Raw genomic sequence first — 103494 nt, forward strand, 5'->3', positions numbered from 1 at the left:
ACGGTCAGGTCTTCTCCCGGCCCGAGGGTGATCGTGCCCTCCGCACCCGGCACGGGCCGGGAGAACCGGACGTACACGGGAGGCCGTCCCGGACCGCGGAGGACCCACGAGCTCCCGTCCGGGCATACCTCGTCGCCCCAGCGGGGGCTCAGGCGAAAACGGAGCTCGACGCTGCCGTGCACCACGCGCACGTGTCGCAGAAGCTCCTCTTGGTCGGCCCTCGCGTCCTCCTCCAGACGCGCGTCCGGCGCGAGCAGGAAGGCATCGGTGATCTCGACCTCCCCATCCGGACCGCGCATGTCCGTGACAAGCACGCCGGTGCCGGGCACGTATCTCTGGCGGCTCTCGGTCACCCGGGCGGGCGCGATCAGCAGTTCTCCACCTCTCCGGTGGTCGAGCAGGGAGGCGAATAGGGGCACCGAGTCGAAACGCGGGACGCACATGAAACTCACCGCTCCGTCCCTGCCGACCAGGGCGCACGTCCGGCCGTCGCCGACGAGCCCGTGATCGGCTATCGGCAGATAGCCCTGGACACGCGTCAAAGGTCGCCACTCGCCCATGTAAAGCGCCTACCCGGAATGCGCCGGCCGATCGTGGGGTCGACCCGCTGGGGGTTGTTCAGATCTCAGCCCGGTCAAGAGCGCGGGGCGCCACGTCCGTGGCTGCACGGACATCTGCCACGGCCGCCTGTCAGCCGTGCCGACGCCGTGTCCTCGGCCATCCCTCCTCGTACAGAACCCTACCCACGAACGCGCCTCCGTAGAGGACGAAGCCCACGCCGACGAACCAGGTCTGGACGACCAGGATCGTCCCGACGATGCCGTACGCGACGGCGCTCGCCACGATCAAGGGAGAGAAGACGAGGTGGGAGAGGAGACGAAGGCCGAGCAGGCCGACGGTGCTTGCGAGGGCGCCCGGCAGGAGCGCCTTCCACCCCGTCCGGCCACCGAGAAGGATTTTCTGCGAGGCCCACAGGACCATGAGCGTAATCAGAACGGCACCCGCAGTCCCCTGGAATGTGGTGATGACGCTCTCACTGCGCAGAGGTGTGTTCGTGAACAAGAGCACGTACCCGACGAGCAGACAGAGCCACAGGACGTGAAGCGCCAGTACGCGGGCGTGGGAACTGGCGCTTCGGGCCGGTTCCAGGTCCCACACCTTCTCGTAGCCGGTCTGTACCGCGGCCGCGAAGGTGACGCCGAAGAGCGCAAGAGCAGCCAGGCTGAAGCTCGTCGTCGCCCGCAGGACTCGGCGCGGCGGGGCGAACAGCTGCTGGATCTCGAGCTCAGCCGCCGCCGACGTGCTCAGGGCCCTGCTGAGCCAGTGCGCGAAACCGGCTGCCTGAGGCGGGTCTGCCGCTGCGAGGACGATCATCAGGGGTACCACGGTCAGGAAGCACATCGCCGCGAACCCGAGGGAGCGGTTCATCAACTCCAGGTCACTGCCCCCCTCCCCCGTCCCGCCCGTCATGGAGTTACGGAGCCGTCGGCCGAGCCGTCGGGGCAGGGGTGCGTCTTCGCAGCCTCCGGAGGAATCCATGCGACTCGACTACCACGGTCGGATCGCGTGCCGTTGGATCGACGCGGCGGCTTCCGGCAGCAGGAACAGCGCTGTTGAGGTCCTCGCCTCCGCCCGTCGGCTTGCGGTGCACGTGCCGCCTCGTCAACGTGGATCGAGAGCTGTCCTCCTGCCCAGCACCATCCGCATACAGCGCATGGTACTGCTCCCCCGATGTCACGACCGGGTCCCGTCCGCAGCGCAACGGTTCGTGCTCGTCGTCCGGAAATCGTCTCCGCCCGCCGTTGCCGTGCGGCGACGCGCACGAAGCCGACGGGAGAAGTGGTGACTGCCGGACAGGGCCGTTCGCGGACATTCCCACGCCGGTGAACGCTGCAGCAGCCTGGTCCGTACTGCTCTCTGCGAGCCGTGCCAGCCGCCGTACAGCTTCCGGGCGACATCGACGAACACGAACTCCATGCCGACCGGGAGGCATCATGCGTTCCAACCGACGCGCCGCGGAATCCAAAGTCCCCAGGACCATCGCAGTGATCGTGGCCGTGTGCGCGGTCATCGCCACCGTGCTGATCGTCACACGGGGAGGCGACGACGAGGCCTCAGCCTCACCGACGCCCGCAGGCGCCGCGGCACGCGGCGGCTCCGAACAGTCCGGCGCCGCGGGGTACGGGCACTCGTCCGGCGTCCCCCACGGGACGGGTGCGCAGGAGGATGCGGCGGCTGACGACCCGTCCGGGCAGACCGGGTCCCAGCCGGTGACCGAGGTGGACAAGACGTTCCTGGTCAAGGTGCGGCAGGCCGGCCTGTGGGAGATCCCTGCAGGCCGGCTGGCCCAGACGAACGCCTCCAGCGAAGCGGTCAAGCGCGCCGGCCTGCACCTCATGGACGGCCACAGCAAGCTCGACCAACTCGTACGCGAGGACGCCAAGATCCTGGGCGTCGCGATTCCCGACGAGGCCACGGCCGAACAGCAGGGCTGGGTCAAGCAGATGGAGAATGCCCGGGGAGCCGAGTTCGACCGCCTCTTCGCGAACCTGCTGCGCTCCTCCCACGGAAAGATCTTCGCCACCATCGGTGAAGTCCGGGCCGCCACCCAGAACGATCTCATCCGCCGTCATGCGCGGCAGGCCAACCAGACCGTACTGGATCACCTCGAGGTCCTTGAGGACACCGGGCTGGTCGACCGTGCCACTTTCACCGACGTGGAGACGGCCGTCACCCCTCAGTAGGCCGGCGGCGGACCACCCGCCGGGCGAGGCTGCTGGATCATTCCATGGCACCGTGCAATTCTTCGGGGACGGCGGCGGCCCGTACCGAGGCATGACACCCCCTGCGAGGCGTGGTGGGATTCCGGCTGCGCCGCGGGGGAACGCGCCGCCCCGCCGGCTCCGGACGGGCACTCCGGCTCCTCCCAGGCCAGGGAAGCGCAGTCCGGAGCCGGACTCGCTCAGCGCCCGCCCTGCGAACGAACGCCCGGCGGGGCGCCGGCTACTGCCCCGTGGACACGAACAGCGCCGGATATGTCCCCCGCCCGGACCGATACGGCGCAGCTGCCGACTGCCCGCACCTGGAACTCTCTTTTGCAGTGTGCAACGATGAGGGCGAGGAGGGCCCAGCGGCGACGGGGCCCATGCCGGGAAGCTGGGGCGCTGGCACGGTGACACAGTTCATTCCGGCGCCCGGCCGCGGCTGGCAGCCCTCCTCGCCAAATGGACGACGCCTCTGACGGGCGCCGTCCCCGGCCGGCTCCAGGTGCCTCGGCCATGCTCCGAGGTCTCATCACCGCCACCGGTGTCGGTGCGCCGCCCTCGCCCGGACCGCAACTCGCCGCAGGTAGACAGGACGACGCGCGCCGACGTCGTCCGGGGCGCCCCAACTGCCCGGGCCCTCCCCCCACCACCGGCCAGGACCTGCCCGCGTTGCCCGGCGCGCCCAGGCCCGTCCACGACACTCTGTGAGGCATGTGGTCGGGCTCTGACGACCGTGCGACCGGCAGGAATAGGGTCGCTCCCCATGGGCACCCGCGCCGCGAGCCCGCCGGTCGGAACCAGGCCGACCACCGGGCCAGGGCGTGCCTGCCGCATCACCAAGAGCAAGCCGTCCTTCTGCGAGGATCGTGGGGATGACGTTGTCCGATGCCGTGTATGCCGCCTTGGGAGCAGGGGCTCTGGCTGCGGCTGTGCTGCCGCGGCTGGTGTTCCGTCGTCCCTTGTCCATGCCGATGGTGTTCTTGGCGGCTGGGGTGGCGGTTGCGCTCCTGCCGCTCCCGCTACCGGTGGTGGATCCCGTCGAGGACCGCTTGTGGGTGGAGCACGCGACCGAAGCGTGTGTGGTCATCTCGCTGATGGGTGCGGGTCTGGCACTCAACCGGCCTTTCGGCTTGCACCGTTGGGCTGGAACGTGGCGACTGCTGGGCGCGGCGATGCCACTGACCATGGCAGCGACCACTGCGCTGGCCATCGCTCTGCCGGGCTGGCCGCCGGCCATCGCCCTTCTTGCGGCTGCGGTACTCGCTCCCACCGATCCGGTCCTCGCGGCAGAGGTACGGGTGGGAGAGCCGGCCGATTCCGAGCAGGACGATGACGAAGTGCGCTTCACCCTGACCTCGGAGGCAGGGCTGAACGACGGTCTGGCCTTCCCCTTCGTCCTAGCCGCCGTGGCCATGGCGGCCGTGCCGGGTGCCGGCTGGTCCACGGACTGGTTCGTCGACTGGTTCCTCATCGACCTGCTCGCCAAAGTGGCGATCGGTGTCGCTGCGGGGCTGGTGACCGGCCGCCTGCTGGGCTGGATGTTCTTCCGCGCCAAGCCCTCCGCCGTCCGGCTCTCCGAACATCTGGAAGGCTTCGTGGCCCTGGGAACGACGTTCCTCTCCTACGGCGTCACCGAGCTTGCGCACGGCTACGGCTTCCTCGCCGTGTTCGTCACCGCCTGTTCCATCCGAGCAGCCGAACGCACCCACGGCTATCACAAGGTCCTGCACGAGTTCACCGAGCAGATCGAACGCCTGCTGACCGCGTTCCTCCTCTTCCTTCTCGGCAGTTACCTCGCCGACGGCGGCCTGAAAGCTCTCACTTGGCCCGCCGCCCTGGTCGGTCTCTTGCTCATTCTGGCCGTCCGCCCGACCACCGCGTGGATCTCGCAGACCGGCCGGGCACTCCCATCCCGCGAAAGAATCGTCATTTCCGCGTTCGGCATCCGCGGCATCGGTTCCCTCTTCTACCTGGCCTACGCCCTCGGGCACACGGACAAGTTCGCCGACCACACTCACCAGCTGTGGTCTCTCGTCGCCTTCACCGTCCTGCTCTCGGTCATCCTGCACGGAGCCTCGGCAGCCCCGACCATCAACCGTCTCGACCGGCTCCGCACCACATCGACCCAGCGCTCCTGAAACGTGCACGCCAGGCCCACGACGCGCGCCGGCACGGGCTCGAAACGACCAGGTAGAAGCCTCAGCAGCCGCGCCCCGGAGATACCGACCGCACCCCACCCCCGCGGTCCGGCACTCGGGGCGCGGGCGACCTCATGCTCCGTGCGACGCCGCCCGATTGTGGCCGTAACCCCCTCGCAACGGTGACCGCGAGCCCGAGCCACGCAACCTCGGCGGCGGGGGTCCGGGCGCCCGACACGGCCGCCCCCGACGCCCGCCGCTTCCACCTCCGCCGCGGCCGCCGGGGAACGTCCGTCGGAGCACACTCCGACCTCATCGTCCACCGCCGTACACTCACCCATGACCACCCACCAGCCAGCACAGGGAGCAGCGTGTTCGGACGACGCATCGGAGCGGTCCTGGCCGCCGTCGGGACCGCATTGTCTCTGGCCGGCGCAGGGATGTACGTCCTACCCGGGCCCGGCCTCCCCGTGCTTGCCATCGGCCTCGCCTCGCTCATCACGGGACTCATCGTGATCGCCGCCACCCGCCGCAACTGCCACCAGTCCCCCACCGGAGCCAGGCCCTCATGACCTGGCACTGGATCGGCCTGACCTTCTTCTCCATCACCCTGCTCCCCGCTGGGCTGGCGATGGCCACCGGCCACGTGCCGAAGCGTCTGCGCCCGCGGCTCGCCCCGACGCCACCGCGCGGCTGGGCCGTCCTCGCGCTGTACGCCGCCGCGCCTCTCAACTCGCTCCCCCGCCTTGCCGGCGCCTCACCGACAATCATCTTGGTCGCTACCGCCACCGCGGGCATCGTCGCCACAGCCGGATGCGCGGTCGCGGCCATCGCCTCGCACCGCACAGCAAGCGCTGCGTCATGACGAGGGCACGGTCCTGGGGGCGCACGATCGGATCAGTCAGCCTCTGGTGGACAGCGCTCACGCTCATCCTCTGGCTGCTGAGCCGCACCGTCGGTCAGCCCACGGACCTTCTCCGCTGCTCCGCCTCCGCAGCGCTGCTGGTCACGGTAGGGGAGATCGGAGACTGGCTACGCCGACGATGGCACGCATACCGCACCGCCAGGCGCCGCCAACCTCCAGTCGCCCGGTCTTCCACACCCCAACCGTGACCGCGCCGGTGCAGCACCTCGAACGCACACCGGTCTCCGGGCCTGTACGGCCGACGCTCGTCGAGCTCCCCGCCTGCGGCTGACTCAGGACCTCGGCGTAGGGCCCAGCCCGGGGCGGCGTTGGTTCTCCGGTCCGGTCGACCAGGCGCAGCGCAGGTTGCCGGTCACTGGCAATGTCGGTCGCAGCGCGGAGGCAGCCCCACGACGAGCGGATGGAGCAGGCGCTGGCAGGCTGCCGACGAAGGCGGGCGAAGGAGGGCCGTGCGGCTCAACCGACACCCCAGCGACGAGACCCACCCTCCGTGTCGACAGCCGGTCAGAGAAGCCCTGGCCCCTCGCCCCGGCCGTGATGAGTGCCCGAAAGTCACCCAACCTTGCCGAGATTGCCGTCCACCGGCAATGATTACGTATCCTTGATGCCGGTCCGAGTAGGCCGCGGCGTACTGCTTCCTTCGATCTCCGCGTGTCAGGAATCGCCACGGACGCACCGAGGAACGGAAGAGGCATGACCGAGCCGGAAACGCCAGAGAAGTACCTGAAGGGGTACACCCAGGCCCTGACGAGTGCCTGCGCCACCGGCAGGCGGCTCACCCGCGACGAACTGGATTCGCTGCGGGGCCAGGGAGAACGGGCGGCGGAGACGGGCATCGGCCTGCGTGCTCTGATCCGGGCCCACCTCGCCGCCGCGCAGGCCGTACGCCGCACACTGGCGCCCGCTGCGGCCGACCACCTGCTCGCCGCCGTCGAGCAGGCCGTGGACGCCTTCGCAGAGGGGCATGAGCGAGCACAACGCCTCGCGGTACGCCAGGAAGAGGCGGCGCGCCGGGAGTTCATCGACGACCTCCTCTACGGGCGGAGCGACCTGGGCCGTCTCGCCGAACGCGCCGAACGGTTCGGACTCCTGCTCTCCCGGGCCCACGCGGTCGCCGTGGCGCAGGGCGGCAGTCCGTACGACGACGGTCACCGCGTCACCCGTAGGGTTGAGGCCGCCCTGGTCAGCCGCTTCGGAGACCGTCGCATCCTGCTCACCACCAAGGACGGCCGGCTCATCTGCATCGCGCCGGGCGATCAGTCCGACGTTCTCAACTTCTTCGCCAAGCAGGCCTACGCGGCCACGGGCGGCGGTCGGGTTGCTCTCGGTCGCCCCCACCCAGGTGCGGGAGGAGTCGTCCACTCCTACGAAGAGGCCCTCAACGCCCTCGACCTGGCCGACCGCATGGGTCTGGACGAACCCGTTCTGCATGCGTCGGATCTCCTGGTCTACCCGGTGCTGACCCGCGACCGGCAGGCCATGGCCGACCTCGTACACACGGTCCTCGGCCCTCTCAAGGGAGCTCGAGGTGGAGCCCGGCCGCTGATCGAGACGCTCATCACCTACTTCGACACGGGCTGCGTCTCCGCCGAGGCCGCTCGGCGGCTCTCGCTGAGCGTGCGGGCGCTGACCTACCGACTCGAACGGATCCACAAGCTCACCGGCGCGGACCCGGCAGACCCCGTTCATCGCTACACGCTCCAAACGGCCGTCATCGGAGCCCGGCTGCTCGACTGGCCGAACAAGGAAGTCTGAAAGACCCGAGGCGCAGGCGCCGCCGAGTGGCGAGGTGCCGCCCGCAACGTTGCGCCGACCTCGTCCGGTCGGCCACCCGGGTTGCGGGAACCACGTGGACGCAGGGCACAGGCACGGGGCAGAGCTCTGCGGCCGGGGGCAGTTGACGGGTGCCTTCGCCTCGTGCTGCCGAGAGGTCTTCGGGCTGCTGTTCAACAAGCTTGGCATCCGGCACAGGGGCCCCTGACACGGCGGCTTCGGCACGCGCCTCGGGGATCGCCGCCGGACGGTCGGCTCAGGGGTACGAGCCGGTGTCCGCGTCGCCTCCGCAAGGGCGTGCCGTGTCGTGCCAGCCGGCATCGCGCAGTTTCCTGTTCACCTGTGGAGACCCGTTGACCAGAACCAGTCGAGTGCCCTGGCCCCGCGCGCGGTGTGCGGCCAGGAGGAAGGCGACGGCGCCGTCCTGGTTCACGTCCGTAACGTCGAGCAGGTCGATTTCCAGCTCCTCCGGCCGGTCACGCAGTGCACCCATCAGTTGGCTCGTCGCCTGCTGGACGTTGCGCAGGTCGATCAAGCCGTGAAGGTGCACGCGGTCGACCGGCTCGTTGGCGGGCGCATTGCGGAGCGAGCCGAACCACCGGCTCCAGGATCGCGAAGAGCTCCGGCATCGAGGCATGGGATGGCTCCGTGGGTGGAGAAACGTGCCCGACCGGGTCCCGCCGCCCTTTCACTGCGGGAGGCGCACCCGGGTCGGCTGAAAGGGTGATCCGGCACCCGACCCGTCACGGCGGTCTCGAGGCCCTCGTGGGCTTCGCCCTCCTGACCGCCACGGTCTGATCCTGCAGATCGCCGTACTCGTCGGGAGGGCCTTCCGTCGATCTGCTGCGGTACGCCGAGTCCTACTTCCACGAGGGGCATGCCCTAACCTCCCTCGCCGCGAGCATCCGGTACACCGCCGCTCCGGCGGAGCGCGGCCGTGGCGCTCAGTACACGGAGGTGCGGTTCTCAGCCGCTCTCCCCGCCCCGCTCGAGGACTTCGCTGCGGTTCTCGACCAGCGCTGAGCACAGCGCAAGGACCCACGACATCTTCCGGGTCTATGTGGAGGATCACGGCAGAAGCGACCTTTGAACCTCCGAATGCCGAAGTGTGACAGCCACACCACGCGACCGTCACTGCCCGGATACGGCAGCCTGACCGATCGAAACTCTGCCGGGTTCCGGAATTCCTCGCTCAACACACGCCCGTTTCCCGTGCTCAGAGCGCCACCCACGAACCACGCAGCAGCGACGTCGCAGCTCACAGCGCCTGAAGCGAAGGCGCGATCCCGAGCGCGACCACGTTCGGGTTACGGCCGATGACGTTCGGTATGCGGATGGGGAGCTCCGGATAACGTTCTAGTCACGCTCGCTGGCCATTTTCGCGGTTACTCATCGTTATGTGATTCACCTCACCCAAAGATTCGCAAAGGCCGTGTTAGAACTGCGCAACTCCGCAACTCGGCCTTGCGTCGATGCGGAGCGCGTCGGCACCCGTCGGCGCGGCACGACCAGGGCGCTCAGGTTCGAGTCCGCGAACCGAGGCGCCCCGGGTCGCCGATCGGACAACGGCGTTCGCTCCAAGACCGCACACCATCCGGCGCAACGTCCCGTGCGCCGGTCCTGCGCCACGAGGTAGCCACAGTGTCACTCGACTCCATGACCGAATCCGTCGACAAGGCAGTCAGCGGGTTCTTCGAACCCATCGCCGGCTGGCTCGGAGACGTCGTCTTCTACTCCGTACCGGTCGCCGGGACGGAACTCCCCCTGATCGTCGCCTGGCTCGTCGTCGCCGGACTGGTCTTCTCCACCTGGTTCGGCCTGGTCCAGATACGCAAGTTCCGACTCGCCGTCGACGTGGTGCGCGGGAAGTACGACGAGAAGGGGTCGGCCGGTGAGGTCAACCACTTCCAGGCCCTGACCGCGGCCGTCTCCGGCACCGTCGGCCTCGGCAACATCGCCGGTGTCGCCGTCGCCGTCTCCATCGGTGGTCCCGGCGCGACCTTCTGGATGATCCTCTGCGGTCTGCTGGGCATGGCCACGAAGTTCGTCGAGGTCACCCTCGGTGTGAAGTACCGCGAGGTCCACCCCGACGGCACCGTCTCCGGCGGCCCGATGCACTACCTCCCCAAGGGCCTGGCCGACCGCTTCGGCAAGAACGGCAAGAGCCTCGGCAAGGTGCTCGCCGTCCTGGCCTCCTTCATGATCCTGTTCTTCGGCCTCTTCGGCGGCAACCTCTTCCAGGTCAACCAGAGCTACGCGCAGCTCGTCTCCGTCGCCGGCGGCGAGAACGGCGCTCTCGGCTCCTCCGCCGGCGCTCTCTTCTTCGGCATCCTCATCGCGGCCCTCGTCGGAATCGTGCTCCTCGGCGGCATCCGCTCCATCGCCAACGTCACCAGCAGGCTGGTCCCCGCCATGGCGGGCATCTACATCGCCGCCTGTCTGGTCGTCATCCTCGTGAACGTCACGGCCGTACCCGACGCGGTCGTCACGATCGTCGAGGGCGCGTTCAACCCCGAGGGCGTCGCCGGAGGTGTCCTCGGCGCACTGATCATCGGTTTCAAGCGCGCCGCGTTCTCCAACGAGGCCGGTCTCGGCTCGGCCCCGATCGCGCACTCCGCGGTGAAGACCAAGCACCCCGCGAGCGAGGGCCTGGTCGCCCTGCTGGAGCCCTTCATCGACACCGTCATCATCTGCACCATGACGGCCCTCACCATCGTGATCGCCAACCCGGCGAGCTGGGCCGAAGCGCGTGCGGGTGAGTCGATCGGCGGCGTCACCATCACCTCGGACGCCTTCGGCACCGTGCTGCCCTGGTTCCCGTACATCCTCACCATCGCGGTGCTGCTCTTCGCCATCTCGACGGTGCTGACCTGGGGCTACTACTGCCTCAAGGCCTGGACGCACCTCTTCGGGCGCAGCAAGGCCAGCGAGATCACCTTCAAGGTGCTCTACACGCTGTTCGCCGTCGCCGGCTCCCTGCTCACGCTGCAGACGCTGATCGACATGGCCGACGCGGTCCTCTTCATGCTGGCGGTCATCAACATCATCGGCCTCTACCTGCTCGCACCGATCGTCAAGCGGGAACTGAACTCCTTCATGGAGTTCGTCCGCGCCCGCAAGGCCGGCGAGACGGACGACGCCGACGACGACCAGGAGCCGGTGAAGACCACCGTCTGACCCCTCGCGGCCAGGCTCCTCGGGGGCCGCATGCGCTCGCGCCTTGCGCATGCGGCCCCTTCACACACGTAACCGCAGGTGGGGCGCTGCCTGGTGGCGGCGGCCCACTTCTGGATAGGGTGTAAAGAACGCGTCAAGGGACGCGGGGTGTGCCGGGAAGTCTGGTCGGCGTCAAGGGTGCAGTGTGCCCGCTCCATCGACGGCCCGGAGGCCCCATCTCATGTCAGACGCCCCGCGTCAGCGCACCTTCCTCGGTCTGCTCCCCCTGCCCGAGCGCAACGCCGTGGCCGAGGCCCTGCGCACCGAGACCATCGGCGGCCTGGTGCTGCTCGCCGCGGCAGTCGTCGCCCTCGTATGGGCGAACACCCCGTGGAGCGGCGTCTACGAACAGATACGCGCATTCCACTTCGGCATCCCCGCCCTCGGCCTCGACCTGTCCGTGGGCCACTGGACCGCCGACGGACTGCTCGCGGTCTTCTTCCTGGTCGCCGGCATCGAGCTCAAACGCGAGCTCGTCGTCGGCGAACTGCGCACCCCCGCCACCGCCGCCCTGCCGGTGATCGCGGCGGTCTGCGGGATGATCGTGCCCGCCGCACTGTACGCGGCCGTCGCCGCCTCCGGCGGGGGTTCACTCAACGGCTGGGCGGTGCCGATGGCCACCGACATCGCCTTCGCGCTCGCGGTCCTGGCCGTGCTCAGCACCCATCTGCCCGCCGCGCTCCGCGCGTTCCTGCTCACGCTCGCGGTCGTCGACGACCTCGGCGCGATCCTGATCATCGCGGTCTTCTTCACCAGCGATCTCAACTTCCTGGCTCTCGGAGGTGCCTTCGCCGGTCTGGTCGTGTTCTACGCCCTCCAGCGCCTGCGGGTCAGGGGCTGGTGGTGGTACGTGCCGCTCGGCGTCGCCATCTGGGCGCTGATGTACAACGGCGGGGTCCACGCCACGGTGGCAGGCGTCGCCATGGGCCTGATCCTGCGGACCACCCGCGACAAGGGCGAGGACGCGTCCCCCGCCGAGCGCGCCTCACACCTGCTGCACCCGGTCTCGGCGGGAGTGGCGGTGCCGCTGTTCGCCCTGTTCGCCGCCGGTGTCGGCGTCTCCGGTGCGGCCCTGGGCGAGGTGTTCACCCGGCCGGAGCCACTCGGGGTGGTGTTGGGCCTGGTCGTCGGCAAGACCCTGGGAATCTTCGCCGGCACGTACCTCGCAGCACGCTTCACCCGCGCCCGCCTGAACCCGGACCTGGCCTGGGCGGACGTCCTCGCGCTCGCCGTACTGGCCGGGATCGGTTTCACCGTCGCCCTCCTGATCGGCGAGTTGGCCTTCCCCGACCCCGCCCAGGCCGAGCACATCAAGGCGGCGGTCCTGGTCGCATCACTGATCGCCGCGGGCTTCGCCGCCCTGTTGATCAAACGCCGCAACGGCATCTACCGGCGCCTCTACGAGGAGGAGACGCGCGACGACGACGCCGACGGCATCCCGGACATCTACCAGCGAAGCGGTTCCGGTGCCTCCGGGGGCGGAACCGTCAGGTGAGGAGGCGCCTCATACGCGCTCAGAACCTGGCAGGGCCGTGTCCCTTGGTGACCACGGACGACGAGGCGCCCACCGCGGCCCGGATGCCGGCCGAGCAGCGGCTCCCCGCACTCCTGGTGCTCGACACCGACGGACTGCCCCACGCCGTGATTCCCGGTTCTCAACTCATTCGTGAACTCGTGCCCCCTATGCGCTCGAAGTCCCGCTGCTCGCTGCCGTCGTCGACGAGCGACGCCATGCAGAGGCCGCGGAGCGCGTCAGCCGCCTCACCGTTGCGGAATGACCCCGACGTCCCTCTATTGGCCGCCCGTCGTCGGCCCTGACGCCCACCCCACGGAGGTGCCGCGCTCATGGCTCGTGTACGCAGTCCGTTGGTCGCTGCCATCGAACGGGAGGGAGATCGGGTGACCATGCCCGGCTCGGTCTCTGCCGCACGGCTCATGCAGCACTTCATCGGGCAGAGACCGTGAACGGCCCCGCTTCGGTGCTGACGGTCGCGATCGTGATCGCCGCGTTGGTGATCAGGACTGCTCTCGCGGAGATGCGGCGGCCTGGAAGTGCCCGTACCCAATGGGCCTTCGCCACCAACGCCCGAGCTCTCACCGCGGGCGCACTGACCACAGCCGTGCTGGGTGTCATCGCCATGCAGACCTACGGCTGCGGCGCCGCGGCATGGGCAGTCCTCGCAGGCGCCCTGGTCGCACTCATCGTGGACAGACGGCCATCCGGGGAGTGACTCCGCATCCACATTCGCGTTAGCCTCTAACTGTTGATAGCGACTAACACTTGGGGTGGACATGTCCTCTGTGGTGATCGCCGGGGCCGGGCCCACGGGCCTGGCCCTGGCCTGCGGTCTCGCGGCTTCGGGTGTCCCGGTCCGGATCGCGGAGAAGCGCGACGAGCCCGCAACCACCTCACGGGCACTCGGCCTCCAGCCGCGCGGAGCCGAGGTGCTCGACCGGCTCGGCGCCCTGGCCGACCTGCCCGAACGTTCCGTACGCATCTCCCGGGTGGTCACCCACGTGGACGGCAGGCAGATGGCCAGCCTGCAGGTCGGTCGGCCCACGAAACTGGTGACGCGACCCGGCCTGCTCATGTCCCAGACCGAGGTCGAAGCAGTCCTGCGACAGCGGCTGAGCACGCTGGGGGTCGAGGTCGAGTGGGGCAGGGAACTGCTCTCCGTCACCCAGGACGATTCCGGCGTGACCCTGTCGTTTCCGGGGGAACAACTCCGGTCGGCCTGGCTGGTCGGGTGCGACGGCGCCCACAGCCTCGTGCGCAAGGCGGCGGGAATCGACTTCCCCGGCGTCTCCGTCATCGAGAACTTCCTGCTGGCGGACGTGCAGGCCGATCTGCCCCTACCGTCCGACACGGTGTCCGTGTGGCTCCGGGCGGACAGCATGCTCGGCGCCTTCCCGCTGCCGGGCGACCGCGTCTGGCGCCTCATGGCCCCTGCGCGTCCGGGCGCCACAAGTCCCGGAGCCGACGGCACCGTCGACGAACTCACGCGGCAACTCCGCAACCATGCCGGCCTCGACCCCTCGGTCGTGGGAAGAGTGCTCTGGTCCTCGACGTTCCGCATCCATCGCCGGCTGGCCTCCACCTACCGGCGCGGCCGAATCCTGCTCGCCGGCGACGCCGCCCACATCCACAGTCCGTTCGGCGGCCAGGGAATGAACACCGGGCTCGGAGACGCGGAGAACCTCGCCTGGAAGCTGGCCATGGTCATGCACGGCGCGGCCCCCGGCGCGCTGCTGGACACGTACGAAGCCGAACGCCGGCCCATAGCCCGCGAGGTCCTGGCCTCGACGAGTTCCCTCACCCGCATGGTGGTCGGCGACACCCCCCTCGCCCGGGCCGCACGGGACCGCGTGTTCGTACCGCTGATGAACCGACCACTGGTGCAGAGGCTCATCTGGGAGCAGTCGTCACAGCTGAAGATCCACTACCGTCGCGGCCCCCTGGGCGCGCGGCTCACCGAGCGATGGGCTCTCGGCACCGCGCGGGCCGGTGACCGGGTGCCCGACGTGCCGTGCACGCGTCCTGACGGCTCCCCCACCCGCCTCCACGCCGAACTCGGAGCCCGCTGGGCACTTCTGCTTCCCGCACTCGGCGACGGGGAGGCGTACCGTGCGGTGGCCGCGCGCCACCTCGGGCCGGACATACCCCTCACTCCCCTGACCCCCTCCACAGCGCCGTCCCGTCACGTCACACTGGTGAGGCCCGATGGGCACATGGCCTGGCGGGGCAACTCCACGGCCTCGCTCGACGCCTGGTTCAGCACCAGGCTGGGCACCACGAGGCACCACACCCCGGAGAACGAGGACACATGAACGGCCCGGCGACACCACCCGAGAGCCTGCGCGCACGCAAGAAGGCACACACGCGCAGCACCATCCAGGCGGAGGCCCTGCGCCTGTTCCTGAGCCAGGGCTACGAGACCACCACCGTCGAACAGATCGCCCGTGCCGCCGGCGTGTCGAGCATGACGTTCTTCCGCCACTTCCCCACCAAGGAGTCCGTCGTCGAATCCGACGACTACGACCCGCTCATCGTCCGGCTCATCGAGCGGCGACCGCCCCAGGAGCACCCGCTGACCGCTCTCCACCACGCCCTCGCAGAAGGCCTGGCCGCCGTCTACACCACGGACCGGGAGGCACTCCTCGTCCGCACCCGTCTCATCCTGAGGACTCCGGCGCTGCGCGCCCGCCTCCGGGAGAACCAGCACGCAACGGAACAGATGCTGACCGCCGCCCTCGCGGCGCGCTCCGGTGGGGAACCCGACCTCTCCCTGAGGGTCTACGCCTCCGCCGCCCTCGCCGCGCTCACCACCACCCTGGCCGTGTGGGTGGACGGAGACGGCGAGGGCCATCTGCCCGCCCTCGTCGACGAGGCCTTCCTGGCCCTGTGCCCGTAGGCGACAGGCCGACGGAACATGGAACTTGGGTGAGCTTGTTCGTCGCTTCGACGGATACCATCGACGTGGTGGTCATGCCGCCGCGGCGGCCTCGTAGTCAGCGGGACAGCCCTTGGCCGCGGCTCTTGTGCAGCCGGCAGTTCTACCGGCCCGCATGGTCAGCTTTCGATCGAGCGGACCGCTTGCCTCTGTTTCCACCTGCTGATCACCGCGTATGAGCCGCGTGGGCGTGCGGGGGGTCCTGAGCAGCTACGTGCGCCGCACAACGATGCGATTCGAAACAGTCCGTCGCTCGCCATGAAACCCCCCATATGCCCTCGTCATGCAGAGGCATGAGGTTTGCGCGCGACGTGATGATTGGCGGCATGGACGTCAACGAAGTACTGCTGCCCGGGGTGGGGATGCGCTATGAGTTCGCCACCCGCGATGGGGACCGGATGAGCGTCGTCGCCCTCCGGTCGGGCGAATTCGAGCTGATGGCCTATGAGGGCGTGGATGCGGACGAGGCGAGGTTCGTATTCCGGCTGACCCGTGAGGAGGCCGACATTCTCGCCGAGATTCTGGGGGCCCCGCGTATCGCCGAGCGGTTCGCCGATCTGACCAAGGAGGTGCCAGGGCTGAGCGCCGGGCAGATCGAGGTCCGTGCGGGCGGGCCCTTTGTGGACCGTCTGCTGGGGGAGACCAGAGCCCGGACGCGGACCGGTGCATCGATCGTGGCGATCGTACGCGGCGAGGAAGTGATCCCCTCCCCGGGGCCGACGCAGGTGCTGCGGGCGGGGGATGTGCTGGTGGTGATCGGAACCCATGACGGGATTGCCCAGGTGGAGCAGATCATCCAGGCTGATCAATGAAGGTCTCGGTCGCCCTGCTGCTGGAGCTGGGGATCATCCTGGCAACGCTAAGTCTGCTCGGGACGCTGGCCCGGCGTTTCACGCTCTCGCCCATCCCGCTCTATCTCCTGGCGGGTCTGGCCCTGGGCGAGGGGGGCATCGCCCCGGTTCCGGCCGCCGGTGCGTTCGTGGAGACCGGAGCAGGCATCGGGGTGGTCCTCTTGCTTCTGGCGCTCGGTCTCGAGTTCACCGTGCCGGAGTTCGCCGCCAGCCTCCACCGCCATCTGCCGTCCGGGGCAGTCGACCTTGTGCTGAACGCGACACCGGGAGCCGTGGCGGGATGGCTCCTGGGCCTGGACGCCACTGGGATCCTGACCCTGGCGGGCGTGACCTACATCTCCTCGTCAGGCATCATCGCCCGGCTACTGAGTGACCTGAAGCGCCTGGGCAACCGGGAAACACCGGCCGTGCTCTCCGTACTGGTGCTGGAAGACTTCGCGATGGCCGCCTTTCTCCCGCTGCTCGCGGTCGTCGCCACCGGCGGCACCTGGCGGCAGGCACTGCTGGGAGTCCTGCTGGCCCTCGGCGCGGTTCTGGCCGCGCTCGCCGTGTCGTACTGGTGGGGACACCACATCGGGCGGATGCTCCTGCATCTGCGTCCGGACGCCGAACAGTTGCTGCTGCGGGTGCTCGGCGTCACGCTGATCGTCGCCGCGGTCGCCGAGGCGGCTCATATCTCCGCCGCGGTAGGAGCATTCATCGTGGGACTGTCACTCACCGGTGAGGCGGCCGACCAGGCACGGCAGGTGCTGAGCCCGCTGCGGGACCTGTTTGCCGCCGTCTTCTTCCTCTCCATCGGCCTCTCGGTCAAGCCGGAGACGCTGCTGCCGGTGCTTCCCGCCGCCGTGCTGCTGGGGCTGGTCACGGCACTGACGAAGATGGCGGCAGGCTGGTACGCCGCACGACGGGAGGGCACGGGGCGCCGGGGCCGGCTGCGGGCCGGTACCGCACTCATCGCACGCGGCGAGTTCTCCCTCGTCATGATCGGTCTGGTCGGGGTGCGGCAAGACCGGCTCGGCGCTCTGGCCGCCGGATACGTCCTGCTGCTCGCCGTAACCGGCCCGGTTGTCACCCGTTTCGCCGGGACTCGCCCGGCGCCCAGCGCCGGTACAAGCAGGCAGGTGCGCACCGGCGGCGAAAAACTGGATCTCCGAGGAGAACACCCGGCTGGTGGCCAACCCCCTCGCCAACCTTGACGACCTCGACGAGTGCGATGGGTGGACACGGCACCGGCTCCGACACGGTGCCGTGACGCACGATGCGGAGGACGGCACCTCAACACCGGCGTTGCCGCCCCATTCCTGCCATGCCTTCGTGCGAACCCTGGGGGTACGCACGGCGTCGACGCCGTCGCCCGGCAGGCCGCCGAGCCCCGACCCTGCGCCCCGGCGCCCCGGCGCCGAAGGTGAGTACGGGCGCTCAGGGCTTCAAGAGGAGGATCTCCCCGGCGGACCGGCAGCCGCCACGCCAACCTCAGCGAACCACGTGAACGCCTGACGGCACCGGGAATCACCTGGATCCCGAGCGCCGCGGAGCCGTTCTGGTGCCGGACCGCACGGGCCTCGGAGGGCGAAGGGGTTCCGGGGCCGCTGGTTGCCCGCCCCGGAACACCGTTGTTCAGCGTCCGGCGGAGCCGCCGAGGCGCTTGATCTTCTCGAATGGGTAGGCCCCTACGGTCACCACGACCAGGCCGTAGAGCGCGAAGGCCACGAGTCCCCAGGTGGAGACCGACATGCCACCGTCACTCAGGATGACGCTGCCGATCGGCACCAGCGGAGCGAAGCTCAGCGCGGCGGCCCCGGTGCACCAGAACGCCACCAAGCCGTTGGCCCGCTTCCGCAGCGCGGGATCGGACTTCACCGCTGCAGGGACCTCGTACCCGTCGGATCTGTCGCAGACCTTGCCGCGATAGCCGACACGGGCCGCCAGGAGACTGACCACGCCCAGCAGGAGAAAGCAGCCGAAGATGAAGATGTAGGCCATGCCTGCCCCACTCGTCGTTGACTAGCGGATGTACTTGATGATGAAGGCGATCGTCATGTTGGCGGCCTTGTTCTTGACCCAGCCCGGCAGGAACTTCCAGACCACACCGCCGATCTCGCCGCCGAGGCAGCCGATGACGGCGTTCCGGGCATAGGACTTCTTGCTGGACGCCTTGCCCGCCGCGATGTCACTGAGCACCGAGGTCGGAATTCCGGCAAGCGCCCCCTTCGCGCACCATGCCGCAGCACCGATCGCGGCCGCGGCGATCGGGAAGGCGAAGCCCTTGGTCTTCATGCCCTTCTCGATCTCGGCGAGAGCCTCGGGGCCCATCTCCTTCTCGATGAACTCGCGCTGCCCCTGAGTGAGCGGTGGGGCCTTCGACTCGGCCCCGACGGCCACGGCGCCGGTCGTCCCCCGAGCGGCGTCGGCTGCCGTGGCGGTGGGAGCCACGGCGACGAGCAGAACACCGCTGGTGACAGCGGCGATCCCGGCCAGCGATATACGGCGCATGATGGTCTTGCGCATCGTTGATTCAATCCCCAATGGCAGATATCCGCCTCCAGGTCAGGGAGGCGGGCCCTCGACCATCACCCTCGGCACGGGGAAGATGATCACCGAAACAGACCCTGGCATCTCACAAAGGGGAGGTAAAGAAGGATCTTGCATGAAGAGAGTCACAGGTGCCGGTCGGAACCTCGCGAACCCATTCGGCATCCCCCTCCGTGACCGCAATCGGAACCCTGCGAGGCGCAAGGGATGTCGGGTAGGGCGCTGGACACATTCCGAGGGGTGTGCGCTGTGCCGGGCAGCGCCACTGAAGTCACCCGGCCGGTGATCAGCCCTCACCGGGGGGCGGATGACGGCCGGATGTTCGCCTCCCCGGCGGGCCTCAGTCGAGCCACACCGCGCGGGTGCCGGACGGCGGTGGCACGCGAATCATGAGCCGGCCCGCAGGGCGGCAAGAGACGGCCCGAGCCCGTGCCGACCCGCACCCTGGACGCTTCGGCTGCAGACCGAGCGCCTGCGGTCGATCCAACAAGCCAGACACTCCCCACGGCCGGCCCGGGGCGAGCCGGCCGTATCGAGGGCGAAGGTTCAGTCGTCCTGGCGGCGGCGGACGACCATCGGCACCCGGATGGGATGTGCCATGGAGGCGGTGGCCTCGGTCGGCGGTTTGCTTCCGGGGACGGAGCGCAGCTTCCAGCGGGGCAGGATGGTGGCGAGGATGATGGTCGCTTCGAGCCAGGCGAATTTGTCACCGATGCACTTGCGGTTGCCGGCGCCGAACGGGGCGACATGGTGGCGGGGGCGGTCGGCTGACCGCTCGGGCAGCCAGCGGTCGGGGTCGAAGCGGTCCGGGTCCGGATACAGGTCCGGGTCGCGGTGCATGGCGTAGGGGCTGAAGAGGACCTCGGTCTCGGCGGGAAGTTCGTAGCCGCCGATGGTGACGGGTTCGATGGTGCGCCGCATGAGTGTGGTGACCCCGTGGAGCCGGATCACCTCGTCCAGGACCCGCGTGATGGCGGGCAGGTTCCGTACGTCGGCGAAGGTGACGGGCCGATCGCCGACGGCCCCTCTGATCTCCGTGAGGATTTCCTCTTCGACGTCAGGCCGCTGACCGATGTGGTAAATGGCCCAGGCGAGCGTGGAAGCGGTCGTCTCACTCCCGGCGAAGAGCATGGTGGCGAGTTCGTCGCGGACCTCTTCGTCGGTCATGCCGGCGCCGGTCTCGTCCCGTGCGGAGACCAGCAGAGAGAGCAGGTCCGTGCGGTTCTCGGGGTTGGAGGCGCGGGTGGTGGCGATGACCTCCTCGATCACGGCGCGCATCCGGGAGGCCGAGCGGTCGAAGGACCTCCAGATGGGGAGCCCGTCCAGGGCTTTGGGAGCGAGGGCCCGGCGCAGCATGGTGCGGAGGATGATCGGAAGGTCTTCGCGGACGGACTCGACTGCGGGACGGCCGATGTCGGCGCTGAAGATGGTCGCGGCGAGGGTCTCGATCGTGAAGCTGCCCGCGACCTCGGCTGCATCGATGGTCTGGCCGTCGCTCCAGGAGTTCGCCAGCATCCGGGAGCGCTCGGACATGACGTGGGCGTAGCCCTCGAGGCGCTCCTTGTAGAACATCGGCTGGATGAGGCGCCGGTTGCGGAGATGGGTTGCACCTTCGGAGTTGCCGATGCCGTTGCCGACCAGCGGCCTCAGCCGGTCGAAGAGCCGGCCTTTCCTGAAGTGCTTCCCCTTCTTGACGAGGACTTCGGTGATCGTGTCGGGGGTGGTGACGACGACGACGGGCATGGTGCCGATGTCCAGGCGCAGGACGGGCCCCTCGGTGTGGAGAGCCCTGAGCACTCCCAGCGGGTCACGCAGCATGCGGGGCACGTGACCGAGGCCGGGAACGCGGCCCTTCGCCCGGGGTATGGAATCCAGTGACACGTCGGGTCCTCTCGCGAGACGGTCTCGCGCCGGTGCTGGGCTGCCCCGGCGTGAAACGGGTGGGGGGGATGGTCGGTTGCGCGCGATCAGTCGAGCCAGCCGGAACGATCCAGTCCGGCGCATAATATTCGTGCTTGATCGTTTTTCAACAGAGCGCCGAGCGATGCCAGTTCGCTTGCTCGCGGCCCCTGCCCGACGCTGGTTCGCGGACCGACTCATGCCGGCGCTCGCGTACTCTTCTCCGCGACGCTCCAGAAGCTCTCTGATCGCCGAGAACTGCAGGGGGTGAAGCGGGAGATCATGCAGCGCCCGGTGCGGGCCGTGCATATGGGCGAGCTCCCACGTGGATCGCGGACGAGGGCGACATCGCGATCAATCGGCAGTCGCCGCGGCGCTTCTGGGCTCCCCGAGCAGGCCGCTGCCGTAGATGCATACGTAGTCACGGAGGCGCATCAGGGACACCGGAGTCTCACCCTGCGGCGGGCCGTGTTCGTCCTTCGCGGCTCCAGGGACCAGGACACCGAGACGCCCCTCCACCAGCAGGCTCGGTCCAACGTCGGCGAAGGTGACCGTTTGACGACTTAACTGTCCTGCCATGAACGACCTTTGATGGCTTGTCGGGCACTCTTGCGCGGAAGATATGCTGCCCTCTGCGCTGCCGATCTTGCTCACTGGGGACCGGCGGCCGGGGACCGCTTCCCGCGGTCCGCAGTGACGTTCATGAGTGCCCCGGCCGGCCTTCGTGACAGGGGTGCTCTCAATCACCGGAGGCCCCGTGACCACCCCATCCCCGATATCCGCTGACGGCCTCATGCCCCCGCCCGGGTGCCCAGCCCACGGCATGGCCCAGAACGGCCTCGTGCGGTTGCCGGAGATCACCGACCCGGCCAGGACCTACGAGGGGCTCCGCAAGCAGTACGGTCCGGTCGCACCGGTCCTCCTGCACGGAGACATCGAGGCCTGGATGGTCCTGGGGTATCGGGAGAACCTGGAGGTCATGCGGACTCCGAAGTTGTTCAGCCGGGACTCCCGGCTCTGGAACGCCTTCATCGAGAACCGCGTGCCGGCGGACTCGCCCCTCCTGCCGATGGTCGCCTGGCAGCCCTTGTGCGTGTTTGCCGACGGCGAAGAGCACGCCCGCCTGCGTGGCGCAGTCGTGGACGGCCTCTCGCAGTTCAATCGGCGCGGCATGCGCAAGTACGTCACTCACTACACCCGTCAACTCGTCGCGGGTTTCGGGGCCGGCGGCGCCGCAGACCTCGTCCGGAACTACGCCGAGCCGCTGCCGATGCTCGTGGTCAGCCGCCTGCTCGGCATGTCGCCGGACAAGGGCCCGCTCCTGGTCGAGCCGACGCTCGACCTGCTGCGCGGCAGCGAGACGGCAGCCGCCAGCAACGCCGTCGTCACCCAGGTGCTCCAGGACCTCGTCGCCTACAAGAAAACGGCCCCGGGCGACGACCTGGCCTCACGCCTCATCCAGCACGAGTCACAGCTCACCGACACCGAAGTCGTCGAACACCTTCGTCTGACCCTGGTCGCCGCGCATCAGGGGACGGTCAATCTGATCGCCCACACCCTGCGGCTGATCCTGACCGACCGCCGGTTCCGCGGGAACCTCTCCGGCGGCCACATGACCCTGCCCGACGCGCTGGAACAGGTCATGTGGGACAACCCCAGCATCGGCACCATTCCCGGCCGGTGGGCAACGTCCGACACGACGATCGGCGGTCAGCACATCAGAAAGGGCGATCTGCTCATGCTGTGCATCGCCGCCGCCAACGTGGACCCCGAGCAGCGCCCCGACGTGAGCGTGCCGATGCACGGAAACCGCTCACACCTCGCGCTCAGCGCCGGCCCTCACGAGTGCCCCGGCGGTGACATCGGCCGCGCCATCGCCGACACCGGCATTGACGAGCTCATGTCGATCCTGCCCGACATGACCCTTGCGGTCCCGGAGACCGAGATCGGCATTACCTCCAACTGGCTCACCACCCGGCCGGACGCCCTGCCGGTCCGGTTCACCCCGCCACGCTCCCTGGGCGACCTCCACCCGGCGCAGGGAGCCCCAGTCGCCGCTCAGCCGCTGCCCGCGGCCGCGGCCTCTCCCGCCGTGCCGTTCCCGCAGCCTCCCGCAGCGGTGCCTGCACGGCCGCGGTCCTGGTGGCGCTCGCTGCTGTCCCGATAGCAGCCCGGTTGCGGCACGACGGGACGTGATCACCAAGTGCGGTCCAGGAAGTGAAGGTGGAGCGGCACAACCACTGCTCTCGTCACCATCGCTGTCCGCGTCGGCCCCCGTTGCTGTGGCACGCCCCCTCGCGGAAGGGGTCGTCGTGCCGCTCGTCGTGATGCGCCTGATCACACCACGTGCCGCCCGCCGCGGGTAGGCGGGCACACGGCAAGGCCGCGGGCCCTGTCCGACTCGGTGAGTCGGACAGGGCCCGCTGTCAGGCGACCGTGACCTGGGGACACCACGCCTGCCGCGGCGTACGCTCGTCAGCAGAGGGCTCATGGGCGGCATCCCCACGGCCTTCCGGGCCGCCCTGCGGAAGGCTGCCGGTCAGGTCGGACACCACTCGCGGGCACTGGTGCTGACCACGCACGGGCATCCCGGCCACGTCGGCAACAACGATCTGGCCGACGAGTTGGGTGTGCCCGCCGAGCACTACGTCCCCGCCCCGACGTGGACCAGATGCGCGACCCGGCATCGTACTGGCTGCGGTCGTTCGACCGCATCACCGGACTGGCTCCACTGCCCGCGTCACCGGCCGCCCTGGCCGAAAAGGTGGTGCAGATCTGTCGGCCCACGAAGCCCTTCTGCGGCACAACCCGGACCTACGAGGAGCGACCGCGGAGCGGTTCCGGATCGGGTCGCTTCGGTTCACCGGCTGGACCTTCGTCAACGGCGCGGTCCGCGTACTGCGCAGCGACGGCCACCGCGCCGGGCATGTGATCGTGCACCTCGGCGATTGCAGAGTCCTGCACCTGTCCGACGAAGGCAACGGGGCCTGGGGCGCGATGGCCGACGCCGACCAACTCAAGATCCAAACCGTGCTCGGCGCGGTCGCCGTCCTCTTCGAGGAGAAGCAAGCCACGATCCTCACCGACGGACACAGCTTCGCCCTGCGCCGCGGCGCTTCGGCCGGTCACAGACCGGTGACCTCCCGGGCCCTCTTGAGTACGGAGTCGATCGCGTCCACCCCGGCGTTGCGCCGCCGTTCGCGCGCGGCCCGGTCCGCCGGCACCAGCCGCGCGGCAACTTGCACGGCGTAGGCGTCCGGGTCGCCGAAGGCGGACCGCGGGTGCTCTCCCGTATCCGCGCAGTGCGCCGTGAGCTCCTTGACCGCCCGGAGCACGACCGCCCGGTCCACGCCCGGCTGCATGGCCAGCCGTACCTGGAAACGAGCCATCCACTTCTCGCGGTCCTTCTCCCCCGCCGCGTCCGTCGTCTGCTCCCTCTTCGCCACGTGCTCTCCCAGGTGATCGACAGCCGTCCGTCGTGGAGTTGGACGCCGAGGCGTCGAAGTGGGTTGCGCAAGCGGGGAAACGGCCATCGGCGAGAAGCCGGGGAACAAGACTGCGCCATGCCGGCACCGGTCCCGGGACGGCATCCCGGTCGGGCTGGGCCACAGCCGCGACCGTGCTTTCGCCCTGTCCGTCCTGCCGCTGCCGCCGTGTCCGTCCTGCCGCTGCCGCCGCCAGGCCACAGCCACGCCCTCGGCCCGGACCGCACGGCGGTGTGGCGGTACGGGAGAGCCGAGCCAGACGGTGTCCATCACACCCGGCCGTCCGAGATGGGACCCCTGCCGGGGTCACCGGCCCAGAAGCCGCGCCGACCGCCACGCGCCGCACAGCGCGAGCAAACCGGGGAATTTGCTGAAACCCATTCATGGAAGCCCGGCCTGGCTCACAGCACACCTGCTCCTCACCGGCCCCGCGCCTCATCGCCGTACCGGAGAGTCGCTCTCGCCTGCGTGAATACCGCCCCCTGCGCGCGGCCCTCTCGCCTGCGCCGCCACCACCCCCGGGTCAGGCAGGCGACGAATCCGCCTGTCAGCATGTGGGTTCCCCAACGCGCCGCGCCCGCAAAGCAGTTGACAGGCAATTCAGGACGGCGCTTTGATCTGGCACTCGTAATGACCGACACCTGCAGGGGGAACTCTTGATGAAGCGCAGCACGGTGGCAAAAGCCGGAACGGCTCTCGCGGCGAGCGTCCTCATCGTCGGGGGCATGGCGGGCTCGGCCTCCGCGAGCGGAAGCAATGTGACCGTCTCCCGGTCCTGGGGCACGGCGACCTTCAAGACCTACGGCGACGAACTGTTGGTGAAGGACCTGTCCGCGGACGGCTACTCCGTCCAGGCGAAGATCCAGCGCTGGCAGAAGGTCAACATCGACGCGTGGAGCTGGGTGGACCACCGGACCGGCTGCTACGACACGACCAGCAAGAACGACACCACCGACGGCTACTCGGTCTGCAACTACGACCTGATCGAGAACGACCCGGTCCGGGTCTGCATCGTCCGCTCGAAGGACGGCGTCCGCCACGGCGACTGGATCTGCAGCGCAGAGACCAAAGCCTGATTCCTGCCGCCCGTCACGCCACATCCGCCCCTGACACGAGCGGCCGCGGACGGGCAGAAGACCCAGGGCGCATCTCTGCAATCGGCTGGTCAGTCGATCGCACGCGTCCGTCCGGTCAGTGATCATTGATGCGACGTGGGACCGGATCGAGCCGCCGTGCCGGCCGATCCGGTCCGCGGTCGGCCGTCGGCAGTGGGCCGACCATCTCAAAGCCCTGAGATCTCACGGACGGATCCGAGAGGCAGTCCTCAGGGGCGGAAGGTGCGGCGGTAGGTGTCGGGTGGGACGCCGACACTGCGGTGGAAGTGGCGGCGCAGGGTGGTGGCGGTGCCCATGCCGGTGGCCGAGGCGATGGTGTCCACCGTGGCGTCGGTGGTCTCCAGCAGTTCCTGGGCGTGGCGGATGCGCTGAGTGTGGAGCCACTGCAGTGGTGTGGTGCCGGTGAGGTGCTTGAAGTGGCGGGCGAGGTGGCGTGAGCTCATGCGGGCCCGGCGGGCCAGGTCCTCCACGGTGATCGGTTGGTCCAGTCGCTCCAGCGCCCAGGGGAAGAGCTCGGCCAGGGGGTGGTTGCCCGGGGCGGGGATCGGGGTCGCGATGAACTGGGCCTGGCCGCCGTCGCGGTGCGGCGGGATGACCAGGCGCCGGGCGATCTTGTTGGCGATGGCCGAGCCGTGGTCGAGTCGGACCAGGTGCAGGCACAGGTCCATGGCGGCGGCTTTGCCCGCTGAGGTGAGGACGTCGCCGTTGTCGACGTAGAGGACGTCCGGATCGACGGTGGCTGCTGGGTGGCGCCGGGCCAGTTCCCTTGTGTGGGCCCAGTGTGTGGTGGCGCGCCTGCCGTCGAGCAGTCCTGCCGCGCCCAGGACGAACGCTCCCGTGCACAGTGAGGCCACGCGGGCGCCGGCTTCGTGAGCGGCGCGCACCGCCTCGACCAGCTTGGCGGGCGGTTCGCGATCCGTGTCGGCCCAGCCGGGGACGATCACCGTGTCGGCGTGCGCGAGGTGGTCGAGTCCCTCATCCGGTTCCAGACGGAAGCGGTCGACACGCACTGGGCCGCTCCCGCAGAGGGTGAAGTCGTACCAGGGGTCCACGATGTGGCTCAGATCGGCTCCGAAGACCTCGACGGCCACGGACAGTTCGTAGTGGAGCATGCCGTCGGTGACGGCCAGCGCGACAGTGGGCATGTCCGAAACTGTACGTGGCATGTCGTTTCCGACGCTCGTGCGGGGTGGTGCCGCGCGGACAGGATGTGGGTGTCAGGCCGCAGCGGATCGACATCGCAGCGGCGTTCGAGTGCGCGGGAGGAAGTCTCATGGGGACGGGTCAGTTGGTAGCGGTGTTCGGCGCGTACGGTCACACCGGGCGGTTCGTGGTGGCGGAGCTGGCCGCGCGGGGGTTCGTGCCGGTGCCATCCGGGCGCAACGCGCGGGCTCTGGAGGAGCTGGCCGGCGAGCACGGGCTGGAGGCCCGGGTGGCGTCGGCCGAGGACCCGGCCTCCCTGGAGCGGGCCCTGGCGGGCACGGCGGCGGTCATCAACTGCGCGGGCCCGTTCGCCTCGACCACCGGCCCCGTGATCGAGGCCGCGCTGCGCGCCGGGATCCCGTACCTGGACGTCGCCGCCGAACTCGAGGCCAACCTCGACACCTTCGCCCACTACCGCGAGCGGGCCCGGGACGCGGGAGCGGTGATCGTCCCGGCCATGGCCTTCTTCGGCGGTCTCGGCGACCTGCTGGCCACCGCGGCGATGGGCGACTGGACCGAAGCCGACGAGGCGCACATCGCCTACGCGCTCAGCAGCTGGCACCCCACCGCCGGCACCCGGCTCTCGGGCGCGGTCTCCCGCGAGCGGCGCGGCGCCCGCCGCCTGCGCTACAGCGGTGGGCAGTGGGAGCACCGCACGGACGACGCGCCCACCCTGGAGTGGAGCTTCCCGGATCCGATGGGACCCCGTTCGGTGATCGGGGAGTTCACGATGGCGGACGTCGTCACCGTCCCCCAGCACCTGTCCATCCCCGATGTGACCACCTACATGACCGCCGAGGCGGTCCGCGACGTCGCCGCCCCCCACACACCGGCCCCGACCGCCGCCGACGAGAGCGGGCGCTCGGACCAGACCTTCCTCGTCGACGTCGTCGTGCGCTCGGGCGGAGTCGAACGCCGGGCCACGGCCGGCGGACAGGACATCTACGCCGTCACCGCACCCCTGGTCGCCGAGGCCCTCGAACGCGTCCTCACCGGCCGCACGAAGGCCGTCGGCGTCGCCTCCGCCGGCGAGGTCTTCGACGCCCTGGACTTCCTTCACGCACTGGCCCCGCACATCGCACTCGACCTGCACCCGCAGAAGCAGATGACTGCCTGACATCAGTCGGCCGCCCGGCAGTCGGTCAGGCGCGCGAACTCGTCCCACAATGCGCGGATCTGCATCCCCACCTCCTGTGGCGTTCGACTCGGGGCGCCCGTGGTGGCCGGGATGCTGCGCCGTGGCACGGGCGGCTACGGCGATGGCGTGTTCTCCACCGCGAACGGGCCGGCTTCGCCCGACATGCCGTGTCCCCGGCCGAATGACCGAGTCGCGGAACTCCACGCCGGCGTTCACCGCCTCTTCTCCACCCCGGCCGGCGTCGGATCTTCCCTTCGGAGCACGCGGCGACGTACCGTCCATCGCCGAATCTCGTCGGTGCCCCAGACGATGACGGGGAAGCACGTGATGAGTGCGATGACGTCCGCGGGCAGGGCGGCGGTGCCGAACATGTGCTGGAAGAGCGGTACGTACACGAGCACGGCCGTGAAGGCGATCTCGAAGGCGATCCCGTACAGCAGCAGGGTATTGCTGAACACGCCTATCTGCCGCAGCGAGGCGTGCTCCGTTCTGGCCGCCATGGCGGTGCCGACCTGGCAGGTGACAATTCCCGCGAACGTCGCCGTCGTCGCCGTGAGATACGCGTGGTGCAGGTCGCTGCCGGGGCCGGTGGGATCTCCGGGCTGCCAGCCCGCCCGCCAGAGGACGTAGAAGTAGCCCGTCATGACGAGCACCGCCGAGACCGCTCCGAGGTAGCCCCAGCCGCGGACCAGCATGGCGGGCGAGATGATGCTCTGCCGACTCGATCGTGGCGGCCGCTTCATGACCCCCGGCTCCGCGCGCTCACGCCCCAGAGCGAGGGCGGGGAGCGTTTCGGTTCCCAGGTCGATCGCCAGGATCTGCAGCACCGTGAGCGGCAGTGGGACGGTGCCGGCCGACAGCGCGAAGACGAGGAACGGAACGGCCTCCGGCGTGAGGTGGGCGAAGATGTAGACGATGAACTTGCGGACGTTGTCGTACACGCGTCGGCCGGATTCGACGGCGGTGACGATGGTGGCGAAGTTGTCGTCGGTGAGCACCATCGTGGCCGCCTCGCGGGCGACGTCGGTACCCGAACGCCCCATGGCCACACCGATGTGCGCCCGGTGGAGTGCCGGGGCGTCGTTCACGCCGTCACCCGTCATCGCGACGATCCGGCCGTGCGCGCGAAGGGTGTCGGCGACTTTCAGCTTCGTCTCGGGTGAGGACCGGGCGAAGACGATCTCCGACTCCGGTCCGGTGATGAGCAGGTCGTCCAGTTCGCGGTCCGTGACCTTTTCCGACTCCTGTATGACGAGCAGCTCCGGCCGGCCGATGCCGACCTCCCTGGCCACGGCAGCCGCGGTGGCCCCGTTGTCACCTGTCACGATGTGCACCCTCAGCCCCGCGTCGTGGCAGCGCCGGACGGCGGCCGCCACCTCCGGCCGCGGAGGGTCGTACAGTCCGACCAGGCCCAGCAGCCGGAGTTCCCTCTCCGCCTGCTCACGGTGTTCGGGCGGTTCGGGAAGTTCCCGGTCCGCGACGGCGAGGACGCGCATCCCCTGACGGGCGAGGTCGTCCGCCGCGGCCCGCGCCTGGCTCACGTCGTGCCCGTTCCCGGCGCCGGCGTCCGTCGTGCGCGCCAGTACGCTCTCCGGCGCGCCCTTCACCACGAGCCGGAAGTGATCGCCGCCGGGTTCGGGCCGTATCAGCGTGGACATCAGCCGCAGCCGCGGGTCGAACCGGAACAGCGCCGTGCGGCGTTCGTCCCTGCGTGTGAGATCGGGTGCACCGCCGAGCGCCGCGGCACCCGCGACGAGGGCTTCTTCCGTGGGATCGCCGTGCAGGTCTCCCCGCTCGTCCCGGGTGACGGTCGTGCACTCTGCCATGGCCTCGGCCAGCCGGGCCGTCCACGGCCCGGCTTCGGTGCCGTGCCCCGGTGTCCACGCCGCTTGGAGGCGCATGCGGTTCTGAGTGAGCGTCCCCGTCTTGTCGGTACAGATCACGCTGGTCGAGCCGAGTGTCTCCACCGCACTGAGCCGCTTGACCACCGCTCCCTGCCGGGCCAGGAGCCGCACACCGACCGCGAGTGCCAGGGTGATCGTCGGAAGCAGGCCCTCCGGCACGTTGGCGACGAGGAGCCCGATGGCGAACATGAGGGCGTCGGTCAGCGGGAGGCCGATCATCCATCCGATGAGGAGGAAGGCCACGCCGACCGCGACCGCGACCGCGGCGATCAGCCAGGCGACCCTCTTGACCTGCTGCTCCAACGGGGAGGACTCGCGCCGGGTACGTTGGCTGAGAGCCGCGATGCGGCCCAGTTCGGTGTGACTTCCTGTGGCGAAGACGATGGCCTGCGCCTGGCCGCCCGTGCAGGTGGTGCCGCTGAAGACGAGGTTGGGTTCCTCGAGCAGCGGCTTGCCCGGCAGTGCCGGGCCTGCGCACCGGTCGACCGGTGCGGACTCGCCGGTGAGCATCGACAGGTCGGCTTCGACGCCGCCTTCGGTGAGGCGAGCGTCCGCGGGGATCTTGTCGCCTTCCTCGATCAGGACGATGTCGCCCGGCACCAGTTCCTTTGCGAGGACGTCGAATGTGCTGCCGTCCCGCACCACGCGGGCGTGCTCGGGGAGGTAGCGCGCAAGGGTCTCCACCGCGTGTTCGGCCTGGCGCTCCTGGAGGAGCGCGAATCCCGCGTTGACGAGGACGACGGCGACGATCGCCCATCCCAGGACGGCGATGTCGGCGATGAAGGCCAGGGCGGCGGCGGCCCACAGGAGCAGGGCGAGCGGATGTGCGAGTTGCCGTGTCAGCTCCCGCCACACGGACTCACCGGCGGTGGACCGCACCTCGTTCGGTCCGTACACGGCGAGACGCCGCTCCGCCTCCCGGCCGGACAGTCCACGGGCCCCGGTGCCCAGTTCGCGCCGCAACAGTGCCAGGGGCTCCAAGGGGTCGGGTTCCGGAGCCGGCGTCGAGGGCGGCTGTGGCGCAGGGTGCCTCACCTCATCGACACTCCGCGCTCCCGGACGGACTCCACAGGGCCGACAAGGGGCCCGGAATGGTCCGAACGTCCCTTGCCGGGGCACGGCGGAGCAAGAGGTCTGCCCCCACCGGAGAGGTCGAGGAATGCGTACGGGGCCGTCCGGCCCACGTCTCCTGCCCGTGCAGCCCCGTGACAGGACATCCCCCGACGTCAACGCTGGGAGGAGGGGCACCCGGCCCGTCCGTGCGCCCGTCACCGGGGCACGGACCATGGCCGAGCCGCCCGAGTGCGAGTGGGCACGTTCCCGCCAGAGCGACCGCCCGGCGACCTGCCCCGCTGAAGAGTGCCTCAGCTCGGGCCGACGAAGAGGAACAGGACCATGAGGCAGGAAACGGTCGGCACGGTGATGGCGAGAACGGTGATCACCGCGGACCGAAGCACCTCGTTCAGGGAGATCGCCGAGTTGCTGCGCAGGCACCGTATCAGCGGACTGCCGGTGGTCGACGATGACGGAAGAGTGGTCGGAGTGCTCTCGGAAAGCGACCTCCTCTCGGGCCTGACGAGGAGAGAGGGCCGACGGAGGGGGCACAAGCGCACATGGCCGGCACTCATGGGTCGAGGCCCAGGCCGGGAGGACGCGATCCAGCAGCTCACCGCCGGCCGGCTCATGAGCCGTCCGGCAGTCACCGTGGAGGCAGGCGAGTCCGTGGCCGTTGCCGCTCGCACCATGGCCGAGCGGCATGTCGAGCGGCTCCCCGTCGTGGACGCGGACAACCGCCTCGTGGGCCTGGTCACCCGCGGCGACCTGTTGAAGGTCTTCCTGCGCCCGGATCCCGAGATACGCAGGATCGTCGTTCACGACGTGCTCGACCGCACGCTCTGGTTGCCTCCCGGCACCCTGGACGTCCAGGTGCAGGACGGTGTGGTGACGCTCAAGGGCCGGCTGGAGCTGCGCAGTGAAGTGCTCGTCGTCGTACGCCTGGTCAAGGGGGTGCACGGCGTCGTCGATGTGGTCGATCTCCTGAGCTACCGCTACGACGACACTCAGCGCCACCGGCCCGACGAGGGTCCGCCCCTCCTTGCCTGACGCAGCCGGATCGAGCCCCGACACGCGGTCAGGACTTGCTCAGCCCGAACCGAGCGGTGGTCCGGCGGACCTTGCTCCTCCGGTGTCGCGAATGTTCAAGGAAGCCGACCTGCGCGACGCAAGAGGGTCGCATCGGGCACCGGTGGGGGCCTCTCGGCCCAGGGCGCACGGCCCACCGCTGACGCAGTCTGGGGCTGGACGGATTCGGCCCCGCACGACGCCACCACCGGAACGGAAACTCGGGAGGACCGATGAACAGCTCCTTTCTCCACGGACTGCCTTCGGACGGCCATGACCGTCTGATGGCGTGCTCGCACGAGGTCTCGTTCCCGGCAGGCACGAGGATCTTCGACGAGGGCGACCCGGCCGACCGGTTCTGGATCATCCGCACCGGGTCGGTCACCCTCGACCTCCAGGCCCACGGCCGGCGGGCTGCCACGGTGGAGACACTGGGCCACGGCGATCTGCTGGGATGGTCCTGGCTGGTGCCGCCGTACACGTGGCGGCTGGGAGCCGAGGCCTTCAGTCTCGTACGGGCACACGAGTTCGATGCCAGGGCGGTACGCGGTCTGTGCGACGTGGACCCCGTCTTCGGACTCGCCCTGACCCGCCGCGCCCTGGAGGTCGTCGCCCACCGGCTGCAGGCGACACGGATCCGTCTCCTGGACATCTACGCACCCCACGGGAGCGGAGTGATGCAGTTCCCTCGGTGATTCGCAGGTGTCGGCGCCTGGCCTCCGGCCAGGAGGCCGGCTGCGATCCCCTGCCCGGCGACGCGGCGCCCGGCTCGCGCGGTCCGGCGTTGGCATGGTGCCGGGCCCCGCCGGGGCGAACCATCGGCTGTGCCCGTGCGGCGACCGGCCACCTGCCGGGTTCTCCTTGCAGCGGTCCGCTCCAACTCCCCCAGCCGTCGGCCGAGCTGCCGACCACGGACCGGAACCGGCCTCCGCCGGTGGGGGGCGATCAAGAGGTGTCGGCGGGGAACGCCGCGCGGACCGCGGATGGAGATGCGGTTGCCCTGAGCCGGCCCTCGAGCACCGACGAAGCGGACCGGCACACAGGCAGACGGAAGCCTGGACGCCGAAAACCACTCGCCCTTCCCCGACCCGTTGCCTCAGCGCGCCGGCCGTTTCGGCTTCCCTCCGGATGCCCGGCTTCCGCTCTGCGGGAGCCTCCCCGCCGCTCAGCAGACGTCACTGGGGAGTCCCGTCGCGCGCTCTGCCGTACGGACCGACCGGCCTCCCGTCGCGGTCACGGCTTCGGTCCGTGTCTCGCGGGAGACCCGGCCCGGGCAGGCCGTACACCGTGACCCGATATACCCCCGGGGGTAATAATGCTACGGTGGATCCAATACCCCAGGGGGTAATTTCCATGCGAAGGGAGTACCCGCGTGTTCTTCATCGACACCATCGAGTTGGAAGGTCTGGGCAACCGCAGCTACCTGGCCGGCGGTGAGCGGACCGCGGTGGCGGTGGACCCGCCCCGCGACATCGACCGCGTGCTTGCCGCAGCCGCCCGGCGAGGTGTGCGGATCTCCCATGTGGTGGAGACCCACATACACAACGACTACGTCACCGGAGGTCTGGAACTCGCCCGGATGGCCGGCGCCGCGTACCTCGTGCCGGCGGGGGCGCGCGTCTCCTTCCCACGGGTCCCGGTGTCCGACGGCGACACGGTCGACATCGACGCCGGAGTGACCCTCACGGCCATGGCGACACCGGGCCACACGCCCCACCACACCGCGTACGTACTCCACGACGCGGGCAGTCCGGTGGCCGCGTTCACCGGCGGTTCCCTCCTCATCGGCACGGTCGGGCGACCGGACCTGGTCGAACCGCGGCTGACCGAGCAGCTGGCCCGGGCCCAGCACGCCTCGGCGCACCGCCTGGCCACCGACTTGCCGGACGCGACGGCCGTGCTGCCCACACACGGCTTCGGCAGCTTCTGCTCCTCGGCGCAGTCCGAGGGTGACGCGAGCACCATCGGCAAGGAGAGGGCCGGCAATGCGGCACTCACCGCCGACGTGGACACCTTCGTCGCCGACCTGCTGGCGGGCCTGGAGGACGTGCCCGCGTACTACGCCCACATGGGCCCGACCAACGCCGCCGGCCCCGCGCCGGTGGACCTGACCCCGCCCGCGCCGGCGGACGCCGAGGAGATCGCCGCACGTCTCGGGGCCGGAGAGTGGGTGGTGGACCTTCGCAACCGCATCGCGTTCGCCGAGGGACACGTGGCCGGATCGTTCAACTTCGAGGCCGAAGGCAAGCTCGCCACCTATCTCGCCTGGATGATCCCGTGGGGCAAGCCGGTCACCCTGCTCGCGGAATCGGCGGGGCAGCTGGCAGACGCGCAGCGTGAACTGGTCCGCGTCGGCATCGACCGCCCGGCCGCCGCTGCCACCGGAGGCCCGGACCGGTGGCTGCGTGAGGGCGAACCGCCGGCCTCGTTCCCACGGTCCACCTTCGCCGGGCTGGCCGAGCTGGGCCCCGACCGTGTCGTGGTCCTCGACGTACGCCGCGATGCCGAGCGTGCCGGCGGCTGGATCGAAGGCTCCCTGCACATCCCCGTCCACGAGTTGCACCGCCGCCTCGGCGAGGTTCCCGACGGAACCGTGTGGGTGCACTGCGCGGGTGGGATGCGGGCGGCCATCGCCGCCTCACTGCTGGACGCCGCCGGCCGGGACGTCGTCGCCGTCGACGACGGCTTCGACTCCGCGACCGACGCGGGTCTGCCCCTGATCTCCGGCTGACTGCCGGCCATTCACGAGCCCAGGAAGGAGTGCGATGTTCCACTTCCGCCGGAACGCGTCCCGGATCACGGTGGACCAGGCCCGGAGCCGTACGAGGGGCAAGGAGCCCGTCGCCGTGCTGCTGGACGTTCGCGAGCAGGCCGAATGGAACGCCGGCCACGCTCCGGAAGCCGTCCACGTCCCGCTGACGAGGCTCCTCGCCGGCGGCGGGCCGCCGCCTGAAGCGGAGGGCAGGCCGCTGGTGGTGATCTGCCGCAGCGGGAACCGTTCGCAGCAGGCGGCGCAACTCCTCAACGAACGCGGAGCACACGCCGTGGACGTCGAAGGAGGCATGAACGCGTGGGCCGACGCCGGCCACCCGGTCGTCGACGGGCGCGGGAACAGCGGCCGGATAGCGTGACGCCGCTCGTTCTCGCCCTCGTCGCCGGCGCCGTCATCGGCCTCTCCCTCGGGGCTCTCGGCGGCGGCGGCAGCGTTCTCGCCGTCCCCGCACTGATCTACCTGCTGGACTTCACACCGGCAGCGGCCACCACGGCCGGCCTGATCATCGTCACCGCCACCTCGGCCACCGCCCTGTACGCTCACGCGCGCGACGGCAACCTGGCCTGGCGGACCGGGGCGCTGTTCGCCGCAGCAGGCATCGCCCCCGCCTTCCTCGCCGGGGCGGGCGCCGGACACCTCCCCGAACCCATCCTGACCGCGGCCTTCGCCGCCGTCGCCGCCCTCGCGGCACTGCGCATGCTCCGCCCCTCCCCCGCCGCCCTGCCGGCGCGGATCCGCCCCGCCAAGGCGGCCGGCGCGGGGGCCGGCCTGGGAACCGTCACCGGACTCCTGGGGGTGGGCGGGGGGTTCCTGGCCGTCCCCGCCCTGGTGAATGTCCTCGGGTTGCGGATGAGGCAGGCGGTGGGCACCAGCCTGCTGGTCATCACCGTCAATTCCCTCGCCGCGCTCGTTGCGCGCACCGGAACCGGCGGCGATCTGCGGTGGGAGGTGATCGCACCCTTCACCGGGGCCGCGATCCTCGGCGCGTGGGACGGCAAGCGCCTCGCCGCGAAGCTCTCCGGCGACACGATGCAGAAGATCTTCGCCGGCGTCCTGCTCACGGTGGCCGCGTTCATGATCGTCGACGTGATCACATGAGCCCGCACCGGCGAAAGAAGTCAGGCCAGCGACAGGAAGAGCTTCTCGAGACGGCCGCGCATCTCGTCACGGTCCTCCTCGGAGCGGCGGCCGTCCTCGATGTCCGTCAGGCACTGCTGCAGACCGGTCGCGATGATCGCGAATCCCGCCCGGTCCAGCGCACGGGACGCGGCGGCCAGCTGAGTGACGACCTCTTCGCAGTCCCGGCCCTCCTCGATCATCCGGATCACTCCGGAGATCTGGCCCTGCGCCCGGCGCAGCCGATTGAGGACCGCCTTCAGTTCGGCTCCCGCCAGATCAAGCTCCACCGCAACTCCTCACGAAATACCCCCAGGGGTAATATAGACCCCTGTCGGGGCACCGTCGACTCCCAAGGATGACACCCACCATGACCACACCCACCGCCCTCGGCATCGACGAGGCCCGCGACCGCCTGCACGAGTTGACCGTCATCGACGTGCGCACACCCGGCGAGTACGCCGGCGGCCACCTGCCAGGGGCTCTCAACGTTCCCCTGGGCCAGATCCGGCAGGCGCTGCCCGACATCCGCCACGCCGCCGCACGCGGTGACGTACTGATCGTCTGCGCTTCCGGAGCCCGCTCCGAGAACGCCTGCAGGATGCTCGCCGACAACCACGTCACGGCCGCCACGCTCTCCGGCGGAACCGCCGCGTGGGCAGCCGGAGGCAACGAACTGCGCCGCGAGAGCACGTCACGCGCCACCTGGGGGATGGAACGACAAGTACGTTTCACCGCAGGCATGCTCGTACTGCTGGGCCTTCTGCTCGGACTGCTCGTTCACCCGGCCTTCCTGCTCGTGTCCGCCGGAGTCGCGGGCGGTCTGGTCTTCTCCGCCCTCACCGATACCTGCGGCATGGCAGCCCTGTTGGCCAGACTTCCCCACAACAGGCCCCGCGCCGCCGACCTCGCCATCACACTGGCCGCGTTGCGCAGCCGCTGACGGCCTTGCCGGGAAGGCGGACCCTGGAAGGCGCCCACCCCCGCCTTCCCCAGGCCGCAGAGGGCTTCCGGGCCCGCCCGTCAGCACCGCGCGACCATGCTCCGGCGGCACCCTCCGACACGCGATGGCGCGCCGCCCTGAAAGAAGCCGGCCTCTGCCCCGGTCACGTCCGGGGCAGAGGCCGGCTTGCGTGAGGGACCGTCCGGGCATCAGCCCAGCACGTCCTCCAGGTCGCGCTCGATGGCCGCCTTCGGCTTGGCACCGACGATGGTCTTGGTGACCTCGCCGCCGACGTAGAGGTTCATCGTCGGGATGGACATCACGCAGTAGGTGGCCGCGGTGGCCGGGTTCTCGTCGATGTCGAGCTCGACGAGCGTCCTTTCCAGGCTGATGCGGGATCAGACGGCGGCCGGGACGTGCTCCGGCCCGGCAGGGCTGGGGTGCGCGAGTGCGGCAAGGTAGCGCTCGGCGTCCAGGGCCGCGGCGCAGCCGGTGCCGGCCGCGGTGACGGCCTGCCGGTAGGTGTGGTCGACCACGTCGCCTGCGGCGAAGACGCCGGGGATGTTCGTGCGGGTGGAGGGGGCCGCGACCTTCAGGTATCCCTCGTCGTCCAGGTCCAGTTGACCCTCGAACAGTTCGGTGCGTGGGTCGTGGCCGATGGCGATGAACAGGCCGGTGGCCGCGAGCCGGCGGGTCCTGCCGGTGAAGGCGTCGCGCAGGGTGAGGCCGGAGAGCATGCCGTTGTCCTCGTGGAGCTCGGCGACCTCCGTGTCGAAGGCGAAGGAGATCCTGTCGTCGGTGAAGGCCCGGTTCTGCATCACCTGCGAGGCGCGCAGGGTCGAGCGGCGGTGGACCACGGTGACCGAGCGGGCGAAGCGGGTGAGGAAGGTGGCCTCCTCCATGGCGGTGTCGCCGCCGCCGACCACGACGATGTCGCGATCGCGGAAGAAGAAGCCGTCGCAGGTCGCACACCAGGACACTCCGCGGCCGGAGAGCGCGTCCTCGTTCGGCAGGCCGAGCTTGCGGTAGCCGGAGCCGGTGGCGACGATCACGGCCCTGGCCCGGTGCACGGTGCCCTCGGTGTCGGTGACTTCCTTGATCGGGCCGGTCAGATCGACGGAGACGATGTCGTCCTCGACGATCTCGGCGCCGAACCTCTCGGCCTGGGCCCGCATGTTCTCCATGAGCACGGGTCCGTCGACGCCCTGGGGGAAGCCGGGGAAGTTCTCGACCTCCGTGGTCGTCGTCAGCGAACCGCCGACGAAGACCGAACCGCCGAAGACCAGGGGCTTCAGCTGCGCGCGTGCGGCGTAGAGCGCCGCGGTGTATCCGGCGGGCCCGGAGCCTATGACGATGACGTCCCGGCTGCGCCCTCCCCCCTGGGCGCTCACGCGGTCTTCTCCGGCGCGAGTTCCTCGATCAGTCCCTCGACGAGCTTCCTGATCTCGTCGCGGATCGGGCGTACGGCCTCCACTCCCTGGCCCGCGGGGTCCTCCAGCGTCCAGTCCAGGTAGCGCTTGCCGGGGAAGACCGGACAGGTGTCGCCGCAGCCCATGGTGATGCAGACGTCGGACTCCCTGACCGCGTCCACGGTGAGGATCTTCGGCGTCTCGGCGGAGATGTCGATGCCGACCTCGCGCATGGCCTCGACCGCGGCCGGGTTGACCTGGTCGGCGGGAGCGGATCCGGCGGAGCGGACCTCGATACGGTCGCCGGCGAGGTGGGACAGCCACCCGGCGGCCATCTGGGAGCGGCCGGCGTTGTGGACGCAGACGAACAGGACGGAGGGCTTCTCGGCCATCGCGGGTCTCTCTCTTGTCTCGCGTACGGTGTCTTGCCACGTCACGCGGGGGCATCAGGCGCAAATGACATCAGCACCTGGTGGCGTCAGCGGCCACTGATGTGAGAGTATCAGCCCATGATGACGTCAGTCGACACTGACCTGATTCGGGTTCTGGCCGACCCGCTCAGGCTCCGGATCGTGACCCTCCTCGCCCGGGAGACGCTCTGCACCAGCCATCTGGTCGAGGAGACCGGCGCCAGGCAGACGAACCTCTCCAACCACCTGAAGGTGCTGCGCGAAGCGGGTGTGGTCGAGACCGAGCCCTGCGGGCGCTTCACCTACTACCGGCTGAAGCCCGAGGTCCTCGACGCGCTGGCCGGCCAGTTCGCCGATCTGGCCAAGATCGCGCACGCCACGGCCGAGGCGAACATCAAGCGTTCCTGCCCCTGATTCACCGCGCACCGCGCGCCCGCACGCATCAAGGAGTTCTGTTGAGCGCCACCGAGGCCGCTTCCGCCCGCCCGGCCGATTCCCCCGTGGCTCCGGTCGCGGACCCGCAGCCCGCGCCGGGCGCCGCGCCGCCCCGTACCCCCCTCGGCGCCCGGGCGGCCGCCGAACTGGTGGGGACCGCGGCCCTTGTGGCCGTCGTCGTCGGCTCAGGCATCCAGGCCACCGAGCTCACCCGGGACGTCGGCCTCCAGCTCCTGGCCAACTCGCTCGCCACGGTCTTCGGGCTCGGTGTGCTGATCGTCCTGCTCGGCCCGGTCTCCGGGGCCCACTTCAACCCCGTCGTCACCCTGGCCGAGTGGTGGACCGCCCGACGCGGCGGCGCCGGCGTCACCACCCGCGAGACGGCGGTGTACGTGCCGGCCCAGATCGCGGGGGCGATCGCGGGCGCGATCCTGGCCGATGCCATGTTCGGCGAGCCCTTGGTGAAGTGGTCCACGCACGAAAGGTCCGCCGGCAACCTGCTGCTCGGCGAGGTCGTGGCAACGGCCGGGCTGATTTTGCTCATCTTCGGCCTGGCGCGCACCGACCGTCTCCGGTTCGCCGCCGTCGCGGTCGCCTCCTACATCGGCGCCGCCTACTGGTTCACCTCCTCCACCTCCTTCGCCAACCCGGCGGTGACCATCGGACGGGCGTTCAGCGACACCTTCGCCGGCATCTCCCCCGCGTCCGTCCCCGGGTTCATCGGGGCCCAACTCGCCGGTGCCGTCGTGGGCCTGGCCCTGGTGGCGCTCATCTTCATGCCCGGCCGCTCCGCCGAGACGCAGCCGGCCGCATGACCCGGCAGACGCAGGTGGTGGTGATCGGTGGCGGCCAGTCCGGCCTCGCCGCCGGCTACCACCTGCGCCGCCTCGGCATCGACTTCACCATCCTCGACACGCAGGCCACGCCGGGCGGCGCGTGGCAGCACGTCTGGGACTCGCTCCGTCTGTTCTCCCCAGCGGCCTTCTCCTCGCTCCCCGGCCGGCTCATGCCACCCCAGCCCGGCGAGCCGTACCCGGACGCCCAGCACGTGGTGGACTACCTCGCCGACTACGAGAAGCGCTACGAACTGCCGGTGCAACACGGGGTCCAGGTCCAGAACGTCCGCCGCGACGGCCATCTCCTGCTCGTCGACACCGACTCCGGCTCCTGGCGGGCCCGTGCCGTGATCAGCGCGACCGGTACCTGGTCGCGGCCTCTTCTGCCGGCGGTACCCGGCCGTGCTTCCTTCCGGGGCGAGCAGGTGCACACGGTGGACTACCGCCGCCCACAGGATTTCGCCGGGCGGCGCGTCATCGTCGTCGGCGGCGGCAACTCGGGCGCCCAGATCGCGGCCGACCTCGCCGGCCACGCCGACCTCACCTGGGTCACCCTGCGCCCACCGCGTTTCCTTCCCGACGACGTCGACGGCCGTGTCCTGTTCGACGTCGCCACCGCGCGCCGCAAAGCCCTCGACGCGGGCCGCACCGACACCGGCGGCGTCGCGTCACTGGGCGACGTCGTCGCAGTCCCGCCCGTCCGCAGTGCCCGGGACCACGGACTGCTCAAGGCCACACCCATGTTCACCCGTCTGACGGCGGACGGCGTCCAGTGGGCCGACGGCACCCGGGCCGCGGCGGACACCGTCATCTGGTGCACCGGCTTCAGGCCCGCTCTGTCCCATCTCGCCCCGCTCGGGCTCAGGGGCGCACGCGGCCACATCACCATGTCCGGAACCCGCGCCGCCGACGAGCCGCGTCTCCACCTCCTCGGCTACGGAGACTGGACCGGCCCCGCCTCCGCCACCCTCATCGGGGTCGGCAGGCCCGCACGGGACGCCGCACGCGAGATCGCCGCGCTGGTGACCTGAAGCGTCGCGACAAGCGGATGTCGGCTGCGGCCCGGACTGAAGGGCGCACCCGGAGCCGAGTCAGGACAGGTTCTGGACGACCTGACGTACTCGCCCCGCCAGGTTCTCGGGCACAGGGGCGTGAGGGCGGCCGGGGGTCTCAGAATTCGTTGCCCGTGCACGGACCATCTCGTAGGCGACCAGCACGCTCGGGCACGCCCCTTCGGCCCTGGTGGCGTCGTCGAACTCCAGGGTCAGGCCCTGCCTTGCCGACGACGTCGGCCGTGGTGATGCCGGCTGATGCTGTGGTGCGGGTGGCGTTGCCGTCAGATGACGTGCGGGCTGCGGCGTTCCAGCAGTACGACGTCGCGCCAGACGCCGTGGTGGAGGCCGATGCGTTCACGGAGACCGATGACGCGGAACCCGGCACGTTTGTGCAGGGCGAGACTGGCGGTGTTCTCCGGGAAGATCCCGGACTGGATGGTCCAGATGCCTGCGGCTTCCGTCGAATCGACGAGGGCTTTGAGGAGCGAGGCGGCAATGCCCCGGCCCCGGGCACCGGGGTGGACGTAGACGGAGTGCTCGACGACTCCGGCGTACGCGCACCGGTCGGACACCTGGGTGGCCGCGACCCAGCCGAGTACCGCACCGTTCGCATCGGCGGCGACGAAGCGGTGACCCGGCAGTTTCGCGGCGTCGAACGCCGGCCAGTCAGGGGCCGTCGTCTCGAACGTGGCATTGCCCTCGGCGATACCGGCCCGGTAGATCGCCAGGACCTCATCGGCATGATCGGGGGTCAGCGGCACGATCACCGGACCGGCTCCGGTGATCGTGCCGGACACGGTCCGGCCCGTCCTCGACGCGTTCACGCTGCTGCGGCGGTGGTGGTGAGGAGCTTGCCCATCGCGGCGAGCACCGACGGCTCGACGCGGTAGTAGACCCAGGTGCCGCGCCGCTCCGAGCTCAGGAGCCCGGCTTCCTTGAGCTTCTTCAGGTGGTGGGAAACGGTCGGCTGGGAGACGCCGACGTCGGAGATGTCGCACACGCACGCCTCCCCGCCCTCGTGTGAGGCGACCGAGGAGAACAGCCTCAACCGGACCGGGTCGCCGAGCGCCTTGAACATCCGCGCCGCCGTCTCGGCCTCCTCGGCCGTCATCGGCCGCTCGGTCAGCGGCGGGCAGCACGGCGCCACGCCCTGGTCGGCGGGCTCGAGCAGCGGCAGCACCTTCGCATTCGACATACGTCTATGTTGACATACGTCGAACTAAACGCCCAGGGGCTGCCGCCGTCCTGCCACCGGGAGCGGTGCGTGGCGAAGTGGCGTGCGATCCGACGGGCGTCCCGCCCCACGCCTCGCAGGGAGGCGGAGGACAGGCTGCGCTGCCGTTCCAGGCCGACGCAGGCGAGGCGGAGGTGGCCGGCCGGCTCGTCCCGGTGCGGGTGACGCTCGGGATCAGGACCGAAGGGCATTCCAGGCAGAGAGCTGCATCTCGCCGGGGAGAAGAGGGTGAGGCCGTCGTAGTAGTGCGGCCAGGAGCCTGCCGGCTTCCTCGGACGCTTCCAGCACGACCGGCTTCAGCCCTCTTTCGCACAGGGCGTATGCGGCGGCCAGGCCGGACTGCCCGCCGCCGATCACCGCGACTTCGACGTGCTCCATGAAACCCCAGATTCGACAAATGTCTATGTTGACGTTCATCGAATCAGATGCCATGCTGACAGGACAAGTCATCGACGGATGTCGAAACAGAATGGGGAGTCATCGTGAACCCACCCACCGCCACCCTGCCCGTCGTGGTGATCGGAGCCGGCCCGATCGGTCTGGCCGCCGCTGCCCACCTCGTCGAACGCGGTCTGGAGCCGCTGGTCCTGGAGGCCGGAGTTGGTGCGGGCAGCGCGGTGCGGGAGTGGAGCCACGTACGACTGTTCTCCACCTGGGCCGAGGTCGTGGACCCTGCTGCCGAGAAGCTCCTGGCCCCCACGGGCTGGGTGAAGCCGGACGGTGCCACCTACCCGACCGGCGGCGACTGGGCTCAGCGCTACCTCCAGCCCTTGGCCGATGTCCTCGGTGACAAGGTCCGGTTCGGCGCTCGTGTCACCGGTGTCTCCCGGCTCGGGCGTGACCGCGTGGTGGACGCCGACCGCGAACGGCAGCCCTTCACCGTCCGCCTCGTCCACGCCGACGGCGCCGAGGAGCGGATCACCGCCCGCGCCGTCATCGACGCCTCCGGCACCTGGGCGAGCCCCGGCCCCCTCGGCGCAGACGGCCTGCCGGCCCTCGGCGAGCGGGCAGCCGCCGACCGCATCTCCTACCGCGTACCCGACCTGCGCGACGACGCCGTACGCGCCCGGTACGCGGGCAGGCGCACCGCCGTCATCGGCTCCGGTGCCTCGGCCTTCACCGCCCTCGCCCAACTCGCCGACCTCGCCGCGGACGCACCGGGCACACACGCGGCGTGGATCCTGCGGCGCGGCATCTCCGGCTCCACCTTCGGCGGCGGCGAGGCCGACCAGCTCCCCGCCCGCGGCGCACTGGGCTTGGCGGCGAAGGCCGCCGTCGACGACGGATACGCCGATGCCGTCACCGGCTTCCGGACCGACGCGATCGAGCGGGACGCCGACGGACGGCTGGTGCTCGTCGCCGAGGACGGCCGCCGACTCGACCCGGTCGACGAGGTGATCGCCCTCACCGGCTTCCGCCCCGACCTCACCTTTCTGACCGAGCTGCGTCTCGGGCTCGACGAGCGCCTCCAGGCGCCGGTCGAACTCGCACCGCTGATCGACCCGAACGTCCACTCCTGCGGAACCGTCTACCCGCACGGAGTGGGAGAGCTGTCGCACCCGGAGAAGGGCGTCCACCTCGTCGGCATGAAGTCCTACGGCCGCGCCCCGACGTTCCTCGCCATGACCGGCTACGAACAGGTCCGCTCCATCGCCGCCGCCCTCGCAGGCGACCACGCGGCCGCCACCCGCGTCGAGCTCACCCTCCCCGAGACCGGAGTCTGCGGCGGAGCCGGCCTGTTCGACGAGCCCGAAGCCGCCCAGGCCGACGGCGGAGGCTGCTGCGCCACGCCCGGCACACTCCAGATCGGTGTGGGCGCCCCTGCGGCGTCGGGCGGCTGCTGACCACCCACCAACTCAAGCAGGAGGCCCCGTCATGTCCCGTCTACAGCTTGCCCTCCGCGTCCCCGACCTTGCCGCGTCGGTCGCCTTCTACACCAAGCTCTTCGCCACCGAGCCCGCCAAACTCCGCGACGGCTACGCCAACTTCGCCATCGCCGAGCCCCCGCTGAAACTCGTCCTCATCGAGGGAACGCCGCAGGAGGCGACCCGCATGGACCACCTCGGCGTCGAGGTCGACAGCACCGAGGCCGTTCACGCCGCCGCCACCCGGCTCGGCGAAGCGGGTCTGGCCACCGAGGAGGAGAACGACACCACCTGTTGCTACGCCCTGCAGGACAAGGTCTGGGTCCGCGGGCCCGGCGGGGAGCCGTGGGAGGTCTACGTCGTCAAGGCCGACGCCGGCACCCTGACCAAGCAGCAGGGCAGCACCTGCTGCTCCCCGCCCGCGGCTGCGCAGGACGGCGCGGCCGAACCGGTCGGCACCGCCGGCGGCTGCTGCTGACCCGGCGATGACGACCTCTCCGTCGGCGAGGCCGCGACCGGATCGGGGGACCGGTCGCGGCCTCGCTCCGCCCTGCCGGCTCTCTGCGCCACACTCTCCGTCGCCTCCGTACCGGCGGCCCGGCCTCCAGGCCGTCGCGCAGTCCGTACAGCAGGGGCGGACTGCCGCGTACGTGCCGACCGCGCAGTGATACGAGCTCCGATCGGCCCTGCCGCACGCCCGTCCGGCGGCACGGTGCCGCGCACCGGTTGCCGGTGCATGACCGTTCTCGTGTGATGGAGGCACAGCCTTTCTCCCTGTTCGTCAAGACCTGGGCGGCAGGGCACTCACGTCTGCCGAGTGGCCGGAAGAGGAGGCGACGTGCATGATCAGCACGCGACCCGATCGGTGGTAGTCGGTGTGGTCGAGGCCGAGGGTCAGGAACAGGTGGCTCTTCGCGCGGCACACGAGGCCACCCGAGCCGGTACGGGGCTGCGCATCATGCACGCAGTCGAGTGGCCGTCACCGCCGGACGCGGCCGAAGCACATACAGCAGGCGGGACGGAGCGGGCGGAGCGGACGATCACCCACTTGTCCGAAGCGGTCCACCGGCAGTTCCCAGACCTGGCAGTCGAGCAGGAACTCGTCTCCGGTTCACCGGCGTCGGCGCTCATCCATCAGTCGGCCGAAGCAGCTCTGATCGTGGTCGGTCATCGAGGAACGGGTGGCTTCGCCCGGCTGCCACTCGGCTCCGTGAGTCTGCAGGTTGCCACTCATTCCCGCTGCCCGGTCCTCGTCCTCCGACCCACGCGCGGCACCGAGCCGAGCGACAACCGGGTGGTGGTCGGCGTCGACGTCGACGACATCCAGCCGCACGTGATGGAGTTCGCCCTGCGTGCTGCCGACTCCCCCGGTGCCTGGCTCGAAGTCGTCCACGCCTCCACACGGCCCGAACTCCTCAGCACCGGCCCCACCGGCCCCCTCCTCGTCGGCCATGAAACACGACCGATCGCCGCGAAGGAGCTGCTCGAGGAGAGGCTCGGCCCGTACCGGTCCCGCCATCCCGACGTGGACATCCGTACGCGTGTCGAGCGGGGTCGGCCCACGAACCTGCTGGTGGAGTCCTCACGCCACGCGAAGGTTCTGGTGGTGGGCACGCATGGTCGCACCGGCCTCCGGAGACTGATGCTCGGCTCGGTGAGCGGTGAGGTGCTGCACACCGCGGAGTGCCCAGTCGTCGTGGTGCCCCCTCCGGTCGGGGAGAAGTGACGCCCCCGGGTGTCAGTGGACGTCGATCACGATCTTGCCTTGCGCGGTGCCGCTCTCCACGGCCGCGTGGGCACCCGCGACATCGGCGAGCGCGAAGCGCCTGGGCCGAGCGGCGGTGTGAGTTCCCCGGCGTCGGCGAGTGCCGCCGACTCACGCATGATTCCTCCGTGGTGCTCCCGCCCGCGCCCGGTCAGCAGGGGCAGGAGGGTGAACACGCCGGAGCGGCGGACGGCTCGAGCACTCGCGCACCCCTGACCCACGCTGCCACGCGTCGCAGTCCGGCTACGACGTGCCCGGGCGTCGCGGAGCCGCAGGCCGCCCGGCACCGGTGGTGCGGTGCGGCATCCGCTCCGCGCCCTTCGTTCACTCTCCCGGGCGGCCGGACCAGCGTGGTTCGACGGCCGCCCACTCGGCCTCCCACGCCTCCAGAGTCCTGCCCTCGAGCCGACGGTCCCGGAAGCCGGTCACGGCCGCGGCGGCACCGGCGAGCACGGTGAACACCGACACGCCAGCGAGTGCGGAGGCCATGGCCATGTCGGCGTCGGTAGAGGGCTTCGGGACAAGACGCCCGTGCTCGTCGACCCAGATCCGGACCACGCTTCCGGCCGCGGTGCCCAGCGGCACCTCGACGACGCCTCTGTGCGCGCCGCTCCCCGGTCGGCTCCAGGTCGCCTCGGCCAGTGCCGCATCCGGCACTCCGGAGCGGGTGTCACTCGCGCTCGCCACCGCCTCGGTCACCGTGGTCGCCCTGACCTGTTGCCGCTCTTCATCGAGCACGCGGCGGTGCTCGCTGGTCCACGTGGCCCAGGTGGCCGCCACCGCCAGCATCAGCGCCATGAGAACGGCGAGGGCCCCTTCCACCATCAGGCGGCTGTGCGCCCGGTCCGCAGGGCGGACCAACGGCCTCGCGTCCCTGCCTGCCGCGCGGACCAGGTGCCTCCACAGACTGTGCCCAGCCACGCCGTGCGGCCTGGGCGCGGAGAGTTCGTTCGTCATGACGGGCCTCCCGTCGTGGACCGCCCGGTGCACCAGCAGGCGATGCCCTCCGGCACCATGTCGCTCTCCCTCCACCCTCGGTGTTGTGCTCCCGTGCTCGTAGGGGGCGACCTTCCCTCCGCAGTGGGCCGGTCGGCCCAGGGTGAAAGGGCCTCGGCAGGCAGCACGCCCGTCTCCCGCCCCCGCGGCGGGCCTCTCGGCCCTTGGCACGGCCCCATCAGCCCTATCCGATATGGGGGTCGTCGGCTGACGCTGGGGGTGCCGGGGCACGGGGCGCTCCGGACGACACCGAAGGGAGCCCGTGATGAGGCACAGCAAGATCGCCGGTCTCATGGTGCGGAACGTGGTCGCGGTGCCGCCCGAGTCGTCCTTCAAGCAGATCGCCGGACTGCTCGATGAGCACCGGATCAGCGGCGTTCCGGTCGTGGATCCCGAGCGCCGGGTGATCGGGGTGGTCTCCGAGACCGACCTGGTCCTGCGACGGCCGGTTCCCGCACCGGAGTGGGAGGCCGCCGCGGGTGCGAAGACGGAACTCGTCGCGGGCTCCCCGGACCGCGACGGCCCCGCGCCGACCGCGGCGGACCTGATGTCCTCGCCCGCCGTGACCGTCGACGTCGAGGAAACCGTGGCGGGGGCGGCACGCACCATGGCCGGCCATCGCGTGGAACGCCTGCCCGTGGTCGACCGGGAGCGACGTCTGGTCGGCATGGTGACCCGGCGCGACCTCCTGCAGGTTTTCCTCCGACCCGACGCGGAGATCCGGAAGGAGATCGTCGAGGAGCTCTTCGAGAACACGTTGTGGCTGCCGCCGGGAAAACTGGCGGTCCATGTGGTGGAGGGAGTGGTGACCCTCGAGGGCGAGCTGGAGCGGCTCGGCGACGTTCTGGTCGCCGTCCAGCTGGTCCGACAGACGGACGGAGTGATTGCCGTCGTCGACCGGTTGCGTTACGTCTTCGACGACACGCCTGTGGGCCGCGCGACCGGGCCGGCAGGAGAAGCCCGGCGCAGGAAGGCGGTCGGGGAGCGCTCCCCGTAGGGGCGCCTGAGGTACCCGGCGGCGTCGGTCGTCGGGACTGGGGTTGCTCGCCTTCGCGGGACTGCGGTTGCGCGACGGGCGTCGGGGCGCGGCCGAGGTGCAAAGGCGTCCTCAGACAGCCGTCAGGTGATCGACAACCGCGGTGACGTCGGCAATGCCTTCGATCCGGTCGAGCAGCCGCCGAGCGTCGGCCCGCTCCATCCGCCCCCACACGTCCACCGTCCCGTTGCGAACGACGATCTCGATCGCCGGCCTGGTGCCGGGAAACTCCTCAGTGAGAATCCTGGATTCGATCTCCTCACGGATCCCCTCGTCGTCCCGCACGAGAGCCGCAAGAAGAGTGTTCCTGCGCACGACACCGACGAGGTGCCCCTCCTGGTCCGTGACGGGCACTCTCTTCAGCCGGGAGAGCGCTGCCAGCCACGCCGCCTCGGCGACGGTGGACTCCGGGAACACCGTGATGGCAGGAGCGGTCATCAGGTCCTCCGCCGTATACGCCCGGGCACTCTCGTTCAGGCGCCGGCGAGCGAGCGCACCCGGCACGCCGGGCCGATGGCCGGTCGCCTCGACCGCCGCCTTGGCCAGCAGGTCCGATTCCGACACCACACCCATCACCCGGCCCTCCGGGTCCGTCACGGGCAGGGACCCCACTCCCGCATCGGTGAGGGTCCGGGCAATGGCCATGAAGGCGGAGTCCCCCGAGACCGATGCGGCAGAGGCGTCCATCACGTCTTCGACCAGCAGCGGCTCGGCTTCCACATCGGATGCCGAGGATGCCCGGTGGCCTGTCCGCGAGGGCCGGGCCGGTGCTCCGCGGCCGGTCGGTCTCCGGGGCTCCCGCTGATGCGTGGACGCCGCCGCCATGGCACCGATGTACCGGAGCAGCAAGTCCTCCCGCAGGGGTTCGTCGGTTCGGCTCGCCCTTCCCGGCACCGCACGACGCGCTTCGGCACCGGCGGCAGAACCCTCACGCTCATGCACGGTCTGCCTCCTCATCCGGACGTGCTCCCCGCTTTCCCATTCTTGACTCTCGCGAGGCGTGGCGTCCCGGGGCCGGTCAGCCCTTCCGGGGGCCGACCGGACTTGGCCGTCGCCGCTCCCGGCAGGGTGGCCGGCACCGCGACGACGAGCACGATCACGAGGGCGGTGCGGCATGCTGCCGTCGGACCGGGTCCGTCCGACGACGGACCGTACTCCGGGGCCTCCTCGGCCGTCATGGGCGTGTCCGCCGCTCCCCCGCACCTCGTCGCCGGAATGCTTGCGCCATGAACACCGCCGTCGCGGTGCCCGCCGCTCTGCTCTCCGCCCTCAGTTTCGGCGTCGGATCCGTGCTTCAGCAGCAGGCGGCGAGCGAGGCCCCCACAACGGACTCCCTGCGGCCCCGACTGCTGCTGGAGTTGGCCCGCCGTCCGAAGTGGCTGACCGGCATGGGACTCGTCGTCTCCTCGTACGCCCTGCTCGGCCTCGCCTTGGCCTCGGGCCCTTTGGTGCTGGTCCAGCCGCTCGCGGCCACGGACCTCGTCTTCGCCCTTCCCTTCCTCGCCTGGCGGCGCGGCGTCCCCCTGACGCGTCCGGAGGTCGCGGGAATCATGTGCACGGCGGGTGGTGTGGCGATGTTCCTGACGGTGCTGCCGGCGCCTTCCCACGGGACGGTTCCGGATCTCGTCGACTGGGTGCCCGTGCTCGCCGCCATCGGTGGCGCCGTGATGCTTCTGGCCCCCGTCGGCCTGCGGCGGCGCGGCAGGACGCGGACCGCTCTGTTCGCCGTCTGCGCGGCGCTCCTCTTCGCGTTGCTCGACAGCCTGACCAAGAGCACGGCCGACAGGTTCCAGACGGAGGGCGCGGCCGCGCTCCTCGCGTGGGAGCCGTACTCACTGATCGTCGTCGGCGTGCTGGGCCTGACCCTGTCGCAGAGCGCCTATCAGGCCGGCTCCCTGGCCATCAGCCTGCCGATCATCGACACACTGGAACCGATCGGCGCCGTTCTGATCGGCATCGCCGTCTTCGGCGAACGGCTAGCGCAGACCCCTTCGGCGCTGGCCGTGCAGATGCTGGGAGCGGCAGTGGCCGTGGCGGGCATCCTCCTCCTGGACCGATCGCCGCTGGCTCGTGCCTGAGCACGTCGGACGCCGACCCGTGTCGTGCCTGGCCTCGGAGGGCCGTCGTACGACCCTGGGTCGTTCAGGGACCCCTGGTGCTGCGGGTCCGAACGTCCCCACGCAGGGACGAATGGCCCCTCTCCCTCCGGGTCGTGTCCCGTGGACAGTGGAATCAGGTGGCCCGGTCCGTGCCGGAGTCCGGCCCACCGCGGAAGCAGGCATCCATGACCGACTACGTGTACGACTTCGCTCACGGCGGCCGCGCGATGGCCGACCTCCTCGGGAACAAGGGGGCGAATCTCGCGGAGATGACCCGCCTCGGCCTGCCCGTGCCGAGCGGGTTCACCATCACCACCGAGGCCTGCCGGGTGTTCCTGTCGACGGGTCGGCCGCCGCCCGAACTGGAGCGCCAGGTGGCCGACCATCTCTCGGCCCTCGAGCGTGCCGCAGGAAAGCGACTGGGCCAGGCGGACGACCCGCTGCTCCTCTCGGTCAGGTCCGGGGCCCGGGTATCGATGCCCGGAATGATGGAGACCGTGCTCGACATCGGGCTCAACGACTACTCCGTACTCGGGCTGGCCAAGACGTCCGAGCGCGAACGATTCGCGTGGGACTCCTACCGACGCCTCGTGCAGATGTTCGGCAGCACGGTGATGGGGGTGGACGGTTCCCTCTTCGAGGAGACGCTCACGCGCATCGAGGACCAGCACCACGTCCCCGACGACAGCCGACTGGACGTCTGCGACCTCATCAGGACCGTCGAGTCGTTCAAGGACCTGATCGGCGAACGGACCGGTCGCGACTTCCCCCAGGCACCCGCCGAGCAGCTGCGGCAGGCAGTACTGGCCGTGTTCGCCTCCTGGAACGGGGAGCGCGCAAGGCTGTACCGGCGCCGGGAACGGATCCCGGATGATCTGGGTACTGCGGTCACCGTCCAGACCATGGTCTTCGGCAACCTGGGCCGGGACTCGGGGAGCGGTGTGGCCTTCACCCGGGACCCGGCCACAGGACGCAGGGGAATCTACGGCGACTACCTTCCCAGCGCCCAGGGGGAGGACGTCGTCTCGGGAGTGCGCAACGCAGTGCCCCTCCAAGAGCTCGGCGCACTGGATCCGGCGTCGTTCGGCCAGCTCCAGGAGTACATGGACCGTCTGGAGAGCCACTACCGCGACCTGTGCGACATCGAGTTCACGATCGAACGCGGCAGGCTCTGGATGCTTCAGACACGCGTCGGCAAACGCACCGCCCAGGCGGCCTTCACCATCGCCTCTGACATGGCCGACGAGGGCCTGATCACGAACCGTCAGGCCCTGACACGGGTCAACGGCGAACAGCTCACCCACCTCATGTTCCCGCGCTTCGCCGTCACCGGCGGAGCCGACGTGATCGCCCGGGGTGTCCCCGCTTCACCGGGAGCGGCCGTGGGGGCGGTCGTCTTCGACTCGGCGGAGGCGGTACGCAGGGCGGACGCCGGGGAGAAGGTGGTACTCGTACGGAACGAAACCACCGCCGAGGACCTCTCCGGCATGATCGCCGCCCAGGCCGTGCTCACATCTCACGGGGGGAAGACGAGCCACGCGGCGGTGGTCGCGCGAGGCATGGGCAAGGTGTGCGTGTGCGGGGCGGAGGACATGATCGTGGACGCCCGTGCGCGCTGCCTCGTCGCCGACGGCCTGACCGTCGGCGAGGGCTCGGTCGTCTCCGTCGACGGCACGGAGGGCGTCGTCCGCCTGGGAGCCGTGCCGCTGGTCGAGTCCGACGTCATGCACTACTTCGACAGCGGCGTACCCGCGGACGGAACCGTTCGGGACTCCGTGCGCCATGTGCACCGGCTCATGCTGGAGGCCGACGCGGCGCGGCACCTGGAGGTGCGGGCGAACGCGGACACCCCCCAGGACGCGGCCCGGGCGCGCCGCTTCGGGGCCGAGGGCATCGGGCTGTGCCGCACCGAGCACATGTTCCTCGGGGACCGGCGCCGGTTCGTCGAGGCCATGATCCTGGCGGAGGGTGACGCGGAGAGGAGCGCTGCGCTCGCCGCACTCCTGCCGCTGCAGCGTGCGGACTTCACCGGCATCCTCGAGGCGATGGACGGACTGCCGGTGACCATTCGGCTGCTGGACCCGCCTCTGCACGAATTCCTGCCGGACCGGACCGATCTGGCCGTGCGCGTCGCCCGGAGAGAGGCTTCCGGAGCTCCGCCGGATGCGCGCGACACTGCCTTGCTCGCAGCCGTCACCCGCATGCACGAGGAGAACCCGATGCTCGGGCTGAGGGGCGTCCGGCTGGGACTGGTCGTGCCGGGTCTCTTCGCCATGCAGGTGCGTGCGATCGCCGAGGCGGTCGCGGAACGGGAGCGGGCCGGCGGAACGCCACGCGCCGAGATCATGGTTCCGCTCGTGGACGCGGTGGAGGAACTGCGGCTCGTCAGGGACGAGGTGGAACGGGTGGTCGAGGCCGTGTCCACGGAGACCGGTGTGGAAGTCTCCTGCCCGATCGGAACGATGATCGAGCTGCCGAGGGCAGCGCTGACCGCGGGGAGCATTGCCCAGGAGGCGGACTTCTTCTCGTTCGGCACGAACGATCTCACCCAGACGACCTGGGGATTCTCACGCGACGACGTCGAGGCCGCCTTCTTCTCCGCCTACTTGGAGCAGGGCGTGTTCCAGGCGTCCCCGTTCGAGACCATCGACCGCGAGGGGGTGGGCCGACTGGTACGGATCGCGGTCGCCGAGGGCCGCGCGGCCCACCCCGGGTTGGAACTCGGTGTCTGCGGTGAACACGGAGGCGATCCGGCATCGGTGGGCTTCTTCCACGAGGCAGGGCTCGACTACGTTTCCTGCTCGCCGTTCCGCGTACCCGTCGCTCGGCTGGAAGCCGGCAGGGCGGCCGTCGCGAGTTCACCCGCCGCGGCTGGGCATGCCGCAGAGCGCCCGGACCGTCACGCCCAAAGGGCTTCCCGGCCCGGATCCGATCGGCCGGACATGCCCGGCCCCACGGGCGCATGATGGAAAGGGGGCGCGAGAGAGGGCGGGCGGCGAACGCCACTCGCCGGCGACCGGCATGGTCGCGGCAGTCACGAGAGACATGGTGCTCGGCCGGTGCGACTGGCCGAACGCCTTGGCCCAACCGGTATCCGCAGCGAAGAGGAGGCTGACGATGACCCGAACCTCGATCCTCGAGCGCAGTCAGTGGCAGGCGGCTCTCGACGGCGTCACAGCCGACCACGACGGGAAACTCGTCTCCGTCGAACTGCTGGATGCCTCGGTCGGGCACCAGTACGAGGCCGAGCGAATGCCGTTCGCCGACCTCTCGTACGACCCCAAGGACGATGTGGTGATCGTCGCGGTCGGCGGGAAGTCGCCGCGCTATCCGGTGGTACTGCGCCACATGGTGGCCCACCCGAAGGAGATCGACATCGCGACCGAGGAGATTCCGGAGACCGCCGTGCGCGTCGTCGCCCCGGACGACACGGCCACTTTGATCACCTTCTTCCCGGCGGAATAGGGGTTCGCGCCCCGGTTGCGCACCAGCCGCCCATCCGGACGGCCTCACCACGCGTCGGCGCGGCGCCGACCGCCCGTCCCGCGCATCACGCGCATCACGCGCCGGGAGTGGCAGCAGAGAGGTGGCAGGAGATGGACAGGCACGACTCCGGTTCCCGCATCGTGGTGGGTGTCGACGGCTCGCCTTCCTCACATGCGGCGCTGCGCTGGGCCGTTCGGTACGCAGGCCTCGTCGGGGCCTCGGTCGACGCCGTCGCTGCCTGGGACCTGCCGGGCGCGCGCAGTTGGTCGGCCCCGGCCGTGGACACCGCTTTCGACGAAGAGCAGGCCGAGCGCGGCCTGGTGGAGGAAGTACGCGGCGTACTCGGCCAGTCGGGGGCGTCTCAGGTCCATGAGCGCTTGGTGCGCGGCGACCCGGCGGAGGTACTGCTCGACGCAGCCGAGGGAGCCGAGGCACTGGTGGTGGGAAGTCGTGGCCGAGGCGGCTTCCGTCGAGCACTGCTGGGCTCGGTGAGCCATCAGTGCGCCATCCACGCCACGTGCCCTGTCGTGATCGTGCGCCCGGAGACCGATGCGGGGAAGGGAGACGAACCCCGGACGTCGTGACCGGCACATCGTGAACGGCCGGCGAGCGTCCCGGACGCAGCGGGCTCACAACACGGCGGTGGGTACGTCGGCGGGCAACACGGCGGCGGTGGGTACGTCGGCGGGTCGGCCCGCCGAGGTCACGACGGGGCAGCCGCGTCCGTGTTCGGTCCGGGCGGCGCGCTGACTTCGCAGCGGACCACGACGACGCCCTCGACGGCCTGAGCCAGACGGCGGGCGAGGGGCACGAGGCTGCTGTCGCCGACCGCGCCCCCGAGCGTGACGACCCCGTCCCTGACACACACCTCCGGTCCAGAGCCCGCGAAGAGGCGGTCGAGGACATCCCGGACGTCTGCCGCGATGTCGTCGTCCGCGCGGAGGAAGACCTTGAGCAGATCCGCCCGGCTGACGATGCCTTTCAGAAATCCCTGTGCGTCCACGACAGGCAGGCGCTTCACGTGCCGTCGCGCCATGAGGCGGGCGGCGTGAGGCAGCGTCGCGGCGGCCCGGATCGTGACGGGCGGAGCGCTCATGAGGTCTTCGGCCCTCACGGCTTCGGCCCTTGCGGCCGCGTCCGGACTCCGGTCCGTGACGACCTGCTCGGTGCCGCGGAGTTCCTCCTTGCGCAGGAGATCGGCTTCGGAGACGATCCCGACCACCCGGCCTTCGCCGTCGACGACCGGGACGGCGGTCACGTTCCACCGGCCCATGGCCGTCACGATGTCCTTGAACCGCGCATGAAGGGCGACCGCGACGACGGTCTTCGTCATCACGTCTTCGACGCAGTGCGGGGCTGACAACATCACGCATGCCTCACCGGGGAACATGCCGCAACAGGTCGTGCGAGCACCTGGGACGACTTTCGCATGCCCAGGGGCGTCGCGGATGGGCCGACAGGTGCCGCCTCGGGACCGTCCGGCCCAAGCGCCGCACACCACCTGCAGGTCACCGTGGTGGTGCAGGGACCTGACGAGGAGAGGTGGACCACGATGAGCGGCACTTCCGCGCACGGTTCCGCCGCCGAGCCGTCGCGCTCGCACACCGACATAGGCCGCCGGCTCGCCGGCCGGCGCGAACAACTGGGACTCTCCCGGGAGGACGTGGCCGAGCGCAGCGGGGCCGCGGTCACCTACGTCGCGTATCTGGAGGAGCAGCCCGCGGCGCCCGACACGGCCACGCTGCAGCAGATCGCCGCCGCCCTGGAGACGACCGTGGCCGAACTGACGGGCGGGACGGTGGATCAGCCACCGGGGCTGGGCGTCGCGCTCCGGGGTGCAGGACTGGCCGAGCTCGACGAGGCGGAGTGCCGGACTCTGATGTCGGGCCACGGTGTCGGGCGGGTCGGGGTCCTCACGCCCGAAGGGCCCGCGGTGGTACCGGTGAACTACGTGGTCGACGGAGCCGAAATCGCCTTCCGCACCGCACTGGGGAAAGTCCCCGCCTTCGCTGCGGGAAGCGAGGTCGCCTTCGAGGTGGACCGCATCGACGACTCCTTCAGCAAGGGGTGGAGTGTGCTGGCGGTGGGAACCGCTCGCGCCGTAACCGAGGACGACGCGATCCGGCGGCTGACGGAACTCGCCCCGACGGCGCCGTGGGCAGGAGGAGCGCGTGACCTCTGGGTCGAGCTCTCGCCGTCCCGCATCACCGGACGCAGGATCGTCGCGACGGGCGGCGGCTGAGCGGCATGCCCAGGTCGCCCCGGGACGCGGTCCGGGTGCTCAACGCCGGCCACGGCGCCAAGGCCGCTCTCGCCGTGCGCACACCGCCAGGGCTCGGCCGGACAGGCCGCCGGCAGGGCCCTCACGAGGTGTGAGCGGCGTCGGCCAGGAAGGGACTACGGCATGGACACCAAGCGCGTTCTCGTGGCCTACGGCAGCAAGCACGGTGCCACCGCAGGCATAGCGGAAGAGATCGGCGCCACCCTCCGAGCGGACGGCTACGACGCCGCCGTGCTGCCTGCTCGTGACGTGAAGGACGTCGAAGACTACGACGCCGTGGTGCTGGGAGGGTCGCTCTACGCAAACCGCTGGCATCACAGCGCCCGCCGTTGCGCGAGGCGCAACGTGGAGGCGCTCGGCGGCCGACCGGTGTGGCTGTTCAGCAGTGGCCCGGTCGACAGCTCCGCCGAACAGCACGACGTTCCCCCCGTGCGCGGGGTGGCCCGGCAGATGGAACGGCTGCACGCCCGAGAGCACATCACGTTTGGCGGCAGCATCACCGCATCGACGCCCGGTTGGGTCGCTCGGTATCTCGTGCGCCACGGTGAGGGAGGGGACTTCCGCAACCCGGAGCGCATCCAGGCCTGGGCCCACCACATCGGAGCCGAACTCGCCGCGTCCCCGTAGCAATTCCCGGGCCCGCGACGGGCGGCCCGCAGCGGGTCGCGCAGGCAGGTCGCGCAGGCAGGTCGCAGCGGTCCTGCCACCGGACACGATCGTCCTGCGGACGCCGACAACCCGGTTCACCGCAAGTCCGACGGCCCGTGCTCCCGCTCGGTACCGGAGGCGCCCGGGGCGTCACGCATCCGCCGCAGGCGGCGGTCCTGCACGCTTCCGTTGCCGATCAGCCAGCCGACGAAGATCAAGAGGAACAGGGTGGTGCCGACTGCCCCACGCAGCCACGAGGTCACGGCCGTCATCACCACGACGGAAACGCAGAGGAGGACCGAGGAAGACGGTGGCGATGACGCGGTGTCGGATGCGATGCAGCCGCTGCTCGACAACCGGACCGCTCACAAGGCGGCCAATGCGATGTCCCGTATCCGGGTGCGCAGTTGCGCCCGCTGCGCGCTACCCGATTCGAGGTCACCGAGTCCCGAAGCACGCTCGGTTCCACGTTCCGTCCTGCGAGTGCCCCCCTTTGCCGAGTGAAGAGCGTTCTCGTGTGCCCCGTGCCCGGCGCCACGCACCGGTCGGACACCGGCCCCACCGGTGACGTGACCGAGCCGGGGCCGGCTGTCGTCAGTCGAAGGGCAGAGCACCTGCGGTGCTCGCCAGTCCTCGGTCCACGGGATGTCCGTCAGTCGTGGGCTATGACCGCCACCGGAGCGGTGGCGTGGTGCAGCACGGCGTGGGCGACGTGCCCGAGGTGCCCGCCGACCGGAGCCCGCCGGATCCGGCGGCCGACGACGACGAGTTCCGCGTCGGCGGCCTCGTACAGCACCTGCTCGGCGGGCGCGCCGACGAGCACCCTCTCCTGTACCTTGACCGAGGGGTACCGCTCCCGCGACGGCCGCAGCCGCTCGCCGAGAGCAGCGGCGATGCCGTCGGCCACCTCCTGCCGGACACCGGGATCGAGCCCGGGTGCGTAGCTGAACGCGAACGGCAGCGACCACCCGTGCACGGCGCGCACGCCGCAGCCCCGCCGCGCCGCCTCGCCGAAGGCGAAGGCGAGCACCGCGTCGGCGTTCTCATGGATGTCGACCCCGACCACCACATCCCGCCCTGCGTACTCCGGGGAGCCCGGCGCCACCTCGTCCTGCGGGCGCACGACCACGACCGGCGTGTCCGTGAGCCCGATCGTGGCGGTCCCGACGGATCCGATCACGAATCGCTCGACCGCCCCCCGACCGCGCGACCCGAGGACCAGCATCTGGGAGTCGGCGGCCTCGACGGCCAGGACGGCGGCCGCACGCCCGGTCAGGCGTCGCGCGGACACCGCGAGTCCGGCATGCCGTCGGCGCAGGTCGTCCGACACCTCCTCGAGCACCGCGTCCACCTGCCGGCGGAACTCCTCGATATCCGGCCACTCGACGTTCTCCAAGTGATCGACCGGGGGCACGGATGGAATGAGCGGCCACTGCTCCACGTGCACCAGACGCAGAGGCGCTTCCCTCAGCACCGCCTCCCGCGCGGCCCATTCCGCCGCAGCCCGGCTCTCCGGGAACCCGTCCAATCCGACTGTCACAGGGGGAGTCATCTCCGTGGACCTCCTTCCGGCCGCCCGGCGGCCGACGCACCCTCCGTCCGGTCCCGTGCCGGACAGCGTCTCCGAGCGACGGGGAACGGTTGCCGTCCGGCGCGGCACCACTGCCGCCAAGGGCGACCGCAGGATCCCGAAGGGCACCGCGCCGCCGGCTCGCCCGCAACGCCATGGCCGCACCAGGCATGATCGGCTTCTTCCCACCGCGTCGCGGTTGTCCTCCTGACACCACGATGCGGCAGGACGGAGACTGGGGCGAGAGCCGAACGGTCCCGTGCCGGGGTCATGAGGCCCCGTCCTCAGGCGGGCGTCGCCCGCTCCGCGCAAGCGTCCGCCTGACGACCTCCTCGATCTCGTTCCGCGTCCTGACCGTCAGGGCGGCCAGGCGTGGGGAGACCACGGGGCGTGGCGGGGGGTGTGGGCCGCGGATACGGCGTGCTGCTTCCGGCAGGGACGCCAGGTCGGCCTCGAAGCGCGCCCGGGCGGCTGCCAGGTTGTCCGGCGGTCCGGTTCTGCGACCCCCCACCATGACCGATCGCAGCATCGGCTCCCCGCCGTCCGGCGGCTCCTCTCCGTCCAGCCCCACGACGTCCCGGCAGCCCGGTCCGCGGAACACCTGCTTGGGGGCAGGCGCGGTGGCCTTCGCCGAGGACAGCTTCATGACCGGTCGCCCGGCGTACTGGACGAGCTTGTAGGCCGCGTCCAGATACGGCGCGTCGGCCGCGGTACCCACCTTGGTGCCCACCGCGTACACGTCGATCGGCGCGCCGCCGCGCACCAACTCGTCCACGGCGTACTCGTCCAGTCCGCCACTGGCGACGATGCGCACCTCGGCAAGCCCTGCCCAATCGAGAATCCCCCGAGCCCGGTGGGCCAGAGCTCCCAGGTCCCCGCTGTCGAGGCGGACGGCGCACCCTGCTCCTCTTCGGATGTCGGCCAGGACCCGGGCGGCCGTCCTGACACCGAGGTCGGTGTCATAGGTGTCGACGAGGAATGTCACCGGGCCGGAATGTGCCCGGGCGAAGGCTCTGAATGCCTCTTCCTCGCCGGGGAAGGCCTCGACATAGGAATGGGCCATGGTCCCTGATCCCGGTATCCCGAGCTCCGCCGCGGCGGCCACATTGCTGGTACCTGCGAAACCGACCATCGCGGAGACACGGGCGGCCTGGAACCCCGCCTGCGGACCGTGTGTGCGCCGCAGGGAGAAGTCCACGACCGGCCGTCCGGCGGCGGCCATGACGCAACGTGCGGCCTTCGAGGCGACGACGGTCTGATGACAGACCTGTCCCAGCAGATAGGTCTCCACGAACTGGGCCTGCGGCAACGGCGCGGTGACCTCCATCAGCGGCTCTCCGGCGAAGACCAGTCGGCCCTCGGGCACCGCACGGACGTCGCCCCGGAACTCCAGGGCGAGCAGCTCTTGCAGATCCCCCTCGGGACGATGCAGCGTCGCGGCGAAGTCCCGCACGTCCTCCGGTCCCACGTGCAGACGGGAGAGGTAGTCCAGGGAGGGTTCGAGGCCTGCGGCGACGAGAAAGCCCCGCTCAGGTGGCAGGTCCCGTACGAACAGACTGAATGTCGCGGGCTGGTCCATGCCCTCCCGAAGGTAGGACATGGCCATGGTGACCTCGTACAGGTCGGTGGTGGTCGCGTCGGTCACGGCGAGCACCCTCCTCGAAGTGCACTGGTCGGGACGAGCGATCCGGGGCTCCGGACTTTTCGAGCAACGCCCTGCCGCCCGGATCGGTTGCAGCCAGGGGGAACGCGGTTCCAGCCTGCGCCGGGACCACCGCCAACGGGCAGGGCTGATCGGCCCCCGGCCGGAACCGACCGGCCCCCCGACCACCACGCCCGGAACGGGCAGGATGAGATGAGAGCCCGTCCGCCCGGCTCCGACCCGGAGGACTCGAACCGCGGTCCCGTCCACGGAGGTCGAGCCGTCCGAGACGGGCCTCGCCAGCGGTACGAACCCGGACCACCCTGCCGAACCGACGGGAGGGGAGCGTGACCTCTCATCGCACGCGGATCACGGCGCCCGACGACACACGGCCGGCCGGTCTGACGGACGAAGAAGCGGCGCGCCGGCTGCGTGAACACGGTCCGAACGAGGTGGAGGCGCGTCGGAGGCCGTCCCTCCACAGCCGCGTACTGGCCCAGCTTCGCGATCCGCTGATCATGGTTCTGCTCGGTGCGATCGTCCTGACCGTCGCGATCGGGGACCATGCCGACGCCGTGGTGATCGCCCTGGTCGTCGTCGTCAACACCACCGTGGGTGTCGTCCAGGAGATCAGGGCCGACAACGCCGTTGCGGCACTCTCGGCGCTGTCCGCACCGGCCGCACGCGTGGTGCGGGACGGATCCGACCGGGAGGTGCCGGCCAGGGACGTCGTGCCCGGGGACGTGCTGCTGCTCGGTGAAGGCGACATCGTGGCCGCCGACGCACGACTCGTCGAGTCGTCGTCACTCCTGGTGGACGAGTCCATGCTGACCGGGGAGTCCGTTCCGGTCGACAAGGACGTCCGCTCCGGGATACCCGGCGCATCGGTCCTGAGCGCCGGGACCGTCACCGTCAGGGGCAGGGCCGTGGCCGAGGTCTTCGCCACGGGTGAGGGCAGCGCACTCGGCCGGATCGCGTCCCTCCTGGAGGGCCGGACCGAGCCCACCCCTCTGCAACGCCGACTCGCTGCACTGGGCAGGGTGCTGGCTCTCGTCACCGTGGCCCTGTGCATGCTGGTCTTCGCCCTCGGGCTGTTCCGGGGGCTGCCGCCGGACACGATGGCCGTGACGGCGATCAGTCTCGCCGTCGCCGCCGTACCGGAGTCGCTGCCGGCCGTCGTGACGCTCGCGCTCGCGCTGGGCGCGCGACGGATGGCGGCACGGCACGCCGTGGTACGCCGGCTGCCCGCCGTCGAGACCCTCGGTTCCGTGACCGTCCTGGCCACCGACAAGACCGGGACGCTCACCGAGGGCCGGATGGTGGTGGAGCAGATCTGGACCCCCCGCGGGCGGGTGGAGTTCACCGGGGTCGGATACGAACCGAGGGGCGAGGTGCGCATCGCCGGAAGAACGGCGAAGGCCGCGGAACTCGGGCCCGTTCGTGATCTGCTGACGGTCGCGACGCTGTGCAACGACGCCGCCCTCCGGCCGCCCGACGGGAGGGGAGGATCCGGTGGCCGCTGGACGGCGCTCGGGGATCCGACCGAGGCCGCGCTGCTGACCGCAGCGGCGAAGGCGGGCTGCGAGGAGCGAAGCCTCCTCCGGGAGAGATGTCCGAGGACCGGCGAAGCGCCGTTCGACAGTCTCCGGAAACGGATGACCACCGTGCACAGGACGCCTTCCGGGCGGTCGCTCGTCTGCCTCAAGGGCGCGCCGGAGGCCGTGCTCGATCCCACCGTGCTGGACGACGGCTCCGAGCTGCTGGCCGAAGCACGGCAGGAGGCGGCACACCTGGCGTCCCGTGGCTTCCGCGTCCTCGCCGTGGCTTTCGGGGAGCGCTCCGGACGACCGCCGAGGGCCTCGGAAGCGGAGCACGGCCTGCGGTTCCTCGGTCTGGCCGCCATCAGCGACCCCCCGAAGCCCGCAGCGACCGCGACTCTCGCCGCCTGCCGGGCCGCCGGGATCACCCCCGTCCTCGTCACGGGGGACCATCCGGCGACCGCCCGTGCGGTGGCCGCACGCGTCGGACTCGTGGATCCGGAGGACTCCACCGAGGCGGTCGCCACCGGAGCGGACCTGGCGGCCGGCCGCATCGGCGATCCGACTGCGGTGAGGGTCTTCGCCCGCACGGACCCGCAGCAGAAACTGGACATCGTCCGGGCGTGGCACGCCCGCGGCCACGTGACGGCGATGACCGGCGACGGCGTCAACGACGGCCCCGCGCTGCACGCCGCGGACATCGGCGTGGCCATGGGGCGCCGCGGCACCGAGGTCGCCCGGCAGTCGGCCGACCTGGTACTCACCGATGACGAACTCGCCACCGTCGTGGCTGCTGTCGAGGAGGGACGACGGGTCTACGACAACATCCGCAGGTTCCTCGTCTACGCCCTCGCCGGGGGCACGGCCGAGATCCTGGTGATGCTCGTCGGCCCCCTGCTGGGGCTGGCCCTGCCGCTCCGGGCCGGCCAGATCCTGTGGATCAATCTCCTGACCCACGGCCTCACCGGCGTCGCGGTCGGCGCGGAGCCCGTGTCCCCGCAGGCCATGCACCGGCCGCCTCGTCCGCCCGACCAGCATGTGATGGGTCACGGCCTGTGGCAACGCGTGCTGTTCCTGGGCGCCGTGGTGACCGCGGTCTGTCTGGTCGTCGGGCTGGTCGCGCGCGCCGTCGGCTCCCCCTGGCAGACCGTGCTCTTCCTTTCCCTGCTGGCGGCCCAGCTGGGCGTCGTGCTGGGACTGCGCAGCCGCCTGTTCACGCGGGAGAACCTCTTCCTCCCGCTGTCGGTACTGGTGTCGGCAGCCCTCGGCGTCGCCGCGGTGTACGTCCCCTTCCTGCGTTCGGTTCTGGAGACGCGCCCCCTCGAAGCGATGGAGGTGGGACTCGCGTGCGCCGCGGGCCTGCTCGGCTTCGCCGCGGCACGCTCGAGCCGACAGCCATGGCTGGGACGGCTCACCGGGCACGCCACCGGGGACGGACGCCCGCACCCCTTCTCCCCGTCATGAGTGATCCGCGTGGCCCGCGCCCCTCGTGGACCGGCGCACGGGGGCCACCTGGGGTGGAGCGGTAACGTAGGAGAGACGAAGGGTTCCCCTGTGTGACGCGGCGGGAGAGCGCATGGGCGAGGACATCACGGCGGCGAATCGTGTCTCGCGGCTGCGCCTGGACGAGCTGCTGGACGAGCTCGAGGGGCGCATCGACGAGGTGCGCGAGACGAGGGACCGCCTGAACGGTCTTCTGGAAGCCGTGCTGTCGGTGGGACGGGAACTCGATCTCCCCCAGGTGCTCCAAGGGATCGTCGAGGCCGCGGTTTCCCTCGTGGACGCCGAGTACGGGGCTCTCGGGGTGATCGGGGACCAGGACAGACTGGCGCAGTTCCTTCCCGTCGGCATCAGCGACGAACTGCGCGCCCGCATCGGCGACCTCCCCACCGGTCACGGTCTCCTGGGCGAGGTCATCCGGCACCCCGAAGCACTGAGGCTGAGCAACATCGCCGAGCACCCCGCGTCATCCGGATTCCCCTCCCACCATCCGCCGATGCGGACGTTCCTGGGAGTACCCATCAGGGTCCGCGACGAGGTGTTCGGCAACCTCTACCTGACCGAGAAGCGAGACGGCGCCGAATTCGACTCCGACGACGAAGCCGTCCTGTCCACGCTCGCCGTCGCCGCCGGCATCGCCATCGAGAACGCCCGTCTGTTCGAGGAGCTCCGTCTCAGGGGACAGTGGCTCGAGGCGAGCGCCGAGTGCACGAGCGCGCTGCTCTCCGGGACACCACAGGCCCAAGTGCTCGAACTGATGATCAATCGGGCTCGCGACATCACAGGAGCGGCCATCGGAATGGTCCACTTGGTCACTTCGGGGGGAGAGCTGCGAGGCGTCGTGGCTCTCGGGGACGGCGCCGATCAGCACCACGAGGTGACACTGCCGGCGGAGGGCACACTCGCGGGCCTCGCCCTCGCGGAGGGCGCTCCGGTCAGGAGTCCCGACGTGGCCAACGACGCCCGTTTCACCCTGCGGGCCGGGGCATGGAAGGAGTTCGGTCCCGCGGTGGCCGTGCCGGTGGGGACCAGGGAGAGGAACCGCGGAGTGCTGACGCTCGCTCGGCGTGCGGGCAGCCCGCCGTTCTCCGAGGAGGAGACCGCGCCCCTGTCCGGGTTCGCCGGCCAGGCCGCCGTGGCGCTCGAACTGGCGGACCACAGGCGGGAGACGGAACAGATGAGTCTGCTCGCCGATCACGACCGGATCGCCCGGGATCTCCACGACCTCGCCATCCAGCGCCTGTTCGCGACGGGGATGACACTGCAGAGCGCACAGCGCTTCGTCGACCACCCGGAGGCGTCGGAGCGGCTGGGCCGGGCCATCGACGACCTCGACGACACCATCAAGATCATTCGATCGACGATCTTCGGACTGCGGCAGCACGAGACACCCCGCAGCACGGGCGGACTCCGGACGCGGGCCGCGTGTCTGCTCGAAGAGCAGGCACACGCGCTCGGCTTCGCACCCGCTTTGCGCACGGAGGGCTTCATCGACACCGATGTTCCGGGCGATCTCGCGGACGAGGTCGTGGCGGTGCTGAGCGAGGCGCTCACGAACGTCGCGCGGCACGCTCGCGCCGACCGTGCGGAGGTCTCGATCGCGGCCCGGTCCGGAACGCTCACGGTGAGCGTCGTCGACGACGGGGTCGGCATCAAGGAGGGCGGACGGCGCAGCGGCCTGCGCAACCTCCGGGAGCGGGCGGAAAGTCTGGGTGGGGAGCTGACCGTCGCCCGCGGCGCGAACGGCGGAACCCGTCTGGAATGGCGTGTTCCGCTGCGCGGCCGGGTCTGACCAGCCGGCTCGAGCATGATCACTGCTGGTGCTCGTGCTGCGCCGCGATGACCGCGGCCTGGACACGGCGTTCCACGCCCAGTTTGGAAAGCAGTCGTGAGATGTGGTTCTTGACGGTCTTCTCGGAGAGGTAGAGCTCCTTGCCGATCTCACGGTTCGTCATTCCGCGCCCGATCAGCTCGAGGACCGCGCGTTCACGCGGGGACAGCACGGCGAGCCGTTCGTCCTCGGATGCCGGGGCTTCTTCCGGGGATCGCAGCGAGTGCATCAGACGAGCCGTGGTCGCGGGGTCGAGCATCGACTGGCCGGTGGCCACGGTTCGTACGGCGGAGACGAGGTCGGACCCCTTGATCTGCTTCAGCACGTACCCGGCCGCTCCGGCCATGATCGCGTCCAGCAGCGCGTCCTCGTCGTCGAACGACGTCAGCATGAGGCAGGCGAGCTCCGGCATGCAGGAGCGCAGTTCCCGGCAGACCGTGACGCCGTCACCGTCGGGAAGGCGGACGTCCAGCACCGCCACTCGCGGTCGCACCGCGGGCCCCCGCGCCAGCGCCTGCTGCGCTGTGCCGGCCTCGCCGACGACCTCGATGTCCGGTTCGGCGTCGAGCAGATCTCGCAGACCGCGCCGTACCACCTCGTGGTCGTCGAGGAGGAACACGCGGACGGGCGCCTCGGCCGAAAAGGCCGGTGCCTCGGACATGTCGGCCTCCTGACGGTGGGCTCGCCTCGTTGAGGATGCCGTATGCCGGACCCGGGCCACCAGGGCCGAACGGCCCCGGTGCGCGCCTGCGGGTCAGTCCTCCCCACCTTGTTGATCGGGGTGAGGTTGATCGGGGTGAGCGACGTTCGCGGTCAGATCCACGCGTATGTCCACCACGCCTTCCACCGCACGGACGGCCTTGGCCAGCAGGGGAACCAGCCGGCGGTCCCGTAGCTCCCCTGTGAGGGTGACCACTCCGTCCGTGACGGACGCGTCCACCCCGGCGGCGGCCGGAAGGTCCGCGAGGACGTGTCGACGGATGTCCTCGGCGAGGTCGTCGTCCGTGCGCAGGAACACTTTCAGCAAGTCGCTGCGGCTGACCACCCCCTCCAGCATGCCGACCCGGTCGACCACCGGGAGCCGCTTCACCCGGCGCCGTGCCATGATCCGCGCCGCCTCCGCGATGGTCGCCGCCGGATGGACGGTCACTGCGGGGCTCGACATCAGCTCACCGGCCGTCACCGCACCCGCCTTCCAGAGGTCCGACCGGGCCCCTTCGCCGAGCGTGGGGGCATCGAGGTGGAACTCCTCCTTCGGCAGGAGATCGGCTTCGGACACCACACCTATGACCCTTCCGTCGCCCTCCACGACCGGCAGGGCACTGACCTTCCACTGGTCCATCAGCTCCACGATCTCCTTGTACGCGGCATGACGACCCACCGCGACCGCGGTGTGGGTCATGACGTCGCTCACCGTGCGCGGAGAACCGGTCATGACAGTGCCCCTTCCTGTGTCGGCGGGATCCCCGGGCGGGCCGGAGCATCCGCGGCGCTCGCCGGTCACGAGGTGACGGGCGCGCGTGCAGCGTCCCTGCGACCACGCTGACCCTGCGCCCGGGCCGGGTGCATGGGCCGAACGGCCCCGGTGCGGGGGCCGCCCCGCCTGCCCTGCAAGAAGATGCCTTGTCCCCGCGCCGCCCGACCATGGATTCCGCATCCGCGTCCATGCGACACGTACGTCGATGCGCCGCTCCCTCGCCTGAATCGTCGACGATGGCTGCGGCGGATCTGCTCCGGCAGGAATGTCCGCCGGATCGGCCGGCACCGGATCCGGTGGAAACCACGACAGCGATGAGTCCGGGCGAGGAAGCAGGCATCGATGGAACCGGTCGCGCGCACGGCGGTCATCGGGATCGGCAACGAGTTCCGCCGGGACGACGGGGTCGGATGGGCCGTCATCGCCTCGTTGCAGGACCGGGCCGCACGGCGGCCGCTGCCTCCAGGCACCGTACTCGCACAGTCCGACGGGGACCCCGGCCGGCTGATCGGCCTCTGGGAGGACACCGCCCTGGCAGTGGTCGTCGATGCCTGCTTTCCCCCGTCGGCGCAGCCGGGGCGGACCCACCGGTGGTCCGGACACCCCGAGCGCTCCTTCCACTCGGCCGGCCCGGCACGCCACAGCACCCACGGACTCGGCCTCGCCGAAGCGGTGCGGCTCGGCGACATTCTCCGGCGCCGTCCTCTCCGCCTCGTCGTGTACGCCGTCGAGGGAGCGGACCGTTCGCTGGGCACGGGACTCACACCGGCGGTGGCACGCGCGCTGCCGGGTCTGGTCCGACGGATCGAGGCGGACATGGACCGGTACGGCGAAGTTCCGGCACACGGTCCGCGGGACGAATGAGTACCGGCGGGCACTCTCCGGGGACGAACCAAGGACACGCCGGGACCCATATCGGAGCCGGAGAGGCTGGTACCTGACACCCTGTCCACGACCGACAGCACACCGTGCCGGCCGTGTCCCAGCGGATCGTGGCGTAGGAGTCTGTGCCTCCCGGGCCGAACGGCCCCCGGACGAGCGGCGAACCATGACGGATCCCGAGAACACCGTTGCCGTCCCCGGCGCTCCGACCGAGGCGGTGCTCGACCGCGACGGACTGGACGAACTCGTCCGCGTCCTCGTACGCCGCGGCCGCACGGTGATCGGTCCCACCGTCCGTGACGGCGCCATCGTGCTGGACGAGCTGGAGTCGGCCGATGCGCTGCCTTACGGGTGGGGGGTCGAACTCGAGGCGGGGCAGTACCGGGTCCGCCGGCGTGCCGACCAGGCTGCCTTCGCGCACAGCGCGGGGCCGCAGTCGTGGAAGTCGTTCCTCCATCCGGAGCGCGTCCGCCAGTGGAGCGCCGAACGCCGCCCCGACGGCGTGCTGAGCGTGCGCCCGGAGGCACCCCAGAGCGTTTCGTACGCCTTCCTCGGCGTGAGGCCCTGCGATCTGCGGGCCATTCGGATCCTCGACCGGGTGATGGGCGGCGGCCGCTACCGTGACCCTGCCTACCTCTCCCGGCGAACGGGCGCCTTCCTGATCGCGGTCGAATGCACCGAGCCGGGTGCCACCTGCTTCTGCGTCTCGATGGGCACGGGACCGGCCGCGGACGCCGGATTCGACCTCGCGCTCACCGAGGTCGTGGACGCCGCGGGCCACCGCTTCCTGTGCCGCAGCGGCAGCCCGGAGGGGGCGGCGGTGCTCGCGGAGCTCCCGCGCCGCGACGCCGACGAGCCCACCCGCGCGGCAGCCGCCTCCGCCGTCAGCGAGGCGGCCGAACGCATGGGCCGGTCCATGCCGCCGGTGGACCTGCGCACGCTGATGCGGGACACCCTGGAGGCGGAGCGGTGGGACGACGTCACGGCCAGATGCCTGAGCTGCGGCAACTGCACCATGGTCTGCCCCACCTGCTTCTGCACGACCACCGAGGACGTGACCGACCTGACCGGCGACCACGCCGAGCGTTGGCGCCGCTGGGACTCCTGCTACGACCTGGACTTCTCGCTCCTGCACGGCGGTCCGGTCCGGGCCACCCCGCGCAGCCGCTACCGCCAGTGGCTGACCCACAAACTGGGCACGTGGCACGACCAGTTCGACAGCTCCGGCTGCGTCGGCTGCGGCCGGTGCATCGTCTGGTGCCCCACCGGCATCGACCTCACCGAAGAGGCGCATGCCCTCCATCAGGAGGCCACGCGGACGGAGAGCGCACCGTGACCCCGCAGACGGGCGAGCCCGCCGGCGGAGGAGCACTCGACACCCTGCCCGCCGAGCACCGCGGTCGCTTGATGGCCCTCGCCCACGAAGCCGCGTTCCCGAGCACCACGCGGATCTTCGAGGAGGGCGACGAGGCGGACCGCTTCTGGATCATCCGCTCGGGCACCGTCGCGCTCGACGTCCATGTGCCCGGCCGCGGTCGGACCGTCGTCGAGACCATCGGCAGGGGCGCCCTGCTCGGCTGGTCGTGGCTGTGCCCGCCCCGGCACTGGCACCTCGGTGCCGAGTCCCGGGGTCCGGTGCTGGCCTGGGAGTTCGACGCCGCCGCCGTGCGCAGCCTGTGTGCCGAACGCCCGGACCTGGGGCTGGCGTTGGTCACCGTCGTCGCCGAGACCATCGGCGACCGGCTCCGGGCCACCCGCACCCGCCTGCTCGACCTCTACGGGCCGCCGGGATCCCCGGAGGGCGGGGCCGGCCCATGACCCTCGCGCCCCTCCCCTACCGCGTCGTGGACCGCCGCGACGAGACGCATGACACCGTCACGCTCTCCCTGGAGCCGGCCGGGGAGGCCCTGGGCCCTTTCGCACCGGGCCAGTTCGCGATGATGTACGCGTTCGGCGTCGGTGAGGTCCCCGTCTCCGTGTCCCGCATCCCCGACGGGCAGCGGCTGACACACACCGTGCGCGCCGTCGGCGCCGTCACCCGTGCGCTGTGGACTCTGCGCACCGGTGCGTGGGTCGGCATGCGCGGCCCGTTCGGCACATGCTGGGACCTGGCGGCCGCCCGAGGCAACGATCTGCTCGTCATCGCCGGCGGCATCGGAATCGCGCCGCTGCGGCCCGCGATCGACGCGGTTCTCGCCGAGCCGCACGGGTACGGACGGCTGAACGTCCTCGCAGGTGCCCGGAGTCCCGCCGACCTCCTGTACCGGAACGAGTTCCCCACCTGGGAACGTCCGTTCAGCACCGTCACGGTCGACCGGCCCGACGACGACTGGACCGGGCGGGTCGGAGTCGTCACCACGCTCCTCGGCGAAGCCCACTTCACGCCGGCGGACACGACCGCTCTCGTCTGCGGTCCCGAGGTCATGATGCGCGCGACCGCCCGTGATCTGATCCACCGGGGGGTCCGCCCCGACCGCGTCCAGGTCTCCCTCGAACGCAACATGCGCTGCGCCACCGGCCACTGCGGGCACTGCCAGCTCGGCCCTCTGCTGCTCTGCCGAGACGGCCCCGTCGTCGGCTACGACCGGGCCGAACCACTGCTCTCCGTACGGGAACTGTGAGATGACCACCCCCACCACGTCCCGGCCGCCGTCCCTCCCCCGCTTGGGCGTGTTCAAGTTCGCCTCGTGCGACGGCTGCCAGCTCACCCTCCTCGACTGCGAGGACGAACTGCTCGGTATCGCCCACGAGCTGGACATCGCCCACTTCCTGGAGGCGTCCAGCGACATCGGCACCGGTCCGTACGACCTGTCGCTCGTCGAAGGGTCCGTCAGCACCCCCGAGCACGTGGAACGCGTGCGGCGCATCCGCGACCAGTCCCGCCACCTCGTCACCATCGGCGCCTGCGCCACGGCCGGAGGCGTCCAGGCCCTGCGCAACTACGCGAACGTCGAGGAGTACCTGGCGACGGTCTACGCCCGTCCCGAGTACATCGAGACACTCGCCACTTCCACCCCGATCTCCGCCCACGTACCGGTCGACTTCGAGCTGCGCGGCTGCCCCATCGACCGCGGGCAGCTCGTGGAGGTCATCACGTCCTTCCTCGCGGGGCGGAAGCCCGGCATCCCGAACCACGCCGTCTGCTTCGCCTGCAAGCGGCGCGGCAACGTATGCGTCACCGTCGCCCACGGCACGCCCTGCCTCGGCCCGGTCACGCACGCGGGCTGCGGTGCCCTGTGCCCGACGTACGGACGGGGCTGCTACGGCTGCTTCGGGCCGGCCGCGACGACGAACCTCCCGGCGCTCGTCCCCCTCATGCACCGCGACGGGATGAGCGACGAGGACGTCGGGAGGTTCCTGCACACCTTCAACGTCACGGCCTTCACCGCCGTGGAGGGGGAAGGACCCGGATGAGCGAGCCCCAGGCCCGGTCCCAGGTGCTGCGCGTCCCCGCTCTGTCCCGAGTCGAGGGGGAGACCGCACTGCATCTGCGCATCCACGACGGCGTCGTCACCCAGGCGCGGCTCGGCATCTACGAAGCTCCGCGGTTCTTCGAGGCCTTCCTGCGGGGCAGGGCCCATACCGAGCCGCCCGACCTGACCTCCCGCATCTGCGGGATCTGCCCGGTCGCCTACCAGCTGAGTGCCTGCCGGGCCGTCGAGGACGCGTGCGGCATCGTGGTCGACGGACAAGTCGCCGCCCTGCGACGCCTGCTGTACTGCGGCGAGTGGATCGAGAGCCAGACGTTGCACATCCACCTCCTGCACGCGCCGGACTTCCTCGGCCACGACGACGTGATCGGCATGTCCCGCTCCCACTTGGCACACGTCGAGCGCGGGCTGCGCCTCAAGCAGACCGGAAACGCCGTCGTCGAGCTGCTCGGGGGACGCGCGATCCACCCCGTCAACGTCCGCCTCGGCGGCTTCCACCGAGCCCCCACCCGCGCCGAACTCCGCCCCCTCACCGAGCGGCTGCGTACCGCCCTCGACGACGCCTGGGACACCCTGCGATGGGTCGCGGGCTTCGACTTCCCCGACGCCGAATGCGACGCCGACCTGCTCGCCCTCACCGAGCCGGGCACCTACGCGATCGAGTCCGGAACCCCGGCCGTCCTCCCGTACGACCGCGCGCTCCCGCCACGCGGCTTCCCGCTCCGAACCTTCTCCGAGCACGTCACCGAGGAGCAGGTCCCCCACTCCACGGCCCTCCACTCGCGGCTGGACGGCCGAAGACACCTCACCGGCTCCCTCGCCCGCTACGCGGTCAACGGCCACCTGCTCTCTCCGACAGCCCTCGAAGCCGCACGCGAAGCCGGACTGGGCGCGCCCCCGCTGGCGTCGCGGACCGAGGGCGCCGGGCCGGGCGAGGTCTGCAGGAACCCGTACAGGAGCATCCTCGTCCGTGCCGTGGAGGTCCTCTACGCCGTGGAGGAGGCCCTCCGGATCATCGCGGCGTACGAGCGTCCGGCCCGGTCCTACGTGGAGGTGCCCGCCCGGGCGGGCGTCGGGCACGGTGCGACGGAGGCACCGCGCGGCCTGCTCTACCACCGCTACGGCTTCGACGACGAGGGACGCGTCACCGACGCCTGCATCGTGCCGCCGACCGCTCAGAACCAGGGCGCAATCGAGGAGGACCTGCGCAGAATCGTCCAAGCCGGACTCGACCGCGGCGAGGAGTCCGAGGCCGAGCTCACCCGGCTGTGCGAGCTCGCCATCCGCAATCACGACCCGTGCATCTCGTGCTCGGCCCACTTTCTGGAACTGGACATCGAACGGACGCCGGGCCCGGCTTGAGCGGGTCTCCCCGCCGTGAGCGCGCCTCGGCGGCACGACGGAGTCGGCGATCTCCAGCTCCGGGCGAGGCGAGGGGGAGAGTGCCAGGGCCGTTCGGCCCCGTCGCTGCCCCGAGCAGCCCTCGGCCCGGCCGCTCCCGCGTCGGACTCTGGGTAGGGGCTCCGTTCGAAGGCTGCGGGAGTGGGACATGTCCGATGCCGACCCAGACCGGTCCGCCCGGACGGGGGGCGCCGTGCACGTGCTGCTCTCGGACGGCACCACCGTCCGCGTGCGGCCCGTCGAACCGGGTGACCAGGACGCCGTGCGGTGCCTGTACGAGGAGATGTCGCCGGAGAATCTGCGCCTGCGCTTCTTCACCCTCGGCCGCGACTCCGCCCGGAAGGCCGCCGACCGCTTGTGCGCCCATGTGCGACCCGGAGCTCGTGCCCTGCTGGCCGAATCGGGTTCCGAGGTCGTGGGGCTCGCCCAGTACGAACGGATCGACGGCGACCACGCGGACGTCGCCGTCGCCGTCGCGGACCGGTGGCACCACCGGGGCGTGGGAACGCTGCTCCTCGAACACCTGGTGTCCCTGGCGCGGGCCGACGGCATCACCGCCTTCGACGCCGACGCCCTGTCCGAGAACCACGACGTCCTCAAGGTGTTCACCGATCTCGGCCTGCCTGTCAGGAGGCACTTCGACGGACCGGAAGTGCACTGCGTCGTCGGGCTCGCCGTGGACGAGTCGTATCTCTCCGCGGTCGAAAGACGAGCGCGAACAGCCGACGTGGCCAGTCTGGAGCCGCTGCTTCGCCCGCGATCCGTCGCGGTGATCGGGCCGGGGCGCCACCCGGGGTCGGTGGGCCGGGCGGTGCTGCGCAATATCCGTACCCGCTACGCAGGGCGGCTGTACGCCGTGCATCCCGAGGCGTCGGTGATCCTCCACGTGCCGACCTACCACTCGGTCACCGCGCTTCCTCAGCCACCCGACCTCGCCGTCGTCGCCCTGCCCGCCCCAGCTGTCCCCACCGTGGCCGAGGAGTGCGGCGCCTGCGGCGTGCGTGCGCTGCTGGTCCTCTCCGCGGGGCTCGACGCCGAGCAGGGACGGGAGCTGCTGGCCGCATGCCGCCGACACGGCATGCGGCTCGTCGGCCCCAATTGCCTGGGCCTGACCAACACAGAGGACTCCGTACAGCTCGACGCGACGTTCGCCGCCGCCCCGCCCCGCCCCGGATCCGCAGGCGTCGCCGTCCAGTCGGGCGGAGTGGGAATCGCCCTGCTGGCCGGACTGTCCCGGCTGGGCATCGGAGTGTCGAGCTTCGTGTCGCTCGGCGACAAGTACGACGTCAGCGGCAACGACATGCTGCAGTGGTGGGAGGGCGACGGCAGGACCGATCTCGCATTGCTGCACCTGGAGTCGTTCGGCAACCCACGTCTGTTCTCGCGCACCGCTCGCCGCGTCACCCGCCGCGTTCCCGTGCTCACCGTCGATGCGGGCCGAACGGACGCCGGCCGGCGGGCCGCGGCCTCGCACACCGCGGCAGCCGCGTCCTCCACCGTGATGCGGCAGGCGCTCTTCCTCCAGGCCGGCGTCACGGCAACCCGCAGCATCGCCGAGCTACTCGAAACCGCCGCACTGATCCACGCGCAACCGCTCCCCACCGGACGCCGGGTGGTGGTCGTCTCCAACGCCGGCGGCACCGGCGTGCTGACCGCGGACGCCTGTGAAGAGGCCGGGCTGCGGGTGGACGCGCTGCCGAAAGGACTGGTGGAGCGGCTGCGCGCCGTGCTCCCGGAGGGAGCGTCGGCAGGCAATCCGCTGGACACCGGTGCGGCCGTGCCTGAGGCCGAGCTACGTGACTGCCTCGACCTCCTCGTGTGCGACGAGGAGGTCGAGGCAGTGGTGGTGTGCCTCGTGCCAACCGCCGTGGGCACGGCGACGGGCGAGGACCTGACACGGGCCGTGACCGATGCATCGGTACACGCGTCCTGCCCGCTCGCGGTGGTACTGCCGGACCAGGAGGCATCCGTACGTCTGCTCCCGGCGGGCAGCGGTGCGGTCCCCGCGTACGCCGATCCTCAGGCCTCCGCGCGGGCGCTGGAACACGCCGCGAGGCGTGCGGAGTGGCTCGCCCGGCCCGCCGGAACCGTACCCCCACTCGACCGGACCGACATCCGCGGGGCGGCGGCGGTCGTCGAGGCGTTCCTCGACCGTCATCCCACAGGCGGCTGGTTGTCCCCCCGGGACTGCGCGGCGCTCCTCGACTGCTACGCGGTTCCACAGCTGCCCTGGGTCTGGGCCGACAACGAGCGGGACGCGGCGGCCGGAGCCGCTCCGCTGATCGGGCCGGACGGCGCCGTTGCCCTGAAGGCCCATCGGCCGGGCCTGGTGCACAAGAGCGAGGAGCACGCGGTGCGGCTCGGCCTGCGCGGTGAAGAGCAAGTGCGTTCTGCGTACCGGGACTTCGTCGCACGCTTCGGGGACGGGCTCGAGGGCGTGCTGATCCAGCCCATGGCCGAGGGCGGGGTCGAACTCTTCGCGGGAGTCACACAGGACGAGGTCTTCGGGCCCGTGGTGCTGTTCGGTCTGGGCGGCACGGCGACGGAGGTACTGGGGGACCACGCCGCCCGGCTCGCCCCCTTGACGATCGAGGACGTCCGTGAGCTGACGGAGGCGCCTCGTTTCGCACCTCTGCTCCACGGCTACCGCGGCGCCGAACCCGTGGATCTGGAGGCGGTCGAGCAGCTGCTCCTGCGGCTCTCCCGCATGTCCGCGGACCTGCCACAGCTGGCCGAAGCCGACTTCAATCCGGTACTGGCGGGGTCGACGGGTGCGGTGGTGGCCGACGTCCGCGTACGGCTGGCCCCTCGCACACTCCATGACCCGTACCTGCGCCGACTGCGCTGAGGATGGCCGGAAGGCAGGCGGGACGAGTGGATGCGCAGCGGAAGAGAAGGGCTGACCGCGCTCCGGCTGCGGCACCGGGCAGCTTGGGACGGCGGGAGGGGCCCATCCGCTTCTCGCGGATCCTGATTGCGCGGTGCGCGATGGCGTGTCGGCCACTTCCACCGCTCCCCCGCGTCCCTCACGACCCCTCCCGTCATCTACAGGAAAGCAGTCCTCCCGGGGTGGGGACCAGGACCGACCGGGCCGACACTGCGGGCCGATCGGCCCATGCGGGCCTGCCCATCCACCCCGCTGGAGTCCCGGACCTGTCACACGCACGCGGCCCGAGACGAGAGTGACGCCCGCGGCCTCGATCGCAATGTCCGTGCCGGTGCCGATGGCGAAACCCACCTCGGCCGCCGCAATGGCCGGGGCGTCGTCGACGCCGTCGCCGGCCATGCCGACGACGTGTCCTTCCCCTTGCCTGCGGCCGGGCTCCTGCCGGTCGGGGACCAGAGGCTGAGCGGGCCACCGGCCGCGACCGTACGGCCCGGACATACGGCAGCCACGGCACCGGCGGACAGCGTGCCACCGATTCAGCTCGCCCTGGTGCCGTGACCGAACCGGGCGGGCACGGTCACCACCGGGCAGACGGCCCGGTGCAGCAGGCCGTGAGGGACGGAGCCGAGTCGCATCCCGGCGAAGCCCTCATGTCCCCGGCGGCCGACGACGAGTGCCAGCGCGTGCTCGGCGACGCCGGCCAGCACGTCGACCGGGTGGCCGGACCGCACTTCACGGCGCAGGGCGACGTCGGCCCACGCACCGGACCGCCTCTCGGTCGCCGCGTACAGGTGGCGTTCGCATGCTTCCATCGCGGCTTCCTCGTCCCAGAAGCCGAATCGCGGCCGCTGCCAAGCCCACACCGCCCGCACCGAGGCTCCGGACCGCGCCGCGGCCCCGCAGGCGTAGTCCACCGCGGCGTCGGCCGACTCGCTGTCGTCCACCCCCACGACGACGAACGGCGGCTCCTCCACCGCGCGCTCGGCTTCCGGCACCACGACCACCGGACAGGCGGCATGGGCGCTCACCGGAACGACCGTCGAAGCCACACTGAGCACCTCTGCCAGGCGGCCCAGACGTCGGGACCCCAGCACGACCGACTGCGCGTGCGCGGACTTCCGTACCAGGACCGGAGCCGGGTTGCCCGGCACCACGGACATCGTGACATCGAGGTGCGGACAGCGTTCCCGGGCTCGTCCCGCCGCTTTGTCAAGCGCTTCCTCACCGAGCACGCGCATGGCCTTGTGATGAGCCGTCTCCTCGACACCCCGGACATGATGGGTCACCGGCAGCACGGCGTGCACGAGATGAAGACGCACTCCGCGGCGCGCGGCTTCGTCGGCGGCCCAGTCCAGAGCCGCGTCGGCAGGCTGTGCCGCGTCCACGCCGTACATGATCGGGAGTACTCCGCTGCCGGACGTCATGGCTCCTCCAGCCGATCGCGAACGAGTACGGCCCCGCAGGGGGATGTCCGCACCTGCACGCTACGCAGTGCGAGGGACGGTTACGAGGACCGACCGGCCCACTCCTCAACGCGGTTGGTCCCGGACGAGCGGTCCGCCGGGACCATCGGGCCCCGCTACGGGCTGTTCGGCCCCTGCGGGGCCGGCGGGCGCGGCGGTTGACTGGACGTGTCGCAACCGCAAGACCGAGGAGGCCGGATCATGGCTGTACTCGCACGCAAGCAGAGGTTTCCGTTCCCCGATCTGCCGGACTGGTTCGAGGACTTCCCCGCCCGGTTCAGCATGCCGGCCATGGCCGATCTACACACCATGAGGGTCGAGGAGTACACGGAGGACGGCAGGTACGTCATCCGCGCAGAGCTCCCGGGCGTCGAGGTCAAGGATCTGGATGTGACCGTGGAGGACGGCATTCTCACCATCAAGGCGGAACGCACTGAACGCGAGGTGGACAAACACCGCAGTGAGATCAGGTACGGATCGATCACCCGCGCTCTCGCCCTGCCGAAGAGCGCCGACGAGGGCGACGTCCGCGCCGAGTACACGGACGGCATGCTCATGGTGAGTGTCGGTCTGGGCGAGGAGAAGCCGGAACCCAAGCACATCGAGATCAAGCACGCCATGTGAACTACGGGAACTGGCGGTGTCGTCCGGACGGGCCGCGGTGTCTCGTACCTCCGGCGACTCACACCGGGGCCCGGTTCTCAGGGTGTCACCGCTCTGGCTCCGGGCCCCGGCAGAGCACCCCGTCACGGCCTCCGCGCGTCCCACGGATCACAGCCCCGGAACACGCCCACCAGGAGGGGCGATGACGAAGCACAGCAAGGTCGGAGGCTTGATGACGGGTGAGGTCGTCTCGGCCCTGCCGTCAACGCCGTTCAAGGAGGTCGCCAAGCGGCTCGCCGAGCACGACATCAGCGGCCTGCCGGTCCTCGACGAGGACGACCGGGTGGTGGGTGTGGTTTCCGAGACCGACCTTCTGGTGCGCCAGGCCCTGTTCGCGGACTCGGTTCATGGACCACGGCAGTCCGGACCGGGCATCGGCACGGTGAGCCGAGACGAACGCGACGCCATCACGGCAGGGCGGCTGATGTCGGCACCGGCGGTCACCGTGCACGCGGACGAGACCGTCGCGGCAGCCGCGCGCACCATGCTGCGTCGCTGCGTCGACCGGCTGCCGGTCGTCGACGACGAGGACCGGCTCGTCGGCATCGTCACCCGCCGTGACCTCCTCCGCGTCTTCCTCCGCCCGGATCCGGAAATCCGCCTGCGGGTGATCGAAGAAGTGGTGGTGGACACGATGGGCCTGGCACCGGATGCGGTAGCCGTCCATGTCGTCGACGGACGGGTCACCCTGGAGGGTGCGCTGGAAACGCCGGCCCAGATCCTCGTCATGAAGAAGCTCGCGGAGCAGATGGACGGCGTGGTCGCCGTGACCGACCGCCTCACCGCCCGGGGCGATGGATCCCGCTCGGCGGGGGGCATCGACGAACGGTCCGGGTCGTCAGGGTTCAGAAGCGCATAGCGTCCGGTCGTCGGGTCTGCCGGGCGCGGGCGGGAACACGGCGACGCGGTCGCCCAGCGCAGAGAAGACGGGGGCCAACACTGGAGGACTCCGGTGGCATGGGACGCAGTCGGTCTCGAACGGCCAGGAGCCGTGTTCGACCGGGAAGCAGAGTGGAAAGCGCTGACGGCCTTCGTGACCGACCAGCGACCCGGACCTGCTCTCGGTCTGGTCACGGGTCGGCGGCGGCAGGGGAAGACGTATCTCCTGGAAGCGCTGACCAGAGTCACCGGGGCCTTCTTCTTCAGGGCACACGAAGGCACGGAACGGGAGAGTCTCGAGAGTCTCGGCGAGGCGTTCGCCGGCCACACCGGGTCGCCGCGCGTGCCGGCATGGCGCGACTGGGACGATGCCGTCGACGCGCTGCTCGGGTCCGGTGGCGAGAACCCTGCTCCGGTCGTCATCGACCAGTTTCCGGATCTCGTCAGGCAAAGCCCCGCCCTCCCGTCAGTCGTCCACCGGGCCTTCAAACGGGCCGGGTACACCCTGCGCCCCCGGCTCCTGCTCGGCGGCGACTCGTCCCTGGTGACGAACAGGCTGTTCACCGATCACTCGGCACTGCGCGCACTGGCCGACCTGTCGATCACCGTCGACCCCTTCGACTTCCGGCAGGCGGCGGCCTTCTGGGACGTCGACGATCCGCGCCTGGCTGCCCTCCTCCACGCGGTGGTCGGCGGCACCCCTGCTCACCGTAGCCTTGCGGCCGGCGAGGGCCCCACCGGCGTCGAGGACTTCGACGCCTGGATGTGCAGGACCGTCCTCAATCCGAGGACCCCCCTCCACTGGGAAGCCACCCGGCTCCTGAACGAGGAGGCGGATCAGCACGACCGCCCCTTGTGCCATGCGATCCTGACGGCGGTGGCCCTCGGCCACGCCACCACCTGGGCCATCACGCATCACGTGAGCCGACCTCTGACGGATGTGTCGCACGCCCTGCGGCTCCTCGAGCATTGCGGACTTCTCCGAGGCGAACCGGACGCGTTCCTCACCACTGCCCTCCGGTACCGCATCGCCGAGCCGCTGCTGGCCTTCGACCACGCGGTGCTCGCCCCTCATCGCTCGACTCTGGAGCAGGAGGACACCGCCGGTGTCTGGGAGAAGCTCGCGTCCGAGTTCACCGGCACCGCCGTGCCTGCTGCCTTCGCGCAGCTCTGCCGCGACTGGGCGCTTCGGTTCGCGGCTCCCGACACGTTCGGGGCGCCTGTCGCCACGGCCGCCCACGGCACCCTGCCACGAGGGGAGTACGGTCCGGAGCGCGAAGCCGAGGTGGTCGTTCGCGGCGGGGGAGGTCACCGGCCTCTGCTGTCCGTGGGCCAGGCCCGGTGGAACGAGATCATGGACATCCACCATCTGGACCGCCTGCGCCATGTGCTCGCAGTGCTCGCCGCACGAGGCGAGGACATCAGCCGGGCGAAACCCGCCTGCTACGGCGGCGCGGGCTTCAGCCCCCGGCTCCACGCGGCACAGGACCGAGAAGAGGTGCTGCTCGTCGACCTCGAACGGCTCTATCACGGTGCGTGATCGCCGAGATCCTGTCCGTGGGCTCGGAGGCGGTCGGGAATCCGAGACCATCGCACGTCGCCCGGAGCCCCTTCGCGGTCGTCGGTTCCGTTCTTCCCTCCCCGCCGCAGTGCGATACGCCCGCTCTCCGCTCGACGGAGGCGTCTCTTGGGGCCATCAGCCCCATTACTGGACCGTTCGGCTCTGATGCCGCGACGGGGTCCGGAAGGAGAGTCGGGAGGGAGGGCAGCCCGCCGAGGCGGCGTGAACGGCTCCGGGGCGGAAGGAGTGAGGACATGCAGCACCGCAGGATCTCGGAGGTGATGACACGGCGTGTCGTCACGGTGAACCGCGACTCGTCCTTCAAGGAGATCGTGAGACTCTTCGACGACAACGACATCACGGCCGCACCGGTGGTCGACGACGACGGCCGGCCTCTGGGCGTCGTCTCCGAGGGCGACCTGCTGCGCAAGGCATCGAACCTGCCGGACCCGGAAGGTCGTTGGACGCGGCTTCGGCTCCTGCCACTGGACGAGGCGCGGGCGGAGGCCGAAACCGCCGGGGCCATGATGACGTCCCCCGCCGTCACCGCCAGGCCGGACTGGAACATCGTCGAGACGGCACGGACCATGGACCGCCACCAGGTGAAACGGCTGCCGGTGGTCGACGAGACCGGCAGGCTCGTGGGCATCGTGAGCCGTCGTGACCTGCTGCGCCCCTTCCTGCGCCGCGACGAGGCCATCGGCGAGGAAATCAGGACGGAGGTACTCGACCGCACCCTCGGTGTCGCGCCCGACAGTGTTCGGGTGTCGGTTCACCAAGGGGTGGTCACCCTCACCGGCCGGGTTGCGGCACGCGCCGACATCCCGGTCGTCGAACGGCTCTGCCGCTCGGTGGACGGGGTGGTCGCCGTGCACCACACGATGGAGTACGAGTACGACAACCTGGCCCTGGACGTCGAGCCCCCCGAGGGGCCCCCGGCGACGGCGGCCGGCACACGCGACGCTCGGCACGAGGGGGAGGGCGCGTCCGCGCGTGGCGGGCCGTGAAGGACCGGCTACGGGCCCGTCCCCCCTCCCCTGGGAGCGAGTCCGTTTTCCCGCACGCACGCTGAAGGACGGTGTCGTCGTGGAGGAGCACCACCGCACAACGCATTCGCATCACTTGCACACCCGTTGCGGCCGCGCGATCCGCGTAGCCAGATTCGCGCCGCACGAACTGCCCGCGGGGATGGGGCGCGTGGTCCTGGACACCCTCCGTGCCCCGTACGACGACCGCGAGGTATGGGCGTCCCTCACTCCGCAGGAGGCCAGGCAGCTCGCCGGACTCCTCCTCTCGGAGGCGGAGGCGGTGGAGAGCCGCGCGTGCACCTCCGAACCTCACGTCGCGGTCGTGCCGCTGAGCGGTGACGCCTTCGAAGTGACGGTGCGAGGACACACGTTGAGGGTCGATCAGCCGCTCGACGACGGCGGCCAGGACACGGGTCCTACACCCGTCGAGATGTTCGTGGCGTCGCTGGCCGCGTGCGTCGCCCACTACGCCGGGCGCTTCCTCGACCGCCACGGCCTCGATCGCGGAGCACTGCGCGTCACCGCCGATCACACGATGGCCGCCGACCGCCCTGCGCGCGTGGCCACACTGACCGTCGACGTCCATGTGCCCGAACTGCCGCCGGCCCGTGCCGGAGCCCTGGAGGCGGTGGCGTCCCACTGCACCGTCAAGAACACGCTCCAGCTCCCTCCCACGCTCACGGTCCGGATCCACGGCAACGGCAGCGATCCGCGGCCAATGCACAGTTCAGCGGCAAGCGGCGACCAGCCCCGCCGGTGACACACGCCACGGCGCGGGCACGCGTCGGCGTCGTGTCCGGACCGGGTCCGTTCGGACCGTCAGAGGGACCGGTCGGGCCCTGTGCCGGAGGGTTCGCACACCCAAGATGGTAGGGAGACCAACGCGACGAGGGGCGCCGGATCCGGGTCGAGCACCGCCCGGGGCGCCCGGAAAGGGCTGACGAACGATGAGGCACCGGCGCGTTGCCGATCTGATGACTCCTGATGCCGTCGCCGTCCGTCCCGGCACCACTTTCAAGGAGATCGCCCGGTTGCTCGACGAGTTCGGCATCAGCGCCGTACCCGTCGTCGACGTCGACGGACGGCCGATGGGCGTGGTGTCCGAGGCGGATCTCGTACGCCGTCAGGCGTCCGGAGGCGGCGCTCCCACGGCCCAAGGGCTCATGACGAGTCCCGCCGTCGTCGCGCGTCCCGAATGGAGTGTGGTCAAGGCCGCCAGAGTGATGGACAGGAACCGGATCAAGCGGCTTCCGGTGACGGACGACGCAGGCCGCGTGATCGGAGTGCTCAGCCGCAGCGATCTGATCCAGCTGTTCCTGCGAAGGGACAGAGCGATCCAGGAGGAGATCCTCGAGGACGTGCTCACCCGTACGCTCCGTCTGTCGCCGTCGGCGCTCTCCGTCGAGGTCACGGACGGCCGGGTGACTCTCAGCGGCACGGTTCCGCGCAGGAGCCTCGTTCCCGTGACCGTAAGACTCTGCGAGAGCGTCGACGGTGTCGTGGACGTCACCGACCGGCTGACCTTCACGTGGGACGACACCTTGAGCACTTCGCACGAGCCGACCGCCGCAGCCGGCGAGGCGCCACACGGAGCGCGGTGACCGCCCGGTCGGCGACGACGATCCCGCTACGGGAACGCTGAGGGTACAGCCGGGTCGGGCGGCATGCCTTTGCCGTGCGTCACGGGCCGCACGGCATGGACCCGACTCAGCCCGGCATCATGTCAGCCCGGCATCATGTACGGGCGCCGGAACGGCGGCCTCTGTCCGGCTCCCTCGGGGTGGATCGCCGCCAACGCCTGTCCGACCGCCGAGGCGAGCACCCCACCCGTGTCCACCTGCACCGCCTCGGGCCATGGATCGGCCGCCCTTGCCATCGCCTGCGCGATGGCGGCGTCGGCGTCGGACGGGCCGGGGCGCCGCCCGGTCAGCCTGCGGTCGGCAACCGCCTGCGGCACGGAGCAGACCAGCGGAACCAGGTCGGCGCTGCACAGGCGCGCCGCGTCGGTGGCGGTGCCGCGCAACTCCCGGGAGGTCCAGGTGGCGTCGGCGACGACCGACTCACCGGCGGACAGCAGCGCCGTGGCCCGTGCGACCAGTTCGCCGTAGGTCCGCCGCGTCCACTCCGGGGAGTAGATGCCTCTGCCGTACTCCGCTCCCGCCGGTGCCTGCGGCGGCTTCCCGGACAGCTCCTTCCGGATCCGGTCACTGCTGAGCAGAGTGAGGCCGAGCCGGTCCGCGAGCGCGGCGGCCAGCGTGGACTTGCCGGTGCCGGGAAGCCCGCCGACCAGAATCATGCGCACTGCCGAGGTACGCAGGTGACCCACGGTGATCCCGGCCAGTCGTACCGCCTCCGAACGGGCCTCGGGCGCGCCCTGACCGGCGCGGAGCACGGCCACCTTCTCCCTGACGAAGGCCCGGTAGGCGACATAGTGATGCCACAGCGAGGTGGGGGCCGGGTCGCCGGCGTACTCGCTGTAGCAGGAGAGGAAGTACGCGGCCGTGTCCGGCGCGCCGAGGCGTTCCAGGTCCATGGCGAGGAAAGCGGCGTCGTCGAGTCCGTCGACGTGGCGAAGGGTGTCGTCGAACTCGAGACAGTCCAGCAGCCGGGGCCCGTCGTCCAGGCAGAAGATGTCCTCGGCCAGCAGGTCCCCGTGCCCGTCCACGACTCGGCTCTGTCGGATGCGGCGGTCGAACAGGTCTTCACGGCCTGCGAGGTAGCGCCGCACTCGCTCCTCGGTCTCCTCCAGGCCGTGCAACGGGGCAACGCCCTCACCCTGTTCGCGCACCTGCGCAAAACTGGATTCCCACCGCGAGAGAAGGGCGTCCCTGGTACCGGCCCGTGAGATGTCCGTGGTGCGGGACGAGCGGGCGTGACAGGTCGCCAGCAGCCTGGCCACCTGACGCACGTGCTCCGTGACGGGGGCGCCGATGGCCACGAGGTGGGACAGCCGACGGGAGCCGGGCATCCGACGCATCACGACGACCGGCTCCGGCGGGAGTCCCCCCGGCCCGCGGAACTCGCCCACTCCCTCGTACACATCCGGGGAGAAGCGCCGGTTCAGTTCGACCTCCCGGATGCACGCCCGCTGCCGAGCGGATGCGCTGCTGAAGTCGAGGAACCCCATGTCGACCGGCTTCTTGGCCTTGTAGGCCCGGTCTCCGACGAGGATCACGACGGCCGTGTGCGTCTCGGCGACGGCCGGATGCAGGTCCGCGCCGGCTGCGAGTGGTGTCTCGGGACCTCGCGCCGCGACAGTGCCCGTCTGCGGAAGCGTCACGTCCTTCCCCGTCCTTCGCGCCCGGGTGCTGAGCACATCCAGCGTGCTCGCCGCACGGCCGCATGCCCATGGGCTTCCCGGGCCCACAGCAGGACCGTGTGGCCCTTCCCGCCGGGCGTCACCCCGGCAGTCGGCGGGTCGTGCCCCAACCGTGCGGTACCGCCGCTTCAGCCCCTCCCCCGGGCACGCGCCGGGGAAGGACGGCATGCTCCGGCCACTCCGGGGAAGCCGGAGGGGACCCCGACCAGAGGAGTGCATCATGATGGCTGCCGGAATCGTCGCCGTGTGCGCGGTACTGCTCGTCCTCGCTTTCGTTCTGCCGCGTCTGTCCAGGCACCCGCAGAACGGCGCTCAGCGTGTGCTGGGCACGGGTGCCCGTGCGGGCGGGAAGGCACCGGGATTCCTGGGACGCATCTTCAGCAAGTCGTTCCACAGCAGCTCCCGGGCTGTCGGACGGTCCGGATCGGCGGGGCGCCGGGCGAGGAACCGGCTGCCGTTCTGATGTCCCACAGATGATGGATCTCCCGTCTCGCGTGTGCCGGATTCGTCCACGCCCCTCCTGGCCCGGGCCCGAGAGCTGTCGCGCCCCTTCGCCATCTCAGCCACGCTCGGCATCGTTCGCCGGATCGCCCGCACCGACACGACCACGGTGCGGGCGCCGCATGTGGTGGGCCTTCGGCGCCGGCCCGATCGTCTGTCCGCCGGTCCCCCCGGGCTGCGGAAGCACCGGGGCGGACGAGGCTCCCGAGTCGGTTCGGAACGCCGACGACGCCCTCTGCGAAGGCCACGAGAGCCGGCGCCGGCGCCGGCCGGGGACCCGAAGTGCCAGGGCCCGGGGCGGCCGCGGGGCGTGCGCCGAGGAAGGACCGGCCGGCCCGATGATGGGGCCGTGTGGCCCCTGATCACGCCCGGGCCGGGGCGCAACGCTGGGCATGGCAGAGCTCACCACCGGAGGTGAAGACCATGTCCCGAACCGTCACCGTCGGTCTCGACGACTCACCCGAGAGCCGGGAGGCAGCCGAGTGGGCGGCACGCGAGGCGCTGCTTCGCGGACTTCCGCTGAAGGTCATGTACGTCCAGGAGCACATGTCCCGGTACGTCGCCCGGACTCAGCTGCTGGACCTCGACGGCTACCAGCGCTGGGCCGAGCGGATGACAGAGAGTCGGCGGACGCCATTCGGCTTCGCCATCCGGGCATCGAGGTGGTCACCGAGCACCCCACGGGGACCGCGGCCGACGTCCTGTGTGAAGCGGCGGGCTTCGCCGAGCTGCTGGTGCTGGGTTCACGCGGACTCGGCAGGCTCACGGGTTTCATGGTCGGCTCGGTGAGTCTGGGGGTCGTCGCCCGCGCCGAGCGTCCGGTGGTGCTGGTACGGGCCGCGGAACAGGCCGCCGACGAGCACGAGCCGGATCCGGCGGGCGTGCCCTCGGCTGCGACGCCGTTCCGGCCCGTCGTCCTCGGCCTGGACATCGATCACCCGGACGACACGCTGCTGGACTTCGCCTTCGACGCGGCCGCCCGCAGGAAGGCCCCCCTGCGGACCGTCCATGCCTGGCCCGAACCGCCGCCTTCCTTCTACGGCCTCTCCGGAGGCGCGGAACTCCATGACAGGCTCGAGCGCGAGCAGGCCTCGCTCCTGAGCCAGGTGTTGCATCGCTGGCGACAGAAGTTCCCGGACGTCGAGGTGATCGAGGCGAGCCGGTGCGGCAACGCGGCGCAGGTCCTCGTCAACGATGCCCGTGACGCCTCCCTCGTGGTCGTCGGCCGACGCATCCGCTCCGGAGCGCTGGGTGCCCACATCGGCCACGTCACCCACTCCGCCATGCACCACATCGCCGCTCCCGTGGCGGTCGTCGCCCACACCTGAGGCACCCGGCGAGGGAACCGGGCACGGCACGGGCCCGGCTCCCGATCGCCGGCCGGCCCCGTCTTCCGGCGGCACGCCGGGCGGGCGGTCCGTGCAGGGCCCGTCCCGCAGGCGCCGGAGGAGCCCGCGGGGCGAGGTGAACGACGTCCGTCAGCGCGAGGAGGCGGCACCTTGAAGGACACCATGGCGGGCGGCGCCGGTGCGTACCGCTTCCGGCCGCCCCGGCCGGCGCTCCTGAGCTTCCTCGGCGGCGTGCGCACCGTCACGGGGAGCAAGTTCCTCGTCGAGAGCGACCACGCGCGCATCCTGGTCGACTGCGGACTGTTCCAGGGGCTCGCTGACCTGCGTCGCCGCAACTGGCGACCGCTGCCGTGCGACGCCGCGGACATCCACGCCGTGGTCGTGACCCACGCCCATCTCGACCACTGCGGCTATCTGCCCCGCGTCGTCCGCCACGGCTTCCGCGGCCCGATCCTGACCAGTCCGTACACGGCCCGGCTTGCGGAGATCGTGCTGCGTGACAGCGCGGCCAGGTCGGTCTCGCAGGCGGTATCGAGGACACGATGGAGCCAGGTCCAGCCGAACGCGGTCCGTGCGCGGTCGGCGATCAGGCCGCAGCCGCGCGGGACGGGTGCGGCCTGGACTGTAGGGCGTGCCGGCCCCACGCAGGCGACCAGGTCCGGGCCGGTCGGTGCACCGGCCGGGTCCGGACGGCCCTGGGCGGTCCGTGCGCCCGGAGGGAGGCTGGAGGGGACGGACCTGCAGGCGCCCGCTCGGGCGGCCGCGGCAGGAACGGCGCGGAAGGGTGATGATCATGACCAGCACGAGCAGGCGGGCCGCCGCCGCGCTGGCGGCCGTCGCGCTGGCCGGGACGCTGGCCGCCGGATGCGCGGCAGGCGACAACGCCTCCCGGGGCGCCTCCCTTCGCCCGGCCGCCGCGCCGAGTCCCTCCGGCAGCGACTGCTGGAGGGCGGGCACATCGGGCGACGACTGGGACGACTGGGACTCGTGGGGGCCCGGCATGGGGCCGGGAATGATGGGGCGCGATGACTGCTCGTGGGGGCCGGGCATGATGGGCGGGTACTACTGGCAACGGGGCGACGGCACCCCGGTGACGACCCTGGACCAGGCCCGGCAGCGGGCCGATGCCTTCGCCGACAGGCTCGACCTGCGGGTCGGTGAGGTCATGCAGTTCTCGAAGAACTTCTACGCCGAACTGGAGACGCCCAGTGGGAAGCTGGCCACCGAGATCCTCGTCGACCCGACCGATGGTGACACCGGGATCGAGTACGGCCCGGCAATGATGTGGAACACCGGCTACGGCATGCACGGCGGCGGTCAGACCCAGACCCGCATCTCCCCCGACCAGGCCCAGGACCGCGCCCTGAAGTGGCTGCGCGACCGGGGCAGCGACCTGACTGCCGGCGAGGCCGAGGCGTTCCCCGGCTACTACACCTTGCACACCCTGCGCGACGGGAAGATCAACGGCATGCTCTCGGTCCACGCCTCCACCGGCACCGTATGGGACCACACCTGGCACGGAACCTACATCGCCACCAGCGAGCACTGACAGTCGCCGAAGAGAACACGGCGCCCCCGACCCAGTCCTGCTACGCGCGACCGCTTCGCCCGGGGCCGGGGTTCATCAGCCACGTCACGGTGCGGCTGATGTCCGACGCGGAGAGGATGCCGACGAGCCGGCTGCCGTCCATCACCAGCACTCGATGGGCGCCGCCCGGCCGTATGCGGGGCAGAAGCTCCGCCAGCCCCTCGTCCGGTGGTGCCACGGTGACCTCGGCCAGCGGCAGCATCACGTCGCCCACGGTCACGACCGCCTGCCGTTCGCGCCGTACCGCTCGCGCGGCCTCCAGGGTCACGAGGCCGACGGGGGCGCCGCCGTCCCCGGTCACCGGGAACGCGGAGTGCCGGAACCGGTACAGCGGGTCGGACAGGAACCTTTCGACGGTGAGGCCGGCCTGGACCGAGACCGGATCAGCAGTCATGGCATCGCGGACCGGGACGCCGGTGAGCGTGGCGCGCAGCTCCGCCTGCCTGCCCTCCAAGGTGGCCGCCGCAATGAGGAACCAGCCCAGCACGGCCAGCCAGAGCCCGCCGAAGGAACCCGTCCTCATCAGCAGGAGCAGTCCCAGCAGCGCGAGGAACCATCCGAAGAGCCGGCCTGCGGTCGCCGCCCCCTTCGTCGCCCGCAGCCGGTCCCCCGTCCACCACCACAGGAAAGCCCGCAGGAGCCTTCCACCGTCGAGCGGCGCCGCAGGAACGGCGTTGAACACGGCGAGCAGCACATTGATCCCGGCCAGCCAGGTCATGCCCTCCACCACGAGACCTGGCGCGGAGGTCCGGGCGGCCAGCCATGCCCCGGCCGCGAAGACGCCCCCGAGCGCCAGGCTGAGGAGCGGGCCGACACCGGCGATGCGCACCTCGGCGGCGGGGCTGGATGCCTCCGTCTTGAGCCGGGCAGCTCCACCCAGCAGCCAGAGGACGATGTCCTCGACCTCGACGCCGTTGCGGCGGGCCACCACGGCGTGGGCGATCTCGTGGGCGAGCAGGGAGGCGAAGAAGACGACCGCCGCGGACAGGCCGGTCAGCCAGTACAGGACGGCCGGGTGGCCGGGGTGCGTCTGCGGCAGGCGACCCTGGGCCAGGCCCAGCGCGATGACGGCGAAGACGAGGAGCACGCTCCAGTGCACTCCGACCCTGACGCCGGCGATACGTCCCATGGGAAACGTCGCTCGCACCTCGTACTCCCGACTCGACCGTGTCGGCGCAGACAGGGCGTGAAGGGCAACCGCTTCCGTGCCTTCCGCAGCGTGTGCCATTCGCTGCCCCGACACCTCATGTTCTGCTCGTTGATTCCGCTGAAGTGGCCGCGTTGTGCGGGCGCCACCCCGGTGTCAGCCGTCGAGCAGCGGAGCCTTGTCCGTCCCGTGGAAGACCTGGGGCACCTTCCGGGCGGCGTCCACCACGACTGCCAGATCCGCGAGCTCCTGAGTGAGCTGCCAGAACAGGTCGTCGAAAGAGACGATGCCGATGAGGCGTTCCTCGGCCACCACCGGCAGGTGACGGACCTGGGCCGACCGCATGATGAGGATGGCGACCGCCACGGCGGTGTCCGCCTCCACGGTCACGGGGTCGGTCGACATGACCTCCTTGACCGGGGACCCCGTCGGCAGGCCCCGGGCCATCGCCCGGACCACCAGATCTCGTTCGGTGACGACGCCGATCACCCGGTCGTTCTCGACGACCGGGAGCGCTCCGACGCCGGAATCGGCCATGTGGCGTGCCGCGTTCTCGAGCGACTCGGACTCGGACACACAGACCGGCGGCGTGTTCATCATGTTCTGAATCTGCATGCTGGCAGCCCTTCGAGGCCCCGCCGGCGATCACGGCATGACCGGACCGGCTCGTCGATGACGCGGGGTGTGGTGCTACAGCCCTTGCGACAGCAGCAGCTCATGGGCCATGCGGGCGCCGCGCGCCGCTTGCTCGTCCTGCCGCACGTCCTGCGACGGAATCGGCTCGAGGCCTTCGGCGAGAGCCCTGATGGCACCGGCGAGCGTCTCCACCTGCGACTCCAGTTGGCGCAGACGCTGATCGGTGCTCCGTGACGTGTGTCCGTCGTTCCCTGTCGTCATCGTCAACCTCCATCGAGAGGAGAATGTGCGGGACTGGAGTGCCGGGCGACGGCCGGGGCGCGAGGCCCTTTCGCGCGTTCACCGCGGCGTACTCCAAGCGTCACTTTCGGGGACGCACTTGCCGAGGGCCGAACGTCCCTGTCCGGCGCCGAACGTCCCATCGCCGCCCACGGCGAGGGATGCGCCCGGAGCCGTCCGACGTGGGCTTGTCGGACCCTCCGGAGTGGACCGGTCGGCCCTGCCGCGCAACGGCTGGGCGGAGGTGCCATGACTACGAGAGGGGGCGAAGTGGTGCCGCGCACCGTGCCTCCGAAAGCACGGGAAGCGACGTCCGAGTCCCCGGTCTGCCACGTCCGCACGTCGTCTGCGGTTGCGGACCCCGCCGCACAGGCAGACCTCGTCGCCGAGCGCCGCGGTTCCTGATCCGCGACGCTGGAGGCGGGGCAGTCGTCGGGAGGAGCGCATGCGCGGGAAGACGATCCACAAGGACGCGATGCCCGGCGTCCCACCCAATCTCGCCGACTACGAGAAGGCTCGCGCCGGTTTCACGTGGTCGCAGGCGCGCAGCGAACTGGCGGGCCTGCCCGGAGGCGGCCTGAACATGGCGCACGAGGCGGTCGACCGGCATGTCGCCGAGGGCCGCGGGGCCAGGGTCGCGCTGTGCTGCATCGCCCGCGACAACGCCGTCTCGACGGTCACCTACGCCGATCTGGCGGTTCACACATCACGCTTCGCCGACCTTCTGCGATCACTCGGCATCGGCCGCGGCGACCGGGTGTTCACCCTGCTCGGACGCTGTCCCGAGCTGTACACGACTGTGCTGGGCACGTTGAAGAACACCAGCGTGGTGTGTCCGCTGTTCTCCGCGTTCGGCCCTGACCCGGTCGAGCAGCGGCTGCGTCTGGGCGATGCCCGGGCCCTGGTGACCACCGCCGCCCTGTACCGGCGCAAGGTGGCACAGCTGCGGTCATCACTGCCCGGGCTGAAGCATGTACTCATCGTGGGGCCAGGAGCGGAGGAACTACCCGGCACGATCTCCTTCGACGGCCTGATGTCCGCCGCGGCCGCCACGTTCGCGATCCCGCCGACGTCGCCCGACGACATGGCCCTGCTGCACTTCACGAGCGGCACCACCGGCACTCCCAAAGGTGCCGTCCACGTGCACGAGGCGGTGGTGGCCCACTACGCCACCGCCGCGTACGCACTCGACCTGCACCCGGGAGACGTGTACTGGTGCACCGCCGACCCCGGCTGGGTCACCGGCATGTCCTACGGAATCATCGCTCCGCTCGTCCATGGCGTGACCGTCGTCGTCGACGAAGGCGATTACGACGCCGGCCGGTGGTACCGGATTCTCGCCGAACAGCGGGTCAGCGTCTGGTACACCGCCCCGACGGCGCTGCGAATGCTCATGCGCGCCACCCCCCGCCAGGGGCCGTACGACCTGCCACGCTCGTACGATCTCTCTCACCTGCGGTTCATCGCCTCCGTCGGCGAACCGCTCAACCCCGAGGCCGTGTTGTGGGGCCGGGACGTGCTCGGTCTTCCGGTCCACGACAACTGGTGGCAGACCGAGACCGGCTGCATCATGATCGCCAACTTCGCGGTGTGCGACATCCGTCCCGGCTCGATGGGGCGCCCGCTGCCCGGGGTCGAGGCAGCCGTGCTGGAGCAGGGCGGGGACGGTCGGGCGTTGATCGCCGACGGCCGGGCCAGAGAGGTCGACAGCCCCGGTGCGGTGGGTGAGTTGGCGTTGCGGCCCGGCTGGCCTTCGATGTTCCGCGGCTATCTGCACGACGAGGAGCGGTACCGGGCCGCGTTCGCCGGCGGCTGGTACCTGACCGGCGATCTGGCCCGGCGGGATGCGGACGGCTGGTACTGGTTCGTCGGACGGGCCGACGACGTCATCAAGTCCGCGGGACATCTGATCGGCCCGTTCGAAGTGGAGAGCGCGCTGATGGAGCACGCGTCGGTCGCGGAGGCGGGAGTGATCGGCCGACCGGACCCGGTCGCCGGGAGCATCGTCAAGGCGTTCGTGTCGCTGCGCCCCGGCATCGAGCCGTCCCTCGATCTGGAACGTGAACTGCTGGCCTTCTCCCGGCGCAAGCTGGGTCCCGCTGTCGCGCCGCGGGAGATCGCGTTCGACCAGAACCTGCCGAAGACCCGCAGCGGCAAGGTCATGCGCCGTCTGCTCCGTGCGCGTGAACTCGGCCTGCCGACCGGCGATCTGTCGACCTTGGAGGAATCCGCATGACCGTGGCCCGCGGCAGCCGGAAGACCCCCTCCGCGTCGAAGCCTGCGAGGAAGACCGCGTCCGGCAGCCGGAACGCGACGAGCGTGGTGGGCGTCGACCAGGCGAATGCCCGGCACAGGGCGGCACTGCTCGAGGCGATGCTGCGTATCCGGCGCTTCGAGGAGCGATGCGTCGAGTTGTACAGCGCCGCGAAGATCCGCGGCTTCGTCCACCTCTACATCGGCGAGGAGGCCGTCGCCGTCGGTGTCAGCGAGGCGCTCACCCCGGAGGACGGGGTCGTCTCCACCTACCGTGAGCACGGCCACGCGCTCGCCCGCGGCATCCCCGCCGAAGCCGTCATGGCGGAGATGTACGGGAAGGCGACCGGCTGCAGCGGGGGTCGCGGCGGGTCTATGCACCTGTTCGACGCGAGCCGACGCTTCTACGGTGGCAACGCCATCGTGGCGGGCGGCATCCCCCTGGCCGCCGGTCTCGCCCTCGCCGATCACATGCGTGCCCGTCCCCACGTCACCTGCTGCTTCTTCGGCGACGGGGCTTTCGCCGAGGGCGAGTTCCACGAGACGGCGAACCTCGCCGCCCTCTGGGGCCTGCCGCTGCTCCTCGTCTGCGAGAACAACCTGTACGCGATGGGGACCGCCCTCGAGCGCCACGAGGCACAGACCGACCTGGCCATGCGGGCCGCCTCGTACGGCATGGTGGCATGGGCCGTGGACGGCATGGACGTGGAGGCCGTCGAGTCCGCCGCCCGCCGGGCAGCCGGTGCGATCCGGGCGGGCGCAGGACCGCACTTCCTGGAGCTGCGCACGTACCGCTTCCGTGCCCACTCCATGTACGACCCCGACCGCTACCGGGACAAGGCGGAGGTCGAGCGGTGGAAGGCCCGCGACCCCATCACCCGGCTCACCGACCGCATGCGCGAAGAGGGCCGGCTGGGCGAACGCGAGCTCGCGCGGCTCGAGAAGCAGGTCGCCGAAGAGGTCGACCGCGCCGTCGAAGCGGCGGAACAGGCGCCCGAGGAACCGGTCCAGGATCTGCTGCGCCATGTCACCAGCGCTCCGCCGGAGGGGGACTGACATGGCTGCCGGCCGACGGCCCCGGGAAGCGGAGACCACCTACCGGGAGGCATTGCGGGAGGCGCTGCGCGAGGCTCTGCGCTCCGACGACCGCGTCTTCCTCATGGGCGAGGACGTGGGCCGGTACGGCGGATGCTTCGGTGTCAGTCTCGGCCTGCTGGAGGAGTTCGGTCCGGAGCGGGTCCGCGACACCCCCCTCTCGGAGTCCGCGTTCGTGGGCGCGGGGATCGGCGCGGCGCTGGCGGGCCTGCGGCCCATCGTGGAGATCATGACCGTGAACTTCAGCCTGCTGGCCCTCGACCAGATCCTCAACAACGCGGCCACGCTGCTGCACATGTCGGGCGGCCAGTTGCCCGTACCGCTGGTGATCCGCATGACGACGGGGGCGGGACGGCAGCTGGCCGCGCAGCATTCGCACAGCCTGGAGGGCTGGTACGCGCACATCCCCGGCATTCGCGTCGTCGCTCCGGCCACCATCGACGACGCCCGCACCATGCTGGCCCCGGCACTGACCGACCCCGATCCGGTGCTGATCTTCGAGCACGGCAGCCTCTACAACGCCTCCGGTGAACTCGACGCGTCCGCCCCGCCCGTGGGCCTGGACCACGCCGCGGTCCGCAGGCCCGGCACCGACGTGTCCCTGATCGCGTACGGCGGTTCACTGCCCAAGGCCCTCGACGCGGCGGACGAGCTGGCCACCGACGGCATCAGTGCCGAGGTGCTCGACCTCCGCACGCTCCGGCCGCTCGACGACGCGGCGATCGCCTCCTCGGTGGCCCGCACCCACCGGGCGGTGGTCATCGACGAGGCATGGCGCAGCGGAAGCCTGGCCGCTGAGGTGTCCGCCCGTATCGCCGAGGACTCGTTCTACGAACTGGACGCCCCCGTGGAGCGCGTGTGCAGCGCCGAGGTCCCCATTCCGTACGCCAGGCGCCTGGAGGAGGCGGCCCTGCCTCAGACCGCCGACGTCGTCGCGGCGGCGCACCGGGCGGTGGGCTGACCATGGGCGCCTTCACCATGCCGTCCCTCGGCGCCGACATGGACGAGGGAACGCTTCAGGAGTGGCTCGTGAGACCCGGCGAGCAGGTTCGCAAGGGTGAGGCAGTCGCGGTCGTCGAGACCGCGAAGTCCACACTCGAGGTGGAGTGCTTCGAGACCGGAACGGTGGAGGAACTGCTCGTCGAGCCCGGTACGACGGTGCCGGTCGGCACTGCGCTCGCGCTGATCGCGCCCTTCGCCAGGGCACGGGAAGCGCGTGGGGAGCCGGACGAGACGGTGGAGAAGACGCCGCCCAGGCCCAAGCCGCGTCGCACGGCGCCGTCCTCCGGAACCGAGGCGGCCCGTGCGCCGACGCCGACCCCCGCCCGCGCACACGGGCACTCCGAAGCGGGCCCGCTGCTCCGGCACCTCGCGGAGCGAAGCGGCCTGGACTGGGCGGCTCTGCACGGTTCCGGGCCAGGAGGGCGCGTCACCCGGGGCGACGTGGAACGCGCGGCCGGCGGTGCCGCGCGGCCACCGCGGATCCGGGCCACTCCGCTGGCCAGACGGCTCGCCGCCGAACTGCACGTCGATCTGGGCTCGCTGACAGGCACGGGCACGGACGGCGCCGTCCGTGCCGCGGACGTGCGCAGCGCCGCGCCGGGCGGCGCCACCACGCCCACGCCCGCGCACCGCGCAGCCCGGCCGCGGACTGCGGAGGACCGGGCCTTCGCGATGCGCCAGGCGATCGCCGCACTGATGACCCGCGCCAACCGGGACATCCCGCACTACTACCTGTCCACGAACGTCGACATGGCCGCCGCCATGGACTGGCTGCACGAGCACAACCGGCGCAGCCCGGTCGGCGAGCGACTGCTTCCCGCAGCCCTGCTGCTCAAGGCGGCCGCCTGTGCGGCCCGCGAGGTGCCCGAACTCAACGGCTTCTGGGTCGACGGCGGATTCGTGCCGGGTGACGGTGTACACCTCGGCGTGGCGGTGTCCCTCCGCGGGGGCGGCCTCGTCGCCCCGGCCCTCCACGACGCCGACACCCTCGACCTGCGGCAGCTGATGGCCGGGCTGAAAGACCTGGTCGTCCGCGCCCGCACAGGCCGGCTCCGCGGATCCGATGTCTCGGCCCCCACGATCACGGTCACCAACCTCGGCGATCAGGGGGTGGAGACCGTCTACGGCGTGATCTACCCGCCCCAGGTGGCCCTCGTCGGTTTCGGACGGATCGTCGACCGGCCGAGCGCCGTGGACGGCCTGCTCGGCGTAAGGCCTGTTGTCACGGCCACCCTGTCCGCGGACCACCGAGCGACGGACGGAGCCGTGGGTGCCCGCTACCTGACTGCGGTCGACCGTCTGTTGCAGAATCCGGAGCAACTGTGAACCGAACCGAAGCACTGGAGCTGGTCAAGGACTCGATCTCCCGCGTCGTACCGGGCGCCGACCTCGATGCCCTGGGCCCCGACGACTCCTTCCGCGATGCTCTGGAAATGGACTCGCTGGACTTCCTGGGTTTCATCGAGGCTCTCAGCGATCGTTCCGGAGTCCGCATCGAGGACGAGGACACGCAACGGCTCACGACTCTGTCCGGTACCGCCGACTTCCTGGTCGCCCGTGCCGGATGAGGGCACCCACCCAGCTGCGCCATGGGCCGCCCGAGAGTCGGCGGCCTGGTCAGGGGCTCCCCGGCCGATGTGCCGCGAGGCGTTTGCGTGCCTCGGCGTACGCATCCGGGTCGATCTCGCCGGAGGCCAAGCGGCGGTCGAGGATCTCCTCCGGCGTCTCCCTCGATGTCTTCCGGGGGCCCGCGGCGTCGTGGCGACCGGAAGACTGCGTCAGCCGGATCACCGCCCACACCACCAGGCCGATCAACACGATCCACAGCAAAGGCATGAAGGTCATCCAGGCCCAGCCACCATTCCAGTACATCATCGTGACCCACCTCCCGGGACTCTTCCACCCTCCACCCGTACCAAGTGGGAGCACCAGGGCACATCGGCCTCACCCCCAGGGTCACTCGGGCCCTGTGTGCCCGCCTACCCGGGAGCAGCTCGTTCCCGCGCCGGTCGCGGTTGAAGGGCCGAAGACTTCGCGGGCGCGTGTGGGATGCTCGGCGAAGGCGCCGCCGGTGTCAGTCGGGAGGGGTGAGAAGCCCGTCGATGAGGTAGACGGTGGCGTTGGCGGTGGTGATGTTGCCGCAGACGATGTCCGCCGTGCTGTTGACCTTGAAGGTCGTACCGGAGCCTGAGGTGGTGAGCTGCGAGCCTTCCAGCGTCTTGAACGAGCCGTTCGGCAGCTCGCTCGGAGTGACGTCGGCGTCCACCACGTGGTAGGTCAGTACCTTCTTCAACCGCTCCGGGTCGTTCAGGAGCGAGTCGCGCTGCGCCTCAGACAAGCTGTTGAAGGCGTGGTTGGTGGGCGCGAAGAGGGTGATGTTGTCCGATCGGTTGAGGGTGTCGTCCAGTCCGGCCTGCTTCAACGCTGCCGTCAGCTGTGCCAGCTGGCGGCTTCCCGCAGCGGCGTCAGCCACCTTCTGTTCGGCCATGGCCGCGACACTTCCTCCTCCGCTCCGGGGCAGTTCCGAGCAGTCGGGCCCGAACGTTCCCGTCGGACTGGGCGTCGGCGCCTGCGCGTAGACGTGTGGGGCGAATGCGCCCAGCGCGAGCGGGACGGCAACCAGCGGGGCGATGACGGCATGTGCCGTGCGAACTCCGGTGAACCTCATGGTGACACTCCTTGGACGAGTTTCTGAGCATGCCGCCGGGCCCGCCGCCGCGACGAGCACGGCTCGCCGCCGCTCCTGGTCCCCCGCAGACACGCCGCGGAGAGGGTGCGGGCGAACGGTGCGGGGCGCAACGGTGACGGACCGTCAGCACCGCACCAGCCGGATCGGCGATTCCTCCGAGTCCGGTAGGACGGTGGTCACTTCGCAGCGCACACGGCCTCGACGAAATGCCCCACCTGCTCCTCCGGCAGTCGGCGTGCGAGGTCCGCTTCGCTGATCATCCCGACCAGGCGATGGTTCTCGACGACCGGCAGCCGTCGGATCCGGTGCTGCTCCATGGCCCGCAGTACCTCGTCCGAGTCGGCACCGGCGTCGATCGTGACCGGCTTGCCCTGCTCGAGCATGCCCGCGGTCATGGTCTTCGGGTCCTTGCCCTTGGCAAGGCACTTCACCACGATGTCGCGATCGGTGATGATCCCGTGGAGCCGGTCGTCCGGCCCGCAGATCGGCAGAGCTCCGACACCCAGCTCACTCATCCGGCGCGCCGCGTCCGCCAGCGTCTCGCTCTCCTGGATGCACGTGGCACCGACGTGCATGATTTCCCTTGCCGTGGTCATAGCCGTCTCCTTCCTGCCTCGCGATCTGCGCGGAGGGGAGCCGCCCTCCCTACCGGCCCCCCATGCCAGTGTGGGTCGCCGGCATCCCGTACGCATGCCAGGGCGCACGCCGTTCCGGCAGCTCCGGGACGTCCCGGGCGGATCATGCCGTCGGCAGCACGAGCGTGCAGGTCTCCCCCGGTGCGACGGTGACGGCCCTGTCGGTCAGGACCACCCGGATCGGCGATTCCTCCGAGTCGGGTACGACGATCCGCAACTGTTCCCGTCGCAGTCGCACGCCGACGCCCCAGTGGCCGCGATACCGCAGCGAGAATCCGTACTCGGACAACGCGGGAAGGGGCACCGGATCCAGCCACAGCGCCTCCTCACGGGTCTCCAGGCCGGTCAGGCCGCGCTGGACCAGGTCGAGGGTTCCTGCCATGGCCCCGAGGTGGACGCCTTCGCCGGTGGTACCGCCCTGGATATCGGCGATGTCCGCCTCCAGTGCTTCTCGGCAGTACTTCCAGGCGTCGGCCCGTCTGACCCGGGCAAGGACCCAGCCGTGGACGAGGCCGCTGAGGGTGGAGCCGTGGCTGGTGCGCCGGAGGTAGTAGTCGACCGTCCTGCGCCAGAGTTCGTCGTCGAGCTCGTATCCGAGACGGTGGAACAGTTGCCGCAGCTCGGCGGGCGAGAAGAGGTAGCCGAGCATGAGGACGTCGGCCTGCTTGGATGCCTGGTAGCGGTTGACCGTGTCACCCTCGGCCTCGAGTATCCGGTCGAGGCGCCGGATGTCGTCGTACCGCTCGCGGTAGGCCTCCCAGTCCAGCTCCGCGAGGTCGCCGTAGCCGTCGAACTGGCTGATGACGCCCTGGTGGTGAGGCACCGTCAGCTTCCGGGACACCTCTTCCCACCGGGGAAGTTCGCCGATGTCCAGCTCCACGCGCTCGAGGAGTTCCCGGCGACGCCACGCCGGAAGGCGCCGCACGAGGTCCACGGCACAACCGATCACCCAGGCGGCGGTGACGTTGGTGTACGCGTTGTCGTCCAATCCGGGCCGGTGGGCACCCGGGTAGCTGTCGTGGTACTCGTCGGGGCCGACGACCCCACGGATGCGGTAGCGGCCCGACTCGGGGTCGAAGTCGGCGGTGTCCGCCCAGAAGCGGGCGATCTGCAAGACCATCTCGGCACCCCTGGTGTGCAGGAACTCCGTGTCACCCGTGGCCTCGCAGTACCGCCAGACGTTGTACGCGATCGCCGAGCCCACGTGGTGCTGGAGCCGGGTGTGGTCCGGCAGCCACCGGCCCGAACGGGGGTTGAGATGCAGTCGTTGGGTCTCCTCACGGCCGTCGCTGCCGCTCTGCCACGGGTACATCGCCCCGGCCCGCCCCGCCTCCCGGGCGGCGCGGCACGCCTGCGGAAGGCGCCGGTACCGGTAGTTCAGCAGCGCACGGGAGACCTCGGGGAAGTGCAGATTCAGATAGGGCAGCACGAACAACTCGTCCCAGAAGACGTGTCCGCGGTACGCCTCGCCGTGCAGTCCTCGGGCCGGCACTCCCACGTCGAGGTCCGCGGTGTGCGGCGACAGCGTTTGCAGGACGTGGAAAAGGTGCAGGCGCAGGACGCGACCGGCCTGGCCCGGCACCTGGACGTCGGCGTGCCGCCACAGCTGGGCCCATGCGGTGACATGTGACTCCATCAGGCCGTGGAAGTCCGCGGCTGCGGACGCCCGCTCGACCGCTGCTCCGAGCGGATCGCTGATCGCCGGGTCGCGTGAGGTGTGCAACGCAACGGTCTTGTCCACGACGACGGGCGCGCCTGGATCGATGGGGATCACCAGACGGCGGACGGCTCGGTGTCGCGCGGGATGCAGCCGCGACGAAGTCGGCTCCCGGCCGTGAACGACCGTACGGGCCGCCAGGGCGATACCGACGTCGGAGCTGTTGGTACGACAGCGCAGCCACACGGTTTCGGACTCCTCCACACCGGTCTGCACGTGGGCCAGGTGGCTCCGGTTGAGGGACCGGTACCGGTGCACGTTGGCGTTGGTCACGTCACCGTCGATCGCCGACTCGACCTCGATCTCTCCCGACCAGTCCTCGGCGGTGAACACCGTACGCAGGACTGCCAGATGAGGGTCTGCCATGTGCACCACGCGGATCTGCTCCACAGTCAGCACGCCGACCAGCTCGTCCTGGTAGCGGAACGTGCGAATGAGCGTGGCACGCCGCAGATCCAGGGTGTGCCGGTACTGCAGGAACGTGCGGGAGTCCGCGGTGAACCACCGGCCCGCCGGGCTTCCGGCAGAGCGGAGACGGAACCGCAGAGGCAGCCAGTTCGGGAGGTTGACCAGGTCCTCGTTCACAACCGGGCGGCCGGCCACGGTGGACTCCAGGCGGTTGTAGCATCCGGCCACGTAGGTCCCCGGGTAGTGCACCAGACCTGCCCTGCTCTCGGGCACGGCCCCACGTGTGGCGAAGTATCCGTTGCCGAGGGTGCACAGTGATTCACGCAGCCGCTCGGCCGCGGGGTCATGGCCCTCGTACCGCCAGGTCCACTCCGACATGCGCCGTCCTCACCCCTCTCCTTCCCGAGGCGTACGGAAGCCGGTCGGTGCATCGGGACGTCAGGTGCGCTCGGGGACGACGGCGACCGGGCACTCGGAGTGATGGAGCAGGGCGTGGGCGACCCTGCCGAGTTGCAGACCGAAGTGGCCGTGCGGTCGCAGGGCGCCGACGACCAGGAGGTCGGCGCCGGCCGAGGCGCTCAGGAGGACCTTGTGAGCCGGTCCTTCCACCACGCGCCTTTCCACCTCTACCTGGTCCCCCACAAGATCGCGCAGGGCTTCGTCGAGGATGGCCGAGGCCCGCTCCTCGTGCGTACGGCCGGCTTCTTCCCCGAGGAATGGGTGGTCCACGTGCTCGTGTGCGGGACACCGCCATGCCCTCACGGCCTCCAGGACGCAGCCGCGAGCCTGTGTCTCGCGGAGGGCGAACCGTACGGCTCCCGTGTCCTCGGCCGATTCTCCGACGCCGACCACCACCCGCCCGTAGGCTCCCTGCCGGTTCCGCTCCGAGCCCCGCACCACGATGACCGGGCACATCGCACGGGCCGCCACCGTGAGGCCGACCGATCCCAGCAGCAGGCCGCCCAGGTCGCTGCGACCTCGGGATCCCGTGACCAGGGCGGAGGCGTCGTGCCCCTCCCGCAGCAGCACGGACACGGCATCGTCGGGCAACACCTCGCCCGACACCTTCACCTCCGGGTTGCGCAGCCGGGCTCGCTCTGCACCGGAGGCGACGATGTGCTCCCCCATGATCTCTTCCGCCGGACGATCCGTGCCGAAGGACGGCCGCCTGCCCTCGTAGCGCTCCCACAAGGAGGCGTAGACCAGCCGCAAAGGGAGCCCGCGCCGTGCCGCTTCGTCGACCGCCCAGTCGACCGCCTGCAGGCTGCAGTCCGATCCGTCGACGCCCACGACCAGTGGGAGATCCATCTTCCCCACCGCCCTTCTGTCCTGCCCCGTCAAGCGCCCCCTGTGAATACCGTGGCATCACCCGGACGCCGCCGCGACACGCCCCGGCGCCCGGGACCTCACTGCGGGGCCGGACCGATACGACGACCGGTGAGACGCTCGGGCCGGATCGACACCCACATCTCCCGCTCACCACCCGCCCACGGTTCGGTGTGAGCGCCGTCGGCCAGTCGCCGCACTGCGTCCGTTCCGGTGACGTGCCGCGCCGGGCCGACGGCGAGAACGCTCCAGCCCTCGCCGGCGGTCTCGTCCAGATGATCGACCTCGAACGCCACCTCGGACCCCACGGCCGCCGCGGGCACCGAGCCTGGCGCGGTCCGGAAGGCGATCTCGTCGCCGGCGACTTCGTAGTTCACCGGAAGGACCGCCGGGCCGTCGGGCGTCGTCACGGCGACACGGCCCACACCATGGGTGGAGAGCAGTGCACGGCACTCCTCCGCTCCGAGTTCCCGCAGCTCAGGGTGCAAGAGAGCCTGACCCTGCCCAGACGGCAGATCGACGCCTCCCCCGCGCAGGGCTTCCACACTCGTTCCCAGCGCGCCGGCCAGCCGGGTCAGCGTGCCGAGACTGGGGTCGGCCGGGCGTTCTTCCAGGTACGCGAGGTACTGCGGAGCCATTGCGGCCCGGCCGGCCACGGTGGCCCGGGTGAGCCCCTGGCGCTCGCGCTCGGCGGCCACCCGCCGGCCGATGTCGCCAGGACTGGGTGCCCGGTCCGGCCTGGGCGTCCCGGACGTCCCTCCCACGCTCTCCACGTCCTCCCTGGAGGGCACAGGCGCCGCGGACGGGTGCTCCAGGTGACGGACATGGGCATCGGGCCCGGGGAACACCATCGTCACCTCGTCCGTGTCCGACCAGCGCACGTCGTAGGGGGGTGTTCCATCCGCATGGTGGAGTCCGACGATCTCGCCGTCGCGCCTGGCACCGCCGGTCGCCGGACTTTCGATGACGAGTTGGTCGCCGAGGTGAGCTCGCATGACCGCCGCCCTTTCCTCAGAATGTTGCTGTGACCCACCGTGCCACGCACGGTTTACCGCCGCACGGGCCGGAAAGCCCTGATCCTGGGCCGACCAGTCCCTTCTCGGGGCGGGCGCCGACGCGTGCCTGAGCCGCACCACTTCGCAGGGCCGGCTCCTGACAGCACGGCATGATCACGTTCTCCGACACGGGCCTCGAAGGGACAGGCGTCATGCACCACCGAACGGTCGCAGAGCTCATGACCCGACAGGTCGTCCGGGCGCGGCGTGATCTGCCGTTCAAGGAGATCGTCAAGTTGCTTGCCGAGAACGACGTCACCGCCGTGCCGGTGGTGGACGAGCAGGACCGCCCGATGGGTGTGGTGTCCGAGGCGGACCTGCTGCGCAAGTCAGCGGACCAGGCCGACCCATCCGGACGGGCGGCGATTCCGCATCCGGAAGCCTGGGACCGAGCCAAAGCCGAAGGAGTGAGGGCGGAGGAACTGATGTCGGCACCCGCGGTGTGCGCGCGCCCGGAGTGGAACGTCGTCGAGGCGGCCCGTCTCATGGAGGCCCATGGCGTCAAGCGGCTGCCCGTGGTGGACGAGACGGACAAGCTCCAGGGCATCGTCAGCCGCAGCGACCTGCTGCGGATCTTCCTCCGCCGCGACGACGCCATCCGCGAGGAGATCACCCGGGACGTGCTTCAGGAGACCTTGGGCCTCGCTCCCTCCGAGGTGTCGGTCGACGTCCGGGAGGGGCAGGTCGCCCTGAACGGAACCGTCGAGTTCCGCAGCCTGATCCCTGTCATCGAGCACCTGTGCACGAGTGTGGACGGGGTGGTCTCGGTCTCGGCACACATCACGTACCGGACCGAGGACGCCAGAGGATCCGGGTCGGCCCGATGAACCGTCTGGAGTCGGTCGCGCGCCCTGGGCCGCCTCGGCGGGCCGGTCCCCCCGCGGTGAACGGTCACATCTGCGGAACGACGGCGATCGGGCACGGCGCGTGATGCAGCAGCGCATGGTTGATCAAGCCGAGTTGGAGCCCGAGATGCCCACGTCGCCTGCGGGCGCCCACGACGAGAAGATCGGCGTCGGACGCGGCCTCCAGGAGCGCCTGACGTGCCGGGCCTTCGACGACATGACGGCTCACTGAGGCGTTCACGTACCGCTCTGCGGAGCCCCTCAGCGCGTCGTCGAGCACCTGCGCCGGCGGGCGGCGCAGCGGCTGGGCCCCATATCCGGCCGGGGGCGGTGGCTCCGAGAGGCCCCCGAACGGGACGGTCCAGGCGTGCACCGCGATCAGCCGGCAGCGCCGCACATGGGCTTCGCGCAAGGCGAACTCCACCGCGGTGCCACTTCCCTCGCCATCCTCGACACCGACGACGACGCTGCGGAACCGGAGGTCCCGGTGCGCTGGTCGGCCGCGCACCACAACGACGGGGCAATCCGCGCGCGCCGCCACGGCAAGGCTGACGGACCCCAGCAGAAGCCCCGCCAGGTCACCGCGTCCCCGGCATCCGAGGACCAGGGCGAAGGCATTGCGCCCCTTGCCGAGCAGGGCTGTCGCGGGGTCCCCCCGCAGCACCTCGCCGGACAGCCGGGCCGAGGGCGCGTTCCGCCTGGCCCGTTCGGTGGCAACACCGATCAGATCGGCTGCCCCTCGGTCCGGCGTGACAGCGTGCACGAGGAGGAGCGGCAGGTCATGCCGCTCTGCCTCGTCGGCGGCCCAGTCCACCGCCTCCAGGCTCGACTCGGACCCGTCGACGCCGACCACAAGCGGGATCGCCACTGATGTCACCTTCATTCCAGGTGGGCTTCATGCGCTGCCATTCCAGGTGGGCTTCTTGCACTCCTCAGCCCTGTCGAGGCGGGCCGCGCCGCAGCACGCATGGGCGCGCGCCGTGAGCGAGAGGGGCACCTTCACCCGGCGTGCCTCGCAGGGCGGGCGTGCTCGTTCACTGTCATTCCCAGCTTCTTACGAGTGGGGCGCGGTCGCCATGGCGTGCTTGATGCCGTTGTCGACGAGATGGCTCAGGACGTCGGTGATCTGCCCGTGGCAACAGCCCGGGACGCCCGCCCCGGCCGCCGGCCATCCCGGCACCGTCGCCAGGTCCCGCAGCACCCGTGCCCACTCGGCACTGCTCGTGTCCGAGCCGTACCTCCTGACGCAGAGCTCGGTGCAGGACCGGCAGACGGGTCGAGCGGGAGTCACGCACGGGGCCGTCGGCGTCACCCCTGTGCCATCGCCAACCTGACACTGACGGGAGCCCCGAGGGTGCCGGAGGCACGGCGAACCGGACTGCGAAATCACGCCACGTCATAGCCCCTTGCCCCCTTGCAGACGCCGCGACTCTGCAACCTCCGTCTGATTCCCGCTCCACTCGTGCCGTCCTTTTCGACCCGCCGTACAGTGAACTTCATGACCACGGTGGAAGTGATTCAGCTCTTGGTGTCACCGACCCATCGCTATATGGGTCGGCCCGCCGACGGCCCGACTCCAACGCAGGAAAACGAACTCGTGGACAGTGTCGAAGTCCGGCGGACTCTGGGGATCGTGGGCGACCGATACTTTGCTCATCCGGCACACCGCCGCGGGTCACGTCCGTTGGAGTGGTGTATCGACGGCCACTCGGCGATCTCGTTTTGAGGCTATGCGGTGAGTTCGGTGGGCAGGAGGGTGTCGTTGTTTTCTGACTCGATCGGGTGGAGTCGGGCCTTGGCCAGCAGGTCGCGGCCCATGTAGCGGCGGGCTTCGGTCCACTCGTCGTTCTGCTCGGCCAGGACCGCCCCGACCAGCCGGATGACGGCGGTGCGGTCGGGGAAGATGCCGACCACGTCTGTGCGGCGGCGGATCTCCTTGTTCAGCCGCTCCTGCGGGTTGTTCGACCAGATCTGTCGCCAGATCTCACGCGGGA

General features: G+C 70.7%; 97 protein-coding genes and 3 pseudogenes (1 of these 100 running past the window's edge). 61 read left to right on the forward strand and 39 right to left on the reverse strand.

The features are described from left to right. On the reverse strand, positions 1-560 hold the start of the coding sequence (locus BLT82_RS24675) for a glycoside hydrolase family 15 protein (RefSeq protein ID WP_093658510.1). The gene continues 1288 nt to the left of window position 1, outside the view; 560 of the gene's 1848 nt are visible here — the first part of the coding sequence; its start codon is at positions 558-560; its stop codon lies beyond the left edge, outside the window. A 130-nt stretch (positions 561-690) separates the two neighbouring features. Further along, entirely contained in the window at positions 691-1539 is an 849-nt protein-coding gene (locus BLT82_RS24680; RefSeq protein ID WP_093658512.1) for a YhjD/YihY/BrkB family envelope integrity protein, read from the reverse strand. 455 nt (positions 1540-1994) lie between these two features. Between BLT82_RS24680 and BLT82_RS24685 the strand changes: the two genes are divergently transcribed. The 5 genes from BLT82_RS24685 (at position 1995) to BLT82_RS24710 (ending at position 7583) form a co-directional block, all read left to right on the forward strand. After that, positions 1995-2744 carry a DUF4142 domain-containing protein gene (locus BLT82_RS24685; protein ID WP_167746075.1) on the forward strand — a complete coding sequence of 250 codons (750 nt, stop codon included), beginning with the start codon at positions 1995-1997 and terminating at the stop codon, positions 2742-2744. A gap of 893 nt (positions 2745-3637) precedes the next feature. Next, on the forward strand, positions 3638-4903 hold the full coding sequence (locus BLT82_RS24690) for a cation:proton antiporter (protein WP_093658516.1): 1266 nt from the start codon (positions 3638-3640) through the stop codon (positions 4901-4903). A 371-nt stretch (positions 4904-5274) separates the two neighbouring features. Continuing rightward, positions 5275-5475, forward strand: coding sequence for a hypothetical protein (locus BLT82_RS24695; protein WP_093658518.1), 201 nt, complete (start codon positions 5275-5277; stop codon positions 5473-5475). Then, positions 5472-5768, forward strand: coding sequence for a hypothetical protein (locus BLT82_RS24700; protein WP_093658520.1), 297 nt, complete (start codon positions 5472-5474; stop codon positions 5766-5768). The genes BLT82_RS24695 and BLT82_RS24700 overlap by 4 nt, the downstream gene beginning before the upstream one ends. 753 nt (positions 5769-6521) lie before the next feature. Beyond that, positions 6522-7583 carry a PucR family transcriptional regulator gene (locus BLT82_RS24710; RefSeq protein WP_093658524.1) on the forward strand — a complete coding sequence of 354 codons (1062 nt, stop codon included), beginning with the start codon at positions 6522-6524 and terminating at the stop codon, positions 7581-7583. Between the two features lie 274 nt (positions 7584-7857). Here BLT82_RS24710 and BLT82_RS24715 read toward each other — a convergent pair whose 3' ends face one another. Then, positions 7858-8238 carry an STAS domain-containing protein gene (locus BLT82_RS24715; RefSeq protein ID WP_093658526.1) on the reverse strand — a complete coding sequence of 127 codons (381 nt, stop codon included), beginning with the start codon at positions 8236-8238 and terminating at the stop codon, positions 7858-7860. 1004 nt (positions 8239-9242) lie between these two features. Between BLT82_RS24715 and BLT82_RS24720 the strand changes: the two genes are divergently transcribed. The 7 genes from BLT82_RS24720 (at position 9243) to BLT82_RS24750 (ending at position 17315) form a co-directional block, all read left to right on the forward strand. Next, positions 9243-10778, forward strand: coding sequence for an alanine/glycine:cation symporter family protein (locus BLT82_RS24720; protein ID WP_093658528.1), 1536 nt, complete (start codon positions 9243-9245; stop codon positions 10776-10778). 220 nt (positions 10779-10998) lie between these two features. Further along, positions 10999-12312, forward strand: coding sequence for a Na+/H+ antiporter NhaA (gene nhaA / locus BLT82_RS24725; protein WP_093658530.1), 1314 nt, complete (start codon positions 10999-11001; stop codon positions 12310-12312). 466 nt (positions 12313-12778) lie between these two features. After that, positions 12779-13048, forward strand: a complete 270-nt coding sequence (locus BLT82_RS24730; protein WP_093658532.1) for a hypothetical protein — start codon at positions 12779-12781, stop codon at positions 13046-13048. A gap of 61 nt (positions 13049-13109) precedes the next feature. After that, on the forward strand, positions 13110-14645 hold the full coding sequence (locus tag BLT82_RS24735) for an FAD-dependent monooxygenase (protein WP_093658685.1): 1536 nt from the start codon (positions 13110-13112) through the stop codon (positions 14643-14645). Then, entirely contained in the window at positions 14642-15229 is a 588-nt protein-coding gene (locus BLT82_RS24740; RefSeq protein ID WP_093658534.1) for a TetR/AcrR family transcriptional regulator, read from the forward strand. Before BLT82_RS24735 ends, BLT82_RS24740 begins: the two co-directional genes overlap by 4 nt. Positions 15230-15594: 365 nt before the next feature. Next, positions 15595-16080 (forward strand): cation:proton antiporter regulatory subunit, encoded by a 486-nt coding sequence (locus BLT82_RS24745; protein WP_093658687.1) that lies wholly within the window; start codon positions 15595-15597, stop codon positions 16078-16080. Further along, positions 16077-17315, forward strand: a complete 1239-nt coding sequence (locus BLT82_RS24750) for a cation:proton antiporter (RefSeq protein WP_244292122.1) — start codon at positions 16077-16079, stop codon at positions 17313-17315. The genes BLT82_RS24745 and BLT82_RS24750 overlap by 4 nt, the downstream gene beginning before the upstream one ends. A 421-nt stretch (positions 17316-17736) precedes the next feature. On the opposite strand, the gene BLT82_RS24755 is transcribed toward BLT82_RS24750, so the two are convergent. The 3 genes from BLT82_RS24755 to BLT82_RS24765 all read right to left on the reverse strand — a co-directional run bounded on the left by BLT82_RS24755 (position 17737) and on the right by BLT82_RS24765 (position 20532). After that, positions 17737-18102, reverse strand: a complete 366-nt coding sequence (locus BLT82_RS24755) for a hypothetical protein (protein WP_093658536.1) — start codon at positions 18100-18102, stop codon at positions 17737-17739. 21 nt (positions 18103-18123) lie between these two features. Continuing rightward, on the reverse strand, positions 18124-18627 hold the full coding sequence (locus tag BLT82_RS24760; RefSeq protein ID WP_093658538.1) for a hypothetical protein: 504 nt from the start codon (positions 18625-18627) through the stop codon (positions 18124-18126). Between the two features lie 570 nt (positions 18628-19197). Then, positions 19198-20532: a cytochrome P450 gene (locus tag BLT82_RS24765; protein ID WP_342029423.1), complete on the reverse strand. Its 1335-nt coding sequence runs from the start codon at positions 20530-20532 to the stop codon at positions 19198-19200. 775 nt (positions 20533-21307) lie between these two features. Between BLT82_RS24765 and BLT82_RS24770 the strand changes: the two genes are divergently transcribed. Continuing rightward, positions 21308-22717 carry a cytochrome P450 gene (locus BLT82_RS24770; protein ID WP_093658542.1) on the forward strand — a complete coding sequence of 470 codons (1410 nt, stop codon included), beginning with the start codon at positions 21308-21310 and terminating at the stop codon, positions 22715-22717. 647 nt (positions 22718-23364) lie between these two features. On the opposite strand, the gene BLT82_RS24775 is transcribed toward BLT82_RS24770, so the two are convergent. After that, positions 23365-23619, reverse strand: coding sequence for a hypothetical protein (locus BLT82_RS24775; RefSeq protein WP_143041527.1), 255 nt, complete (start codon positions 23617-23619; stop codon positions 23365-23367). A gap of 56 nt (positions 23620-23675) precedes the next feature. Further along, positions 23676-23996: a hypothetical protein gene (locus tag BLT82_RS24780; protein WP_093658546.1), complete on the reverse strand. Its 321-nt coding sequence runs from the start codon at positions 23994-23996 to the stop codon at positions 23676-23678. Positions 23997-24694: 698 nt separating this feature from the next. On the opposite strand from BLT82_RS24780, the gene BLT82_RS24785 reads away from it, so the two are divergent. Continuing rightward, positions 24695-25111 carry a hypothetical protein gene (locus BLT82_RS24785; protein ID WP_093658548.1) on the forward strand — a complete coding sequence of 139 codons (417 nt, stop codon included), beginning with the start codon at positions 24695-24697 and terminating at the stop codon, positions 25109-25111. Between the two features lie 248 nt (positions 25112-25359). Here BLT82_RS24785 and BLT82_RS24790 read toward each other — a convergent pair whose 3' ends face one another. Further along, positions 25360-26295: a helix-turn-helix domain-containing protein gene (locus tag BLT82_RS24790; RefSeq protein WP_093658550.1), complete on the reverse strand. Its 936-nt coding sequence runs from the start codon at positions 26293-26295 to the stop codon at positions 25360-25362. 128 nt (positions 26296-26423) lie between these two features. Here BLT82_RS24790 and BLT82_RS24795 point away from each other — a divergent pair, with 128 nt between their 5' ends. Further along, positions 26424-27470, forward strand: coding sequence for a saccharopine dehydrogenase family protein (locus BLT82_RS24795; RefSeq protein WP_208868024.1), 1047 nt, complete (start codon positions 26424-26426; stop codon positions 27468-27470). Between the two features lie 233 nt (positions 27471-27703). Here the strand turns inward: BLT82_RS24795 and BLT82_RS24800 are convergent, their stop codons facing one another. Next, entirely contained in the window at positions 27704-30376 is a 2673-nt protein-coding gene (locus BLT82_RS24800) for a cation-translocating P-type ATPase (protein ID WP_244292125.1), read from the reverse strand. Positions 30377-30790: 414 nt separating this feature from the next. On the opposite strand from BLT82_RS24800, the gene BLT82_RS24805 reads away from it, so the two are divergent. The 5 genes from BLT82_RS24805 to BLT82_RS24825 all read left to right on the forward strand — a co-directional run bounded on the left by BLT82_RS24805 (position 30791) and on the right by BLT82_RS24825 (position 35387). Continuing rightward, complete coding sequence (locus BLT82_RS24805; protein WP_093658557.1) at positions 30791-31498, forward strand: CBS domain-containing protein; 708 nt, start codon at positions 30791-30793, stop codon at positions 31496-31498. A 251-nt stretch (positions 31499-31749) separates the two neighbouring features. Then, positions 31750-32211: a cyclic nucleotide-binding domain-containing protein gene (locus BLT82_RS24810; RefSeq protein ID WP_093658559.1), complete on the forward strand. Its 462-nt coding sequence runs from the start codon at positions 31750-31752 to the stop codon at positions 32209-32211. Positions 32212-32888: 677 nt separating this feature from the next. Continuing rightward, on the forward strand, positions 32889-34247 hold the full coding sequence (locus tag BLT82_RS24815; RefSeq protein WP_093658561.1) for an MBL fold metallo-hydrolase: 1359 nt from the start codon (positions 32889-32891) through the stop codon (positions 34245-34247). Positions 34248-34281: 34 nt separating this feature from the next. Then, complete coding sequence (locus BLT82_RS24820; RefSeq protein ID WP_093658563.1) at positions 34282-34647, forward strand: rhodanese-like domain-containing protein; 366 nt, start codon at positions 34282-34284, stop codon at positions 34645-34647. Next, positions 34644-35387, forward strand: a complete 744-nt coding sequence (locus tag BLT82_RS24825; protein ID WP_093658565.1) for a sulfite exporter TauE/SafE family protein — start codon at positions 34644-34646, stop codon at positions 35385-35387. Before BLT82_RS24820 ends, BLT82_RS24825 begins: the two co-directional genes overlap by 4 nt. A 20-nt stretch (positions 35388-35407) precedes the next feature. Here the strand turns inward: BLT82_RS24825 and BLT82_RS24830 are convergent, their stop codons facing one another. Then, on the reverse strand, positions 35408-35695 hold the full coding sequence (locus tag BLT82_RS24830; protein WP_093658567.1) for a metal-sensitive transcriptional regulator: 288 nt from the start codon (positions 35693-35695) through the stop codon (positions 35408-35410). Positions 35696-35775: 80 nt separating this feature from the next. Here BLT82_RS24830 and BLT82_RS24835 point away from each other — a divergent pair, with 80 nt between their 5' ends. After that, positions 35776-36348, forward strand: a complete 573-nt coding sequence (locus tag BLT82_RS24835) for a rhodanese-like domain-containing protein (RefSeq protein WP_093658569.1) — start codon at positions 35776-35778, stop codon at positions 36346-36348. A 209-nt stretch (positions 36349-36557) separates the two neighbouring features. Here BLT82_RS24835 and BLT82_RS24840 read toward each other — a convergent pair. From BLT82_RS24840 to BLT82_RS24850, 3 genes and pseudogenes are all read right to left on the reverse strand, one after another. Continuing rightward, positions 36558-36722 (reverse strand): annotated as a pseudogene (locus BLT82_RS24840) (thioredoxin family protein); the annotation flags it as partial. Positions 36723-36746: 24 nt separating this feature from the next. After that, complete coding sequence (trxB, locus tag BLT82_RS24845) at positions 36747-37739, reverse strand: thioredoxin-disulfide reductase (protein WP_093658573.1); 993 nt, start codon at positions 37737-37739, stop codon at positions 36747-36749. Further along, the gene (locus BLT82_RS24850) at positions 37736-38149 is read right to left on the reverse strand and encodes an arsenate reductase ArsC (RefSeq protein ID WP_093658575.1); all 414 of its coding nucleotides are present in this window, start codon (positions 38147-38149) and stop codon (positions 37736-37738) included. Before BLT82_RS24850 ends, trxB begins: the two co-directional genes overlap by 4 nt. 117 nt (positions 38150-38266) lie before the next feature. Here BLT82_RS24850 and BLT82_RS24855 point away from each other — a divergent pair, with 117 nt between their 5' ends. Genes BLT82_RS24855 through BLT82_RS24865 form a run of 3 tightly spaced genes read left to right on the forward strand, consistent with a single transcriptional unit; the run spans position 38267 to position 40469 of the window. Next, on the forward strand, positions 38267-38581 hold the full coding sequence (locus BLT82_RS24855) for an ArsR/SmtB family transcription factor (RefSeq protein ID WP_093658577.1): 315 nt from the start codon (positions 38267-38269) through the stop codon (positions 38579-38581). 41 nt (positions 38582-38622) lie between these two features. Continuing rightward, positions 38623-39417 carry an aquaporin gene (locus BLT82_RS24860; RefSeq protein WP_093658579.1) on the forward strand — a complete coding sequence of 265 codons (795 nt, stop codon included), beginning with the start codon at positions 38623-38625 and terminating at the stop codon, positions 39415-39417. Beyond that, positions 39414-40469 carry an ArsO family NAD(P)H-dependent flavin-containing monooxygenase gene (locus BLT82_RS24865; protein WP_093658581.1) on the forward strand — a complete coding sequence of 352 codons (1056 nt, stop codon included), beginning with the start codon at positions 39414-39416 and terminating at the stop codon, positions 40467-40469. The genes BLT82_RS24860 and BLT82_RS24865 overlap by 4 nt, the downstream gene beginning before the upstream one ends. Before the next feature lie 305 nt (positions 40470-40774). On the opposite strand, the gene BLT82_RS24870 is transcribed toward BLT82_RS24865, so the two are convergent. The 3 genes from BLT82_RS24870 to BLT82_RS38845 form a co-directional block, all read right to left on the reverse strand. Further along, positions 40775-41278, reverse strand: coding sequence for a GNAT family N-acetyltransferase (locus BLT82_RS24870; protein WP_208868030.1), 504 nt, complete (start codon positions 41276-41278; stop codon positions 40775-40777). 35 nt (positions 41279-41313) lie between these two features. Continuing rightward, the gene (locus BLT82_RS24875; RefSeq protein WP_093658585.1) at positions 41314-41688 is read right to left on the reverse strand and encodes an ArsR/SmtB family transcription factor; all 375 of its coding nucleotides are present in this window, start codon (positions 41686-41688) and stop codon (positions 41314-41316) included. A gap of 213 nt (positions 41689-41901) precedes the next feature. Next, complete coding sequence (locus BLT82_RS38845; RefSeq protein ID WP_404205165.1) at positions 41902-42159, reverse strand: FAD-dependent oxidoreductase; 258 nt, start codon at positions 42157-42159, stop codon at positions 41902-41904. 50 nt (positions 42160-42209) lie between these two features. Between BLT82_RS38845 and BLT82_RS24885 the strand changes: the two genes are divergently transcribed. The 3 genes from BLT82_RS24885 (at position 42210) to BLT82_RS24895 (ending at position 45318) form a co-directional block, all read left to right on the forward strand. Beyond that, positions 42210-43571, forward strand: a complete 1362-nt coding sequence (locus BLT82_RS24885; RefSeq protein ID WP_093658587.1) for an NAD(P)-binding domain-containing protein — start codon at positions 42210-42212, stop codon at positions 43569-43571. Positions 43572-43602: 31 nt separating this feature from the next. Further along, entirely contained in the window at positions 43603-44070 is a 468-nt protein-coding gene (locus BLT82_RS24890; protein ID WP_093658589.1) for an ArsI/CadI family heavy metal resistance metalloenzyme, read from the forward strand. Positions 44071-44430: 360 nt separating this feature from the next. Continuing rightward, positions 44431-45318: a universal stress protein gene (locus tag BLT82_RS24895; protein ID WP_093658591.1), complete on the forward strand. Its 888-nt coding sequence runs from the start codon at positions 44431-44433 to the stop codon at positions 45316-45318. Between the two features lie 363 nt (positions 45319-45681). Here BLT82_RS24895 and BLT82_RS24905 read toward each other — a convergent pair whose 3' ends face one another. Beyond that, positions 45682-46314 carry an Rv1733c family protein gene (locus BLT82_RS24905; protein WP_143041528.1) on the reverse strand — a complete coding sequence of 211 codons (633 nt, stop codon included), beginning with the start codon at positions 46312-46314 and terminating at the stop codon, positions 45682-45684. A 304-nt stretch (positions 46315-46618) separates the two neighbouring features. Here BLT82_RS24905 and BLT82_RS24910 point away from each other — a divergent pair, with 304 nt between their 5' ends. Beyond that, positions 46619-47350: a CBS domain-containing protein gene (locus BLT82_RS24910; RefSeq protein ID WP_093658597.1), complete on the forward strand. Its 732-nt coding sequence runs from the start codon at positions 46619-46621 to the stop codon at positions 47348-47350. A 111-nt stretch (positions 47351-47461) separates the two neighbouring features. On the opposite strand, the gene BLT82_RS24915 is transcribed toward BLT82_RS24910, so the two are convergent. Further along, positions 47462-48109 carry a CBS domain-containing protein gene (locus BLT82_RS24915; protein WP_244292126.1) on the reverse strand — a complete coding sequence of 216 codons (648 nt, stop codon included), beginning with the start codon at positions 48107-48109 and terminating at the stop codon, positions 47462-47464. Positions 48110-48615: 506 nt separating this feature from the next. On the opposite strand from BLT82_RS24915, the gene BLT82_RS24925 reads away from it, so the two are divergent. The 4 genes from BLT82_RS24925 to BLT82_RS24940 all read left to right on the forward strand — a co-directional run bounded on the left by BLT82_RS24925 (position 48616) and on the right by BLT82_RS24940 (position 53558). After that, positions 48616-49467 (forward strand): DMT family transporter, encoded by an 852-nt coding sequence (locus BLT82_RS24925; protein WP_093658601.1) that lies wholly within the window; start codon positions 48616-48618, stop codon positions 49465-49467. 206 nt (positions 49468-49673) lie between these two features. Beyond that, positions 49674-52454 carry a pyruvate, phosphate dikinase gene (ppdK, locus tag BLT82_RS24930; protein ID WP_093658603.1) on the forward strand — a complete coding sequence of 927 codons (2781 nt, stop codon included), beginning with the start codon at positions 49674-49676 and terminating at the stop codon, positions 52452-52454. Positions 52455-52605: 151 nt separating this feature from the next. Then, positions 52606-52953, forward strand: coding sequence for a DUF5335 family protein (locus tag BLT82_RS24935; RefSeq protein ID WP_093658605.1), 348 nt, complete (start codon positions 52606-52608; stop codon positions 52951-52953). 131 nt (positions 52954-53084) lie between these two features. Continuing rightward, the gene (locus tag BLT82_RS24940; RefSeq protein ID WP_208868025.1) at positions 53085-53558 is read left to right on the forward strand and encodes a universal stress protein; all 474 of its coding nucleotides are present in this window, start codon (positions 53085-53087) and stop codon (positions 53556-53558) included. A 119-nt stretch (positions 53559-53677) separates the two neighbouring features. Here the strand turns inward: BLT82_RS24940 and BLT82_RS24945 are convergent, their stop codons facing one another. Continuing rightward, positions 53678-54340, reverse strand: a complete 663-nt coding sequence (locus BLT82_RS24945; RefSeq protein WP_093658693.1) for a CBS domain-containing protein — start codon at positions 54338-54340, stop codon at positions 53678-53680. Between the two features lie 186 nt (positions 54341-54526). Between BLT82_RS24945 and BLT82_RS24950 the strand changes: the two genes are divergently transcribed. Both BLT82_RS24950 and BLT82_RS24955 read left to right on the forward strand, forming a co-directional pair. Further along, positions 54527-55216: a helix-turn-helix domain-containing protein gene (locus BLT82_RS24950; protein ID WP_093658607.1), complete on the forward strand. Its 690-nt coding sequence runs from the start codon at positions 54527-54529 to the stop codon at positions 55214-55216. 162 nt (positions 55217-55378) lie between these two features. Further along, positions 55379-55882, forward strand: coding sequence for a flavodoxin domain-containing protein (locus tag BLT82_RS24955; RefSeq protein WP_093658609.1), 504 nt, complete (start codon positions 55379-55381; stop codon positions 55880-55882). Positions 55883-55998: 116 nt separating this feature from the next. Here the strand turns inward: BLT82_RS24955 and BLT82_RS37260 are convergent, their stop codons facing one another. The 3 genes from BLT82_RS37260 to BLT82_RS24965 all read right to left on the reverse strand — a co-directional run bounded on the left by BLT82_RS37260 (position 55999) and on the right by BLT82_RS24965 (position 59118). Further along, positions 55999-56175, reverse strand: a complete 177-nt coding sequence (locus BLT82_RS37260) for a hypothetical protein (protein WP_167746078.1) — start codon at positions 56173-56175, stop codon at positions 55999-56001. Positions 56176-56555: 380 nt separating this feature from the next. Next, positions 56556-57455 (reverse strand): universal stress protein, encoded by a 900-nt coding sequence (locus tag BLT82_RS24960; protein ID WP_244292128.1) that lies wholly within the window; start codon positions 57453-57455, stop codon positions 56556-56558. 286 nt (positions 57456-57741) lie between these two features. Then, positions 57742-59118: a nicotinate phosphoribosyltransferase gene (locus tag BLT82_RS24965; RefSeq protein ID WP_093658695.1), complete on the reverse strand. Its 1377-nt coding sequence runs from the start codon at positions 59116-59118 to the stop codon at positions 57742-57744. Between the two features lie 344 nt (positions 59119-59462). Between BLT82_RS24965 and BLT82_RS24970 the strand changes: the two genes are divergently transcribed. Together BLT82_RS24970 and BLT82_RS24975 are read left to right on the forward strand one after the other, a co-directional pair. Next, a complete protein-coding gene (locus tag BLT82_RS24970; RefSeq protein ID WP_208868026.1) occupies positions 59463-62117 on the forward strand; it encodes a cation-translocating P-type ATPase in 2655 nt (884 codons plus the stop codon). A gap of 112 nt (positions 62118-62229) precedes the next feature. Then, positions 62230-63945 (forward strand): GAF domain-containing sensor histidine kinase, encoded by a 1716-nt coding sequence (locus tag BLT82_RS24975; RefSeq protein ID WP_093658613.1) that lies wholly within the window; start codon positions 62230-62232, stop codon positions 63943-63945. A 19-nt stretch (positions 63946-63964) separates the two neighbouring features. On the opposite strand, the gene BLT82_RS24980 is transcribed toward BLT82_RS24975, so the two are convergent. Next, positions 63965-64645: a response regulator gene (locus tag BLT82_RS24980; RefSeq protein WP_093658615.1), complete on the reverse strand. Its 681-nt coding sequence runs from the start codon at positions 64643-64645 to the stop codon at positions 63965-63967. Between the two features lie 93 nt (positions 64646-64738). Further along, positions 64739-65419 carry a CBS domain-containing protein gene (locus tag BLT82_RS24985; protein ID WP_093658617.1) on the reverse strand — a complete coding sequence of 227 codons (681 nt, stop codon included), beginning with the start codon at positions 65417-65419 and terminating at the stop codon, positions 64739-64741. 384 nt (positions 65420-65803) lie between these two features. Here BLT82_RS24985 and BLT82_RS24990 point away from each other — a divergent pair, with 384 nt between their 5' ends. The 7 genes from BLT82_RS24990 (at position 65804) to BLT82_RS25020 (ending at position 74023) form a co-directional block, all read left to right on the forward strand. Then, the gene (locus BLT82_RS24990; RefSeq protein WP_093658619.1) at positions 65804-66325 is read left to right on the forward strand and encodes a hydrogenase maturation protease; all 522 of its coding nucleotides are present in this window, start codon (positions 65804-65806) and stop codon (positions 66323-66325) included. A gap of 184 nt (positions 66326-66509) precedes the next feature. Continuing rightward, positions 66510-67679 (forward strand): 4Fe-4S dicluster domain-containing protein, encoded by a 1170-nt coding sequence (locus BLT82_RS24995; protein WP_093658621.1) that lies wholly within the window; start codon positions 66510-66512, stop codon positions 67677-67679. Then, positions 67676-68161, forward strand: a complete 486-nt coding sequence (locus BLT82_RS25000) for a cyclic nucleotide-binding domain-containing protein (RefSeq protein WP_093658623.1) — start codon at positions 67676-67678, stop codon at positions 68159-68161. The genes BLT82_RS24995 and BLT82_RS25000 overlap by 4 nt, the downstream gene beginning before the upstream one ends. Beyond that, the gene (locus tag BLT82_RS25005; RefSeq protein WP_093658625.1) at positions 68158-68964 is read left to right on the forward strand and encodes an FAD/NAD(P)-binding protein; all 807 of its coding nucleotides are present in this window, start codon (positions 68158-68160) and stop codon (positions 68962-68964) included. The genes BLT82_RS25000 and BLT82_RS25005 overlap by 4 nt, the downstream gene beginning before the upstream one ends. Before the next feature lies 1 nt (position 68965). Then, positions 68966-69757 (forward strand): NADH-quinone oxidoreductase subunit B family protein, encoded by a 792-nt coding sequence (locus BLT82_RS25010; RefSeq protein ID WP_093658627.1) that lies wholly within the window; start codon positions 68966-68968, stop codon positions 69755-69757. Then, positions 69754-71136 carry a Ni/Fe hydrogenase subunit alpha gene (locus BLT82_RS25015; protein ID WP_093658629.1) on the forward strand — a complete coding sequence of 461 codons (1383 nt, stop codon included), beginning with the start codon at positions 69754-69756 and terminating at the stop codon, positions 71134-71136. The genes BLT82_RS25010 and BLT82_RS25015 overlap by 4 nt, the downstream gene beginning before the upstream one ends. A 187-nt stretch (positions 71137-71323) precedes the next feature. Then, positions 71324-74023, forward strand: coding sequence for a bifunctional acetate--CoA ligase family protein/GNAT family N-acetyltransferase (locus BLT82_RS25020; protein WP_093658631.1), 2700 nt, complete (start codon positions 71324-71326; stop codon positions 74021-74023). A gap of 575 nt (positions 74024-74598) precedes the next feature. Here the strand turns inward: BLT82_RS25020 and BLT82_RS25025 are convergent. Then, on the reverse strand, positions 74599-75486 hold the full coding sequence (locus tag BLT82_RS25025; protein ID WP_093658633.1) for a universal stress protein: 888 nt from the start codon (positions 75484-75486) through the stop codon (positions 74599-74601). A 240-nt stretch (positions 75487-75726) separates the two neighbouring features. On the opposite strand from BLT82_RS25025, the gene BLT82_RS25030 reads away from it, so the two are divergent. The 6 genes from BLT82_RS25030 to BLT82_RS25055 all read left to right on the forward strand — a co-directional run bounded on the left by BLT82_RS25030 (position 75727) and on the right by BLT82_RS25055 (position 81257). Next, positions 75727-76149, forward strand: coding sequence for an Hsp20/alpha crystallin family protein (locus BLT82_RS25030; protein ID WP_093658635.1), 423 nt, complete (start codon positions 75727-75729; stop codon positions 76147-76149). Between the two features lie 181 nt (positions 76150-76330). Beyond that, the gene (locus BLT82_RS25035) at positions 76331-77047 is read left to right on the forward strand and encodes a CBS domain-containing protein (protein WP_244529569.1); all 717 of its coding nucleotides are present in this window, start codon (positions 76331-76333) and stop codon (positions 77045-77047) included. 93 nt (positions 77048-77140) lie between these two features. Beyond that, positions 77141-78607, forward strand: coding sequence for an AAA family ATPase (locus BLT82_RS25040; RefSeq protein WP_093658637.1), 1467 nt, complete (start codon positions 77141-77143; stop codon positions 78605-78607). A gap of 275 nt (positions 78608-78882) precedes the next feature. Beyond that, positions 78883-79635 (forward strand): CBS domain-containing protein, encoded by a 753-nt coding sequence (locus BLT82_RS25045; RefSeq protein ID WP_093658639.1) that lies wholly within the window; start codon positions 78883-78885, stop codon positions 79633-79635. Between the two features lie 181 nt (positions 79636-79816). Next, complete coding sequence (locus tag BLT82_RS25050) at positions 79817-80416, forward strand: OsmC family protein (protein WP_093658641.1); 600 nt, start codon at positions 79817-79819, stop codon at positions 80414-80416. 187 nt (positions 80417-80603) lie between these two features. Next, entirely contained in the window at positions 80604-81257 is a 654-nt protein-coding gene (locus tag BLT82_RS25055) for a CBS domain-containing protein (protein WP_093658642.1), read from the forward strand. A gap of 122 nt (positions 81258-81379) precedes the next feature. Here BLT82_RS25055 and BLT82_RS25060 read toward each other — a convergent pair whose 3' ends face one another. After that, positions 81380-82867 carry a bifunctional aminoglycoside phosphotransferase/ATP-binding protein gene (locus BLT82_RS25060; RefSeq protein ID WP_244529575.1) on the reverse strand — a complete coding sequence of 496 codons (1488 nt, stop codon included), beginning with the start codon at positions 82865-82867 and terminating at the stop codon, positions 81380-81382. A gap of 328 nt (positions 82868-83195) precedes the next feature. Between BLT82_RS25060 and BLT82_RS25065 the strand changes: the two genes are divergently transcribed. The 5 genes and pseudogenes from BLT82_RS25065 (at position 83196) to BLT82_RS25080 (ending at position 86374) form a co-directional block, all read left to right on the forward strand. Beyond that, complete coding sequence (locus BLT82_RS25065) at positions 83196-83438, forward strand: DUF6411 family protein (RefSeq protein WP_093658643.1); 243 nt, start codon at positions 83196-83198, stop codon at positions 83436-83438. A gap of 461 nt (positions 83439-83899) precedes the next feature. After that, a pseudogene (locus BLT82_RS38100) lies at positions 83900-84252 on the forward strand (universal stress protein); the annotation flags it as partial. Beyond that, on the forward strand, positions 84250-84804 hold the full coding sequence (locus BLT82_RS38105; RefSeq protein ID WP_244529576.1) for a universal stress protein: 555 nt from the start codon (positions 84250-84252) through the stop codon (positions 84802-84804). The pseudogene BLT82_RS38100 and the gene BLT82_RS38105, both read left to right, overlap by 3 nt. Positions 84805-84987: 183 nt before the next feature. Next, positions 84988-85335 (forward strand): annotated as a pseudogene (locus BLT82_RS25075) (MBL fold metallo-hydrolase); the annotation flags it as partial. Between the two features lie 283 nt (positions 85336-85618). After that, on the forward strand, positions 85619-86374 hold the full coding sequence (locus tag BLT82_RS25080) for a hypothetical protein (RefSeq protein WP_244529577.1): 756 nt from the start codon (positions 85619-85621) through the stop codon (positions 86372-86374). Between the two features lie 40 nt (positions 86375-86414). On the opposite strand, the gene BLT82_RS25085 is transcribed toward BLT82_RS25080, so the two are convergent. The 3 genes from BLT82_RS25085 to BLT82_RS25095 all read right to left on the reverse strand — a co-directional run bounded on the left by BLT82_RS25085 (position 86415) and on the right by BLT82_RS25095 (position 88457). Further along, entirely contained in the window at positions 86415-87542 is a 1128-nt protein-coding gene (locus BLT82_RS25085) for a site-2 protease family protein (protein ID WP_244529571.1), read from the reverse strand. A gap of 174 nt (positions 87543-87716) precedes the next feature. After that, complete coding sequence (locus BLT82_RS25090; RefSeq protein ID WP_093658648.1) at positions 87717-88175, reverse strand: CBS domain-containing protein; 459 nt, start codon at positions 88173-88175, stop codon at positions 87717-87719. A 75-nt stretch (positions 88176-88250) separates the two neighbouring features. Beyond that, on the reverse strand, positions 88251-88457 hold the full coding sequence (locus BLT82_RS25095; protein ID WP_093658650.1) for a hypothetical protein: 207 nt from the start codon (positions 88455-88457) through the stop codon (positions 88251-88253). A gap of 463 nt (positions 88458-88920) precedes the next feature. On the opposite strand from BLT82_RS25095, the gene acsA reads away from it, so the two are divergent. Genes acsA through BLT82_RS25120 form a run of 5 tightly spaced genes read left to right on the forward strand, consistent with a single transcriptional unit; the run spans position 88921 to position 94393 of the window. Beyond that, a complete protein-coding gene (acsA, locus tag BLT82_RS25100; RefSeq protein ID WP_093658652.1) occupies positions 88921-90711 on the forward strand; it encodes an acetate--CoA ligase in 1791 nt (596 codons plus the stop codon). Then, positions 90708-91784 carry a pyruvate dehydrogenase (acetyl-transferring) E1 component subunit alpha gene (gene pdhA, locus BLT82_RS25105; protein ID WP_208868027.1) on the forward strand — a complete coding sequence of 359 codons (1077 nt, stop codon included), beginning with the start codon at positions 90708-90710 and terminating at the stop codon, positions 91782-91784. The genes acsA and pdhA overlap by 4 nt, the downstream gene beginning before the upstream one ends. Before the next feature lies 1 nt (position 91785). Next, positions 91786-92784, forward strand: a complete 999-nt coding sequence (locus BLT82_RS25110; protein ID WP_093658654.1) for an alpha-ketoacid dehydrogenase subunit beta — start codon at positions 91786-91788, stop codon at positions 92782-92784. Positions 92785-92786: 2 nt separating this feature from the next. Next, entirely contained in the window at positions 92787-94151 is a 1365-nt protein-coding gene (locus tag BLT82_RS25115; RefSeq protein WP_093658656.1) for a 2-oxo acid dehydrogenase subunit E2, read from the forward strand. After that, a complete protein-coding gene (locus tag BLT82_RS25120; protein ID WP_167746079.1) occupies positions 94148-94393 on the forward strand; it encodes an acyl carrier protein in 246 nt (81 codons plus the stop codon). Before BLT82_RS25115 ends, BLT82_RS25120 begins: the two co-directional genes overlap by 4 nt. A 49-nt stretch (positions 94394-94442) precedes the next feature. Here the strand turns inward: BLT82_RS25120 and BLT82_RS25125 are convergent, their stop codons facing one another. The 6 genes from BLT82_RS25125 to BLT82_RS25150 form a co-directional block, all read right to left on the reverse strand. After that, positions 94443-94700 carry an SHOCT domain-containing protein gene (locus tag BLT82_RS25125; RefSeq protein WP_093658658.1) on the reverse strand — a complete coding sequence of 86 codons (258 nt, stop codon included), beginning with the start codon at positions 94698-94700 and terminating at the stop codon, positions 94443-94445. 199 nt (positions 94701-94899) lie between these two features. Continuing rightward, positions 94900-95493, reverse strand: a complete 594-nt coding sequence (locus BLT82_RS25130) for a fasciclin domain-containing protein (RefSeq protein WP_093658660.1) — start codon at positions 95491-95493, stop codon at positions 94900-94902. A 197-nt stretch (positions 95494-95690) separates the two neighbouring features. Beyond that, positions 95691-96110 (reverse strand): CBS domain-containing protein, encoded by a 420-nt coding sequence (locus BLT82_RS25135; RefSeq protein WP_093658662.1) that lies wholly within the window; start codon positions 96108-96110, stop codon positions 95691-95693. Between the two features lie 142 nt (positions 96111-96252). Then, the gene (locus tag BLT82_RS25140) at positions 96253-98652 is read right to left on the reverse strand and encodes a glycoside hydrolase family 65 protein (RefSeq protein WP_093658664.1); all 2400 of its coding nucleotides are present in this window, start codon (positions 98650-98652) and stop codon (positions 96253-96255) included. A gap of 60 nt (positions 98653-98712) precedes the next feature. Beyond that, complete coding sequence (locus BLT82_RS25145; RefSeq protein WP_093658707.1) at positions 98713-99582, reverse strand: universal stress protein; 870 nt, start codon at positions 99580-99582, stop codon at positions 98713-98715. A gap of 98 nt (positions 99583-99680) precedes the next feature. Next, positions 99681-100595: a pyridoxamine 5'-phosphate oxidase family protein gene (locus BLT82_RS25150; RefSeq protein WP_093658667.1), complete on the reverse strand. Its 915-nt coding sequence runs from the start codon at positions 100593-100595 to the stop codon at positions 99681-99683. A 212-nt stretch (positions 100596-100807) separates the two neighbouring features. Here BLT82_RS25150 and BLT82_RS25155 point away from each other — a divergent pair, with 212 nt between their 5' ends. Next, on the forward strand, positions 100808-101482 hold the full coding sequence (locus tag BLT82_RS25155; RefSeq protein WP_093658709.1) for a CBS domain-containing protein: 675 nt from the start codon (positions 100808-100810) through the stop codon (positions 101480-101482). Positions 101483-101546: 64 nt separating this feature from the next. Here the strand turns inward: BLT82_RS25155 and BLT82_RS25160 are convergent, their stop codons facing one another. Further along, positions 101547-102368 (reverse strand): universal stress protein, encoded by an 822-nt coding sequence (locus BLT82_RS25160; protein ID WP_093658669.1) that lies wholly within the window; start codon positions 102366-102368, stop codon positions 101547-101549. A gap of 186 nt (positions 102369-102554) precedes the next feature. After that, a complete protein-coding gene (locus tag BLT82_RS36880) occupies positions 102555-102791 on the reverse strand; it encodes a hypothetical protein (protein ID WP_143041529.1) in 237 nt (78 codons plus the stop codon). A 207-nt stretch (positions 102792-102998) separates the two neighbouring features. On the opposite strand from BLT82_RS36880, the gene BLT82_RS36885 reads away from it, so the two are divergent. Next, on the forward strand, positions 102999-103226 hold the full coding sequence (locus BLT82_RS36885; RefSeq protein WP_143041530.1) for a hypothetical protein: 228 nt from the start codon (positions 102999-103001) through the stop codon (positions 103224-103226). Positions 103227-103228: 2 nt separating this feature from the next. Here BLT82_RS36885 and BLT82_RS25165 read toward each other — a convergent pair. Beyond that, positions 103229-103494: transposase (locus BLT82_RS25165; protein ID WP_208868028.1), on the reverse strand; the 266-nt coding region annotated here is incomplete at its 5' end.

The sequence above is a fragment of the Streptomyces wuyuanensis genome, from assembly GCF_900103455.1.
GTDB lineage: Bacteria > Actinomycetota > Actinomycetes > Streptomycetales > Streptomycetaceae > Streptomyces > Streptomyces wuyuanensis.

Bases quoted from the DNA above. Each gene is read 5' to 3' on its own strand.
- BLT82_RS24980 (WP_093658615.1), bottom strand. From the start codon at position 64,645: ATGTCCGAGGCACCGGCCTTTTCGGCCGAGGCGCCCGTCCGCGTGTTC.
- BLT82_RS25135 (WP_093658662.1), bottom strand. From the start codon at position 96,110: ATGACCACGGCAAGGGAAATCATGCACGTCGGTGCCACGTGCATCCAG.
- BLT82_RS24865 (WP_093658581.1), top strand. From the start codon at position 39,414: ATGACCCGGCAGACGCAGGTGGTGGTGATCGGTGGCGGCCAGTCCGGC.
- BLT82_RS24820 (WP_093658563.1), top strand. From the start codon at position 34,282: ATGTTCCACTTCCGCCGGAACGCGTCCCGGATCACGGTGGACCAGGCC.
- BLT82_RS24740 (WP_093658534.1), top strand. From the start codon at position 14,642: ATGAACGGCCCGGCGACACCACCCGAGAGCCTGCGCGCACGCAAGAAG.
- BLT82_RS24990 (WP_093658619.1), top strand. From the start codon at position 65,804: ATGGAACCGGTCGCGCGCACGGCGGTCATCGGGATCGGCAACGAGTTC.
- BLT82_RS24785 (WP_093658548.1), top strand. From the start codon at position 24,695: ATGAAGCGCAGCACGGTGGCAAAAGCCGGAACGGCTCTCGCGGCGAGC.
- BLT82_RS24935 (WP_093658605.1), top strand. From the start codon at position 52,606: ATGACCCGAACCTCGATCCTCGAGCGCAGTCAGTGGCAGGCGGCTCTC.
- BLT82_RS24855 (WP_093658577.1), top strand. From the start codon at position 38,267: ATGATGACGTCAGTCGACACTGACCTGATTCGGGTTCTGGCCGACCCG.
- BLT82_RS25115 (WP_093658656.1), top strand. From the start codon at position 92,787: ATGGGCGCCTTCACCATGCCGTCCCTCGGCGCCGACATGGACGAGGGA.
- BLT82_RS24750 (WP_244292122.1), top strand. From the start codon at position 16,077: ATGAAGGTCTCGGTCGCCCTGCTGCTGGAGCTGGGGATCATCCTGGCA.
- BLT82_RS25030 (WP_093658635.1), top strand. From the start codon at position 75,727: ATGGCTGTACTCGCACGCAAGCAGAGGTTTCCGTTCCCCGATCTGCCG.
- BLT82_RS24710 (WP_093658524.1), top strand. From the start codon at position 6,522: ATGACCGAGCCGGAAACGCCAGAGAAGTACCTGAAGGGGTACACCCAG.
- BLT82_RS24690 (WP_093658516.1), top strand. From the start codon at position 3,638: ATGACGTTGTCCGATGCCGTGTATGCCGCCTTGGGAGCAGGGGCTCTG.
- BLT82_RS24975 (WP_093658613.1), top strand. From the start codon at position 62,230: ATGGGCGAGGACATCACGGCGGCGAATCGTGTCTCGCGGCTGCGCCTG.
- BLT82_RS24995 (WP_093658621.1), top strand. From the start codon at position 66,510: ATGACGGATCCCGAGAACACCGTTGCCGTCCCCGGCGCTCCGACCGAG.
- BLT82_RS24745 (WP_093658687.1), top strand. From the start codon at position 15,595: ATGGACGTCAACGAAGTACTGCTGCCCGGGGTGGGGATGCGCTATGAG.
- BLT82_RS24680 (WP_093658512.1), bottom strand. From the start codon at position 1,539: ATGGATTCCTCCGGAGGCTGCGAAGACGCACCCCTGCCCCGACGGCTC.
- BLT82_RS24835 (WP_093658569.1), top strand. From the start codon at position 35,776: ATGACCACACCCACCGCCCTCGGCATCGACGAGGCCCGCGACCGCCTG.
- BLT82_RS25085 (WP_244529571.1), bottom strand. From the start codon at position 87,542: ATGGGACGTATCGCCGGCGTCAGGGTCGGAGTGCACTGGAGCGTGCTC.
- BLT82_RS25065 (WP_093658643.1), top strand. From the start codon at position 83,196: ATGATGGCTGCCGGAATCGTCGCCGTGTGCGCGGTACTGCTCGTCCTC.
- BLT82_RS24925 (WP_093658601.1), top strand. From the start codon at position 48,616: ATGAACACCGCCGTCGCGGTGCCCGCCGCTCTGCTCTCCGCCCTCAGT.
- BLT82_RS25090 (WP_093658648.1), bottom strand. From the start codon at position 88,175: ATGCAGATTCAGAACATGATGAACACGCCGCCGGTCTGTGTGTCCGAG.
- BLT82_RS25020 (WP_093658631.1), top strand. From the start codon at position 71,324: ATGTCCGATGCCGACCCAGACCGGTCCGCCCGGACGGGGGGCGCCGTG.
- BLT82_RS25155 (WP_093658709.1), top strand. From the start codon at position 100,808: ATGCACCACCGAACGGTCGCAGAGCTCATGACCCGACAGGTCGTCCGG.
- BLT82_RS24955 (WP_093658609.1), top strand. From the start codon at position 55,379: ATGGACACCAAGCGCGTTCTCGTGGCCTACGGCAGCAAGCACGGTGCC.
- BLT82_RS25130 (WP_093658660.1), bottom strand. From the start codon at position 95,493: ATGAGGTTCACCGGAGTTCGCACGGCACATGCCGTCATCGCCCCGCTG.
- BLT82_RS24985 (WP_093658617.1), bottom strand. From the start codon at position 65,419: ATGACCGGTTCTCCGCGCACGGTGAGCGACGTCATGACCCACACCGCG.
- pdhA (WP_208868027.1), top strand. From the start codon at position 90,708: ATGACCGTGGCCCGCGGCAGCCGGAAGACCCCCTCCGCGTCGAAGCCT.
- BLT82_RS24960 (WP_244292128.1), bottom strand. From the start codon at position 57,455: ATGACTCCCCCTGTGACAGTCGGATTGGACGGGTTCCCGGAGAGCCGG.
- BLT82_RS25145 (WP_093658707.1), bottom strand. From the start codon at position 99,582: ATGGATCTCCCACTGGTCGTGGGCGTCGACGGATCGGACTGCAGCCTG.
- BLT82_RS25055 (WP_093658642.1), top strand. From the start codon at position 80,604: ATGAGGCACCGGCGCGTTGCCGATCTGATGACTCCTGATGCCGTCGCC.
- BLT82_RS24875 (WP_093658585.1), bottom strand. From the start codon at position 41,688: ATGTCGAATGCGAAGGTGCTGCCGCTGCTCGAGCCCGCCGACCAGGGC.
- BLT82_RS25110 (WP_093658654.1), top strand. From the start codon at position 91,786: ATGGCTGCCGGCCGACGGCCCCGGGAAGCGGAGACCACCTACCGGGAG.
- BLT82_RS25140 (WP_093658664.1), bottom strand. From the start codon at position 98,652: ATGTCGGAGTGGACCTGGCGGTACGAGGGCCATGACCCCGCGGCCGAG.
- BLT82_RS38845 (WP_404205165.1), bottom strand. From the start codon at position 42,159: ATGGCATCTGATTCGATGAACGTCAACATAGACATTTGTCGAATCTGG.
- BLT82_RS24910 (WP_093658597.1), top strand. From the start codon at position 46,619: ATGAGGCACAGCAAGATCGCCGGTCTCATGGTGCGGAACGTGGTCGCG.
- BLT82_RS24790 (WP_093658550.1), bottom strand. From the start codon at position 26,295: ATGCCCACTGTCGCGCTGGCCGTCACCGACGGCATGCTCCACTACGAA.
- BLT82_RS24850 (WP_093658575.1), bottom strand. From the start codon at position 38,149: ATGGCCGAGAAGCCCTCCGTCCTGTTCGTCTGCGTCCACAACGCCGGC.
- BLT82_RS24795 (WP_208868024.1), top strand. From the start codon at position 26,424: ATGGGGACGGGTCAGTTGGTAGCGGTGTTCGGCGCGTACGGTCACACC.
- BLT82_RS24945 (WP_093658693.1), bottom strand. From the start codon at position 54,340: ATGTTGTCAGCCCCGCACTGCGTCGAAGACGTGATGACGAAGACCGTC.
- BLT82_RS24760 (WP_093658538.1), bottom strand. From the start codon at position 18,627: ATGCGCAAGACCATCATGCGCCGTATATCGCTGGCCGGGATCGCCGCT.
- BLT82_RS24700 (WP_093658520.1), top strand. From the start codon at position 5,472: ATGACCTGGCACTGGATCGGCCTGACCTTCTTCTCCATCACCCTGCTC.
- BLT82_RS36885 (WP_143041530.1), top strand. From the start codon at position 102,999: ATGACCACGGTGGAAGTGATTCAGCTCTTGGTGTCACCGACCCATCGC.
- BLT82_RS24805 (WP_093658557.1), top strand. From the start codon at position 30,791: ATGAGGCAGGAAACGGTCGGCACGGTGATGGCGAGAACGGTGATCACC.
- BLT82_RS24940 (WP_208868025.1), top strand. From the start codon at position 53,085: ATGGACAGGCACGACTCCGGTTCCCGCATCGTGGTGGGTGTCGACGGC.
- BLT82_RS25150 (WP_093658667.1), bottom strand. From the start codon at position 100,595: ATGCGAGCTCACCTCGGCGACCAACTCGTCATCGAAAGTCCGGCGACC.
- BLT82_RS24735 (WP_093658685.1), top strand. From the start codon at position 13,110: ATGTCCTCTGTGGTGATCGCCGGGGCCGGGCCCACGGGCCTGGCCCTG.
- BLT82_RS25050 (WP_093658641.1), top strand. From the start codon at position 79,817: ATGGGGCGCGTGGTCCTGGACACCCTCCGTGCCCCGTACGACGACCGC.
- BLT82_RS25125 (WP_093658658.1), bottom strand. From the start codon at position 94,700: ATGATGTACTGGAATGGTGGCTGGGCCTGGATGACCTTCATGCCTTTG.
- BLT82_RS25015 (WP_093658629.1), top strand. From the start codon at position 69,754: ATGAGCGAGCCCCAGGCCCGGTCCCAGGTGCTGCGCGTCCCCGCTCTG.
- ppdK (WP_093658603.1), top strand. From the start codon at position 49,674: ATGACCGACTACGTGTACGACTTCGCTCACGGCGGCCGCGCGATGGCC.
- BLT82_RS25080 (WP_244529577.1), top strand. From the start codon at position 85,619: ATGACCAGCACGAGCAGGCGGGCCGCCGCCGCGCTGGCGGCCGTCGCG.
- BLT82_RS25005 (WP_093658625.1), top strand. From the start codon at position 68,158: ATGACCCTCGCGCCCCTCCCCTACCGCGTCGTGGACCGCCGCGACGAG.
- BLT82_RS24810 (WP_093658559.1), top strand. From the start codon at position 31,750: ATGAACAGCTCCTTTCTCCACGGACTGCCTTCGGACGGCCATGACCGT.
- acsA (WP_093658652.1), top strand. From the start codon at position 88,921: ATGCGCGGGAAGACGATCCACAAGGACGCGATGCCCGGCGTCCCACCC.
- BLT82_RS24905 (WP_143041528.1), bottom strand. From the start codon at position 46,314: ATGACGAACGAACTCTCCGCGCCCAGGCCGCACGGCGTGGCTGGGCAC.
- BLT82_RS38105 (WP_244529576.1), top strand. From the start codon at position 84,250: ATGGTCGGCTCGGTGAGTCTGGGGGTCGTCGCCCGCGCCGAGCGTCCG.
- BLT82_RS24715 (WP_093658526.1), bottom strand. From the start codon at position 8,238: ATGCCTCGATGCCGGAGCTCTTCGCGATCCTGGAGCCGGTGGTTCGGC.
- BLT82_RS25035 (WP_244529569.1), top strand. From the start codon at position 76,331: ATGACGAAGCACAGCAAGGTCGGAGGCTTGATGACGGGTGAGGTCGTC.
- nhaA (WP_093658530.1), top strand. From the start codon at position 10,999: ATGTCAGACGCCCCGCGTCAGCGCACCTTCCTCGGTCTGCTCCCCCTG.
- BLT82_RS25025 (WP_093658633.1), bottom strand. From the start codon at position 75,486: ATGACGTCCGGCAGCGGAGTACTCCCGATCATGTACGGCGTGGACGCG.
- BLT82_RS24755 (WP_093658536.1), bottom strand. From the start codon at position 18,102: ATGGCCTACATCTTCATCTTCGGCTGCTTTCTCCTGCTGGGCGTGGTC.
- BLT82_RS24950 (WP_093658607.1), top strand. From the start codon at position 54,527: ATGAGCGGCACTTCCGCGCACGGTTCCGCCGCCGAGCCGTCGCGCTCG.
- BLT82_RS25095 (WP_093658650.1), bottom strand. From the start codon at position 88,457: ATGACGACAGGGAACGACGGACACACGTCACGGAGCACCGATCAGCGT.
- BLT82_RS24890 (WP_093658589.1), top strand. From the start codon at position 43,603: ATGTCCCGTCTACAGCTTGCCCTCCGCGTCCCCGACCTTGCCGCGTCG.
- BLT82_RS37260 (WP_167746078.1), bottom strand. From the start codon at position 56,175: ATGACGGCCGTGACCTCGTGGCTGCGTGGGGCAGTCGGCACCACCCTG.
- BLT82_RS24685 (WP_167746075.1), top strand. From the start codon at position 1,995: ATGCGTTCCAACCGACGCGCCGCGGAATCCAAAGTCCCCAGGACCATC.
- BLT82_RS25045 (WP_093658639.1), top strand. From the start codon at position 78,883: ATGCAGCACCGCAGGATCTCGGAGGTGATGACACGGCGTGTCGTCACG.
- BLT82_RS25010 (WP_093658627.1), top strand. From the start codon at position 68,966: ATGACCACCCCCACCACGTCCCGGCCGCCGTCCCTCCCCCGCTTGGGC.